A 113215-nucleotide genomic window follows, 5' to 3' on the forward strand; every position below is an offset into this window, starting at 1 on the left:
AGATGCGCGACGGGCTGGCCGCCGCCGGTCGCCCGATCGTGCTGAGCATCAACTCGAACAGCATCCACTCCAAGACCGGGCCGCAGCGCAACTGGGGCGACGTGTCCAACATGTGGCGCACCACCGAGGACATCACCAACACCTGGAACAGCGGCCAGACCAACGGCTACCCGATGGGCATCCAGAACATCGTCGACGTCACCGTCCCGCTCGCCGCGCGGGCCAAGCCCGGCGCGTTCAACGACATGGACATGATGGAGGTCGGCCGCGGCGGCATGACCGACACCGAGATGCGTAGCCACTTCGCGCTCTGGGCCATCCTGGCCTCGCCGCTGATCGCCGGCAACGACCTGCGCAACATGAACGCGGCGACCCAGACCATCCTCAAGAACGCCAACCTCGTCGGGATCAGCCAGGACCCGCTCGCTCTCCAGGCCAGCCAGGTCTCGTTCGACGGCACCCGCCGGGTGCTGGCCAAGCGGCTGGCCAACGGGGACGTCGCGGTCGCCCTGTTCAACCAGGGAACGGCCGCCACCACGATCAGCACCACCGCCGCCGCCATCGGGTTGTCGGGCGCGTCGTTCACCCTGCGCGACGCGTGGAGCAACACGACAAGCACCACCTCCGGCGCCATCTCGGCAAGCGTGCCGGGCCACGGCACGGTCGTCTACCGGGTCAGCGGCGCGACCAGCACCCCCACCCCGACCACCACCCCACCGACCCCCACCCCCACGCCGACCACTCCGGCCCCGACCACCCCGCCGCCGACCACCCCGCCGCCGACCGCCGGCCCCTGCCAGGTCACGTACGCGATCAGCAGCCAGTGGCCGGACGGGTTCCAGGCCGAGGTGACGGTCCGCAACACCGGTAGCACGGCGATCAACGGGTGGAACCTGCGGTGGTCGTTCGCCAACGGCCAGCAGGTCAACCAGGCATGGGGCGCCACCTACACGCAGAGCGGCGCGCAGGTCACCGTCACGAACGCCGGCTGGAACGGCACCATCGCTGCCGGGGCCAGCGCGAACTTCGGTTTCATCTCCAGCTGGTCCGGCGGCAACGCCAAGCCGACCGCGTTCACCCTCAACGGCCAGGAGTGCAGCGTGGCCTGACCGGGAACCGGCTCCGCCTGCGGAGGTACGGACCCCCTGTCATGACGTCGGCCCGATGCCGGGGCAGCTCATGACAGGGGGACCACCTTCCCCGCAGGACGATCGGTGGCACCGGCCCGGCCGGCGTACGGCCAGGTCAGTCGTGCGGTGCGGCCAGGTCAGGCGGTGCGCATGGCCGGTCAGTTGTTCAGCGTGGCGAGCAGGGCGGTGGCCATGCCCTGTTCGCCACGGGCGTTCGGGTGGAAGGGTGCCGCCGCGTTCTCCGGCACCAGACCCTCCACCCACCGGGTACCGCTGCTCTTGCAGGTGTCGCGCCCGATCGACGGGGTGTAGACGTCCGCGTAGCCGGCACCGTTCGCGGCGGCGGTGTTGGCCAGCATCGCGTTGAGCGACTTGGCGACGCTCCGCAGGTACGGCACGTCCTGGTAGGCGATCGGGACCACCGGCCAGCAGCCGTACCCGGAGTCCGGCACGATCGCCGGGTAACCGAGCACCACGATCCGCGCGCCGGGCGCGGCCTGGCGGACCGCCTGGAGCACGGCGGTCACCTTCGGCGCGGTGGCGGTGATCCTGGCCTGCAACTGGTCGGTGCCGCCGGCGGTGTACCGGTTCTTGCACGGCGATCCCAGCGGGCTGCTGAAGCTCGCCTGCGCGCAGTCGCTGATGATGCTGGAGAAGCCGATGTCGTTGCCGCCGATCTGCACCGTCACCAGCGCCGTGTTCGGGGTGACGGCGTTGAGCTGCGGCGGCAGCGCGCCGCCCAGGGAGCCGCTGCCACCGAACCGGATGTCGTCGGTGGTGGCCCCGGAGCAGCTCACGTCGGCGAACGACGCCGAACCGGCGGAGGCGGCGACCAGCGAGGGGTAGTTGCGGTTGGAGCGCAGGCAGTTCAGGTCGACCTGGGTGGGGATCAGCGGACCTGAGGTGTACGAGTCGCCGAGCGCGACGTAGCGTCCGGCGGGGACGGCGGCGTGGGCAGGTGCGGCGACGGCGAGCAGCACACCGGCGGTGGCCGCGACGAGCGCGACCGTCCGGGTGGCGGCTCGCAGCAGCGGCAGGCGGGGACGGGGCATGACGCCTCCCAGGGCGGATCACGGGGGTGGTGGTGCCGCGATCCTGCCGCTGCCGGTGCCCGACGTCAATATAGACAGGCCTCACTAACATGCCGTCCGGGGTGTGGGTCCGGACCGAGCCGGGCCGGCGACCCGGCCTGCGGATGACATCGATTGACGGATGTGGAAGCCAGGCGAGATAATCTCGGCGGAGCCGGGCTGGCTGCGGGCCGAGGGACACCGCACCACAAGACCGACGTGAGCTCGCCGACGGCGAATCAGGGCCGTCGGTCGCACCGTCACCACCCGGCGCATCCGATCACCACGTCTGCGGCCACTGCGCCCCCGAACGGGACCAACCGCTCCCGCCGGTAGAGCCGCCTCGTCGACGCGGCCGACAGCCGTCGCCGCCTCACTCCTGCGGGAGGATCACAGATGTCACCCACACGTTTCCGGTTCAGGTTGGCGGTGTCGCTGTTCGCCACCGCCACCGTCGCCACCGCCGCGCTCGCCGGCACCGTACCCGCGCAGGCCGCGGCCGGCTGTCGGGTCACCTACACGGTGTCGAGTCAGTGGCCGGGCGGCTTCGGCGCGAACATCGACCTGACCAACCTCGGCGATCCGCTCACCAGTTGGCGGTTGACCTGGTCGTTCACCGCAGGCCAGGTGATCGACCAGCTGTGGAACGGCGCGGTGACCCAGTCCGCCGGCCGGGTCACGGTCACCAATGCCAGCTGGAACGGCAACCTCGGCGCCGGGGCGAGCGCACAGCTCGGCTTCGGCGCCTCGTGGAACAATTCGGCGAACCCGGTGCCTGTCGACTTCGCCCTCAACGGGGTGCCGTGCACCGGCCGTACCACCAGCCCCACCGCACCACCGACCACCGCGCCGCCCACGACCACGCCGCCCACCACGCCACCGCCGACCACGCCGCCACCGACCACGCCGCCACCGACCACGCCACCGCCGACCACGCCACCGCCGACCACGCCACCGCCGACCACGCCGCCGCCGACCACGCCGCCACCGTCGTCGGGCGCGCTGGACCAGACGGCGACGGTGGGTCGGGTCAAGGCGGTGGGCACCAGCGCCCAGTTCACCTGGCCGGGCATCTACTTCGAGGGCCGGTTCCGCGGCACCGGGGTCGGGATCGTCCTCGACGACGCGCAGAACGACTACACCGTGCAGGTCGACGGGAAGGCAGTCGCCACCCTGGTCACGCCGGGCCGGACCACCTACTGGGTGCGCGACCTCGCCAGCGGCGAGCACACCGTACGACTGGTCAAGCGCACCGAGAGCCCGTGGGCCGCGGGCGAGTTCGGCGGCCTCGTCCCCGCCGCCGGCGGTGCGATCCTGGCCAAGCCCGCCGCCCGTAGCCGGCAGATCGAGTTCATCGGCGACTCCTGGACGGCCGGTTACGGCAACATGTCGACCACCCGCGACTGCTCCGCCAACGGCGGAGTCACCCGCAACTCCAACGCCGACGTCACCTTCGGCGCGCTCACCGCGCAGAGCCTGAACGCCGACTACCAGCTCACCGCCTGGTCCGGCCTCGGCATGGTGCGCAACTACAACGGTGGCGGCACGGACAACTTCCGTACCTACTACGAGACGGATCTCCAGGCCCTGTGGAACAGCACGGTGTGGCAGAAGCCGAGCACCTGGAAGCCGCAACTGGTCGTGGTCGGGCTGGGCATCAACGACTTCTCCACCGCCCTCAACCCCGGTGAGCGGTGGTCCACCATCGACCAGCTCGCCGCCGACTACCGGACCGCCTACCTGGCCTTCATCGACAAGCTGCGTAGCCGGTACGGGCCCGACACGTTCATCGTGCTCACCTACCCCGACCTGTCCCCCACCACCGCGCTCGCCAGCTCCGTCCAGCAGGTCGTCCAGACCCGCACCAGTCGGGGCGACACCCGGATCCGTTCGCTGTACTACGACGACAACGCGCTGGGGTTGGACAAGCTCGGCTGCGACTGGCACCCCTCCCGGCGCGACGACCAGCTCCTCGCCGGCGCGCTTACCCGGTTCGTGAACACCCTGCCGCTGAACTGGTGAACCGGGCTTCCGGCTGACGCCGGAGCGGACAGGCGTCCCGGCGTGACACCGGAGCGGACAGGCGTCCCGGCCGCCGAGGGCCGACGGTGGGTGCACCGTCGGCCCTCGGCGGTAGCCAAAGCGGCGTCCGTCGCGCAACAGGTCGCAAGATCGTGCTGCAACCATGTTGTCAACACCGTTGCGTTAACGCCGTTGCGTTAACGCCGTGGGCGGCTGGTCAACCCGGGACAGGAAGTGCCCGATCGTGGAGCGGGGTGGGCCCGCTTGGCGATCATGGAGTGGTGGTGCCGACTTTGGGGGTTTTACGGGCGTTCTGTTACCCACCACAACTCCATGATCGGCGAGGCAGCGGTGGTCGACGCAGCGGTGGTCGACGCAGCGGTGGTCGACGAACAGCCGTTCCACCTAACGCAACGGTGTTGACCATGTTGTAGTGGCCTCCCGAACGGCGGAGGCCACTACAACATGGTTGCAGCGTAATCATGGAAGTGCGGACGGCGATGGCGGTCGGGAACCCCGTTTCCGCTGCCCCGGACGGCACACCGCCCCCTGTTGACATCATACGTCATACGGATTACGTTCGTAATCATCGATGTATATGATCATCTACCGCCTCAGCAGGGGTGGTAACGCCACACCCATGGCCGTTGCCCCTACCCACGGGCGGTCGATCGCGCCCACCGCAGCATCCCGGTCCCGAAAGGAGTTCCTCCTGATGTCGAGACATCGCCTCGTAGCCGGCGCCGTCGCGGGGGTCGCGGCACTCGCCCTCACCATCGGCGGCGCCGCAGTCACCGCCGGAGCCAGCCCACCCGCCTCCGCAAAGGACGCCACCCCCCTCGCAGCAACCGCCGGCTGCGGCAAGACACCCACCCTCACCAACGGCAACCGCACCATCACCAGCAGCGGCCAGAACCGCTCATACATCCTGCGCATCCCCGACAACTACGACCGCAACCACCCCTACAAACTCATCTTCGCCTTCCACTGGAACGGCGGCACCGCCAACGACGTCGACTCCGGCGGCACCAGCGGATACCCCTGGTCCTACTACGGCATCCGCGCCCTCTCCAACAACACCGCGATCTTCGTCGCCCCCCAGGGCATCGGCAACGGCTGGGCCAACAGCGGAGACCGGGACCTCACCTTCGTCGACGACATGATGCGCCAGATCGAGTCAGACCTCTGCGTCGAGACCACGCAACGATTCGCCATGGGCTTCAGCTACGGCGGCGGCATGAGCTACGCCATCGCCTGCGCCCGCGCCACCACCTTCCGCGCCGTCGCCGTCTACTCCGGCGGCCAACTCAGCGGCTGCAACGGCGGCACCCAACCCATCGCCTACATCGGCATCCACGGCCTCCGCGACACCGTGCTCCCCATCGCCACCGGACGATCCCTCCGCGACCGATTCGTCCGCAACAACGGCTGCACCCCCCAAAACCCACCAGAACCCACACAGGGCAGCCTCACCCACACCATCACCTACTACTCAGGCTGCCGGACCGGATACCCCGTCGCCTGGGCACCCTTCGACGGCGGACACGCCCCCAACGCCGTAGACGGCACCGCCGACCCCTACGCCCCCGGCGAAAAATCCTGGACCCGACCCATCGTCTGGAACTTCTTCACCCAATTCGACAGCACCACCCCACCCACCACCCCACCGGCGACCCCGACCACCCCACCCGCGACCCCGACCACGCCCCCGGCGACCCCGACCACCCCGCCGGCCGGCGGTAGCGGCTGCTCCGCCAGCGTGACGGTGAACCAGTGGAACGGTGGCTTCACCGCCTCCGTACGGGTCACCGCCGGCTCCACCGGCACCACCGGCTGGACCGTCAGCACGACCCTGCCCGGTGGGGCCAGCGTCACCAACACCTGGAACGCCACCGCCAGTGGCAGCAGCGGCACGGTGCGCTTCACCAACGTCAGCTACAACGGCCAACTCGGTGCCGGCCAGGTGGCGGAGTTCGGTTTCCAGGGCAACGGCAGCGGGACCGGGATGACTCCCACCTGCACCGCGCGCTGACCGGGCGTACGACGCGAACCCCCGAAGCGGCGCTTCCGGGCCGGTGTGTCAGGAGTGGTCTCCTGGCGCACCGGCCCCGGACCGTCGTACCGTCCGCCGACGGCGGGTCGGCCGACCCGCCGTCACCCGATCCGCGAATTCGTGGTGGCCGATCGGCGATCCACCGCTCGGACATGCCTCTTGCTGCCATGATGGCGGACGTGGGAGCTGCGAAAACCAATACGCCTGTCATCTCGCCGCTGGCCGGCGAGCCGATCAAACGCGCCGATGCGGAACGGCTCGCGGGGGTGCTGAAGGCCTTCGCCGACCCGGCCCGGCTAAGACTGCTCAGCCTGATCCAGTCGGCCCCGGAGGGCGAGGCGTCCGTCACCGACCTCACCGCGCCGCTCGGCCTGTCCCAGCCGACGGTGAGCCATCACCTGAGGATCCTCACCGAGGCCGGTCTGATCGAACGCGAGAAGCGTGGGGTCTGGGCGTACTACCGCACGGTCCCCGCCGCAATCGCCGCGATCGCCGACCTGTTGACACCACCCCGCAAACGGGCGACGAAGAAGACCCGCTGAGCGGCGCACATCGGTCACAGTCAGCGTCAGGGCCAGTCCGCCAGGTACCCCCACGGCCTTTCACCACTCGGCCGCCGTTCGGGCGTACGGCGGAGCACCTCCGTGCCGATGGATCATGGAGTTGTACCGGGGGTCAGCCGGGGTGCGGGAAGGTCGGGTAGGTGAGGTAACCGGTGTCGCCGCCCGCGTACCAGGTCGCCTCGTCGTGCGCTGCCATCGGCAGCCCCTGCCGGAGCCGCTCGACGAGATCGGGGTTGGCGAGATAGGCGCGGCCGAAGCTGATCAGGTCGGCACCCCACCCCAGCCAGCGGTCGGCCGCCGTCCGGTCCGTCTGTCGCGGGCCCATCGGGAGGACCGGGTTCATGATGAGCGTGCCGGGCCACACCGCACGGAGCTCCCGCAGGACCTCCTCGTCGGTGGTGGCCTCGAGATGGATGTACGCCGGACCGAGGCCGGCGAGTTCGGTGAGGAGCGCGGCGTACAACTCGGGGACGTCTGCCTCGTCGGCGCCCCAGAAACCGGCGCCGGGCGAGAGGCGGATTCCGGTGCGGTGACCACCCACCGCGTCCACGGTGGCGGCCACGGCCTCGACGGCGAACCGGATGCGGTTGGTCACCGATCCGCCGTAGGCGTCGGTACGCAGGTTGGCGTTGCTCGACAGGAACTGGGAGATGAGATAACCGTTCGCGCCGTGCAGCTCGACCCCGTCGAAGCCGGCCTCCACGGCGCGGCGGGCCGCCAGCGCGTACGAGCGGGCCTGTTCCGGCACCTCGGCGGTGTCGAGCGCCCGGGGCACCGGGGCCGGTTGCGGGCCGGTGGGGGTGAACACCTCGCCGACGGCGGGTACGGCGGACGGGCCGACGGGCTGCATCCCGGTCGTCGCGGGGTGCGACACCCGACCGCCGTGCATGAGTTGGGCGAAGACGCGTCCACCGTTGGCGTGCACCGCGTCGGTCACCGGCCGCCAGGAGCGGACCTGCTCGTCGGTGTACAGACCGGGAGTTCCCGGGTTGGACTGCCCGACCCGGTTCGGCTGGACGCCTTCGGTCACGATCAGTCCGGCGGTGGCGCGTTGGGCGTAGTACGTCGCCATGGACGGGGTCGCCAGGCCGTCTCCGGTAGCGCGGACCCGGGTCATCGGGGCCATCACCACCCGGTTGGGCAGGATCAGCTCGCCGAGCGGGTGACTGTCGAAGAGGGTGGCCATGTCGCAGCGCCTTCCGTGGGTGGGGCGGAGGTCACGCCCGTGGGCCGGGCGTACCGCTACGCTAAAACCTGACACTGACGTCAGAGGCAAGTGTGGCGACGGGAGACCCGATGCGGATCGGCGAGGTTGCGGCGCAGGCCGGGGTGAGCGTCCGCTCCCTGCGCTACTACGAGGAGCAGGGGCTGCTGACCAGCACCCGCAGCGCCAGCGGCCAACGGCACTACGGCGCGGAGGTGGTGGACCGGGTGCGTTTCCTCCAGCGGCTGTACACCGCAGGGCTGTCCAGCCGTACCATCGCCGCGCTGCTGCCGTGCGTCGACTCCCCCAGCGAGCAGACCTCCGACGAGGCATGGGAGCGGATGACGCGGGAGCGGGAACAGATCACCGCCCACATCGAGGACCTCGCCCGGACCCGGGACTCCCTCGACGAACTGATCGCCGCCAACCGCCGACACCACCCGCAACGGCCGTCCACCGGGCCACCTCACGCGGACGGTAGCGCACCGCACGACCACCAGGCGTCCGGGCACCGCCCGGCGGCCACCCGATCGGCGGTCACCAGCCGCTGAAGGCGACCAGGAAGCCGAAGCCCAACCCGCCGATCACCAGCAGGTAGCCGACGCCGATGAACAGGGCACGCCGGTGGCGCAGCGGGAACGGCAGGAAGCCGGCCAGGGCGAGCAGCACGCCGAGCACGGCCCCGCCGGTGGGAGCGCCCAGCACCACCAGCTGCCCGAACGCACCGCAGATCAACAGCCCGTCGGTGCCCTCCGTACCGCAGGCGTCGGCCGCCATCGGCAGGAACATCCCGACCAACGCCACCGCCAGGGCGAGCACCACCAGGAGCAGCACGGCCACCACCGCACCGACGGTGCCCGCCACCCCGCCCCGGCGCGCACCGACCGGCACCGCGACACCACCCTGCGGACCACCCGCGACCACCATGCCCATCCCCCTGCCCGGCCGACGCCCACCCCTGCCACCACCGCGCAGGGCCGGCCCCGACCCTCGGGTCCGCTCCGGCGCGAGAGCGAGCGTAGGTGGCGCGACCGGCCCGGACGAGGGCCGACCAGCCGGATTCTGGCCACCGACCGGCACGCCGCGCGGTCATACTCCCGGCCGGACGGAAAGAGGCCGGACGGGAAGAGGCCGTGCGGAGGCCACGGCGCAATCCGGGGCCGGCGACCGGGCAGCTCCCGGCAGCGCCGTGCCGGTGTGGGCGTTCAGCCGGCGTGGCGCTGCGGTACGCCGAGCACGGCGCACGCCTGCTCGTACATCCGGACCACCTCCCGGCGGATCTCGACCCGCTCGGTGAGCCGGTGGGCGAACGGAAGCCGCACCGGCACCTCGATGTCGTCGAGGGTGACGGCGAAGTCCATCCCGTCGGCGTCCAACCCGGTCACCCGCGCCCGGGTGGCGTCCGGGCAGCCGCCGAGGGTACGGCAGATCAGCAGCGAGTCGTCGGCGTGGTCGTCGTTCATGTGCCGGCTGACCGCGCGGACCACGTCGGCGTCGAACTGCTGCCCGGTCACGCCACCGCCTCCGTGATCCCCGGGGCGTCCGGCACGTGCCGGGCCAGGGCCGAGAAGACCGCCATGTTGTGCCCGTACGCCACCAGCACCTCGTCCAGCAGCGCCGCCTCGTCGGCCGGGCTCAGCGGCAGGGCGTCCAACCGGGCCCGGTACGCCTCCTTGTACGCCTTCGGCCGGGGGATCCGGTCGAAGGCGTAGAAGGCGGCCCCCGACTGCCCGGTCAACCCGTAGCGTCGGGCCACCGCCCGTCCGATGTGCAACCCGCCGGAGAGGTCACCGAGGTAGCGGGTGTAGTGGTGGGCGACGAACCGCACCGGGGAGCTGCCGCCCACGGCCCGGATCCGGCCTGCATAGGCCACCGTGGCCGGATGCGGCGCGGTGCGCAGCGCCCAGTCGGGTCCGGCCAGGTGGGTCAGGTCCGCCTCCAGCGCGGGCAGCCGGGTCAGCGCGTCGTCGACGAACCCACCGACGAACGGGTCGTCGCGCATCGCCTCCGCGACCGACTCCAACGCCTGGTACAGCGCATGGTGCTGCACCACCAGGTCGAGGTAGCCGGCGATGTCCAGCTCGCCGGCGACCAGCGCGGAGACGTAAAGCTGGCTCTCGGCGGCGGCGTGGACCCCCTGGCTGGCGGCCCGTAGCCGGGCCGAGAACGGCATGGGTGGTGTGTCCATCTATTCCTCCGTGACGGGGGTGTTCCGGGCCGGGCCCCGACGGCGGGGCACGACGAGCGGCAGGCGGGTGTCCGGGTGCGGCACGACCTCGATGTCGTGCCGGTAGACCTCGCTGAGCAGAGGTGCGGTCAGCACCGTGTCGGGGGGGCCGGCGGCCCGTACCCGCCCGTCGGCGAGCAGGGTGATCCGGTCCGCGTACGCCCCGGCCAGGGCGAGGTCGTGCAGTACGACCACGACGGTGTCCCCGGCGTCGGCCCGCTCCCGGGCGATGCGCATGACCAGCTCCTGGTGGTGCAGGTCGAGGGCGGCGGTCGGCTCGTCGAGCAGCAGCACACCGGTCCGCTGGGCCAGCACCCGGGCCAGCGCGGCGCGGGCCTGCTCGCCGCCGGAGAGCGACGGGAACGGCCGGTCGGCGAACCTGACGACGTCACAGCGTCGCATGGTCTCGGCGACCACCGCGTCGTCGTCGGCCTCCTCGGGTCGACCGGCCCAGGGGGCACGTCCCATCCGGACCACCTCGACCACCGAGAACGGAAAGCTCAGGGCGGTGCGCTGGGTCAGCACCGCCCGACGCATCGCCAACTCCACGGCCGACCACTCGGCCAGCGGTCGGCCGTCGACCTCGACGGCCCCGGCGGCGAGCGGCAGGTCACCGCTGACGGCAGAGAGCAGAGTGGACTTGCCGGCACCGTTCGGGCCGACCAGGACATGCAGCTCACCGGCCCGGATAGCGAGGTCGACCCGGTCGAGCACCGGTCGGCCGGCACGCTCGACCCGGATCCCTGTGACGCGGACCCGGGTGCCGCCCGACGTGGTGGCGGTCGGCACCCGGGGTGCCGCCCGGCGGCCGAGCAGCCGCAGCGGACCTCGCCGTCGGCGTTCCCGTACGCTCACCACAGCCTCCCCGGTGCAGGTGTTCACGCCCAACCTCCGGCCCGGTCCCGGGTGCGGCGCAGCAGCCAGAAGAAGGCGGGGCCGCCGACGATCGCGGAGAGCACCCCCAGCGGCAGCTCCTGGTAGTCCACGAGGGTCCGGGCGGCGAGGTCGGCGGCGATGACGACGATCGCGCCACCGAGGGCGCTGGCCGGCAGCAGCAGTCGGTGCCCCGGGCCGGCGACCATCCGGACCAGATGGGGCACGACCAGACCGACGAAGCTGATGATGCCGGTGAAGGCGACCGCCGCCGCGCCGAGCAGCGCGGTGGCCACGATCATCCGGACCCGCAACCGTTCCACGTCGACCCCGAGGTGGCGGGCGGACCGCTCACCCAGGGCGAGCAGGTCGAGCCGGCGGGCGTCGACGAGGGTGGCGAGCAGCCCGACCGCGAGGCAGGGCGCGGCCAGCGAGACCGCCGCCCAGTTCGCCTGGGCCAGGCTGCCCAGGTTCCAGAACGCGATGGCCTGCACACCCGACTCGTCGGCGACGAACATCAGCAGCCCGATGGCGGCACCGGCGACGGCGTTGACAGCGACGCCGGTGAGCACCAGGGTGACCACCTCGGTCCGGCCACCGGAACGGGCCAGCAGGTAGACCAGCCAGGTGGTGGCGAGGCCACCGGCGAACGCGGCGGCGGGCACCGTCCAGCCACCGACGACGGTGACGCCGGTGACGATGGCCAGCGCCGCGCCGACCGCCGCGCCCGCGGAGACGCCGATGACGCCCGGCTCGGCCAACGGATTGCCGAACACCCCCTGCATCACCGCACCGGCGCAGCCGAGCGCGGCGCCGACCACGGCGGCGAGCGCGACCCGGGGAAACCTGACCAGCCACAGCGCGCTCTCGCCGTGCGGGGCGGCGGGCCGGGGACCGAGGTCCAGGCCGAGGCGGTGCAGCACCGAGCCGAGCACCTCGGCCGGAGCGACGGCCACCTGGCCCCGGCCCGCGGCGAGCAGGGCGACCAGCAGCAGCACGACGGTGAGCCCGGCGAGCAGTACCGGTCCGCGCCGGACCCGACGGCGGTGGTCGCGGCCGGCTCCGGTGGCCCCGGTGTCCCCGGTGGCCGGTCGGGTGGGGGTGGCGGTCATCGCGGGCCCCGGCAGTGCAGCGCGTCGGCCAGGACCCGCACCACCCGCCCGGAGCGGGTGCCGAAGGTGAGCAGGACGCCGTCGTCCATGTCGACGACGCGACGGGCCGCCCCGGCCGGGGTCTGCCCCACCCCGGGGAGCTTGAGCAGGCCGTCGACGCCGCCGACGGACTTCAGCCCACCGCTCATCACCAGCAGCACGTCCGGGGCCGCGTTGATCAGGCCCTCGCTGGTCAGGGGGCGGAACTTCGCCAGACCGATCGCGGTGCCGGCGTCCACTCCCCCGGCCGCCTCGATCATCGCGTCGGAGCCGGCGCCCCGCCCGCCGATCAGGTAGACCCCGGCGGTGCCGCGCAGGTAGAGGAAGGCGACGCGGGGGGCCGGGCCGTCGGGCACCCCGGTGCGGGCGGCGGCGATCTCCCCCTCGATCCGGGCGACGAGCCGGTCGCCGGCCGCGCCGACGCCGAGCGCCGCGGCGATGGCCCGGACGTGCCCGGGGACGGCGTCGAGGCGCTGCTCGGCGGCGACCAGGACCACCGGGATGCCAGCCGTGCGCAGTTGGCGCAGCGTCTCGGGTGGACCGATGCTGTCGTCGGCGAGGATCACCGTGGGGGCGAGGGCGAGCACCGCCTCGGCGGACAGGTCGTGCCCTGCCGGTGTGACCACCGGCAGGTGCGCGGCGGCCGGGAAGGTGGTGGAGGTGTCCCGGCCGACGACGTTGCCGCCGAGCCCGAGGCTGAACACGATCTCGGCGATCGAGCCGTAGAGGTTGACCGGCAGGATGCGCGCGGCGTCGGTGACCGTGCTGACGACTCCGTCGGTGGAGGTGACGGTGACCGGCAGGGCCGGGGTCGGCGTCGGGTCCAACGGGTCGACGTCGGTGTCGGGCAGGGTGGCGGTGACCGGGCCGCAGGACGTCGGTGTGGTCGACCGCGCCTCGGCCACCGGGTCGGTGCAGCCGACCAGGGCACCGGCGAGCAGCACCAGGACGAGCGGCAGCGCGCGCCGGGTCACGACGTGGCCCGGTGACGACGGCGACGGCGCAGGCCGGCGAGCAGCGCCACCCCGAGCACGGGTACGACCAGCACGGCGAGCCACCAGCGGCCGGTGTCGGAGGCGGCGCTGACCCGGGTCACCTGCGCCTGGTCCACCTGGCCCGTCTGGCCCGTCTGGTCGGTCCGGCCGTCGGCCCCGGCGGGGACGCTCCCGGTGGGGCCGACGACGGCCGACGCCGGACCCGCGCCGGTGGGCACGGCACCCCCGCCGGTCGGTGCGGCCGCCGGTGGGGTGGTCCGACCGGTGCTGCCGCTGCCACCGGTGGTCGCCGGGGCGGCAGCGGCGGTACGCGCCGGAGTGGCTGCGGCGGCGAAGGTGATCGGCACCCGGACGTCCTGGGAGCGGTCGGCGGTGCGGGTGTGGTCGGTCCGGGAGGCGACCACGCACCGGCGGACGGTGCAGTCCACCTCACCGATGCGGGTGCCGACGGTGAGGCTGACCCGGAACGCACCGCCGTCGCCGTACGGCACGGCCAGGCCCTCCCCATAGGAGGGTGGGTCGGAGGAGATCCAGTGCGAGGCGCCGGTGCTGCCTGTGGTGTCGGCTCCGCCGCCGCACGGGCTGGGGGCTACGCCGGCCCCGTTGTCCACGCAGAAGGCGACGTAGATGCCCTTGGTGACGTCGTACCCGCTGCCGACGACGGTCACCTTCGTACCGCTGCGGCCCACTCCGGCGCTGGGGGTGACGGTGAGGGTCTGCCCGGCGGCGCCCCGACCGGTGCCGGCCTGGGCCGGCGTCGGCAGCACACCGATACCGACAGTAATCAGGGTGACGGTCAGGATGGCGCGACGCAGTGCTCGCATCAGGCTCCCCACATGACTGATCGGGCCGGCTGACACACCGACCGTAGCTAAGGTTTGCCTAACCTAAGCCAGAGATTCGCAGTTCACAAGGGGTTCTTTGGGTCAAGATCTTCAACCCGTCGCCCACTGTACTTCGATAGTTAGGTTTGCCTAACCTTAACCACTGTCCGTATTGGGCACGAGAGAGGGAGCAGCATGGTCAGATCCAGAACCGGTAGCGGTCGGTGGCGGTCGGCGCGGTGGGCGGCGGTCGCCCTGCTCGGCGCGTCGGCCGCACTCATCGGGGTCAGCCCCGCCCAGGCCGCCGGGACGGAAATCCGCTCCGGCAGCCTGACCTGGGGTTTCAAGGCGTCGTTCCGCGCCTACCTGAACACCGGCAACGGCAACCCGCCGATCGCGGCCAGCGAGGGCGCCAGCATCAACAGCGACGGCACCTTCACCTTCCCCGCGAAGGGCGGCACGCACGACGCCGACACCGGCACCTTCGACGCCGCGTACGGCGGGAAGATCGTCTTCTCGTACCCGGCGCACTTCTTCACCATCTCGTTGGCCAACCCGACGATCGTCGTCACCGGTGGCACCGCCGCCGTCACGGCGGACGTCGACCTGCTCACCACGGCCGCCGAGCCGGTCTCGGTCCGCCAGGCCACCATCGCCACCATCGCCGTCACCGACGGCAACCCCGGTGGCAGCGGCGGCACGGTGACCGCGACCGACCTGGCGGCGACCCTGACCGCCGAGGGCGCCTCGGCGTTCAACGGCTTCTACTCCGCCGGCTCCGCGCTCGACCCGCTGTCCTTCACCTTCTCCACAGGTGGCGGCAGCGGGCCGGCCGGCCCGGCGGTCGGCGTCACCCCGGCCACCGGGCTGGACCCGGCCGGGGCGACGATCACGGTCACCGGCAGCGGCTTCGACCCGGAGGCCAACGGGGCGGCGGGGATCTACGTCTCCTTCGGCCCCAAGGTCGACGAGCACTGGACGAACGCCGGTGTCCTCCAGGTCACCAAGTGGGTCAACAAGACGAACGAGCCGACCGAGGCCCGCGACCGGCTCGACGCCGACGGCACGTTCCGCACCACCCTGCCGGTCAGCGCGGTCTACACCGACCGCACCGGTGCGAAGGTCGACTGCACGGCGGTGCAGTGCTACGTGATCACCTTCGCCGCCCGTGGCGCGGCCGACCGGAGCCAGGACACCTTCACCCCGGTGACGTTCAGCCGTACGCCGACCGGTGGCGGGGACGCCGACCAGCAGATCACCACCACCGTCACCGGTGGGGCGCTGACCCTCGGCGTGGCCGGCTCCACGGTCGCCCTGCCGGCGGTCAGCAACGGGCAGGTCACCAGCGGGGCACTCAACGCCGCCACGGTGGCCGACCTGCGCGGCACCAACGCCGGCTGGAGTCTGGTCGGGCAGGTCTCCGACTTCGCCTCGGCCACCGGCGGCACCATCGCCGGGGACAACCTGGGTTGGGTGCCGAGCGCCACCGTCGGCACCGACGGTCTCGCCGGCACCCCCGGCGTGGTCACCCCGGGCGCGACCGCCGCGCCCGGTGCCGGCCTGGGTACGGCGCGTGCGCTGTGCACGTCGGCCACCGGCGCGAGCAACGGCACCTTCACCTGCGGCGCCCAGCTCCGCCTCGGGGTCCCGGCGTCCGCCCCGGCGGGCGACTACAGCGCGGTGCTGACCCTCACCCTCTCCTGATTCGGCACCACACCGGTGGGACGGGTTCGCCACCCGTCCCACCGGCCGACCACTCCCCGGAGCCCGGAATGTCCCTGCGTACCGCCCTGTCCCGGACGAGCGCCGCCCTCGCCGCCGCACTGCTCGTGGCGACAGCCCTGCCCGCGCCGGCCCCCGCCGCGCCCACCCCGTCCCCCGGCCCGGCAGCCGGCGTCGGGGAGACCGGCGCGGCCCGCTGGGCCGTCCAGCCGTCCAGTGCCAAGGGCCCGACCGGGCGCAACTACTTCATCTACGACGTGGCTCCGGGCAGCACCCTGACCGACCACGTCGGCATCACCAACCTCGGCGACCGCCCGCTCACCTTCGACGTGTACGGCACCGACGCGTACAGCTCCACCGACGGCGCGTTCGCCCTGCTGCCGGCCGACCGGCGGGCCACCGACGTGGGCTCCTGGATCCGCGTCGACCGGCGCGAGTGGACGATCCCGGCGGGCAAGCGGGTCGACATCCCGTTCCGGCTCACCGTGCCGGCCGACGCCACCCCGGGTGACCACACCGGCGGGGTGATCGGCGCGGTGGCCCGGGTCCGGACCACCGCCGACGGCCAGCGGGTCCTGGTCGACCAGCGGCTCGCCGCCCGGGTCTACCTACGGGTCACCGGCCCGGTCCGGCCCGCCGTCACCGTCGAGGCGGTCGACGTCTCGTACGACAACCCGGTCAACCCGTTCGCCGGTGGCGACGTGGTGGTCCGCTACCGGCTGCGCAACGACGGCAACGTCCGGCTCGGCGGCAGCGGCACGGTGACCGTCGACGCGCCCTTCGGGTGGGAACAGGCCCGCACCTTCCCCACCGACCTGCCGGAACTGCTCCCCGGGGCCACCTTCACCGTCACCGAGCGGATCACCGGCGTGCCCCCGCTGCTGCGCCTGACCGCCGAGGTCGACATCGCGGCCACCAGCACGGACACCGCGCTACCGCCTGTGGTCCGCACCGCCGGGATCTGGGCCCCGCCCTGGCTGCTACTGGCCCTGCTCGCCGTCGCGGCCGGTGGGGGCGGGCTGCGGTGGTGGCGACGGCGGGACGCGCCGGCCGCCGGCCGGGTGGCCACCCCGGGCCCCGCCGAGTCCACCACCGCCGGGCAACCGCCCGCCCCCGGCCCTGCCGACGCCCCGGCCGCACCGCAACCGGCCGCCGCCGCCGCGTCGGGCGGTGCGGCCACCGGACCGGTTCCGGGTGTCACCCCGCGCCCCGACGCCCGACGCCCCGACGCCTCATGACCCGACCGGTCCGCGCCGTCGTCCTGCTGGCCGTGGCCGCCGTCCTGACGCCGGCCCCCGGGGCAGTCGCCCCCGACAGCGCCGCGGAGGGCGGCAGCGGTCGGGCGGCAGCCGCCGGTCCCGGCGTCACCCTGCCCGCCGGAGCGCTGCGGGTCGGGCAACGGGTGCTCGTCGGCCTCGACGGCTGGCCCGCCGGCACCGTGCAGGCCGAGGTGTGCGGCAACGCCGCCCGACGCGGAGCGCTCGACTGCGCGACCGGGGACGCCACCCACGGTCAGGTGCCGCCGTCCGGCCGGGCCACCCTGCCGGTGCTGTTGGCCGCCCCGCCGGTGGCCTGCCCGTGCGTGCTGCGGGTCCGGACGCCGACCGGCACGGCCACCGCCGTCGCCGACCTGACGCTGGCCGGGGTGACCGCCCCGGCCGCCACGCCGACCGTCCCGCCCGAGTTGGCCCTGGTGGCGTTGCGTGCCGTCGACCGGTCCGGACCGCGCGGGTGGTTCGGCCTGCCGGGCGAACTCGCGGTACGGATCACCGTGCACAACCCCGGCCCGCAGGAGATCACCGACCCCGCGTTCCAGCTGACCGTCGGGCCACCCGGCCGGGCGCGGACCATCGTGGCCGCCCCGGCGGTGGGCACCATCGCCGCGGGGCAGACCCGGGAGTACCACGTCCCGGTGCCCACCGGCGCGGCCCCGTTCGGCCGGTACGAGGTGGACGGTCGGATCGCGGTGCCCGGTCGGCCGCTCGCGTTCACCGTGTCGGCGGCCCGGCGACCCTGGGGACTGCCGGTCGCCGCCGCCGTCCTCACGGTCGCGCTGCTGCTCGCCAGGCCGGCACGACGCCCGCACCCCGGCACTGCTCCGGTGCGACACATTGACAAGTAGTTGCTTGCGGCCAGGTGGACGGCTACGTCGTCCCGCTGCCCTGAGGCGACGGGACGCCACCCCACGACAGCAGGACCACCGGGTCGAAGCCGGTGCCGTGCGGGTTCTCCAGCACGTGGTTGGCCATCAGGACGTAATCCAGGCCGATCCGCTCGGCGTCCCGCGCCGCCCGGAGCATGGCGTCACCCGGGGCACCTGGGGAGGGTGCTCACCGGCTGGTCGAGGAAGCCCTTGTCGATCGAGAGCCGGATGTCCTCGATGGTCAGGCCGGATTCCAGCAGTTCGTGGATGTTCCGCACCCTGACCGCCGCCAACTCGTCGTACTCCCGGTAGCCGTTGGCGGCACGACGGGCGGTGATCAGGCGCTGTTGCTCGTAGTACCGCACGGAACGGGGGCTGACGCCGCACCGGCGCGCGAGTTCTCCGATCCGCATGTCACGTGGTCCTTCCGCACCTGGCGATGCTAGGACCCTGACACTGATGTCAACGTCAAGTCATCGCCCGCGCGCCGGCTCGGGACGCTGCGGGCACGAAGGCGGGGTGGCCCCCTGACTGGGCCACCCCGCTCCCATACGCCCTACCGGCCCGGCGGGTACGACAGCCCCGCCGACCGGCCCCGATCGGGCGCGGGTCAGAAACGCGCCCAGTCGTCGGCGGCCGGACGCCACACGTCGATGTTGCGCGGGTCCACCGCCATCCGGCGGGCCCGGTGGGTCTCGTGCTCCTCGGGGGTGAACACCCGGTGCCTGTCGCACAGCTCGTAGCGCGGCCCGTGCCGGGTGTCGTGCATGTAGAAGGCGATCGACGTCGAGGCCGAGTGGTTGACCAGGTCGGAGGCGATCGGGATCTGCTTGTACTGGGCCCGCGCCCGGCCGCGCATCACATGGTCGAAGCTCTTCATCATGAAGCACAGGTGCGCGACGTAGAACTCGTTGTTGCGCTGGATCGCCAGGCTGTGGTGGTAGCGGTCCTCGCTGCGCAGGAAGACCGTGACGTCGCCGACGTGGTCGGACTCCTGGAAGCCGAGCACCTTGGTGTAGAAGGCCAGCGTCTCGTCGTACTTGTCGGTGGCCAGGAAGGGGTGCACCAGGTCCAGCGGGCGCAGCTCGATCAGCGGCGGCTCGGCGTACTCCTGGAACTCGGTGAACAGCTCGACGATCAGCCCGTTGGGGTCGCGGACGGCGAAGCCCCGCTGGACCAGGCCCTTGACCCGGTCGGCCAGCTCGAACACCTCGTGCCCGGCCGCGGTCACCCGCTCGCGCAGGTCGTCGAGGACGGCGTCGTTCTCGACGCTGAAGCCGACCGCGGTGGTCCACGACTCGGTGCGCTGCGGCGCGGCGACCAGCTCGATGCTGTGGTGTTCCAGGTCGGCGCGGAGGAACGCGTACTCGTCGTCGTGCTGCTCCAGTTGCAGCCCCACGTGGTACTGAAGGAACTCGATGGAGGCGGCCAGGTCGGGCACCTCGATCCGGGCGTACTCCATGCCGTACGGCCCACGGCGGCGGGCGGTGGCCTCGGTGGTCATCTGTGACCCCTCTCGATGGGCTGGGCGTCCCCGGCGGTGGGGAGACTGACGATGGCCTGACGCTCGATGACCGGCCGCCAGCGTTCCCGGACGAACAGCTCGTGCGAGTCGCTGTGCAGGTAGTCGAGCAGGTCCTGCTCGGTGGGGAACTCCACGACGAAGCCGTGGGTCATGCTGGTGTCCCGGGTGCTGACGTTGACCCCGCTGCGCCAGTTGCGCATCGCGGGATAGCGGCTCGGAAAGGTCTCCAGCTCGGCCAGGACGGACTCGGCCGCGCCGGGCGGCAGGTCGTCGCGGAACCGGAAGACCAGGATGTGAGTGATCATGGCGGGCCGGCTCAGAGGATGAAGCTGAGTCGGGCGCCGGGGTCCATCGACTCCATCACCGGGACGGCCCGGCGCAGCCGGAACCGCAGCCCGTCCGGGTCGACCTTGAGCACGTGCTCGTAGCGGCCGACGTAGGTGTAGGCGCCGCCGTCACGGTAGCGGTGGATGAGGAAGTTGGCGCTGATCCAGACGGTCTCCGCGCCGGCCTCCAGCAGCAGCACGTTGGAGATCATCCGGTGGGTACGCGAGTGCGGGTTCTCGGCGTGCGCCTTGCGGCTCTTGAGCCGCTTGACCCGGGCCTGGATCAGCTCGTAGTCGTCGGCGACGAAGTATCCGGCGGTGGTGGCGTCCCAGCCGGCCCAGTCGGTGGTCGGCACCTCCAGCCGGCCGCCCGGCTCGATCAGGGTGAGCCACTCGTCGAGCCGCCACTCGTCGAGCAGTTGGGCCTCCCGGTAGAGGAAGTCCTCCACCTCGGCCCGGGTCACCTCACGCGACTCCACCTTGACCACTCCCCTGGGGCTACCGACAGTCGTTGACATCGCGCTCACCTGCCCGCTCCACCCGAGGTGGGTCCGGCGGCGGGCGTACCGGCCGGTGGGTCGCCGGCCACGCTGGTGCCCGCCCCGACCACCTCGGCCCAGCGCCGCCAGAAGCTGCGCATCGCGCCCTCGTCGATCGAGCGCCCCTGGTTGCCCTGCTTCTCGTTGGCCATGCCCCGCGACATGTCGCTCCAGTCGTGCGCGGGGTCGACCGCGTCGGCGGTCGCCGTGATGCCGCGCTGCACCGCCTCGTACGCCTCGATGTCGTCGGGGGTGGCCAGGCCGCCCGGCCCGACGAAGCTGACCATCGTCTTGATCCGCAGCGCGCGGACCGACTCCGGCTCGCCGACCTCGACGAACTGCCAGGCCCGCACGTCGGTGCGGTCGGCGGCGACGGGTTCGAGCTGCCGGATGGTCAGCGCCTCCAGGTCGAACAGCAGCAGGTTGGGGAAGACGAACAGGATCCGGCTGGCGTCGGCCACCTCGGCGGCGAGTTCGGGGCCGAGGCGGGCCTCCAGCTCGCGGCGCTTGGTGACGGTGCGGGCCTTCTCCTCGTCGCCGAAGCGGGGTTCCCAGACCATCCCGATCCGGCCGTTGTGCCCGGTGAGCACCAGCAGCCCGTGGCCACCGCCGAGGTCGTAGGCGTACTGGTCGTCGTCGGTGACGGCGAAGCCGGTCTCGCGCAGGTAGCCGACGAAGGTGTTGTGGGTGGGGGCGAAGTGGTAGCCGTCCATCGCGTTCTCGACGGCCAGCTTCCAGTTGCCCTTCACGCTGTAGAGCTGCACGCCCGGCAGGGTGGTCATGCCGTGCTCGCCGATCTTGGCGGTCAGCGACATGTAGTGCGCGGCCGGGCCGAGGTGGGTCAGCAGGTCCGGCACGTCCGGGTCGAAGGCGACGAAGACGAAACCCTCGTGGATCTGGAGCCGAGGCACCTGCCGCAGCGCCATCGAGGCCCGGAAGGCCGGGTCGTCGGGGTACGCGTCGTCGCCGGGCAGCGCGGCCAGCTCACCCGAGTTGCTGAATGCCCAGGCGTGGTAGAAGCACTGGAAGAACTTGGTGTTGCCCTCGCTGTGCCGGCACAGCACGGTGCCCCGGTGGGTGCAGGCGTTGAAGAAGGCCCGCACCTGGCCGTCGGCGTCCCGGCAGAAGATCAGCGGTCGACCGCCGAGGGTACGGGTCTTGAAGTCCCCCGCCTTCGGAATCTCGGTCTCGTGGCCGAGATAGAGCCAGGTGTGATTCCAGATCCGGTCGACCTCGGTCCGGAAGACCTCCGGATCGCGGTACGCCGAGCGGTGCACCCGGAACCGCAGCGCCTCCCAGTCCTCGTCGATCATCGCGCCGGCTGCACCGAGCGGACGTACCGGCGTCTGCTGCGCCATCACCTCACCGCCTTCTACGTCATGCGAGACAGCATCTCGCCACACGATGCTGCTACTCAGCCATGGCAACTGTCAAGAGCAGGGCAGACTCCGGCACCGGGTTACTCGCTGTTAATACGAATGCAACACGTACCGGCGGGTTCGCGGACCACGATGCCCAGCATCCGACCCGCTCGGCTGATCCGCCCCACCGCGATCACCGGCCCTCGGACGCGGCCCGCGCACCCCGTCGCCGGCCGCCGGCCACCCCGCACCGGGCAGCGCCGTCCCGTCGCACCGCCAGCCGGTGTCACCCCTTCCGGAGGATGTCATGCTCCAGCCGCACGATGGCCCGATCGGTGGAACCCACTACCTGCCCAGCACCCCGGAGACCTGCCTGTGGGGCCGGCTGCCGAACCGGCGGCACGAGCCCGTGCTGCGGGTCCGCTCCGGCGAGACCGTGACCATCGACACGCTCAGCCACGAGGGAATCCTGGAGGACCAGGGCCGCGACCCCGTCGGTTACCTCAAGCAGTTCGACGTCGCCAGCGACCAGGTGCTCACCGACGCCCGCGACCTGGCCGCCTCGGACGTCGCCCACGACTACGACGCCGACGGCCCGCACGTGGTCACCGGCCCGATCGCGGTGGCCGGGGCCGAGCCCGGCGACCTGCTCCGGGTCGAGGTCGTCGACCTGCTCGTCCGCGCCCCGTACGGCTTCATCAGCAGCCGGCACGGCTACGGCGCGCTGCCCGGCGAGTACCCGCTCACCCCGCCCGACTCCGGCCCGGACGGCGACGGCCCCCGGGAGTACGGCACGGTCAGCCACTTCACCGAGGTGGTCCAGCACGGCGGCCGGCTGTGCGGCACCCTGCCGTACGGCGACGGTCGGGCCGCCCGCTTCCCGCTGGCCCCCTTCCTCGGCCTGATGGGCGTCGCCGTGGACACCGACGACCCGGTCCACTCGGTGCCGCCCGGTGCGTTCGGCGGCAACCTCGACATCAACGAACTCCAGGTCGGCTCGACCCTCTACCTGCCGGTGCAACTGCCCGGGGCGGGCTTCTACGCCGGTGACCCGCACTACGCCCAGGGCGACGGCGAGGTGGCGCTGACCGCCCTGGAGGCACCGCTGCGGGCCACCCTGCGGCTGTCGGTCGTCCCCCGGGCGCAGGCGGGCCGGCTGCTCGGCGACGTCGACGGTCCCTTCGGCGAGACCGACACCCACTGGCTCCCGGTCGGCCTGCACGGCGACCTCGACGAGGCGATGCGCCGGGCCGTCCGGGCCGCCGTGGGCTTCCTCGTCAGCACCCAGGGGATGCCCCCGCAGACCGCCCTGGCCTATCTCAGCGCCGCCGCCGACTTCGAGGTCAGCCAGGTCGTCGACGGGGTGAAGGGCATCCACTGCCTGATCCGCAAGGCCGACTTCCCGGCCCACTTCTGACTGTGCTTCCCGGCCCGTGGCACTGCACTGCGGTGCGCGGGCCGGGACCGGGAAGGTCGGCCGACGGCGCGCCTCCACTGCGGTGCGCGGGGCGGCACCCGAGCCGTCACCCCACCCACGGCCACGCCGCCCGCCCCCGGCCGGGACAGACCGAGGGCGGCGGACGCAGCCGGCCGGAGCCGGGCCGCTCCGTCGCCGCGAGTAGCACGACAGGCGGCAGGACCGGACGCAGCGGACGCGAACGTCGGACTGCGACGGGAAACGCCCGGACGACCGGCCCGGCCCAGGGGCCGAGCCCGGCGACGGACAGCTCAGGCAGTGGTGGAGACCTCGGCGCGGCGGGGTGCGGCGGCCATCGCCCCCGGTCGGGTGACGGTGACCGCCGCCGCCCGGCTCGCCCAGCGGGCCGCCTCGTCGATCGCCGCGCCGTCGAGCAGCGCGTCGGCCAGGGCGGCGCAGAAGGTGTCCCCGGCACCTGTGGCGTCCACCGCGTCGACCTGCTCGGCCGGCACCAGCCACTGCCGGTCGGTGGTCACCACCAGCGCGCCGTCGCCGCCGAGGGTCACCACCACCGGCCCCCGGGTGCCCAGCGAACGGGCCAGCGCGGCCAACCCGTCGGTCCCGACTGGGACCGGGACGCCGGCCAGGGCGGCCAGCTCACCCCGGTTGGGCACCAGCACGTCGACCCGGGCCAGGGTCGCCGGGTCGACCGGGCGGGCCGGGGCGGGATTGAGCACCACCAGGCCCTCCGCCAGCCGTACCGCCTCGGCCACCACCGTGGCGTCGACCTCCTGCTGCAGCAGGACCGCCCGCGCCGACCCGAGCAGGTCACGCAGGGGGGCGAGATGCTCGGGCGCGAGCCACATGTTGGCCCCCGAGCTCACCGCGATGGTGCTGTCGCCGTCGGCGGTGACCAGCACGATCGCCTGCCCGGTCGGCCGGGGGGCGCGCAGCACCGCGTCGGTGACCACCCCCTCGGCGGCGATCAGCCCGAGCAGCCAGTCCCCGTCGGCGTCGATGCCGACCGCGCCCACCATCGCCACCCGGCGACCCAGCCGGGCGGCGGCGACCGCCTGGTTGGCGCCCTTGCCGCCGCCGGCCCGCCGGTGGTCGGCCGCGCCGAGCACGGTCTGGCCGGGGGCGGGCAGCTCGTGCAGCGGCACCACCACGTCCACGTTGAGGCTGCCCACCACCACGATGTCGGTCATCCCGGTCAGCCCTGCCCGGGACGCCAGGCGTGCGGCAGGAAGTCCGCCCGGGGCGGGGCGAAGACGTCCACGTTGATGCACGGGCCCTCGGTCGGTTCGATGTAGTGCTCCGCGCCGCGCGGCACCAGCAGCAGCGAACCCGGCCCCATCGGGTGCGGTACGCCGTCGACGTAGTAGTTGCACCGGCCGCCGAGGATCAGCACCAGCTGGTCGAAGTCGTCGTGGTGGTGCGGGTTGAGGTCCATCCCGACGGCGAGTTCGTGCCAGGCGAAGAGGACCTCGTCGGTGGCGTACACCTTGCGGCGCACCCCGGGACGGACCTCGGTGGCCGGGATGTCGTCCCAGTTGACCGAGATGCCGTACAGCTGCGGATTGAGCATGTGAACGCGTCCCTTCTCAGGCGGGTCGGGCAGGTGTGGCGAGCCGACGCAGGCCGGTGCCGAGCAGGTGCAGGTCCGAGCCGACGACGAGGTACCGCGCGTCGGTCAGGCCGCACCGGTCCAGCGCCGCGGCGGAGCGGTCGGCGACCCAGCCGCCGAGGGCGGTCCCGGTGACACGCGCCGCGTCGGCGACGTCACAGGTGCGCCGCAGCAGTGGCCCCTGGTCGTCGGTGGTCGACAGGCCCAGGCTCACCGCCAGGTCGGTGGTGCCGACGAAGCCGACGTCCACCCCGGTCAGCAGGGCGGGCAGCGGGTCGTCGGTGGTCGCCGTCTCGATCTGGGCCACCAGTACGGGCGGGTGTTCGGCCTCCGCCGCCAGGTACCTGTCGAGGCCGTCGACGCCGTACCCTGCCGACGGGTGCGCCAGGCTGATGCTGCGCCGCCCGTGTGGGGCGTACCGGCTGGCCGCGCGCAGCGCCTCGACGTCGGCGCGGCGGCGGACGGTGGAGAGCTGGACCCCGGCGGCCCCGGCCTCCAGCAGCCGGTTGACCTGGCCGGGGTCGACGGCCGGCACCCGGACCAGCGCCGGCAGGCCGGCCAGTGCGGCGAGCCGGAGCTGGTCGGTGGCGGTCCGCTCGTCCAGGCCGGAGTGCTCCAGGTCGATCACGACGAAGTCGAGGCCGGAGCGGGCGGCCAGGGCGATCACGTCGGCCCCGGGCAGCTTGACGAAGGTGCCGACGAGCTGCCCGCCGCCGCGCAACGCCGCCCGCAGCCGGGCGCGGGCGGCGTGCACGCCGGTGGGCGGCGGCGACTCGACGGACGTCGGCGCTGCACGCCCCGGCTGCGACTCGGCGGACATCAGCGGGTCACGCGCCGGTGGCGGGCAGGCCGCGCCACGGCACGGTCGGCACCTGCTCGCCGGCGAGCAGCACCAGGCTCGGCTCCAGCCGGGGCGCGGTGATCTTGTTGCCGGCGGCGTCGGGCAGCACCGCCTCCTCGGCCTCGGCCAGCACTGTGACGTGCGCCGGGCCGCCCTCGACCAGGGTGCCGTAGCCCTCGGCGTCCAGGCCGGTCAGCCGGGCCGACGCGGACGTCACCCGGGGCACCAACTGCTCCAGGGTCATCCCCATCGCCCGCAGCTTGGCCATGCTGGTGACCAGGTCGAAGACCGGGCCGCGCCAGTTGCGGGCGCTGGTGTCGGAGGTGACCACGTCGGGCAGGAAGCCCTGGGCGATCGCCGGCCGGGCGACGTCGAAGCTGAGGTTGCTCTTGCCGTGGGCGGACTCGAACAGCACCCCGCGCTCGCGGGCGGCGTAGACCTCGGGCAGCACGGCGCCGTCGTTGAGGATGCCGTACGGCTTGCCGGTGTAGCAGTGCGCCACCACGTCGCCGGGGCGCAGCAGCGGCAGGATCACCGGCAGCGGCTCCGGCGTCTCACCGATGTGGATCATGAGCGGCAGGCCCGCCTCGGCGGCGAGCGCCAGCGACCGCTTGAGCAGCGGACGCCAGTCCAGCCCGACGACGTCCTCGGAGAGCCGGATCTTGAAACCACGGACCCGGTGCGGGTTCGCCTCGGCCACCGCCAGGGCGTCCTCGGGGACCAGCGTGTCCGGGTTGATCAGCTCACCGAACCGGAAGTCGATCAGGCCGAGGACCGAGACGTTGAGGAAGTTCACCAGCCGCATCCGGGCCGGCTCGGCGACGTACCGCTCGAACGCGGCGAAGGTGGACGCGCCGACCGTGCCGGCGTCGCAGGCGGCGACGACGCCCCGGTGCAGGTGCGCCTCGTCCGGCGGGGCACCCACCTTGGAGACCTCGGCGAAGATGTGGGTGTGCGCCTCCACCAGGCCGGGCAGCACGTACTGGCCGGTGCAGTCGACCACCTGGGCGGCGTCGGCGGCGAGGCCGGGCGCGATCCGGGCCACCCGGTCGCCGGTCACCGCGACGTCGGCGACCCGGCTGGCCCCGGTCTCGCCGTCGAACACCTGGCCACCGGCGAGCACCAGGTCGTACCGGTCGGAATTCTCACTCATGACATCGGGCTCTCTGTGCGAAGCGAGTGGGTCGACGCGCTGACGGCGGCCGGCGCGGGGTGGTCCGGACTCTCGGCGGAGAACCGGGTACGCAGGGGCAGCACCCCGGCGACGGTGACCTCCACCAGGTCACCGGGGCGCAGGAAGCAGCCCCGGTCCTGGCCGGTGCCGGTCGGGGTGCCGGTGAGCACCACGTCACCGGGTTCCAGCACGACGTACCGGGAGATCCAGGCGAGCAGGTCGGGCACCGGGAAGATCAGGTCGGCGGTGCTGGCCTGCTGGCGCAGCTCGCCGTTGACCGTGGTGCGCACGCCGATGGCGTCGCGGTCGGCGACCGCGCCCAGGCCGAGCACGGACGCGCCCAGGGCACCGAAGCCGGGGAAGCTCTTGGCCAGGGTGGGGCTGCCCGTGGCGACCATCACGTCCCGGGCGGTCAGGTCGTTGGCCGCGGTGACGGCGGCGAGGTGGTCCCAGACCCGCGCGACCGGCGTGTGGTGCATCCGCGCGCCGACGACCAGGGCGACCTCCCCCTCGTAGTCGGGCTGGTTGCTGACCGATTCGGGCAGCGGCACGGTGTCCCCCGGGCCGGAGCCGGCGCCTGGCGACTTCAGATAGAGCACCGGTTGGGTGGGCAGGGCGCGGCCGGTGGTCCGGGCCTTGCAGTGGTAGTTCAGCCCGACCCCCCACACCGCCCGGGTGCCGGCCAGGGGCGCACGCAGGTCACCGACCAGGGTCTCCAGCGGCAGCCGGCGACGGACCCGGGCCTCGGCGGCCGGGGTGAGCCCGAGGCCGGCGCGCAGCAGGGCGGCCACGTCCGGGTACGGCAGGTCGAGCAGTTCGACATCGTCGCCGGTGATCCGGCCCAGCCCGTACGGGGTGGCGACCAGGTGCGGGCCAGTGGGCGTCGGGGCGGTCATGCCGCGTCCGAGGAGTGCCCGGGAACGGTGCCGAGCGCCGGGTTGACCAGCGGGGCCAGGTTGTTGACGGCGGCGGCGGCCTCGCCGAAGCCGACCGAGATCAGGCGTACCTTGCCGTCGTAGTCGGTGATGTCGCCGGCGGCGAAGACCCGGGGCAGGTTGGTCCGCATCGACCGGTCCACCGCGACGTAGCGGCGACGCATCTCCAGGCCCCAGCGTTCCATCGCGCTGAGGTCGGCGATGAAGCCGAGCGCGGCCACCACCGCCTGGGCGGGCAGCGTCTCCCGGCCCTCGCCACGCACCTCGGCGAGGTGCACCGCGTCGACGGTGTGCTCCCCGTCGATCCCGCAGACCTCGTACGGGGTGAGCACCCGCACTGTCGAGTCGTGCAGCTGGGTGACGCTGCGTTCGTGGGCGCGGAACTGCGGCCGGCGGTGCACCAGGGTGACGCTGCGGGCGTACGGCTCCAGGGCCAGCGCCCAGTCGACTGCGGAGTCACCGCCGCCGACCACCACGACCTCCTGCCCGGCGAGTTCCTCCAGCCGGGGGACGAAGTAGCGCAGGCCCCGGCCGAGGTAGTCGCTGCCGACCGGCAGCTCCCGGGGGGTGAAGGTGCCGATGCCGGCGGTGAGCAGCACCGCCGCCGCCCGGACCTGGGTGCCGGTGTCGGTGCCGATCAGCACGTGGTCCTCGGCGCAGGTCAGCTCGACGGCGCTCTCCCCGAGCAGGAACGTCGGCTTGGCGGTGGCGGCCTGGGTGAGCAGGGCGTCGACGAGTTCCTGGCCCCGGACGGCGGGCAGCCCGGCGATGTCGTAGATCGCCTTCTCGGGGTAGAGGGCGGCGATCTGCCCGCCGGCCTCGGGCAGCGAGTCGATCACCGCCACGCTCATCCCGCGGAAACCGGCGTAGTAGGTGGCGTAGAGGCCGGCCGGGCCGGCGCCGATGATCGCGAGGTCGACCTCGTGCCGCTCGGCCATCAGCCGGCGCTTTCCGCGACGGCCGGGTGGTCGTGGCCGACCCGGCCGATCTTGCGGGCGCCGCCCGGGGTGCCGATCTCGGTGAAGAACTCCGCGTTGATCGGGCCGAAGCGGGCCCGGTCGGCGGGCAGGTCGTCGAAGTGGAAGATCGAGGTGACCGGGCAGACCGGCTCGCAGCGCCCGCAGTCGACGCACTCGTCGGGGTTGATGTACATCATCCGGTCGCCCTCGTAGATGCAGTCCACCGGGCATTCCTCGACGCAGGACCGATCCTGTACGTCCACACATTCGTCGGTGACCACGTAGGTCATCGGTCCTCCTGCGGTTCGGTCGGCCGGCCGCATCCGCGCCGACGTGGCAGGTCGGGCACGCGCAGCCGATCCGGCGCGCCGGGCCCGTTGCGCGACGTCGCCGGATGCGGGGCGATGTCGTTGGTGTCAGGTCACGCTAGAGACTTGTCGCAGAGTATGTCAACATACGAGACGTCATCTTGAATGAAGTCACGCGGACCGAGGAGCGCGGATGGCCGACGAGGCATTGGCGGCGCTGCGCCACGCCGCCGACCAGGCGATCGACGCGGCGACCCTGGGCGACGCGCTGGCGGCGCTCGCCGCGCAGCCGAGCCCGTACGGTCGGGAGCGGGCCACCGCGCAGCGGGTCGCCGACTGGGCCGCCACCCGCTGGCCGGAGCTGACCTGGCGGGTCGACCCGCTCGCGCACACCGCGACCACGCCGGACAGCGCCAACCTGGTCGGCGGCTCCGACCCGGGCGACGGCCCCGAACTGCTGATCTACTCACACCTGGACACCTCGCTGACCGGCGGCGTGGACTTCGACGCCCCGATCACCGGCCGGCACACCCCCGCCCCGGCGCTGGACCTCCCCGGCCCGGACGGCGACATCGTCAGCGGCTTCGGCCTCGGGGTGGCCCGGGCGGCAGCCGCCGCCGCCCTGGTCGGCTACGCCGCCGCGGCCGAGGCCTGCCGGGCGGCCGGCCGTCCGCACCGGCTGACCCTGCTGCTCGCCGCCACCGGCACCCACCGCCACGACCCCGACGCCGGGCCGGACGACGGCGTCGCGCCGGCCCCCACCACCGGCGGCGTGCTCCACCACCTGCGCGACCGACCGCTGCCGGCCGCCGCGATCGTGGCCAAGACCAGCCCGCCGGGTATCCTCACCGCCGAGCCCGGGGCGATGTTCCTGCGGGTACGGCTGTCCAGCGGGTTCCATCCGGCACTGTTCCGGGACACCGCCACCCCGCCCGGCGGCCTGCTCACCCACCTCGGCGTGATCATCGAGGCACTGGAGGAGTTCCGCCGCGTCCACCTGGCCCGCCGGGCAGATCCGGACGCCCAGGTCGGCGCGGAGCTGGGCATCGGGGCGGTCCGGGCCGGCCAACCGGGCAAACCCGACCTGCTGCCCGGGGCGGTGGACCTCCACCTCTACCTGACCACGGTGCCCGGCGACGATCCGGCGCAGATCACCGACGCGCTGCGCGCGACCCTGGTCCGGCGGCTGCGGGACACCCCGCTGGCCGGCTGCGGGCTGGCCGTGGCCGCTCACCCGGTCCACCCGTCCGCCGCCACCGCGCCGGACGCCCCGATCTGCCGGCACGCCCAGGACGCCTGGCTCGCCGCCCACGGGCGACCGGCGGCAGCGCTGCGCGGCTGGACCGGGTCGACCGACGGGGTGGTGCTGCGCGGCCGGGGGGTACCCACCGTCCGGCTCGGCCCCCCGGCGCTACCCCCCGACCCGGCCGACCCCCGACGGGAGCGGTACGCCCTGCCGGAGCTGGTGCGTTTCGCCCGGTTGTACGCGGAAATCGCGCTGCGACACCAGCAGGCATCGACAGGCTGACGTGTCATATGCCATGATACTGTCTCACTCTGCGCACAAAGGAATCCAGATGGCGGACGATGCCCCTTCGCCGGTCAAGAGCGCTGATCCCAGCTCACCGGCGATCCAGACCGTGCAGCGCGCGGCGGTCATCCTCAACGCGTTCACCGCGGCCCGCCCGCGCCTGAGCCTCAACGAACTCACCGCCAGCCTCGGCACCAGCAAGGCCACCGCGCACCGCTACACCAAGGCGCTGCGGGAGAGCAACCTGCTGCGCTACGACGAGCGCGAGGGACTCTACTCGCTCGGCCCGCAGATCCTGACCCTCTCCGCCGCCGCCCGCGCGGCGATGCCGGTGATCAGCATCGCCGGGCCACGCATGCAGCAGCTGGTCCGCGAGATCGACGAGACGGTCGTGCTGAGCGTCTGGGACGGCGACACCGCAGTGGTGGTCCGCGCCGACGACAACACCGACCGGGTCATCCGGGTCAGCGTGCGCACCGGCTCGCGGCTGTCCCGCACCGAGTCCGCCCAGGGCCGGGTGTTCTGCGCGTTCCTCCCCGAGGCCGACGTCCCCGGGCTGGCCGACGAGATCGCCGCCTCCGGCGAACTGCGCCGCGAGATCGACAAGATCCGGCGTACCGGCATCTCGGCCAACACGCCCTCGGCCAACGGGGTCCGCAGCATCGCCGCGCCGATCTTCCGGGGCAGCACCCTCATCGCCGCCATGGCCATCGTCGGCACCACCACCTCGGTCCCCGAGGGCACCGACAGCCCGCTCGCCATCGCCCTGCAACGCGCCGCCGCCGTGGTCACCGCCGAGCTGGGCAGCGGCGGCAACGGCCACCACCCGCACGCCGCCGGCAACGGTCACCCCCCGGCCAGCGGCAACGGTCGCCGCTGACGGGCCGTCGTCAGTAGGCGGCGAGCGCCTCGGACAACTCCCGGGCCACCAGCCGCAGGCTGTCCGCCGCGGCGACCTCCACCGCGCCGGACAGGGCCGTGCTGGTGCCCAGCACCGCCAGCGCGGCCACCACCTGGGTACGCTCGAACACCGGCGCGGCAAGCACCCGTACCCCGAAATCCTCCGGGGAGTTGGCGGCGAAACCGTCCCGGCGGACCTGCTCGACCACCGCCCGCAGCCCCGCCGACAGCCGCAGCTGGCGGGCCACCGCGGGCGCCTCGGCGGCCGACAGGTAGGCGCAGAACACCCGCCCCTGCGCCGAGCGGAGCAGATCCAACGGCGAGCCGGTACGCACGCTCAACCGCACGTCACCGCTGGTGTTGTCCATGCAGCGGACCACCGTCGGCGCCTCGCCGTTCCACACGCTGAGCACCGAGGTCTGGTTGGTCAGCCGGGTGAGCCGGTCCAGGTGCGGCTCGGCGGCGGTGACGATCGGCAGCGCCGCACGGGCGGCGGCCTCCATCGCCAGGACCTGCGGACCCAGCGTGTAGGTGGCGGTGGCCACGTCGAAGCGCAGCAGGTTGGCCGCCCGCAGCGCACGGGCGTACCGGTGCGCGGTGGCCCGGCTGATGGCCAGGTCGGCGGTCAGCTCGGCCAGGGTGAGCCGGGGCCGCTCGACGGAGAACGCCTGGAGGATGGTGGCGGCCCGCTGCACGGTCTGGATCGCCGGCGCGTCACCGGCCGGCTCGTCGACTCCGCCCGTCACCGCGTCACCTCGCACTCGCCGTCCACCGAAAGGCGAACTCTACCGAGCACGGACCGCATCCGGCGACACGGACACCACCACACGCCGGGTTCGGGGTCGGGCTACGCCGGGCCGCCCGCCCCCGAACCGGGGGCGGGCGGCGGTCCGGTGGCGTCGGCGAGTTGACGGTGGACCTCGCCGCTGTCCCAGTAGTCGACCCGGTGGGCGATCAGGCCGTCGGCGTCGACCCGGAACCGGAACACGCCGCGGATCCGGACCGGCGCGCGACCGGCCGAGGCCAGCCGGAACGACATCCGGTACGCCACCGCCGCCCGGTCACCGTCGGCGAGCAGCTCCTCCACCTCGTAGCGCAGGTCGACGAACTCGGCCAGGAAGCCGTCGAGCCGGGCCCGGTAACGGGCCCGGCCGACCACCGTCCGCCCGAGGGCGGCGGTGTGCTCGTTGACGAAGTCGGCGCTGACGCAGCCGGCGACGGCATCGGCGTCGTGGGCGTTCAACGCCGCCAGGTACCGCAGTACGGCGGCGCGGGTGGACGCAGCGGTCAGCTCCCCCACCGACGCCGCACGGTGTCGAAGACCTGCTGGTCGTGGGAGATCTCGATGACGTTGCCGTCGGGGTCCTTCAGCGCGCAGATGTAGCCGACCGGCGGCGGCATCTGGCGCGGCTCCCAGTGCAGGCAACCCAGCTCGCGGGCCCGCCCGGCGATCTCGTCGACGTCCGAGCGCTGCGGCACCTCGATGCCGATGTGCGCGAACGGGTGCAGCAGACCGAGCTGGCCGCCCTTGTCCTTGTTGAAGGAGACGAGCACCAGCACGAACGGGGTGTCGGCCTGCTTGTCGTTGGAGAGCCAGACACTCTCCCCGTCGGCGTCGGCGAACCGCTCCACGACCACCAGCGGGGTGAGCGTCGTGTAGAAGGAGATCGCCTTGTCGAGGTCGCCGGTGGGCAACGCCACGTGCGTCCACCGGGCTTGGGTCAGGCCGCTCGCCACTGTTACCTCCACCATACCGAAATGTCCATCACTATCGCGTCTACCAGCCTATTCACTGTTCGGCGGCAGGGTCGATGTGCCGGGGACACAAAGCCGGCGTGCCGGGTTCGACGCGCCGGGACGGTGCCGCCGGCAGGCCGGCATGCCAGCGTGGGGGCTACACCGCGTACGGGAGGACGATCGGATCATGCAGTACCGCAGACTGGGTGGGACCGGGGTCGAGGTGAGCACCCTCTGCCTGGGCACCATGATGTTCGGCGCCTGGGGCAACACCGACGAGCAGGAGTGCCACCGGATCGTCGCCGAGGCGCTCGACGCCGGGATCAACCTGGTCGACACCGCCGACGTCTACGCCCACGGCGAGTCCGAGGAGATCCTCGGCCGGGCGCTGCGTGGCCGGCGCGACGACGTGGTGCTGGCCACCAAGTTCCACGAGCCGATGGGGGACGACCGCAACCGGCGCGGCAACTCCCGCCGCTGGATCCGGCAGGCGGTGGAAGGCAGCCTGCGCCGGCTCGGCACCGACTGGATCGACCTCTACCAGGTGCACCGGCCCGACCCGCTCACCGACGTCGACGAGACCCTCGGCGCGCTGTCCGACCTGGTCCGGGAGGGCAAGGTCCGGATGATCGGCACCTCGGCGTTCCCGGCCGAGCAGATCGTCGAGGCGCAGTGGGTGGCCGAGCGCCGGCAGCGGGAACGCTTCACCACCGAACAGCTCGGTTACTCGATCCTGACCCGGGGCGTCGAGGCCGCCGCCCTGCCCACCAGCGCCCGGTACCGGCTCGGTGTGCTGGTGTTCAGCCCGCTCAACGGCGGCTGGCTGACCGGCAAGTACCGGTCGACGGCCGTGCCGGCGGACTCCCGCGCCGGGCGCAACGGCGACCACTTCGACTTCCGCGACGCCGCCGCCCGGGACCGCAAGCTCGCCCTGGTCGACGAGCTGGCCACGCTCGCCGACGAGAGCGGCCTGACGTTGATCGAGCTGGCGCTCGGCTTCGTGCTGAGCCACCCGGCGGTCACCAGCGCCATCATCGGCCCGCGCACCCTGGCCCAGCTGCGCAGCCAACTGCCCGCCGGGGAGCCGGCCGGGCTGCCGGCCGACGTGCTGGACCGGATCGACGCACTGGTCCGGCCAGGCCACGACGTCAACCCGGCCGACGCCGGCTACCGGGTGCCGGCGCTGACCGACCCGACCCTGCGCCGTCGCCCCTGACGTCGTCAGCCGCGGTCACCCCGACGCAGGCGGCGGTCACCCCGACGCACGCCGGGACCACCCCGACGCAGGCGGGGGACCGTGCCACAAGGTCACGCTCGAACATGGTTGTAGTGGCCTCGCTACGCCCGGAGGCCACTACAACCAGGACAACACCGTTGCGTTAACGCCGTGGGTGGCTGGTCAACCCGGGACAGGAAGTGCCCGATCGGGGAGCGGGGTGGGCCCGCTCGCCGATCATGGAGTGGTGGTGCCGACTTTGGGGGTTTTACGGGCGTTCTGTTACCCAGCACAACTCCATGATCGGCGAGGCAGCGCTGGGTGACGAACAGCCGTTCCACCTAACGCAACGGTGTTGACATGGTTGTAGTGGCTTCGCTACGCCCGGAGGCCACTACAACCAGGAAATAGCACGATCTTGCTTGGCCGGCGACGGCGCCGCAGAGCGGGCAGCGGTCGTCGGAGGCCGGGCGTGGGTCTTCGCGGGGAGCGGAGGCCGGGGATGGGTCGCGGGGAGCGGGGGCGGGGTGTGGGTTGCGGAGGGCGTGGCGGGCCTGGAGGGTCAGGCGGTTGCGGATCTGGGCCAGGGACAGGAACGGTGCGGTCATGCTCAGGCCACCTTGAGGGCGGTGGCGAGTTGGATGATCGTGGCGGGGGCGTGCGGATCGTGGACGAGTCGCGCGAGCACCGCGCGGGCAGCCGGTCGATGGCGCACCTCGTAGGGTGCGGTGCGCTCGGCAGCGAGCAGAGCGCAGACGGCGTTGCCAGGGTCGCCGGCGTGCAGGTAGGCGCGGGCGGTGTCGAGCAGGTGCGCGGCGCGGTGTTCGGCGGGTAGCCACCGCCAGGCGTCACGGGTGACGGTCTTCTCGTGCCACGCCACCGCATCATCCGCGTGGCCCAGGTCGAGAGCGGCGGCGGCCCGCGCCAGGTCCACCGCGACCGGCCCGAACCCGGTCCGATAATGGTCGTGCCCGTCGCCGACCCGGGCCGCCATCGCGGCGGCCTCGTCGAGCAGGTGGGCCGTCGCCTGGTCGTCGCCGCCCCGGGCGGCGGCCAACGCCGCCTGCACGACCAGCGTCCCGCACAGCGACAGCTCCGCAGCGGGCGCGTCGTCGGGGTCGGGCGGGGCGATCCGGTACGCGGCAGCCAACGCCGTCGACCTGGCCGCCCGCACCCGCCCCGAGGCACGCAGCACCTGGCCGAGTTGCACGGTAACGGTGGCCACCAGCACCGCGTCACCGGCCGCGATGGTCATCGCCCGGTCGGCGGCCAACCACGCCAGATCCACCTCACCAAGCTTGACCAGCAGCGACGCGGTGAGCCGGTAGGCCTGCACCAACACCGACCGTCCCGCCGCCGGATCATCCGCGTGGGCACGCTGCGCGGCGACCAACAGGCCCGGGAGCATCCCGGTCACCTGCGGATAGCGGGCATGCTGGAACGTCACCCAGGCGTGGGTGACGTCCCGTGCCAGTCGGTCCGCCGACAATGCCTGACCCGGCGCTGCCGGCCGACCCACCACGACGTCGTACGTCGACAACGCCTCCCGGACCCGCTCGACCCCCTCGACCTGACCGGACACCTCGGCCGGCTGGGTGTCCCGGCCCAGGAGAACGCTCGCGTCAATCCGCAGCACGGCGGCGATGTCCTCAAGAATGGACACCTTGTCCAGCGTCCGGACACCCCGCTCGACCTTGTCCACCCAACTCTTCGACTTCCCCAGCCGATCGGCGAACACCTGCTGCGACAGCTTGCGCCGCCCCCGCCAGTACGCCACCCGCCGACCCACCGGCAACAACTCGCTACCGTCCACGACGCCACCGCCGATCCGGCACCGCCCGGGTCGTCTCCTCCACCGGTATCCGCTCCGCCTCGGCCTGCGCGAGAAGCCGCTGCCGCGCCGCCTCCCGCTCCGCCGCCTGGATCTGCTCACCCCGGCTTACGCCCCGATCACTGTCCACGCCACCCATCTGCATCGTCCCCTTCGGAAGGGGCGCGGCGATGTGCTCGGGAGAACGTCACCACCGCGCCGGATCAGCGGCATGGCGACAGCAGCGCCGGAGGATCGACGACGTACCACCACACCGTGACCAGGACGCTACGGAGAGCACGTGAAGGGCTGGAACGCTTACGCACCACTCGTGGTCAGACTCATGCGTTCACAGAGCCCTCGCAGCTCGGGTGAGGTCGCCCCCTTGCGCAGCAGCGACCGTGCCGTCTCCCGGGCGGCGACCGACGAGCGGGCATGTTGCGGCCCGACCCGCTCCGCAGCGAGCAGCATCCGCACGGCGTCCCGGTCCCGACCGACCCCCTCTGCGGCCCGGCTCATGTCGAGCCAGAAGTACACCTGCCGCACCGCCGGCAGACCCGCCAACTCCACACCCGCCGCCGTCCGCATCGCCAACTCCGGGCGGCCCGTGTCGAGCTGGAAAGCCATCGTCCACAGGAGCACGTTCCGTGGCCCCCAGGCGAGATCCCAGTTCTCGGTCTCCCCGGTGTGCGCGGCGATCCGCGCGGCCTCGGCGAGATGTTCCTCGGCACCGGTCTGGTCCCGTAGGCCGGCGAGGTGATGCGCCCGCGCCAGGTGCAGGAACCCCAACACGTCCAACGCCCCGTCGGCGGCGCTACCGGCAAGATCGGCAGCCGCCGCATCGCACCACGCACGGGCCGGCCCGTAGGCCCCGGAGTAGGCCGACACCCGCGCCCGGTTGGCCGCCGCCACCCCGACCGCCACCTGATCATCGAGCAGTTCGGCAGCCTCGACGCAACGTTCTGCGGCCAGCCAGGCGTGGGCGGGATAGCTGACGTTCAGCAGCGAACCCATGGCCACGCCGTACACCGGCACCATCTCCGACAACGCGGCCCGCCGGTCGGTCAGGGCGTGCATCGCCGGGACGAGATCCACCAGCCGGCGCAGCGCGCCCGCGTAGTCACACCGCCCGTACAGACCACGCACCAGCGACGCCTCGCGGCTCACCTGTTCGACAGTCGCCGTCGCGCCGGAGCGCTTGGTCAGCGGCGTGTCCATCATGATCCGCCAGACCCGCTCGGCGTCGATCCGGGCGGCGTCGAGCTGCCGGTCAGCCGGCGTGTACGCCTGACCCGTCAGGTCGACCACCGAGCACTCCAGGGCCGCCGCCAGATCCACCACCATGTACCGGTCGGTGCGCTGCTGCCCCCGTTCGATGCGCGACCACGACGTGTGGGAGATGCCGGCACGACTGGCCGCGTACCGCACACTCCAGCCACGCAACTCCCGACGGGCGCGAATACGATCACCGATCGACGGATCAGCAGGAATTGGGCGACGAGGCATCAGCGTGCTCCCCGGTGACACGAGATCCCTGCCGGCCGGAACCAGCAGACTTGCCACCACGGACGGTACACGGCAGCACCGAATGCGTGACGCCCGCTCCTCTGGCTCCCTACGGCGAGAAGGCGACGATCGTCGGACGCGATCGCATGATCGACTCAGTGTCGCCGATCTTGCGGTATCGACGTCGCTTCGATACCGCAACATCGGCGACATTGCGAAAAGCGACGACGGCGCAGCTCCCGACAGGTTGCCACGCTCAGATCCAGCCGTGTTCCCAGGCGATCGTGGCGGCGGCGCTGCGCGACTCGACGTTCAACTTCGCCATCGCGGACGAGAGGTGGTTGCGGACGGTGCCGTGGGCGAGGCCGAGCTGCCGCGCGATGTTCTTGGTGGGCAGGCCGTCCCGGGTCAGCCTCAGCACGTCGATCTCCCGGGGCGTGAGCGGGCTCTCCTGCTCGGTGAGTGCCGACGCGGCGAGGCGCGCATCGATGTAGCGTTCGCCTGCGGCGACCGACCGGATGATCCTGGCCAGCTCCGACGCCGGGGTGGACTTCGGCACGAAGCCGTGCACCCGGGCACTCAGCGCACGCTTCAACGTGCCCGGTCGGGCGTGGCGGGTGACGATGACGACCTGCGTCGCGACGAGACGCAGCAGTCGTCGGGCGGCGTCGACCCCGTCGAGTCCGGGCATTTCGAGATCGAGCAGGGTCAGGTCGGGGCGGTGGGCGACGGCAGCCGCCACTGCGGCCTCGCCATCGGCGACATCCGCGACGACCTCGATGTCGGGTTCGAGGGAGAGCAACGCCACGAGCGCGCCCCGGATGAGTTCCTCGTCGTCGGCGATCACGATCCGGATCACCGGCGGAGCCCCCTTCGTCTCCCCGGCGGCGTCGGCGCTTCCGGAACAGCGTCCGGCACGTCGGCGTCCGGCACGGGGGCCCGGACGATCAGCATGAAGGTGTCGTCCTCGCGGGTGGTCTCGACCGTTCCGCGCTGGGCCGCGACGCGTTCGGCGAGACCGGCCAGGCCCGTTCCGTCGCGACGCGGCACGCCTGCGGCGTTGTTGGTGACGGTCAGTCGGTACTCCGCCGCGACGCGGACGAGTTCGAGGGTGGCCTCGGTCGCCCTGCTGTGTCGGAGCACGTTCGTCACCGCCTCCCTGATCGCGACGGCGAACACCGCGCCGAGAGCCACCGGCAGGTCCGGTGTCTCGATGCGGGCCGTGCAGCGGATGCCGGCGGAACGCAGCACCGCCGCCGCGTTGCGCGCCTCCGCCGCCACGGTGACGGTGCGGTAGTCGTTCACCACGGCGCGGGTGTCGTCGAGGGCCACCTGCGCGATCCGGCGGATCTCGGCGATCTCCCGGCCGGCGCGCTCGGGTCGGTCGGGCAGCAGGCGCTCTGCCAGTTCACTCTTCAACGCGATCACCTGGAGGTTGTGGCCCTGGATGTCGTGCAGGTCGGTGGCGAACCGGAGCCGCTCCTTCGCCACCGCCAAGTCGGACGCGAGCCGGCGGGCGTGTTCGAGTCGCAGTACCACCTGGAGCACCCAGACCGCGCTCAGGGGCAGCAGCGTGACCAGCGCGAGGGTGCTGATCACGACGGCCTCGGCACCCGCTTCGGCACGCCACGCCACGGCGGCACGCGGCGTGGCCAGCACCCCGATGAGGCCGCCGAGACCGATCGCGGCCCAGCAACCGAGGATCACCGTCGCCCGCCACCAGCCACGCACGAGGCAACTGAGCACCCCGCCCGCCATCGCGAGCGTGAACGCCCACCCCCAGCCCGCGAACGGTGGCACGACTGCCAGCACCCACACCGCGCCGGACAGCGCCAGCAGCACGAGGACGAGTGGGTGGCGGGGCGTCGCCTCGTCGGGGGCCCGGAGCAGCAGGGGGATCGCGGCCAGTGCGACCAGGACGGCGGCGATCGTGGCGACCATCAGGGTGACCGCCCGCACGCCGGTGGCCGTGCCCACGCCGAGCACCACCTGCACGAAGCCGCCGACGAGCATCCCCAGCCCCAGGGAGAACACCGTGAACAGCCGCATCGCCCTGAGGTCGGCGGTCACCCGCGGTGCACCCGGCCAGGTGTCCGTCACCGGCTCAGCGTAGCGACCGCGCCGCCAGGAAAGCCCTGGTCTGCTGCGCGATCTCCGGCGACAGGGTGTGGTGCAGGTAGTGGTCGCCCGCCAGGAGGACGACCCGACCGGTGTCGACGCTCGCCGCCTGCCGCTCGTGGAGCGCGACCCAGTCCGCCACGTCGGGGTCGTCCGACCGTACGAACAACAGGACGGGCAGCCCCTTCGGGAAGGTCTTCCCGCTGACCGCGGCGAAGTTCGCCGAGACGTGCGCCATCTCGTTCACCATGGTCGGGGCCGCCGTGTTCTTCGCGCTGAGCAACCGCAGCTGCTTCCTGGTCCGCTCGTCGTAGGGCAGGCCCGCGTAGGGGTCGTCGGCGATCGCCGCCAGCGCACGGGTGATGCCGAGCTTGCTCAGGCCGACGATCACCCCGGTCGGGATCGGCTCGTCCCAGCCGGGTTGGTCGGGGACGCTGCTGTCGATGCCGACGAAGGCGACGAGTTCGTCGGCGTAGCTGGCGCTGTAGGTCAGGGCGTAGATCCCGGCGATCGAGTGGCCCATCAGCACGTATCGGTCGATGCCGAGGTGCTGGAGCGCCTCGTGCACCTCCCGGGTGATGTTCGCGGCGGTACGGTCGGTGTCGGCGGGGTCGCTCAGGCCGGTGCCGAACGGTTCGACCGCGACGACCCGATAGGTGCTCCGGAGTTCCGTGATCAGCGGCTGGAAGTCGAGCGCGGGGGCGGCGGTGCCGAGGCCGGGCAGGAGCACGATCGTCTCGGCACCGCTGCCCGCGACCACCACGTTCATCTGCTTGCCGTCCACCGGCACGAGTTGCCCGTAACTGGTGATCGAGGAGGCTTCGGACTTCGTCGCCACGACGTTCACCACGGTGGTGGTCGCGAGCAGGAGCACCGGAACAGCGACCAGGACACCGAGGGTGGTGAGCACGATTCGCACGGGCTTTCGCATGGGTTCTCGTTTCGGATCGGCGGCGCGTCCGGATCACTCCGGCGTTGTGTGACCAGCCAATCAACCGCGCGAGCCGCTCGGTAAGTGTCCCGCTGTCACGACCGATCGTGACAAAAAGTCATGGTATGCCCCCGGGTCATGTGATCGACGAGATACGACCACCACGGCGGGCGGGTGCCGACCCAGGACCCACACGGCGCAGCGACCGCCACCGGAGGAGGGTGGCCGCTGCCCCGTGTGGGCGGACCGGAGTCGAGGGGAGCCCCCGTCAGGTGGTGCCGCGTTGGAACGGTTGGGCAAGGGCCCGGGGTTCGCGGTGCGAGGTGGCGAAGACCAGCATCGCCAGCAGGGCCAGCAGGTAGGGCGCGGCGATCAGCAGCTGCGAGTTCATGGTGACCCCGAGCGCCGGCAGCGCCAGCCGCATCGCGTCGGCCAGGCCGAAGACGACGCAGCCGATCAGGGTACGGCCGAGCCGCCAGGCCCCGAAGATGACCGCCGCGATGACCAGGTAGCCCCGGCCGGCGGTCATGTTCTGGTTGAACGACCCGACCTCGCCGACCGCCAGGTAGGCCCCGCCGAGCCCGGCGAGCAGCCCGCACCAGAGCAGCGCCTGCCGCCGTCGCCGGTTGACCTCGATCCCGCTGACGTCGGCGGCCTGCGGGTTCTCCCCCACCGCCCGCAGCTCCAGCCCCCACCGGCTGCGCTCCACCAGCCACCAGGTCAGCGGGACCACCGCCAGCAGCAGGTAGACCGGCCAGCGTTGGACGAACAACATCGGGCCGACGATCGGGATGTCCCGCAGCACGGGGATGTTCACCTGCCAGACCTGGTGGCCGGTGAAGGTGCTGACCGTGATCAGGTAGCTGGTCAGGCCGAGCACCAACGCGTTGAGCACCAGGCCGACGACGAAGGTGTTGATCTGCACCCGGTGCGACAGGATGCCGTGCACGAAGGCCACCGCCACCCCGACCAACGCCCCAGCCACCAGGCCGATGGTGGCGCTGCCGGTGGCGCTGGCGACCGCGATCGAGCCGAACGCCGCGCCGAGCATCATCGCCTCGACGGAGATGTTCAGGGTGCCGGCGCGCTGTGCGACGTACTCACCGCAGGCGGCGAAGGCCAGGGGCACGGTGAGCCGAGCCCCGCTGGAGAGGATGGTGGCGATGTTGTCGGCGGCACTCATGCCAACCTGCCTTCCATGGCGTCCTTGTCGCCGGCGGTCCCGGCGTCACCGGGGTCCGCCGGTTGCGGCGCGGCGGCCCGGGGTCCGGGCACCGACGCCGCCGGTCCGGCCGCTTCCAGGTCCGACCCGGTGACCGGGGCCGACGTGTCGGCCGGGCGGGTCGACGTGGCAGCGGCCACCGGTGCGGTCGAGGTCGAGGTGGGGGTGGCCGGCTGGTCGGCCAGGCGACGGCGGCGCAGCATGCCGATCACCACCGGGGGTGCGACGAAGGCCAGCACCAGCAGCGCCTTGACCACGTCGACCAGGAACGACGGCACGCCGGTGGCGGCCAGGAAGCTGCCGCCGGCCCGCAGCACGCCGAACAGCACCGCCACCGGGATGGCAAGCAGCGGATTGTTCCGGGCGACCAGGGCGACCAGCAGACCGTCCCAGCCGATGTTGAGCGACATCCCGGGCTGCAACCGGTTGGTGCCGACCGGGCTGGTCAGCAGCAGCGCCCCGGCCAGGCCGGCAAGCGCCCCGGAGATCGCCAGGGCGATGCCGCCGAGCGCGCCGACCCGCACGCCCGCGTGCCGGGCCGCCGCCGGGTTGAGGCCGACCATCTTCAACCGGAAACCCCAGCGGGTACGCGCCATCACCAGCGCCAGCACGACCGCCACCACCACGGCCAGGACCAGACCGCCGTTGAGCTGGAGGTTCGGGTAGTCACCGAGGGAGGTGAGCCGGGCGTTCTCCGGCACCGGGTTGGACTGCGGGGACAGGGTGCCCCGGCCGAGCCGGGACTCCTGGAGCAGCCACGGGGTGTTCACCGCGAACGAGATGAGCTGCTGGGCGAGGAAGGTCATCAGCATCGTGCTCACCACGATGTTGACGCCCCGGAAGCGGTACATCAGGGCGCTGAGCCCGGCCCAGATCCCGGCACCGACCACCGAGGCGAGCAGCACCAGGACCAGCAGCAGCGGCCCGGGTACGGCGAGCCGCAGGCCGACCCACGCGCCGGCGAGCGCGCCGATCAGCACCTGCCCCTCCTGGCCGATGTTGAAGAAGCCGGAGCGGGCGCTGACGCACGCCCCGACCGCGACCAGCAGCAGCGGCGCGACGTACAGCAGGGAGGTGGACCAGGCCGCCGGGGAGGCCATGCTGCCCTGGTAGAGCGCCTTGGTCGAGGCGGTGGGCGAGCCGCCGGTGACCGCGATCAGCAGGGCGGACAGGCCGAGCGCGAGCCCCACCGTGGCGACCGTGGCGAGACCTACCTGCCAACCGCCGGGGCCGGGGTTGAGCCGGCGCAGCAGCCGCTGGCCGGTGCCGCCGATGCCGAGGGTGGCCATCAGTGACTCACCCCGCCGACCAGCATGCCGAGCCGCTCGGCGGTGGCCTCGGCGGTGGGGAGTACCCCGACGATCCGGCCGGAGGAGATCACCGCGATCCGGTTGGCCAGGGCCATCACCTCCTCCAACTCCGTGGAGATCAGCAACACCGCCACCCCTTCCGCGGCGGCCTGCCGCAGCCGCACGTACATGTCTTCGATCGCGCCGACGTCCAGCCCGTGGGTGGGCTGGGCGGCGACAAGCGCCTTCGGGCCGGCGGACAACTCCCGGGCCAGCACCACCCGCTGCTGGTTGCCGCCGGAGAGGCTGCGCAGCGGGGTGTCCGGCGAGGGGGCCACGATGTTGAACTCGGTCATCTGCCGTTGGGCGATCCGGTGCATCCGCCGCCGGCTGAGCACCCCCCGGGTGGTGACCCCGGCGAGGGACTTCATCACCAGGTTCTCCGCGACGCTCATGTCGAGCACCACCCCGGAGTGGTGCCGGTCCTCGGGCACGATGCCGAGACCGGCATGGTGCAACGCGCCGGGCCGGACGAGGTCGACCGGGCGGCCGTCGAGTTCGACGGTGCCGGAGTCGGGGACGAGCAGCCCGGACAACAGCTCACCGACGGTGGCCTGGCCGTTGCCCTCGACCCCGTACAGTCCGACGATCTCGCCGGGGGCGACGTCGAGGCTGAGCCGGTCCAGCACCGGCAGACCGCCGACGAGCAGGGTCACCTCGCGCAGCCGCAACGCCGCCGGCTGCTCCTGCGCCGTGGGGCTCCCGGCCGTCACGGGGACGCCGGACTCGTCGACGCCCGCGACCGGTTCGGGACGCTCGACCGGCAGCAGGCCCAGCGCCGCGCTCTCGGTCTGCAACGAGACCTCCCGGCCGACCATCTGCCGGGCGAGTTGCTGGGCGGTGGTGTCCTTCGTCGCGCCGTGGAACGCCACCGCGCCGCGCCGCAGCACTGTCACCCGGTCGGTGGCCGCCATGATCTCGGCGAGTTTGTGGCTGATCAGGATGACCGCCCGCCGCTCCGCCTGCACCACCCGGCGCAGCACGGTGAACAGTTCCGCCGACTCGGCCTGGGTGAGCACCGAGGTCGGCTCGTCCAGGATCAGCACCGACGGGTCCCGGCGCAGGCACTTGATCAGCTCGACGCGTTGCCGCTCCCCGGCGGAGAGCCGGTCGATGCGGGCGTGCGGGTCGATGGGCAGCCCGTAGCGTCGGGCCACCTCCTCGACCTGGGCGCAGGCCGCCGCCCGGTCGATCCGCCCGGTGTCGCCGAGGATGACGTTCTCCCAGACGGTGAGCGGTTCGATCAGGCTGAAGTGCTGGTGCACCATGCCCAGGCCGAGGTCGGCCGCGACCTGCGGACTGTCGATCTCGACCGGTTCGGTGCCGCGCGTGATGGTGCCGGCGTCGCGGTGCACCAACCCGAGCAGGATCTTCATCAGGGTCGACTTGCCGGCCCCGTTCTCGCCGAGCAGGCCGTGGATCTCGCCGGGTCGTACGGCGAGATCCACGGCGTCGCAGGCGACGACCGGACCGTAACGCTTGCTGACTCCGCGCAGGGTGAGAGCCGGCGTCAGCTTGTCGTCAACGTCCACAGTCCGTTTCACCTCGTTGGTCGTCGGGCAGCGGGATTCAGGAGCCGAGCTTGGCGACCGTCGCGGCGGTGTCGGTCTTGCCGCTGGCCACGTCGGCGACGAAGGCGTCCATCTTCTGGGTCTGCTCCGGGGTCGCCTTGCAGATCTTGACGGCCGGGTACGGGTCCTTGCCGAGCTCCCACTTCTTGGTGGTGCCGAGGGTCATCTCACCCTTGGCGAACAGCTCCAGCGCGGCGGCGAAGTACGCGCCCGGGTCGAAGATGACCGAGATGTCGAACTTCGGGTCGGTCGAGTCGCACCTGTCGGTGCCCGGGGTCAGGGTGAGCGCGCCGCCGGTGTTGGCCAGCTTGGCGGCGGCGTCGGTGGCCCCGCCCAGGTACGGGTAGACCACCTTCACGCCCTGGCTGATCTGCGCCTGGACGGCCTCGCGGGCCTTCGCCGAGTCGTTGAAGTCACCGGTGTAGGTGGTCACCAGGGTCGCGTTCGGCACCACCATCCGGATGCCCGCCTTGTACGCCTTGGCGGCGTTGACCGAGAAGTCGGCCTCCATGCCGGTGACGAAACCGGCCTTGGTGGCGTTGTTCTGCTGCATGACCAGGCCGGTGGCGTACCCGGCGGCGAGCATGCTCTGGTTGGGGTCGTCGCTGGACAGCGTCACCCGGGGGCTCTGCGGGATGTTCTCCGACGACGGCACGTACCAGGAGGTCTTGGCGCAGACGGGCTCCTCGGAGGCCGGGATGGCGTCCTTGAGTTCGGAGGCGCCGAGCGCCACCATGTCCACACCCTGCTGACACAGCGCCCGGGCGGCGCTGAGCGCCTCGGTCGGCGGCACGTTGCCGCGCTTGATGACCTGCCAGCCCTTCTCGGTGGCGAACTTCTCGGCACCGATGACGAAGCTCTCGTAGTAGCCGTTGTCGTTGATGTCACCGGGGCTGAGCACGCCGATGACCACCTTGCCGTCGCCGTTGGCGTCCGGCTGCCCGGCGGGGGCCGCGCTGCTGCTGGCCGAACCGGCCGCCGACGGCGCGGTCGCGTCGTTGCTGGCGCAACCGAACAGGGTGAATCCCAGCGCGCCGGCGAGCAACGCCGCCGGACCCCGACCAATCCTCATTGTCATGGTGCTTTCCCTTCAAGTGGAGGCAGCGCGCCGCCCGGCACGGTCCGGCGCGCGGAGTACTCGGTCGCCGGCACGGTGGGCCAGCGAGGGGGGATGTCGATACCGACCCGGCGCAGCAGGGCGGCCCGACGCTGGGCGGCCTCCTCGCGCAGGGCGTCGACGTCGACGGTGGTGACCCGCCGGTCGCGGACCACCACCCGGCCGTCGACCAGGACGTCCCGGACGGTGTGCCCGGCCGCACCCCAGACGAGCTGGGTGGGCAGGTCACCGCGCGGGATCCAGGGGATGGTCCGGGTGTCCAGCAGCACCAGGTCGGCGGCCTTGCCGACCTCGATCGAGCCGGTCCGCGTCCCCAGCCCGACGGCGGCGGCGCCGTCGACGGTGGCCAGGGCGAAGACCTCGTCGGCGCGCAGCGGGTCGGGGACGCCCCGGTCCCGCTCCAGGCCGGCGAAGAGTCGGGCGGCCCGCCACAGGTCGGGGGTGTCCCCGGCGTTGTGCGAGTCGCAGCCCAGCGCGAGCCGGCCGCCGGCCCGGTGCAGCGCGGTGTGCCGGCCGGCCCGGCTGAAGCCCTGACCGAGCCGCAGGTAGGCACCCGGGCAGGAGGCGACCGCGGTGCCGGTCTCGACGAGCGCGTCGACCTCGGCGTCGTCGAGCCACACCGCGTGGCCGAGCAGCAGCCGGGGGCCGAGCACGCCGAGGTCACGCAGGTGCCGCACCGGCCGGGCCCGGCCTGCGGCGGCGAAGGCGGCGGCGTCCTCGGGGCCGGGCGACAGGTGCCAGGTCATGCCCACGTCGAGCCGGTCGGCCAACTCCGCCGCGCCGGTGAACAGCTCGTCGCTGACCAGGTCGTGCCCGACCAGGGTGATCCAGCCGGTGACCAGCGGGTCACCGGCCAGGGCGGCGACCGTCTCGGCCTGCACGGCGAGGGTGTCGGCGGCCGGCCGGGCGTACGGCGCGTCGGGGGTGTCCCAGCCCCAGCCGCCGACCCGGGCCCGGATGCCGGCGGTGCGCAGCCCGGCGGCGACCCGCAGCGGGTGGGCCACCGTGCCGGGTTCCAGCAGGGTGGTGACCCCGTAGCTGAGCGACTCGACGGCGGTGAGGGTGGCCGACAGTTCGTCGTCGTCGCCGGTGACGGCGGCGTGCAGCGGCACGATCCAGTCGAAGATCGCCTGCTGGGCCGGCACGTCGTCGGGGATGCTGCTGCGCACCAGCGGGTCGGCGGTGGTGTGCTGGTGGGCGTTGACCAGGCCGGGGACGACGACGCAGCCGGCGGCGTCGAGTTCGGGACTGCCCGGGTACGCCGCGCGCAGCGTCGCCGCCGGGCCGATCGCGGCGATCCGGCCGTCGACCACGGCGATCGTGCCGCCGGGGACCACCGCACGGTCGGCCGCCATGGTGACGATCTCGGCGTCGACGACCAGCAGGTCGGCCGGGCGGGGGTCGGCGGTGCCCGCCGTCGGGGTGGTGGTCATGGCCGTACGAGGATCTTGCCGACGAGGTCGCCGGACTCCTGCCGGGCGTACGCCCCGGCCAGGTCGGCCAGCGGGTATTCCGCCCCCCGGACGACCCGCAGGCCCCCTGTGAAGTAGGCGTCGAGCATGTCGGCGAAGTCGGCCGGGGTGTACGCCCCCGCCCCGAGCAGCCGCAGCCCGCGCCGGTAGACGTCGGAGAGGGAGAAGCTGACCTGGTCGCCTGTGGTGTTGCCGAGCAGCACGATCCGGCCGCCGGTGCGCAGGCTGGCCAGCGAGGTGGCCCAGGTGGCGGTGCCGACGTGGTCGACGACCAGGTCGACGCCGTGGCCGTCGGTGTGCTCGCGCACCTGCTCGACGGTCCGGTCGTTCAGGTCGAGCACGTCCGCGCCGAGGTCCGCGGCGACGGCCCGCTTGGCCTCGGTACGCGCCACAGCGAGCACCCGGGCACCGGCCCGGCGGGCGAGTTGGATGGCGGCGATGCTGACCGCGCTCGTGGCGGCCTGTACCAGCACCCACTCGCCGGCCCGGACCGCGCCGACGCGGTGCACGGCGTGCCAGCCGAGGCTCCAGGCGGTGGGCAGCGCGGCGGCGTCGGCGAGGTCGACGTGGCCGGGCACCCGGTGCACGACGGTGGCCGGGACGGTGACGTACTCGGCGAACCCGCCGGGACGGTTGCCGCCGACCACGGCCAGTGTCGGGCAGTAGCCCGGTTGACCGTTCTTGCAGGTGGCGCAGGTGCCGCAGCCGATCGTCGGGTCGATCAGCACCCGGTCGCCGGGGCGTACCGTGGTGACCTGCGGCCCGACGGCGGCGACCTGGCCGGCGACGTCCATCCCGCCGACGTGCGGCAGTTGGAAGCCGGGAAGCAGGGCGGTGTGTCGCTGGAGCAGGTCGAGGCGGTTGAGCGCGGCGGTGTGCACCCGGACGACCACGTCGGCCGCGCCCGGCTCGGGGTCGGGCAGGTGCCGCAGGCGCAGCACCTCGGGGCCCCCGAAATCGGTCTGGACCATCGCGCGCATCGCAACCTCCCCCACGCTCTACCAGTCAATATGGCGTCTTGCATTGTGATTCTCGCTGCTTAGCGACGTACTCTGCCTGCGGGGCGGCGGCGTGTCAACGGCTTGCCGCAAAAGAGGCGGAACGGTTAACGAAGCTGGTCGTCCAGGCCGTTCACAGGCCACCCACCAGGGCATCAACCGGCCTCGGACGCGGCCAGCAACTCCCGCGCGGCAAGCGCCGTACGCAACACCGCGACCGTCTGCGGGTCGAGCGGGTCGACCCCCAGCAGCCGCTTGATCAGGCCGACCCGGTAGCCCACCGAGTTGCGGTGCAGATGCAGTCGTTCGCTGACCGCCTGCCGGCTGCCCCCGGTCGCCAACCAGCAGTCCAGGGTGCGCAGCAGGTCGTCGCGGTGGGCGATCGGCCCCAGGTGCCGGTGCACGTACCAGCGCAGCCGCTCGTCCGGCACGGCCAGCAGCACCTGCGCCAACCCGGCCTGGCCGAACGGCAGCTCGGGCCGCTCGTCCGACGAGCGCAGCAGCAGGCGCAGCAACCGGTCCGCGTCACGGAACGAGACCGCCGTCCGGGCCGGCCCGGTCACCAGCGACCCGGCGACCACCCGCACCTGACCGGCCCCCACGATCTGGTCCAACCGGACCCGCAACCGGGTCACCTCGCGCTCCACGTCACCGTGCAGCAGCGTCCAGGCCCGTCGCCCCTCGGCCAGCACCGGCCGGTCCAGCCAGCTCAGCGCGGACGCCCAGCGGCGCTGCTGCGCCCCCGTGTAGGCGATCCCGGCGACGGCGTGCGGCTGGTCCAACCGCCAGCCGTGCGCCGCGCCCGCCCGCAGCAGTTCGGCCTCGCCCCCGGTGGGTCCGGGTGACGACCCGGTGGGGTCGCCCAGGCCGTCGCGCAGGGCCCGCAGCACCGTCGCGGCGTCCCGGACGGCAGGCGGTGGCGACTCGTGCCGGACCGCCTCGATCAACAGTGCGGTGGTCGCGGCCCCCGCGAACGCCAACTGCCCCGCCGTGACCGGCTCGGCCAGCAGCAGCGCGCCGAGCCGGCGGGACCCCGTGCCCACCGCCACCGCCCGACCGGTCCACCCGTCGGCACAACGCACCGGGGTCGGCACGCCGCCCGGCACCCCCGCGCCGCCGGCCCGACCGCCCGGCACGGGTCGGCGGGCATCCTGGGCGACCAGGGCGCGGCGCACGTCGTCCGGGGCGGCGGCGCAACGAGGGCCGTCCGCGCCGTCGCTGGCGGCGAGCAGCTCCCCCGTCTCGGCCACCAGCCGGCAGGCCGCCCCGGTCCGCTCGGCCAGCGCGGCCAGCAGCTCCGGCCAGCCGGTGCCGGCGAAGGCGAGTTCGGTGAGCCACTGGGCGAACGCGGCCGGCGGCGGCCCGGCGGCGACGGCCAGCCGTGGTCGCGCCGCCGCCAGCTCACCCGGTCGGCTCACGCCGACGGTCGGTCGAGCAGCCGGACCGCGACGGCCTTCTCCTGGGTGTACTCGCGCAGCGCCGCGTAGCCGCCGCCCCGGCTGAAGCCGCTCTCCTTCTGCATGTTGAACGGAAAGCCGATCACTCCGGCGTCGTGGAACTGGTTGACCGCCACCTGCCCGGAGCGGGCGAGCCCGGCCACCCGCAGCGCCCGGGACACGTCGCTGGTCCAGATGCAGGCCAGCAACCCGAAGTCGGTGCCGTTCATCAGGGCCACCGCCTCGTCGACCCCCCGGAAGCCCTGCACCGCCAGCACCGGGCCGAAGACCTCCTCCCGGGCCAGCCGCATGTCCGAGGAGACCCCGTCGAAGACGGTCGGGGCGACGTACCAGCCGTCGTCGAACGCGGCGGTGGCCGGCTCGCCGCCGGTCACCAGCCGGGCCCCGGCGGACGGAGCCTCCGCCAGGAAGCCCCGGACCCGCTCGTACTGGGCCTGGTTGACAAGTGGCCCCATGTCCAGGTCCTGGTCCCAGGGGCCGGTCCGGATCGCCGCCATGCCGGCGGCGACCCGCTCCACGACCTGCGCCCGGATCGACTCCTCGACCAGCAGCCGGGAGCCGGCGTAGCAGTTCTGCCCGGCGTTCTCGGTGATCGAGGCGATGATCGCCGGGACCGCCACGTCCAGGTCGGCGTCGGCGAAGACCACGTTCGGGGACTTGCCACCCAACTCCAGCTTGACCGGCACCAGGTGCTGCGCGGCGGCCCGCATCACGGCCCGGCCGGTCACCGTCGAGCCGACGAAGCTGATGTGGTCGATGTCGGGGTGCCCGGTGAGCGCCACCCCCACCTCGGGGCCGAGCCCGGTGACCACGTTGAGCACGCCCGCCGGCAGGCCGGCCCGACGGGCCAGTTCGGCCAGCGCGAACGGCGACAGGGGCGCTACCTCGGACGGCTTCAGCACCACCGTGTTGCCGGCTGCCAGCGCCGGGGCGACGTTCGCGGCGGTGAGCACGGCCGGCACGTTCCACGGGATGATCACCGCACAGACCCCGTACGGCTCGGGCCGGGTGTAGCCGAAGTAGTCAGGCGTACGGGTGGGCAGGGTGACGCCGGTGAGCTTGTCCGCGGCCCCGGCGAAGTAGTCGACGATGCCCTGGGCGATGTACATGTTGAGCCGCGCGCCGGAACGGGGTTTGCCCACGTCACGGGCCTCGTGCTCAGCGAGCTGTTCGACGTGCGCGCCGATCAGGTCGGCCCAGCGGCGCAGGATCGCGCCGCGCTCGCTGGGCGAGGTGGCCGCCCAGCCGGGGGCGGCCCGCCGGGCGGCGGCGACGGCGTGGTCGACGTCGACCGCGCCGGCACGGGCCACCGACTGGATGGTCTCCCGGGTGGCGGGATCGAGCACCGGTAGCTCACCGCTGTCGGCGGCGGCGGTCCAGTCGCCGTCGATCAGCTGGCGGGCGGTGGGAATGTCCAGGTCAGCCATGTGCGAATCCTTGACCCTTCACGTTTCGCATGTCAAGATGCAATCTCGCTTTATGAGTCACTAGGAGGGCGCGTGCGGATCACAGCGGCGGTGCTGGAGAGCGCGGGAGGGCCGTTCACCCTCCAGCAGATCGACCTCGCCGACCCCGGGCCGGACGAGGTGCTGGTGCGGGTGCACAGCGTCGGGATCTGCGCCACCGACCTGGAGTTCGCCAACTTCTTCCCCACCCCGGCGGTCCTCGGCCACGAGGGCAGCGGGGTGGTCGAGCAGGTCGGCGCGCGGGTCACCGGCATTTCCCCGGGCGACCACGTCGCGATGAGCTTCACCTCCTGCGGCGACTGCCCGCTCTGCCGGGGCGGAAACCCCGCCTACTGCCGCCGGTTCGACGCGGTCAACTTCACCGGCCGGCGACCGGACGGCAGCTCGGCGCTGTCCCGCGACGGGGAGCAGGTGAACGGCCACTTCCTGGGCCAGTCGTCGTTCGCCAGTCACGTGGTAGCCCCGGCCCGCGCCGTGGTGCCGATCAGCAAGGAGATCGACCTGGGCGTGGTCGGCCCGTTCGGGTGCGGCTTCGGCACCGGCGCCGGCGCGGTGCTCAACGTGCTGCGCCCGGAGGTCGGTTCCTCGCTCGTCGTCTTCGGTGCCGGCGCGGTGGGCGTGGCGGCGATCCTGGCCGCGCGGGTGGCCGGTTGCGCAGTCGTCGCGGCGGTCGACGTCAACGCCGGCAAGCTCGACACTGCCCGACTGCTCGGCGCGACCCACGGGGTGCACTCCACCGACGGCGACCCGCGCGAACTGCTGACCGCGATCGCCCCGCACGGCTTCGACGTCGCTATCGACACCACCGGCCGGGAGGACGTGCTGCGGCTGGCCGTCGAGTCGCTCGGCCCGCTCGGCCGCTGCGGCGTGGTCGGGATCGGCCCGAGCGAGCAGATGAGCTTCGAGTGGCGCAGCGTGCTCAACGGCCGCAGCATCACCGGCATCATCGGCGGCAGCAGCCTGCCGCAGGTCTTCCTGCCCAAGCTGCTGGACCTGCACGCCGCCGGCAACTTCCCGGTGGACCGCCTGATCACCCGGTTCCCCTTCGCGCAGATCAACGAGGCGGTGGCGGCGATCCGGTCCGGCGAGGTCGGCAAGGCCGTACTGACCCTCTGACCGGGCTCCCCTCCTCCGGGCCGGCGGTCGCCTCCCGACGCCGATCCGGCCCGCCGATCCGGCCCGGCCGACCAACATCGACAGACCTGCATCTCATCGTGAAACATTGTCTCGCAATGTGAGCGACATTACCCTTGGTGGCAGACCCACACCCAGTGGCGCGGCTGGGCAACACCGCGCAGCGTCCCGCACCTGTGGAGCACGTCCCGATGACCGAACAGCAGCGCACCGCCCCGGCCACAGCGCAGACCGCGACCGAGGACCGGCCCGTCGCGCCCTTCGACCACCACTCGGCCGAGTGCAACACCGACCCGGTGGGCTACTACCGGGAGTTCCGGCAGACCTGCCCGGTGGGTCGTACCGACGCGCACGGCGGCTTCGTCTACACCACCCGGTACGCCGACGTGGTCCGGATCGCCCGCGACGACGACACGTTCTCCTCCGCGCGGACCACGGCCGGCGGCGACGGCACCGCCATCGTCATCCCCCGGGGACCCGGCCTGGAGCAGTACCCGATCGAGCTGGACCCGCCCGCCGCGACCGGCTACCGCGACCTGATCAACCCGCTGCTCACCCAGGACGCGGTGGCCGAGTTGGCTCCGATGGTCGCCCGGCACACCACCCGGGTGGTGGACGCCTTCATCGCCGAGGGGTCGGTGGACTTCGTCCGCGACCTGACCAACCCGCTGCCGGCCGCCGTCACCCTCGACTGGCTGGGCTTCCCCGAATCCGACTGGGCCAAGCTGGCCGGCCCGATCCACGACATCTTCGCCGCGCTGCCCGGCAGCGAGCGGGCCGTCCGGGGGGCCGCCGGCCTGGCCTACCTGGACCAGCGGATCCGGGAGCTGATCGTCGAGCGGCGGGCCGCGCCGACCGGCGACGCGGTGAGCTACCTGGCCGCCCAGCGCCGCGGAGACGGGGAACTGTTCGCCGCCGACGAGCTGGTCTCGGTCATCGGGCTGCTGATCGCCGGCGGGGTGGACACCACCACCTCGCTGACCGGTTCCACCCTGGTGCACCTGAGCCGCCACCCGGAGGACCGGCAGCGCCTGATCGACTCCCCCGACCTGCTGCTCACCGCCACCGACGAGTTCCTGCGGGTGTTCGCCCCGTCGCAGTCGATGGCGCGTACCGTCCGCACCGACACCGAGGTCGGCGGCTGCCCGGTCGCCGCCGGCGAGCGGGTGCTGATCCCCTGGGTCGCGGCGAACCACGACCCGGTGGTCTTCCCCGAACCCGAGCAGCTCCGGTTGGACCGCGACGCCGCCCGGCACCTGAGCTTCGGCATCGGCACCCACCGCTGCGCGGGCGCCCACCTGGCCCGGCTGATGTTCCGCGAGATGATCACGCAGGTGCTCACCCGGCTGCCCGACTTCCGGGTCGTGGAGGAGGGCCTCGTCGCCTACCCCACCCGGGGCAACCAGAGCGGCTGGGACGCCATCCCGGCCGTCTTCACTCCGGGTCCCCGTCGCGACGCCGACGCGGCGGGGACCCGGCCCGCCGCCAGCCTGACCGGCGACCGGGACCTGGTCATGGCAGCCACCACGACCGCCACCGACGAGGTGCTGGAGGTACGCCTGGCCGACCCGACCGGCGCGGAGCTGCCGCCCTGGGCACCCGGTGCGCACCTGGAGGTGCGGCTGCCGTCCGGGCGGGTCCGGCAGTACTCGCTCTGCGGCGACCCGGCCGACACCCGGCACTACCGGATCGCGGCCCTGCGCGAGCCGGCCGGCCGGGGTGGTTCGGTGGAGCTGCACGCGCTGGCCCGCGCGGGCGTCACCCTCTCGGTGCGCGGCCCACGCAACCACTTCCCACTCGTCGACGCCCCCGGCTACCTCTTCCTCGCTGGCGGCATCGGGATCACCCCGATCCTGGCGATGGCCCGCGAGGCCGACCGCCGGGGCGTGCCGTTCCGGCTGGTGTACGGCGGGCGTACCCGCGCCTCGATGGCCTTCGTCGACGAGGTGCTGGCGCTGGCCGGGGACCGGGCCACCCTGCTGCCGCAGGACGAGGCCGGCCTGCCCGACCTGCGGGCGCTGCTCGACGCCACCGGGCCGGACACCGCCGTCTACTGCTGCGGGCCGAGCGGCATGATCGACGCGCTGGAGCGGGTCTGCGCCGCGACGGACCGGTCGGGGCAGCTGCACGTCGAGCGGTTCACCGCCGGTGACGACCTGGAGGTCGCCTTCGACCCGGCGACGAACACCGAGTTCGAGGTCCACCTGGCGCGCACCGGGGCGACCCTGCGGGTGCCACGGGACCGCCGCATGATCGACGTGCTGCGCGAGGTGGTGCCGGGCCTGACGTACGACTGCGAGAAGGGCTACTGCGGCGCGTGCGAGACCCGGGTGCTGGCCGGCACGCCGGAACACCGCGACTCGCTGCTCACCGACGAGGAGCGCGCCGCCGGCCGCAGCATGATGATCTGTGTCGGCAGGTGCCGCTCGGAGCGGCTGGTGCTCGACCTTTGACATCCTCCTCGCCCTCAAGGACGAGGATTCCCTCCACGCTGCGTGTGGAACACGTGGCGTCCGGGTGGGTTACCGCTTCACTGCGCGGTGCCGGAACGAATCCCGGTCTTACCTGCGCTCCACGGTCGTTGAAGTCCGCCTGTCCGGCGGCCTTGACATTCTTCGCGGCGTTGACGTCCCGGTCGTGGTGACTGCCGCACGGGCAGTCCCACTCCCGGTCGTTCAGCGCCATCTTGTCGTTGATCCGTCCGCAGCCGGAGCACATCCGGGTGGACGGGAAGAACCGGTCCACCCGGCCAAAGGTACGCCCATACCGCTGCGCCTTGTACTCCAGCATGCCGGTGAAACCGGCCCAGCCCGCGTCGTGCACGGACTTGGCGAGCCGGGTCCGGCCGAGACCGACGACGCACAGGTCTTCGACGTACACCGCTTGGCTGTCGCGAATGATCGCCGTGGAGAGCTTGTGCTGCCAGTCCCGCCGGGTATCGGCCACCCGCGCGTGAGCGCGAGCGACCTGCACGACGGCTTTCTTGCGGCGGTTGCTGCCCTTGGTCTTGCGGGACAGGGCCTGCCGCAACCGCTTGAGCTTGCGCGCCGCGCGGCGCAGGAACTTCGGGGCGGTCACCTTCGTGCCGTCGGACATGACCGCGAAATGGGTCAAGCCCAGGTCGATACCGATCTCGGAGTCGACCGGCGGCAGGGTTTCGTCGTCGGTGGTGACGACGAACGAGGCGAAGTACCGCCCGGCTGCATCCTTGATCACGGTGACCGAGGTCGGTTCGGACGACAGGTTGCGTGACCAGCGGACCGTGAGGTCGCCGATCTTCGGCAACCGCAGGCGGCCGTTGTCGAGGACCTTGAACCGGGCGTTGCGGGTGAACCGGATCGCCTGCCGGTTGTCCTTACGGGACCGGAACCGAGGCGGGGCGACCTTGCGGCCCTGGCGTTTGCCGGACAGCGAGTTGAAGAAGTTGCGGTACGCGGTGTTCAGGTCCGCGAGGGCCTGCTGTAACACCACCGCCGACACTTCGCCCAGCCAGGCCCGTTCCTCGGTGGCCTTGGCCTGGGTGATAACCCGCTTCGACAGGTCGCCGTCGGAGATGCACTTCTCGCCTGCCTCCCGCGCCATCTGGCGCAGCCTGAGCCCGTCGTTGAAAACCACCCGCGCGCACCCGAACGCCCTGGCCAGCTCGATCTGCTGGCCGGGCGTCGGGTAGACGCGGAACTGGTAACGGAGCTGCACGATCATCACGGCCCGGCCCTCCCCTTGGGGCCGGCCCGTGCGGCTGTCCACCGACGAGCTATCCGGCCCTGGCCTCCCCAGGGCCGGGCTGCCCTCATGGCCGGGCTGCCCTCATGGCCGGGCCGGGCGTCGCGTGGCACGGCCGGCCGCAGCCGGACGGCCCGCCCCAGGCGGTGGACAGACACGGACGGCCCGCCGCGCCACGACACTGGGGCGCTGCGGGCCGTCCTGACGAGGGGCCGGTGGGTCAGTTGCCCCACTCGAAGTTGGGCTCGACCGCCTCGGCGATGCGGAACCGGCCACCCGGCGCGAGGACGGCGGCCTCCCGGTCGGTCACCACGTGCTTGCCGAAGCTGTCGACGAGCGGCCGGCCGACGTCGCGCTTGAGCCACAGGCGCAGCAGGTGCCGACGACGCTCCGGCTCCGGGAAGTCGACGTAACCGGTACGCGAGTGCAGGGCGGCGTAGTTCAGCAGCCACTGCACGTCGCCGGGCTGGAAGTCCATGTCCAGCGCCAGGCCGGCGGACTGGGACACCTCGTCGTAGAGGTGCAGCAACTCGATCTGCGCCTCGGTGAGCCGGGGCACCTCCGGGTAGTCCTGCGCCGAGAAGATCATCGAGCTACCGGCGTAGGTGCTGAACACCCCGTCGACGTAGCTGCAGATCGGCGAGGTGTAGGTCTTCGCCGGGGCCTCGTGGTCCTGCTTGTACCAGTCCCAGTGCCACGGCTCGAACAGCAGCGGCGCGAGGTCCGGCCGGCGGCGCAGGATCTCGTTGTAGATGGTGGTGCCGCTGACCAGGCTGCTCGCCCCGCCGGCCTTGGCCGCCCGCAGGCACATCAGCGCCACCACGTCGGAGCTGTCGGAGTGGAACGGCAGCCGGTCGCGGACCCGCGACGGCAGGGCCGACGGGTCGTCGAGGGTCTTGTTGGAGGTGGCGATGACGTGGTCGAGCACGTCGCCCATCTGGTTCTGCCCCATCGGCACGCCGAGGTGCAGCCCCATCAGGAAGAAGATGGCCCCGGCGAGGGTGTCGCCGTACTCCTCCGTGCGCAGACCCCGGACCAGGATGAACCCGCGTCCGGAGTCGAGCTGGCGGGCGCACTCCTCGTTGAGCACGGCGCAGGCCGGCAGCGGGTAGTCGGCGGCGGTCACCGTACGCAGGTCGGGGTCGTCGGCGACGAACCGGCGGCCGACGGTCTCCAGCTCGGCGCGCTCGGCGTCGCTGAGCTGGTAGACCCATTCGGTCGAGGTACGCAGCTCGTCGCCGCGCCAGGCGGACGGGCCGGAGATGGGGGCGAGATCGATTGCGGTGGTCATGATGGTGCGCTCCGAGGTTCGGTTCTGCGGATAAGGGTCGGTGTCCCGGCGGGGGCGAGGCCACTCACCGGGTGGAACAACGACGTGGGCGACCGCCGGGTCCCGATCGGGGGACGGCGGGCCGATCCATCAGAACGGGGTCTGCGGGTCCCCGGCGGCGGTCCCGGGGCGCATGCCCTCCCGCGGCGGGTGCACCCGCAGCGGCTCCTCGTAACCGCGCACCAGCAATCCAGGACCTTGCGGTACTCGGATCATGGCGTCTCCTGCGGCTGGCGATTGTCGTTCCAGGCTAACCAACCCCTGTCACGCCGTCAACAGAGACGGCATCTCGCAATCCGCATCGCCTCAGGCTCGGCGGGTGTTGAGGCGGCCGGCCTGGCGGAGCAGATGATCGCGTTCGGCGAGGTGGGCGGCCCGCCGGGCCGCCTCGGCGTACAGCCGGGCCGCCGTCGCCAGGTCACCGGCGCGCTCGTGCAGGTACGCCGCCACGGCGGTGTGGCGGGGCACCGCCGGGTCCACCGCCGCGAGGGCCGCCAGACCGGCACGCGCCCCGTCGGCCTCGCCGACCGCCACCGCGCGGTTGAGCCGGACCACCGGACTGTCGGTCAGCCGCAGCAGTTCGTCGTACCACTCGACGATCTGCACCCAGTCGGTCTCCTCGGCGGTGGGCGCGTCGGCGTGCAGCGCCGCGATCGCGGCCTGGGCCTGGAACTCGCCCAACCGGTCCCGGGCCAGGGCCGCCTGGAGAATCCGCACCCCCTCGGCGATCAGTGCGGTGTCCCACCGGGTGCGGTCCTGCGCCGCGAGCGGCACCAGGGCGCCGTCGGGCGCGGTCCGGGCGGCGCGTCGGGCGTGGTGCAACAGCATCAGGGCGAGCAGCCCGGCCACCTCGGGGTGGTCGATCGCCGCCGCGAGCTGCCGGGTGAGCCGGACCGCCTCGGCGGCGAGGTCGACGGCACCGGAGTAGCCCTCGTTGAAGACCAGGTACAGCACCCGCAGCACGGTGGCGACGTCCCCCGGCTGGTCGAACCGTACGCCGGACACGGTGCGCTTGGCCCGGCTGATCCGCTGCGCCATGGTCGCCTCCGGCACCAGGTACGCCTGGGCGATCTGGCGGGTGGTCAGCCCGCCCACGGCGCGCAGGGTCAACGCGACCGCCGACGACGGGGTCAACGCCGGGTGGGCGCACAGGAAGTAGAGCTGGAGCGTGTCGTCCAGCCCGGACGCGGGCCCGGGGACCGGTTCCTCGACGACGACGTCCTCCCGCCGACGGCGGGCGGCGTCCGCCCGGGTGGCGTCGAGGAACCGGTGCCAGGCGACCGTGACCAGCCAACCCTTCGGATCCCGGGGCGGATCGGCAGGCCAGACCCCGACCGCCTGCACCAGCGCGTCCTGCACGGCGTCCTCGGCCGCCGCGAAGTCGGCTCCCCGGCGGACCAGCACCCCGAGCACCTCCGGGGTGAGGCGGCGCAGCAGGTCGGCGTCCATCAGGTCACTCGGTGATGGTCGGCGGCTCGGTCAGGAACGGGCGCAGCTCCAGCCACTCGTGGATCGGCTTCCCGCCCGCCCCAGGGGCGGCCGACAGCTCCCCGGCCAGCTCGACGGCGCGCTGGTAGCTGTCGACGTCGATCACCATCCAGCCGGCGATGAGGTCCTTGGTCTCGGCGAAGGGGCCGTCGGTGACAGGTGGACGGCCCTCGCCGTCGTAGCGGACGAACGTCCCCTCGGGGGCGAGCGCCTGACCGTCGACGAACTCCCCGGTGCCCTCCAGCCGGGCCGCGAAGTCGTTCATGTACTGGATGTGCGCCGAGATCTCCTCGGGCGTCCACTGGTCCATCGGTACGTCGTTGACCGCGGCCGGAGCGCCCCGGTAGTGCTTGAGCAGCAGGTACTTCGCCATCGGTGTTCTCCTCGGTGCCGGTACGACAGCCATTCTGGCCGCGTTTCACCCCGGGGACGACGCCGGCTCCCCGTTCTCGACATCACGGGTGGGTTCTTTTTTCCGCCGGAGGTGCCGGCTGTGGTGACCGCCGGCTCACCGTTCGACCAGTTGCCGTACCCGCAGCCGTCGGATCGCCGAGACCCGCTCCGTGGCACGAGGTGGTCGGGTCGCGGGCAGCCGCACCGTGAACACCGCTCCCTGGTGCGGACGGCCCTCGGCCTCGATGGTGCCCCGGTGGCTCGTGACGACCTCCTGGAGCAGGGCCAGCCCCAGCCCGAAGCGGTGCTCCCCGGAGCCTCCGCCCCGGTGGAACCGGTCGAAGATGCGCCGGGCGTCCGCCTGGTCGAACCCGTCCCCGGTGTCCGCGACCACGAACTCGGCGTAGTCGCCGCCGGCCCGTAGCGACACGTCGATACGCCCCCCGGGGGGCGTATGGGCGAGCGCGTTGGCGAGCAGCTCACCGGCGACCCGACGTAACGCCGACTCGACCCCCGACACCGGCAGCGGGTCACCGGGCAGGTCCACGGTCAGGGTGATCTGGCGTTCGGCGGCCCGGTCCGCCTCGGCGGCGACCGCCGCCCCGACGAGCCCGGTGAGGTCGACCGGCGGGTACGTCCGGCGGTCGGCGGGGGCGGCGGCGAGCTGGGCGGAGAGCAGCAGGTCGTCCACGATCTCACCGAGTCGGCGGGTGCCGCCGATCAGTCGGTCCAGGTCCTCCAGGTGCACGGCGTTGCCACCGCTACGCGCCCGCCGGGCCATCAGCTGGGCGCGGATGTGCACCTGGGCGATCGGCGTACGCAGCTCGTGGCTGGCGTCGGCGATGAACCGGCGCTGCCGGGTCAGCGCCTCGGCGAGCGGCGCGACGGCCCGACGACCGACGAGCGCGCCGGTGAGCACGGCGACGAGCAGTCCGACCGCCGCGGCGAGGCTGAACGCCAGCAGCAGGTGCCGGCGGTCGGACAACTGGAAGCGCGCGTCGAACACGGCCTGGACGACCATCCCGTCGTCCCGGGACTCGGTGCGCACGTGGTAGGTCGTGCCGTTGCGGGTGACGGCGTCGATCTCGGTCCTCCCGGTGGCCGCCACCGCTGACAGCGCACCGGCCAGCGGGAAGCCGGGCGGGGGCGGGTTGACGCCGGTGTCCACCGTCTTTCCGTCGTACTGGAAGATCCAGCTGCATGCGGGCGGGCCGGCGATGACCGCGTGGCTGGTGCCCCAGGCCAGCTCGCGCTGGATCTGGGCCTCCTGGCTGCGGACCAGGACGGCGTAGGAGATGCCGCCGGCCGACAACAGCAGGCCCCCGATGGCCAACCCGACCAGCAGGCCGATCCGCAGCCGGGCCCGGCGGACCATCGCCTGCTCCACCAGCTCCATCAGAGCGCTCCGATCCGGTAGCCCAGCCCGTGCACGGTACGGATCACCGCCCGGCCGAGTTTGCGGCGGAGGTAGTAGACGTAGGTGTCCACCATCGATGCCGCCGCGGCCTCGTCGAAGACCCGACGGCGAAGCTCCGCCCGGGAGTGCACGAGGTTCGGTTGGGCCGCCAGCACCCGCAGCAGCTCGAACTCGCGGGCGGACAGCGCCACCCGGGTGCCGTCGGCCAGCACCGCGTCGCGGGGCGTCAGGTCGAGCAGTCCGGCGCCGATGCGCAGGACGTTGGCCGACTCGGCGGTGCGCCGGCACAACGCCCGGATCCGGGCCGTCAGTTCGTCCAGGTCGAAGGGTTTCATCAGATAGTCGTCGGCGCCCGCGTCCAGGCCGGCGATCCGGTCGCCCACCGTGCCGAGCGCGGTGAGCATCAGCGCGCGGGCCGGGATCTTCCGCGAGCGTAACCGGGTGACCAGGTCGAGCCCGTCGAGCGCCGGCAACATCCGGTCGATCACCATCACGTCGTAGGTGCGGGTCAGTCCGAGATGGAGACCACGTTGGCCGTCCGAGGCGTGGTCGACGACGAACCCGTCACCGACCAGTGTCTCGGTGAGCAGACCGGCCAGTTCCTCGTCGTCCTCGACCAACAGCAACCGGTTCGGTCCTCCCCCGCGCATGCGTCCACAATCGCACAGAGTGCGGCTAAATAGTGATAGCTATCTTTTTATCATTTCGCTACCGCGAGCACCGGGGGCCGGACGCCGGTGCCCCTGCGGGCCTCCCGTCGTTCGATCCAGCTCAGCAACGGCGTCGTCATCATCGTGGTGACCAGCGCCACCACCACCAGCACCGTGAACAACGACGAGTTCACGATGCCCGCCTCCAACCCGACGTTGAGCGCGATGAGCTGCATCAGACCCCGGGCGTTCATCAGCGCGCCCACCCGCAACGCGACGCCCTGCGACTCACCCCGGAACCGGGCCGCCGACCAGCAGGCCCCGAACTTGCCGACGATCGCCACGGTCACACAGGCCACCGCGAAGAGCAGCACCGGCGCGCTGCCCAGCAGCCCGAACTCCGTACGCAGCCCCGAATAGGTGAAGAACAACGGCAGGAAGACCGTCGCGGCGACCGGGGTGAGGGTGTCCACCACCCGGTCGGTGTTGTCGGTGCGCGGCATCACCACCCCGACCGCGAACGCGCCGAAGACCGCGTACAGGCCGATCTCGTCGGTGTACCAGGCGACCAGGAAGAGCAGGGCCACCGTGCCGAGCACCCGGGCGCCGTCGTTGAGGCGGGGACTGGTCATCAGCGCCGAGGTCACCCGCCGCCCGCAGAGCCAGAGCAGCAGCGCGAACAGGACCGCGCCACCGGCGGTGACGATCGCCGGCCCGGCCCGGCCGGAGGCGAAGGCCAGCACCACGGCCAGCATGATCCAGGCGACCATGTCGTCGAGCGCGCCGCTGGCCAGGGACAGGGTGCCGTGCCTGGTCCCGGCGTGCCCGCGTTCGGTGATGATCCGGGCCAGCATCGGAAAGGCGGTGATGGCCAGCGCCACCCCGACGAACGCGGCCGACACGCCGATCGACGTCCCGTCGGCCCGCATCGGCACCGCGTCCGCGGTCACCAGGACCAGCCCCACCCCCAGCACGAGCGGCGCGGTCACCCCGGCCAACGACACCAGCCCGGCGGTGCCGACGAGGCCGGTGACCCGGTGGGAGGTGAACGCGTACCCGGCCTGGAACATGAACAGCACCAGGCCGACCTGACCCACCACGTAGAGGACCGGGAGCAGGGCGGTCGGGAACAGGGCGTCCTTCACCTCCGGCAGGACGAGCCCGAGCAGCGACGGGCCGAGCAGCACGCCGGCGAGCATCTCGCTGACCACGGCGGGCTGACCCACCCGGCCGAGCAGCCAGGCCACCGCCTTGCAGAAGATCAGGATCACCGCGACCGCGATGAAGAACCGTGGTGCCAACTGTGTCGGGGTCACCGGACCGCCTCCTCGAAGTAGGTGGTGCACAACCGTTGCCGTCGGGCGTCGACGACCATCCAGGCGCCGAACACGAGTTGCCGGACACTGCGCCCCACGTCGGCCCAGCGGTCCCGCCACCGCATCGCGGCCAGCCGGAACCGTCCCGGGCCGGTCACCCCGGCCGGGGTCAGGTAGGCCGGGCCCCGGCTGGGCAGCGACCGGCTGTGCGCGACCGAGGACGCCAGGGCGTACCGGCGCAGCACCTCGCGGGTCGCGGCGCGCATCATCACCGGCGCGACCCCGCGCGCCGGGCAGGCCCGGTTCGCGGTGACGCCGTACGGGATGAAACGGGCGTCCCGGCGGCTGAGCGTGCGCCACCGGTCCGGGTCGAACCGTTCGTCGGCGGCCGACCCGCTGCGCTGGAACGCCAGGTAGTTGAAGAGCAGCACCGAGCCGGCAGGCAGGGTGACCCCGGTGGGCAGCACGATCGGCGCGGACGTGATCCGGTGGGCCACGCCGAAGAGCGGGTGCACCCGCAGCGTCTCGTCGATCACCCGGTCCAGCGCGTCGTCGTCGTCGAGGCCACGCTGGAGGTCCGGGCGGGTGGCCAGGGCCAGCAGCACGTGGGCCATCGCCTCGGACATCTGCACCACGGCGGTGGTGCCGAACGCCCCGTGCAGGTACCAGGCCGTCTCCTCGGTGGTGAACGGCGCCGGCAGCGTCACCGGGCAGGTGCCCGCCTCGACCCGCCCGCGCAGATACCTGGTCAGCGGGTCACGCCGGTCCAGGTGCCGCAGCCCGGTGCACTTCAGGGCGGCGGCCACGTCGGCGGCGTTGGCGACGATCAGCGCCCGGACCGACGGCGGGCAGACCTCGCCGAAGATCAGCTCGTGGAAGACCTCCGCCCACACCGGCATCATCAGGTCCCGCAGCCGGACGTGGTGGATCCGCCCGGCCGGCAGCTCGTCGAGCACCCGCCGGGTGGCCGCGGTGGCGAGCGCGTCGGCCCGCTGCGGGCGCAGGGCGAGCACCCGCCGGGTCACCCCGGCCACCGTCCGGTAGCGCTCCCCCGGCTCCAGGTGCTCCTGGTGCATGTGCGGCCCGGGTGAGAGCCAGTACCAGAACAGGTCGGAGAGGCCGGCACCCCGACTACGCCCGTCCGCCGCCGGGTCCGCGTAGACCCGTTCGAAGTGTTCGACGTCGACGAGCGGGCCCGGCACCGGGATGCCCTCCCCGCCGTTGACCTTGGCGAACACCCACTGGCGCAGCCGCACCACAGTCGCCGGCAGCCAGCGCGGCAGGGTCCAGCCCACCCCGAGCGCGACCAGCACGACCAGCCCGACCGGCCCGCTCATCCCGGGGCCCCGGTGCTGACCAGGTCGACGCCGAGGTCGCCCGGTCGGGCGGCACCGACAAGCGCCAACGCCCGGTCGAGGTCGGCACGCAGAAGTTCCAGCACGTGCCGCACCCCGACCGCGCCGCCCACCGCCAACCCCCAGAGCACCGGGCGGCCGACCAGCACGGCCGTCGCGCCGAGCGCCAGCGCGACCACCACGTCGACGCCCCGCCGCAGGCCACCGTCGACAAGCACCGGCACCCGTCCGCCGACGGCCGCCACGACGGCCGGCAACGCGTCCAGGGTGGCCAGCGCCCCGTCGAGCTGCCGGCCGCCGTGGTTGGAGACCAGCACCCCGTCCACCCCGTGGTCGACGGCCAGTCGGGCGTCGTCCGGGTGCAGCACCCCCTTGAGCAGGATGGGCAGCGAGGTGAGCCCGCGCAGCACGGAGATCAGCTCCCAGCCCGTCCCGTCGTTCATCTCGACGTCCCGGACCCGGCCGTTCGCGTCGCGCATGTTCTCGCAGACCAGGCCGGGCGGCAGGTCGACGAAGCCGTGCCGCAGGTCGCGCTCGCGCCGACCGAACACGGGCGAGTCGACAGTGACGACCAGGGCCCGGCAGCCGGCGGCCACCGCCCGCCGGACCACGGTGCTGGTGAACGCCAGGTCCGCGTGCGGATAGAGCTGGAACCACAGCGGCCCGCCGGCCGCCGCGATCTCCTCGACCGGCCGGGTGGCCGCCATGCTCACCACCATGACCGTGCCGGCGTCGGCGGCGGCCCGCGCGGTGGCCACCTCGCCGTCCGGGTGGGCCAGCCGGTGGAACGCGGTCGGCGCGACCAGCACCGGCATCGAGACCGCATCACCGAACAGCGAGATCCGCAGGTCGCGTGCGCCGGTGCCGCGCAGCACCCGGGGCCGCAGCCAGCGCCGGGCGAAGGCCGCCTCGTTGGCCCGCAGGGTACGTTCGTCGCCCGCCCCGCCCGCGAAGAAGTCCCAGTGCACCGGGTCGAGGCGACGCCGGGCGGCGGCGGCCACGTCGGCCAGGTTGAGCCCCACCTCGTCGGCGGCCGGCACGTCAGTCCCCGACACTGCTCAGGCAGCGGTCGACGAAGGCGGCCAACGGCGTCACGTGCACCTCCGGCCGGTCCCACCGGTTCTCCAGGTTCTCGGCAAGGTGGTGGGTGGCGACCACCTGCCCCGCCCGGTGGTGGCGCACCACCGGATGCAGGTACGCGGCGTCGTGCGCCTGACCGACGACGTCCTGCGCCACCCGGCGGACGGTGACGTCGAACGGGTCCACCTGGTCGTGCTCCGGGCCGTACTCCAGGGTGACCACGAAGGCGTCGGAATGGTCGTGGTCGGCCGTCCGCAGGCCGGTCTGGGCGAAGTACTCCACCGGCACCTCCTCGTGGTAGCGGGCGTCGGAACCGGCCACGGTGACCACGTCGGCGAGGACACCGAACTGCTGCCACAGGGCGGAGGTGCGGTTGACCCGGGCGATGACGGCGTCGGCGATCGACGCGCCGCTGGCGTCCAGCTTCTCCGCCGGCCACGGCGTGTCCCCGTACCGGCGTTCGAGGATCCGGTGCAGGGCCCGTACGCCGTAGCGGAAGCCGTGGATGAACCCGTTGGTCGAGCGCTTGAAGTCCCGCTCCTGGGTGATGGTGCCGGCGAAGAACAGGTCGGGCACGTTGACCGACTCCCACTGCGCGGTCTGCGCCGGGAAACGGTCCCGGATCGCCAGCTCCGGCCGGCAGGAGTCGTCGAAGATCGACGCGTCGAAGGCGAAGCCGGTGCAGACGAGCACCCGGTCGTAGCGCAGTTCCTTGGTCACCTCGTCGGCGCGGGAGAACGCGAACGTCACCGTGTAGCCGTCGTCGTCGCGGGTGATCCGCCGGACGTGGCCGTCCAGGATCGCGTTCGCCGACTTCAACTGGTAGGTGTCAAGGAAGTTGTTGTTCACCGCGCGCAGGTGCCCGACGTAGTGGGTGCGCCAGGCCATCCGCACCGAACTCGGCCCGGCGAGGTGGATCAGGGTGGTGGTCTCCATCAGGCTGTCCGCGGTCTCGAAGGCGGAGTTGCCCTTGCCGATGATCAGCACCTTCTGGTCGAGGTAGTCGCGCGGGTCGACGGGCATGTCCGCGTACCGCTCGGCCAGTTCCAGGCCCGGGATGTCCGGCAGGTAGGGCCGGGACACGCCGGTGGCGACGACCACCCGCCGGGCCCGGAAGGTCTCCCCCGCCCGCACCTCGAAGACCCCGTCCACCTTGGACACCGAGGTCACCCGGGTGCCGTAGCGCACCTTCACCCCGGTCTTCGCGGCGAAGTCGGCCAGGTAGCGGACCATCTGGTCGGCATCCGGGAAGTACCGCTCGGTGTACGTGGTGAACCGCAGCGCCGGGTCGTCGGTGAGCAGCGAGTTCCAGTCCAGCCGCAGGTTCTCCTCCGGGTCGTCGGAGCCGGTGTGCGGCTTGTTGATGGAGATGAGCTGCCGGTGCCGGGGATAGGTGGCGAAGAACGCGCCGGGGATGTCAGCGCCCTCCAGCACCAGATAGTCGCGCCGGCCGTCGGCCTCCAGCAGCGCGGCCAGTTGCAGGCCGGCGGGTCCGGCTCCGATGATCAGGTAGTCAAGCGTCACGACGGCCATCCAGGGTGAGAGAGGTCAGCGAGAGTCCGAGTTCGTCCACGACGTCGGCGGCCCGCCGCACGTCGCCGTCCAACGGCCGGTCCGGGTCGACCGGGGGGATCGCCGCGACCAGCGCCGCCAGCGCCTCGCCGCAGCCCGGCGCGGTCGGCGTCCGCGCCCCCACGTACGCGGCCTGCCGCAGCCCCAGCGCCAGCGACCCGACGATCAGCCGGAGCAGCCCGGCCTGGTCCCATACCCGCAGGGCGGCCTGGGTGCCGAGCGGGATGACGTCCTGGTTGTGCAGGTTGGTCGGCAGGCTCTGCATGCTCGCCGGCACGGCGTCCCGGCGGATCTCGGCGATCAGCGCGGTCGAGGCCAACTGCACCCCCTGGAGCCCGTGCTGCTGCCCCGGGCCGGCGGCCAGCATCGGCGGCAGGCCACCGTTGCGGTGCGGGTCGACGAGCAGGTCGAGTTGCCGTTCGGCGAGGTTTCCCACCTGCGCCACCACCATCGACAGCAGGTCGGCGGCGAACGCGGCCGGCTGCCCGAAGAAGTTGCCGCCGTGCACCACCAGATCGTCGTCGGGGAAGAACAGCGGGTTGTCACTGACGCTGCCCAGGTCGGCGGTGACCACGGAATCGACGTGCCGCAACGCGTCCTCGGCCGCACCGAGCAGTTGCGGCGCGCACCGGATGCTGTACGGCTCCTGCAACGGGCGCTCGCCGGACGGGACCAGCCCGGCACCGACCCGCCGCATGGACGCGCCCACGTCGATCGCGCCCGGATGGCCGTACGCCCGCAGCAGCCGGGCGTCGAGGAACTGCGGATCAGCCCCGAGCAGGTCGGCCAGCAGGCAGGTGAGCACCTGCACCGCCCGGTGCGCGGCGCGGACGGCGGACAACGCCAGCGCGGTCGCCGCAGTGGTCAGCGAGGTGCCGTTGACCAGGGCCAGGGCGTCCCGACCGTCCAACGGCAGCGGTTGCAGGCCCGCCTTCTCCAACGCCTCGGCCGCCGGTAGGCGTACCCCGTCGAGGTAGGCGTGGCCGCGACCGCGCAGCGCCTGGGCCGCCGCGCCCAGCGGGATCAGGTCACCGCTGGCGCCCACCGAACCCAGCCTCGGCACCGCGGGCACGAAGGTGGTGCCGAGCATCGCCGCCAACGCGTCGACCACGTGCGGCGACACCCCCGACGCGCCCCGGGCCAGCGACCACGCCCGCACCAGCACCGTCGCCCGGACGATCTCGGGGGCGAGGTCCGGACCCTGGCCGGCACCGAGGTGGGCGAGGGTGTTGTCGGCCTGGTCGCGCAGGTCGGCCCGGCCCGCGTACCCGACCAGGGCACCGAAACCGGTGGTGCTGCCGTACACCGCGCGGTCCTCGCCGAGCACCTCGGACAGGAACCGGCGGGTGGTGGTGACCCGGTCGCGGACCGCCGACCCGACCACCACCCGGACCGGATCGCGGGCGGCGCTCAGGTCGGCGATCCGCAGCGGGGCTGCGAGATCGATCTCTGTCGTCATGCGACCGGACCCTAGAGACGAAATCTCAGAACGCTCTGAAATCAGGCCGATACGGTGCGCCGCATGACGCTCGACTACCTGATCATCGGAGCCGGGCCGGCGGGGCTCCAGCTCGCCGCCCTGTTGGAGCGCGACGGACGCGACCACCTGGTGCTGGAGGCCGGACCGACGCCGGGGACGTTCTTCGCCACCTATCCGCGGCACCGGAAACTGATCTCCATCAACAAGGTCTGGACCGGTTCCGACGATCCGGAGTTCAACCTGCGCTCCGACTGGAACTCGCTGCTCACCGACGACCCCGCGCTGCGGTTCGGCAACTTCAGCCGGCGCTACTTCCCGGACGCGGCCGACCTGGTGCGCTACCTCGCCGCCTTCGCCGAGGGCCTGCGGATCCGCTACGACACCCGGGTCACCCGGATCGCCCGCGACGGCGGACTGTTCACAGTCGAGACCGACACCGACACCCTGACCGCCCGCCGGGTCGTCGTCGCCACCGGCGTCTCCCAGCTGTACGTCCCGCCGATCGACGGCGTCGACCTCGCCGAGCGGTACGACACCGTCAGCGTGGACCCGGACGACTTCACCAACCAGCGGGTCCTCGTCATCGGCAAGGGCAACTCGGCCTTCGAGACCGCCGACGCCCTGGTCGAGACCGCCGCGGTGATCCACGTCGCCGGCCCGCACTCGATCCGGCTGGCCTGGCAGACCCACTACGTCGGGCACCTGCGTGCGGTGAACAACAACTTCCTCGACACCTACCAGCTCAAGTCGCAGAACGCGGTGCTCGACGGCACCGTCGAGCGGATCGCCCGACGTGACGACGGCGGCTACCGGGTCGACTTCCGGTACGCCCGGACCCGCGAGTCGATCCGGCAGCTCGACTACGACCGGGTCATCCTCTGCACCGGCTTCCGGTTCGACGCGAGCATCTTCGACCCGTCGGCCCGGCCCCGGCTGGTCATCGACGACCGCTTCCCCGAGCAGACCTCCGGCTTCGAGTCGGTGAACGTGCCCGGCCTGTACTTCGCCGGCACCCTCACCCAGCAACGCGACTTCAAGCGCTCGACGAACGGCTTCATCCACGGCTTCCGGTACGGCGTACGCGCCCTGCACCGGATGCTCGCCGCCCGGCACCACGGCACCCCGTGGCCGTCCACCACGCTGGACGGCACCCCGGAGGCGATCACCGACGCGATCATCTCCCGGATCAACCGGACCTCGGCGCTGTGGCAGCAGTTCGGCGTCCTCGGCGACGTCGTGGTCATCTCCGACGGCACCGCGCGCTACCACGAGGAGGTGCCGGTCGCCCACCTGCGCGACGGTGGCCTCGGCCCCGAACCGTTCGCCCTGGTGACCACCCTGGAGTACGGCCCGGACCACGACCAGGTCGACCCGTTCGACGTCACGATCCCCCGGATCGCCGAGAACGACGCCGAACGCGCCCACGACGCCAGCTACCTGCACCCCGTCGTCCGGGTGCACCGGGGCGGCCGGGTCGTCGCCACGCACCACCTGGCGGAGAACCTGGAGAACAACTGGGACATCCCCGGCGTACACCAGCAACCCCTCGCGCAGTTCCTCAAGGGTGTGCTGACCGATGCCGGGGACGTGCCGTCCGATGCCGGCTGAGCCCGACCCGGCCGGGCTGCTCTCGGCGGAGCACGACCCGGCCGGGCTGCTGCCGGCTGAGTCCGGCCCGGTCGTCCCGAAGTCGGCGGGGGACGGCCGGGCCGGTCGCCGCGCGGCGACCGGCGAGCCGGCCGGCGGGACCGCCACCGGTGGTGAGGTCTGGCCGCAGCCCGTGCTGCGGCTGCTCGCCACCGGTGGCGACCGGCCGGTGTTCGAGGACGGCGACCGGATCGTCGACGCGACCGAGATGTCGGGGCTGGTGCGGCGCGTCGCCGCCGGGCTGCGCGCCGCCGGCATCGGGCCGGGTACCGGGGTGGCGCTGCGGCTCGGGGTCACCTCGGAGGCCTTCGCCGCCGTCGTCGCGGCGTTCGCCGTGGGCGCCCGGGTGTCCGGGCTCCGGCCCGAGCTGACCCCGACGCACCACGACCGGATGCCCGGCGGCGGCGACGCGTTGCTCGTCGACGACGCCCGGCTCGCCACGCTGGCGCGGACCCCCGACGACGGCACCCCGCTTGTCGCCGCCGGCCGGCCCGCCGACATCGCGAGGATCACCTGGACCAGCGGCAGCACCGGCAGTCCCAAGGGCTGCGCCCAGACGTACGCGGCGATGAGCGCGGCCTGGGCGCCGTACCCGGACCGGTGGCCGCCGGCGATCGCCGAACTCGCCCCCCGGCTGGGGCGCTACCTCGTCTTCGGCTCGCTGAGCAGCCAGGTGATGCTGGAGTACGGCATCCTCACCCTCGCCGCGGGCGGCACCCTGGTCGCCGCCCGCCCGCCGGGCTTCCCCGGCATGGTCACCCGGCACCGGGCCACGGCGAGTGTGATCACCGTCGGCAAGCTGCACCAACTCGTCCGCGACCAGCGCACCGACCCGGTCGACCTGGGCAGCCTGCGCGCCCTCGTCGTCTCCGGCTCCCCGCTCACCGCGTCCCGGCTCGCCGAGGCGCTCGACGTGCTCGGCCCGGTGGTCTTCCACGGCTACGGCCAGACCGAGACCGGCATGATCGCGATGGTGACCCCGGGCGAGCTGCTGGCCGACCCGGGCAGGCTCGCCTCGGTCGGCCGGGCACCCGCCGTGGTCGACCTGTCGATCCGGGACGCGGACGGCCGCCCCGCCACCGAGGGTGAACTCTTCGTCCGGACCCCGGCGCAGGCCACCGCCTACTGGGCGGACCCGGTCGAGACCGCCGACGTGTTCACCGACGGCTGGGTGCGCACCCGCGACCTGGCCCGGCTGGACGCCGACGGCTACCTGCACCTGGCCGGTCGGGTCCGGGACGTCGTCATCGTCAACGCCAACCTGGTGTACGCCGGCCCGATCGAACGGGTCCTCGCCGCCGACCCCTCGGTCGCCGAGGCGTACGTGGTCGGCCGCCCCGACGACGTCACCGGCGAGGCGGTGCACGCGTACGTGGTGCCGGCCGCCGGCCACTCGCCGGATGCCGGACGGTTACGCGCCCGGGTCGTGGCGGCCCTGGGGGAGGCCGCGGCCCCGAGGACCGTCGAAGAGATCACGGGGGTCCCCGTCGGGCCGAGCGGCAAACCCGACAAACATGCCCTGGGCGCGGTGGGCCGCTCCTGAGTCGTCGGACAGCACACGCGGACGTCGCGATGGTGTGCTGGCGCTGGTGGGTGCCGTGCCGGCCGGCTTCGCCGTGCGGTCCGAGATCGACCGGGACGCCTTGGCGGTCGCCACCGGGCGGCGGTACAGCCCCGTCCACGCGTCGGGTCCGGTAACGCCCTGACGGAGTGCGGAGGACAGCCCGGTGGCCGGTACGATCAGCCGGTGGACCTGGACGACATCGCCGCCCGACTCGGGTTGCCCGTCGAGGAGGTCGAGCGGGTGCACCGGCTCGCCGGTGACCGACCGTCGACCCCGCTGCCCGCCAGGGCCGACGCGTCGGAGATCCTCGACCGGCTCGCGGTACGACCGGACGACGCCGCCGAGATCATGGCCGGCTGGCCCGACCCCGACTCTCCCCTGTGGACCCCGGAGCTGCGCTGGCTGCTCGACCGCTCGACGGCCCTGGTCCGCGCCGACCTCGGCGGTTACGAGTGGCTGTCGCCCGGCCCGGAGCTTCCCCGCGACCGGGGCCCCGCCTGGCGACACCTCTACGTGTACGGCTACCTCGCCCTGGTCGACGTGGTCACCGGGTTCCACCGCGAGCACGGCATCGCCGGGTCCGTCTCCTGGACGACCCTCGCCGACCTGGGCCGCAACCTGGCGATCGACAGGCGGATGCACGGCGAGGGCTGGCCGGTCATGCAGAGCTGGTTGACCCTGCACGTCCGTGGCGGCCTCTACGAGCTGGGCCGGCTCCAGCACCAGCGTGGTGGCAGCGCCATCGACCTGCACATCCCGGACGCGGGGCCGCTGACGCCGGAGGCGGTCGACGCGTCGCTCGACGCGGCCCGGGAGTTCTTCCCCCGGCACTTCCCCGACGAGCACCACACCGCCTTCTCCTGCGGCTCCTGGCTGCTCGATCCGCAACTGCGGGACTACCTCCCCGAGGACTCCAACATCATCCGGTTCCAGCGCCGGTTAGAGTTGCAGCCCTACGTGCCGCAGGACGGGCCGGACGCCGACGTCGAGGTACTACGGTTCGCCTTCCGTACGCTCAGCACGCCGCTCGACCAGCTACCCCGGCGTACCGTGCTGCAACGCGCGATCGTCGACCACCTGACGGCCGGCGGTCACTGGCACTGGCGGCACGGCCGCTTCCCGATCTAGAGCCGGGGCGTCCGGGGCCCGCCGGTCGGATGCGGTGCCGGACCGCCCGCCCGGGTCGACGGTGGACAGTCCCGCGGAGGACGATCACGCCGGGGACTGCCCTGACCCGTCGGGATCGTCGTCGGCGCGGGGCCGCTCCAGCCGTCCGGCGATCTGTTCGAGGGCGGCGAGGTCCCGAGGGGCTAGCCGGTCGATGAGGTGCCGCCGTACCGACTCGACGTGGACCGGTGCGGCGTCCCGGAGGGCGGCCCGGCCCGGTGCGGTCAGCACGAGCAGGCAGCCCCTGCCGTCGGCCGGATCCGGTGCGCGGCGCAACAGCCCGCGCGCTTCCATCCGGCTCGCGTGCCGGGACAGCCGGCTGCGTGACCAGCCCATCTTGTCGGCCTGTTCGCCAAGCGTGCTGGTCTGTGCGTGTTGTTCCGACAGGGTGCTCAGCACCTCGTAGTCGGCTTCGGAGAGGCCGATCACCGCCAGGTCACGCGCGGTGCCGGTCTGGACGGCGACCATCACCCGCCGCCAGGCCCGCCAGGCCCGTTCCTCGGCCGGCTCCAGCCAACGGGCCGACCCCGACTTAGTTGACATGTAATCAATCTAGCATCTAGCCTTCGTTTCTATGTCAACGAGACCGCTTCGCATTCTTGCGCTGACCTGCAGCACCCGCCCCGGCGCGCTCGGCCCCGAGGTGGGGCGGTGGTTGCTCGAAGCGGTCTCCCCCCGGGCCGCCGAGCTCGACGTCGAGGTGGTGCCGGTGGCGCTCGGCGACCTGGAGCTGCCGTTCCTCGACGAGGAGGAATCCCCGTCGTCGGGTGTCTACCGGCACGAGCACACCCGCCGGTGGAGCGCGACCGTCGACGCGGCGGACGGCTTCATCGCGGTCACCCCGGAGTACAACCACGCGATGCCGGCGACCCTGAAGAACGCGTTGGACTACCTCGGCAGCGAGTGGGCGTGGAAGCCGATCGGCTTCGTCAGCTACGGCTACACCGCGGCCGGCACCCGGGCGGTGGCGCACGCCAAGCAGGTGGTCACCCCGCTGCGCCTGGTGCCGACGGGCGCCACGGTCGCCATCGGCATCGGCGACGCCGTGGTGGACGGCCGGCTGCGGCCGGACGCCGGCCGGGACGCCACGGGTGTCGCGCTGCTGGACGAGGTGGTCCGGCTGGCCCACGCCCTGCGGCCGATGCGCGAGCGCGGGCGGGCCGACAGTGTGCCCGGCCCGCTGCCGGGCTCCTACGCGAGGCGGCTGACCCCGCACGACGCCCCGGAGGTCACCGTGCTGCAACGGTGCTGCTGGACCGAGGAGGCGGTGGCCAACGACACGCTTGCCATCCCACCGCTGCACGAGTCGCCGGAGGAGGTACGGGAGTGGCTGGAGAGCTGGCACACCACCGGCGTCTGGCGTGACGGCCGGCTGCTGGGCATGGTGCGGATCCGCACCGACGGCACCGACTGCCACCTGGGCCGGCTCGCCGTCGTGCCCGACCTGCGCGGCCGGGGGCTGGGCCGGTGGCTGTTGCGGGCCGTCGAGGCCGCCGCCGGGCCGCAGTGCCACCGCATCCTGCTGTTCACCGGCACCCGGAGCCTGCGCAACATCGACCTCTACCGGAGCGTGGGCTACCAGCCGGTGCCACTGACCAGCCCGGACGGCACGGTCTGCCTGGCCAAGGAGCTGTCCGCGCCGGTCAGCGCCCCTGCCACTCCCCGGTGGGGGTGAGCGGGACGGGGCTGGGTCGCCGCACCGTCGTGGTCAGCGCGATCCGCCGACCCTCGGCCGCCGCCCGCAGCAGGCCCGTCATCGTGTCGAGCACGTGCAACGCCAGGTCACCGCCCGCCCGGGGCGCCCGCGTGGCATCGGCCCGGACCGCGTCGATCAACCCGAGGCCCCGGGCGCCCTCCCGGTAACCCGCCGACGGCGGGAGCACCCGCCATCCGTCACCGCCGAGCGGGCAGAGCCGGACCTCGCCGTCGAAGTAGTTCGGATCGGGCACCGCCAGGGTGCCGGTCTCCCCGTGCACCTCGATCGGCGCGGCCGTCGTGGTGACCCCGTCGAAACTCGTGGTGATGGTGGACAGCACACCGCTGGCGTGTTCGAGCACGCCGCTCACATGGGTGTCCACCTGCACCGGGATGCGCTGGCCCAGGCGTGGGCCGGAGCCGACGACCCGCTCGGGGCGCAGCCGGCTGGCCGCCGCCGTCACCGCGCGTACCGGCCCGAGCAGGTGGATCAACGCCGAGAGGTAGTACGGGCCCATGTCCAGCAACGGGCCACCCCCCGGGGCGTAGTAGAAGTCGGGGTGCGGATGCCAGCGCTCGTGCCCGGGGGTGACCATGACGGCCGAGGCGGCCAGCGGACGCCCGATCAGCCCGCCGTCGATCGCCGCACGGGCCGTCTGCGTCCCGGTGCCCAGGACGGTGTCCGGCGCGCAGCCTACCCGGACGCCGGCCGCTGCGGCCCGGTCGACGACCGCCCGACCGTCCGGGAACGTCACGGCGAGCGGCTTCTCGACGTACACGTGCTTGCCCGCGTCGATCGCGGCGAGCGAGAGCTCGGCGTGCGCCGCGGGGATGGTCAGGTTGAGCACCGTCTGCACGTCCGGGCGGGCGAGCAGGTCCGCGACGCCCACCGCCGCGGCACCGGGGATGGTGGCGGCGGCCTCGGCCGACCGGGTGGCGTCCAGGTCGGCCACCGCGACGATGCTGATCTCGGGGTGGTGCGCCAGGGTGTCCAGATAGGCGCGGGAGATGACCCCGAGTCCTACGATGCCGACACGGTGCGGGTCGCCCACAGCATCCCCCTCTCGATGACGGTCCGCACGGACGGGTGTTCCAGCACGTCGAGGCTGTGACCCGGGGTCGTCACGACGACCCGGCCGGCGCCCCAACGTCGGGTCCAGATCGCCGGCGAGGTGACCGGCCGGTGCCAGGGGTGCCAGTCCCGGGTGGGGTGGACGGTGGTGGCCAGCACGTCGATCAGGTCGTCGTGCAGCACCCAGTACTGCTCGGTGACCAGCTCGATGTCGGCGATCCCGGCGGTGACCGGATGCTCCCGGCCGAGGTCGGTGACCGTCACCGTGTGCGGCAGGAAGTTGTCCTCCTCGCCCCCGCTGCGCTCGCAGGGCTGCCGACCCGGATGGGTGGCGAACTGGCCGCCCACCAGGTGCAGGTAGTCCGACGAGGCCCGGAAGGCGTCCACGATGCCGCCGTGCCAGCCGGTCAGGCCCGTCCCGGCGACCACCGCCGCACTCAGGCCCGCCACCTGCTCGGCGGTGATCTCCGCCATCGTCATGCACTGTACGACGAGGTCGGTGTCGGCCATCGCGGCGGCGTCGGCGTAGACCTCTGTGGACTCCTCGATCCGCACGGTGTAGCCGTTGCCTTCGAGGAAGGGGAGGAACAGCTCGGTCGCCCGGACCGGCTGGTGCCCCTCCCATCCACCGCGTACCACAAGTGCTCTGCGCTGCGTCACCCTCGCTCCCCTCCACGGTCAGTCGCCCACCGGGCCGGCCGCTCCCGCCCCGGCGAAGTGCGCCGACGACCCTGCCGGCCGGGCACCGAAACCGTACTCGTATCCACCGACACGATTGGTCCCGGACGACCTCTGCCTCGACGCGGTCACCCGGGAGGCGTCGTCGTCCCGGCGGTGCGGCGGGCCGGTGTTCGTCCGCCGCGGTAAACAGCTTCCTGACAGTCGACGGTGATGCTCGGTTTCGGCGAGATCGCCGTAGAGCCGACCGGAAGGCGTCACGATGAGGAAGCAACTGATGGCCGCGCTGTTCACCGCCGTGCTGATCGGCGGCACAGGGTGCTCGGCCGCCGGCGACGACCGGCCCGAGGCCGGTGCCACCACGCAGCAGGCGGAGGTGGCCACCCTCCATACCGGCCCGCCCACTCCCACCGCGTCGGCGACGCCGCAGGCCGAGCGGCCACGGGAGCGCCTGGACGACACCGAGGAGGACACCAAGGCGCGCTACAAACCGTACGAGAAGTGCATGCTGGAGCACGGTGTCGACGTCCACAGGGAACGTGCCGGCACCACCAAGTCGGGCAAGGTCGGCGAGGCGAGCAGGGCGTGCGACGCCCTGATGCCGCTGCCGCCGTGGGAGCTGGACCCGGCCAACCCGGAGGCGAAGGACTTCGCGCGGGACGTGGTGAAGTGCCTGAAGGAGAAGGGCGTCCGGTACGTCGAGGTCGGCTCGGACGGCACGGGCTGGGCCTTCGGCGGCAAGGACAACGACTCGGACTCGATCTCCAAGGGGTTGAAGTACTCCCCGGCGTGTGAGCGTGAGGTCGCCGCGAAGCGGAAGTAGCCGCGAGCGCGGGAGGTCCACGACCGCCCTGCCACGGTGGCGTCGTCCCGACCGGGGCGACGCCACCGGCCGCGACGTCCCGGGACACGAACCATGACGGCCCGGATGCGGACCGCGACGGTTCCGAGTGCCGACGGCAGCCCTGCGGGCCGATCGTGACACCGGTTTGTCAGGAACCGGTCAGGGGCCGGGATGACCTTCTTCTCACGGTCGCCGGGTCCCCACCCCACCCGTCCACCGAACTGCGGAAGGACCGGAGGACACCCGGTGTCACCACCTTTCGCAGGATTCGCACCCCGGTGACCTGCTCTATATTCCCCACCATGTGCGCACACGTGATGCTCGCGGAGGACGACGAGCGGCAGGCCGAGGCGCTGCGCCGGTACCTCGTCGCGGCGGGTCACCGGGCGACGATCGTGGCCGACGGTGAGACGGCCCTGCGCCAGGCCCGGGAACAGCCGTTCGACCTCCTCCTGCTCGACGTGATGCTGCCGAAACTGGACGGCATGCAGGTCTGCCGGATGATCCGCCAGGAGTCGGACGTGCCGGTGCTGATGCTGACCGCGCGGTCGGCCGAGGACGACCTGCTGCGCGGGCTGGATCTGGGCGCCGACGACTACATGACCAAGCCGTACAGCCCGCGCGAGTTGGTCGCCCGGATCCGGACGCTGCTGCGTCGGGTCCGGACCGCACCCCAGCAGTCGCCGGTGCACCGGCTCGGGCGGCTCACCGTCGACGAGGCCCGCCGCCTGGTCACCGCGGGGGATGCCCCGGTCGACTGCACGGCCGGCGAGTTCGCCATCCTCGCCGCGATGATCCGTCAGCCCGGTCGGGTGTTCAGCCGTGGTCAACTGCTGGAACACACCCGGGGCGTCGACCGGGAGTCGACCGGGCGCACCATCGACGTCCACGTGATGAACCTGCGCCGCAAGATCGAGGCCAACCCCCGCCGGCCGCAGCAGCTGCTGACCGTCTACGGCGTCGGTTACAAGCTGGGTGCCGGCACGTCGTGAAGCGGCAACGGGTCCCCCTGCACCGCAGCCTGGTGGTGCGGCTGCTGGCCACCTCGCTGCTGGTGGCGGTCTGCGCGATCCTGGCCACGACCTGGCTGGCCGTGCAGTCGACCACCCGGGCGATCCGACAGGAACAGGGTCGCTCGCTCGCCGACGACAAGAGCATCTACGACACGCTGTTGACCCACGCCGCCACCCACCGGGACTGGACTGGCGTGGAGGCGGTGCTCGCCGGGCGGGCCGACCGGCTCGAACGCCGGATCACCCTGATGACCCCGGACCGGCAGGTGATCGCCGACTCCGCGCCGGACGGCCCGTCGTTGCAGACGGCCCGACCGTCGGCGACCGTCGACCCGTTGCAGGTGGACCTGGGCCTGACCGGCGGGACCGAGCGCACCGATCCACGCGCGGTCGGGCCGTACCGGCTGACCAAGCGGGAGAGCACCACCACCCGGGACCTGGCCACCCGGCAGCTCGGCTGCGTCCAGGCCGAATCCACGGCGGACGCGAGGGTGGTGGTCGGTCCGACCGGACGGGCCTCGGTGCAGGTGACCGACGCGAGAGACCGCGGCATCGTCGAGTTCTGCCTGCCTGCGGAGCTGACGGAGCCGTTGCCGAGCGAGGCCGACGGGATCACCCAACTGGAGACCCTGACCAAGAGCTGCCTCCGCGAGCTCGGAGCACCGACCCGGGTCGAGATCAGGGCGGACCGTACCGCGGTACGCAGCCGTGACTCCGGCTTCGACAAGCAGGTCGACGGCTGCCTGCAGAAGGCGCGCACGGCCCAACTGCGCGCGTACGTGGCGCCACCGGCGTTGCTGTTCGTGACCGACGAGGCCCAGGGTGGCGCCGAGCCGGTGTTCAACCTGTCCCGGGCGAACGTGGTGCGCATCGCCCAGGTGACCGGAACGGTGCTGGTGGCCACCGTGCTGATCACCGTGCTGGTCGGGCGGCGGCTGGTCCGACCGCTGCGGGCGCTCACCGACGCCACCCGGCAGCCGATGGCCGAACCGGCCCGGGTGCCGGTGACCACCCGCGACGAGATCGGCCTGCTGGCCACCGCGCTGAACGACCTCGCCGCCCGGCGCGAACAGACCGAGGCGCTGCGCCGGAACATGGTCAGCGACGTGGCGCACGAGTTGCGCACCCCGCTGACCAACATGCGCAGTTGGCTGGAGGCCGCCCAGGACGGTCTGGCGCAGCTCGACACCCAACTGCTCACCCTGCTGCTCGACGAGGCGCTGCTGCTGCAGCACATCATCGACGACCTGCGGGACCTGGCCGCCGCCGACGCCGGCGACCTACGCATCCACCGCGAGCCGTACTTCGTGGCCGACCTGCTGGAGCAGGTCGTCGAGGCGCACCGGGGCGCCGCCGAGGCCGCCGGGGTACGGCTGCGCACCTCGGTGGGCACCGACCTGGAGATGGCGGTCGACGGCGCCCGACTGCGCCAGATCGTCGGCAACATCGTCGCCAACGCGGTCCGGCACACCACCCCGGGCGGCTCGGTCGTCGTGCACTGCGCCGTGCGCGACGACCAGTTGGCCATCGCGGTGTCCGACACCGGAACCGGCATCGACCCCGCCGACCAGGCCAGGATCTTCGACAGGTTCTGGCGGGCCGACGACTCCCGGGCCCGCAGCACCGGCGGCAGCGGGCTCGGCCTGTCCATCGCGCGCAAGCTCGCCGAGGCGCACGACGGCACCATCGACGTCGAGAGCGTCCTGGGTCAGGGCAGCACCTTCACCGTCCGACTACCGATCGTCGTCCCGGCCCGCTCCTGACCCGTGGTCCGGGGATGGCGGCGTCAGGTCAGCAGCGCCGGTCGCAGCTCCGCGCCCACGTTGATCGTGCCGACCACCCGGTCACCGGTGAGGTCGAAGACGTTGACGGTCCGGTTGCTGCGCATGAGTTCCCGGGTCGACGGCGGCAGCGACGGTGGCTCCTTCATCGCCGCCCGGACGTCCCGGGCGGTCGAGATCAGTCGACCGACCAGCGACGCGCCGTCGTGGTCGACCCGTACCCGGCCGTACTCCCAGCCGCAGGTGGTGAGGTCGAGCACCTCGAACAGGCAGGCGAGCAGCGGGTGGGGGTCGGTCGCCCGGACGAACTGCGGGGCCCGACCACCGATGACCGTGGCGGCGGCGGTGACGTGCACGTACGGGTGGAGGCCGCCCGGCAGCGCGAACAGCGGCCAGTGCAGTTGGGCACCGGCCGCCCGCCACAGTGGTCGGTAGTTGCGGCGGTCGACCGGGAACCGGTGACCGCCACGCCGGTACAGCTCCGCCGTCTGGGCCAGCAGGTCCGCATGGGCCGCGTCGGCGAACTCACCGACGATCGCGGCCGCCACCGCCGCTCCGTCGCCGTCGTCGAGCCGGCGGACGATCTCCGCCACCTGTTCGGCCGACCGGACCGCCAGGTGAGCGCCGTACCGCTGCCGCACCTCGGTCAACAGCGCCGCCTGCCGGACCGGATCGTCCTGGACCTGCCGGCCCCCGCCGCCCAGTACCCGCCCGAGCCATCCCATGTCGCCTCGTCTCCACCGCCGTCACCGACCGCAGCCATGCTAGTGCGCCCCGACGTCAGAGACAGCTGACGCCTGTCAGTTCCTCGGCCGCCGTCCAGAGCCGACGGCCGACGGCGGGATCGGCGGCCTCCCGGCTGAGCCGGGCCTCGGCGACCGGTCCCCATGTCTCCCCGAGCCGGGACGGACCGAAGAACTGGCCGCCCCGTACCCCGGGGTCGGTGGCGGCACGCAACTGCGGCAGCGCGCCCCGCTCCACCGGCTGGGTGGCCAGCAGGCCGAGCCACGCGATCACCCGGCCCCGCCGGCCCCGGTGTTCCCACGCCCGGGGAGTCAGGTTGGTGCGGGTGACGCCGGGGTGGGCCAGCGTGCTGAGGACAGGTGATCCGGTGGCGCGCAGTCGGCGGTCCAGCTCGACACCGAAGACGGTGGTGGCGAGCTTGGACCGGCCGTAGGCGGCGGCGGCCCGGTAGCCACGTTCGAACATCAGGTCGGCGAAGTCCAGGTGTGCGCTCCGGTGGGTGATCGAGCTGAGACTCACCACCCGGGCCGCCCGCGCCGCCGCCAGGTTGCCGAGCAGCAGGCCGGTCAGCGCGAAGTGGCCCAGCAGGTTGGTGCCGAGGTGCGCCTCGAAGCCGTCGGGCGTGGTGCGGCGCGGGCCGAGCAGCACCGCACCGGCGTTGTTGACCAGCAGGTCGAGCACCGGATGATCGACTGTCAGCTTCGCCGCGAACGCCCGTACCGAGGCGAGGGAGGCCAGGTCCAGCTCGCGTACCTCGACGTCGCCGTCCATCCGGCGGGCGGCCTGCTCCCCGGCGGCGGTGTTGCGGACGGCGAGCACGACGTGCGCGCCGTGGCGGGCCAGTGCGGTGGCGGTGACCAGGCCGAGGCCCGAGTTCGCGCCGGTCACGACGGCGGTACGGCCGTGCTGGTCGGGGATGTGGGCGGCGGTCCATCCGGTCATCTGCTGCTCCTGGGAGATCGGGGTGGAGCGACGACGTTAGGAGCAATCCGGGCCGGATCGGTCGTTCCCGGTTGCCCAGGTCTGCCGGACCTACCTTCACCCGTCCGGGCCGCGACACACTTGCGGCATGACCCATCCGTACGCCCGCGAACTCGGCGATTTCCTGCGCGCCCGGCGCGGCCGGCTGCACCCCCGCGACGTCGGCCTGGAGCCGGGCGGCCGACGTAAGGTCACCGGGTTGCGGCGTGAGGAACTGGCCCTGCTGTCCGGGTTGAGCACCGACTACTACCAGCGGATGGAGCAGGGCCGCGAGGTCCGCCCGTCCGACGACGTGTTGGACGCGCTCGCCGGCGCGCTCGGCCTCGACGACGAGGAACGCCGGCACCTGTTCACCCTGGCCCGCGCCGCCCGCCGGCCGGTGCCCGTCCGGGTGGACCCCGGCCCGGAGCGGGTGCCGGAGAGCACCCGACGGCTGCTGCTGGTGCTGGACACCCCGGCGGTCGTGCTCGGCCGACACCTCGACCTGCTCGCCTGGAACCCGTGGGCGACGGCGCTGCTCGGCGACCCGGAGGGCTACCCGCCCGACCGGCTCAACATGCTCCTGCTGATGTTCGACGACCCGACGACCGCGTCGCGGCGCTGCGCGGCGTGGGAACAGCAGGCCATGGACTACATCGGCATGATGCGTGCCGCCGTCGCCACGGACCCCACCCACCCCCGGGCCACCGCGATCGTCGGCGAGCTGAGCATCCGCAGCGCCGAGTTCCGACGGCTGTGGGCCCGGCACGACGTGCGCGCTTCGGTCAGCGGCACCAAGACCTTCGAGGTCCCCGAGGTCGGTGACATCGTCCTGGACTGGGACACCTACCCGCTGCCCGGCAACCCCGGCCCGGTCATGCTGGTCTTCACCGCCGCGCCGGGCAGCCCCGACGCCGACCGGCTACGGCTGCTGGCGTCACTGCGCGCGACCGGCCGGGCGGGTGAGAGTGATCCGACACGCCGACGCGACATCTAGTGTTGCTTCTCCCCAGGGGACGCCATATATGGTGTCCCACGCAGCTGGTTCGACCGGGCCTGAACGGCCCGGTCGAGGCAACAGGGAACCCGGTGTAAATCCGGGACTGCCCCGCAGCGGTGAGTGGGAACGACCGCCGTCATCGAGCACTGGGCCGCGAGGTCTGGGAAGCGACGGCCAGTAGGCGACCGGTGGAACCCGGTCAGGCCCGCGAGTCCGAAGACCTGCCAGTGCGCCGTGCGCTGCTGCGTGCGGCGGTCGGAGGTCGCGCGGGACGACCGACGCCAGCAACCGGGCCGGCCGCCGCGCCGCGCCCGTTGGCGTTCTCCCGCGTCCGAGGGCCATCGGTGACAGCGAGGAGAGGTCATGACGAACGTAGCGGAGAGCCCCCCGTCCGAGGCCGACGGCGCGGAGCCACGCCGGCCGGCGATGCGGGTACGCAAGCGCAACGGCGACACCGAGCCGGTGGACGTCAACAAGATCGTCAAGGCGGTCGAGCGGTGGGCCGCCGACCTGGACGAGGTGGACCCGCTGCGGGTGGCGACCAAGACGATAAGCGGCCTCTACGACGGGGCGACCACTGCCGAGCTGGACAAGCTGTCGATCCAGACGGCGGCGGAGCTGATCGGCACCGAACCGCAGTACTCCCGGCTGGCGGCCCGGCTGCTGGCCGGCTACGTGGAGCAGGAGGTCCGCGGGCAGGCGGTGGCGAGCTTCAGCCAGTCCATCCGGTACGCCCACGGCCTCGGCCTGATCTCCGACGACACCGCCGCGTTCGTGGCCCGCAACGCCCGCACCCTCGACGACGCGGTCGACCCGGCGGGTGACCTGCGGTTCGAGTACTTCGGACTGCGCACGGTCGCCGACCGGTACCTGCTGCGGCACCCCGAGTCGCGGCTGGTGGTGGAGACCCCGCAGTACTGGCTGCTGCGGGTGGCCTGCGGGCTGTCCACCACGCCCGACGAGGCGGTCGGGTTCTACCGGTTGATGTCGTCGCTTGCCTACCTGCCGAGTTCCCCCACGTTGTTCAACTCCGGCACCCGGCACACGCAGATGTCGTCGTGTTTCCTGGTCGACTCGCCCCGCGACGAGCTCGACTCGATCTACGAGCGCTACCACCAGGTGGCGAAGCTGTCCAAGTTCTCCGGCGGCATCGGCATCTCCTGGTCGCGGGTACGTGGCCGGGGCGCGTTGATCCGGGGCACCAACGGCCGGTCGAACGGGATCGTGCCGTTCCTCAAGACCCTCGACGCCGGGGTGGCGGCGGTCAACCAGGGCGGCCGGCGCAAGGGGGCCGCCTGCGTCTATCTGGAGCCGTGGCATCCGGACGTCGAGGAGTTCCTGGAGCTGCGGGACAACACCGGCGAAGAGGCCCGGCGTACCCACAATCTCAACCTGGCCAACTGGATTCCGGACGAGTTCATGCGCCGGGTCGAAGCCGACGCCGACTGGTCGTTGATCGACCCGTCGGACGCCCCGGAGCTGCCCGACCTGTACGGCGAGGAGTTCGACGCCGCGTACCGGGTCGCGGAGAAGAAGGCCATCCGGACGGTCAGGGCCCGGGACCTGTACGGGCGGATGATGCGCACCCTGGCGCAGACCGGCAACGGGTGGATGACGTTCAAGGACGCGGCCAACCGGCTGTCCAACCAGACCGGCGCCCCGGGCAACACGATCCACCTGTCCAACCTGTGCACCGAGATCCTCGAGGTGAACAGCGACACCGAGACGGCGGTCTGCAATCTCGGGTCGGTCAACCTCGGCGCGCACCTGGCCGGGGACGGCGTCGACTGGGAGAAGCTGCGCGCCACGGTGCGTACGGCTGTGGTGTTCCTGGACCGGGTGATCGACATCAACTACTACCCGGCCGCGCAGGCGGCGGCGTCGAACCCGCGCTGGCGACCGGTCGGGCTGGGGCTGATGGGCCTGCAGGACGCGTTCTTCGCGCTGCGCCTGCCGTTCGACTCGGTCGAGGCCAGGGAGCTGTCCACCCGGGTGCAGGAGGAGATCTTCCTGACCGCGTTGGAGACGTCGACCGGCCTCGCCGAACGGTTCGGCACGCACCCGGCATACCACGAGACCCGGGCGGCCCGGGGTGACCTGCACCCGGACCTGTGGGGGGTCGAACCCACCCAGGTCGCGCGGTGGGCCGCGCTGCGTGCCCGGATCGCGGCGCACGGGCTGCGCAACTCGCTGCTCGTCGCGATCGCCCCGACCGCCACCATCGCGTCGATCGCCGGCTGCTACGAGTGCATCGAACCGCAGGTGTCCAACCTGTTCAAGCGCGAGACCATGTCCGGCGAGTTCCTCCAGATCAACACCTACCTGGTGCGGGAGCTGAAGGCGCGCGGGCTGTGGACGCCGGAGATCCGCGACCAGATCAAGCGGGCCGAGGGGTCGGTGCAGGGGATCGTCGACCTGCCCGCCGAGGTGCGGGAGCTGTTCCGCACCGCGTGGGAGCTGCCGCAGCGGGCGCTTGTCGACCTGGCCGCCGCGCGGGCACCCTACATCGACCAGTCGCAGTCGCTGAACCTGTTCCTGAGCGCGCCGACCATCGGCAAGCTGTCCTCGATGTACCTGTACGCCTGGAAGTCCGGCCTGAAGACCACCTACTACCTGCGGTCGCGTCCGGCGACCCGGATCCAGCAGGCCACCGTCACCGTCGCCCCGGTCGTCGCGGCCGGCGACGCCGAGGCGCTGGCCTGTTCCCTGGAGAACCCCGAGAGCTGCGAGGCGTGCCAGTGACCATCGTCGACGAACCCCGCACCGACGGGCGGCACCTGCTGCTCGACCCCGGCATGGACCTCACCCTGCGGCCGATGCGTTACCCGCACTTCTTCGACAGGTTCAAGGACGCCATCAAGAACACCTGGACGGTGGAGGAGGTCGACCTGCACTCCGACCTGGCCGACCTGGAACGGCTCTCGCCGGCCGAGCGGCACCTGGTGTCCCGGCTGGTGGCGTTCTTCGCCACCGGCGACACCATCGTCGCCAACAACCTGGTGCTCAACCTCTACCAGCACGTCAACTCCCCGGAGGGCCGGCTCTACCTGTCCCGGCAGCTGTTCGAGGAAGCCGTGCACGTGCAGTTCTACCTGAACCTGCTCGACACGTACGTCCCCGACGAGCAGGAACGCTTCGCCGCGTTCGCCGCCATCGAGAACATCCCCTCGATCCGGCGCAAGGCCGAGTTCTGTTTCCGCTGGATCGACTCGGTCTTCGGCCTGCGCGAGCTGAACAGCCGCGCCGACCGGCGGGCGTTCCTGCTCAACCTGATCTGCTTCGCCGCCTGCATCGAGGGGCTGTTCTTCTACGGCGCCTTCGCCTACGTCTACTTCCTTCGGTCCCGGGGCCTGCTCAACGGGTTGGCCTCCGGCACCAACTGGGTGTTCCGCGACGAGTCGATGCACATGGCGTTCGCCTTCGACGTGGTGGAGACCGTCCGGCGGGAGGAGCCGGAGCTGTTCGACGCCGAACTGGAGCAGCAGGTCACCGAGATGCTCGCCGAGGCGGTCGAGTGCGAGGTGCAGTTCGCCGAGGACCTGCTCGAACAGGGCGTCTCCGGGTTGTCGCTGACGGACATGCGGGCGTACCTGGAGCACGTGGCCGACCGGCGGCTCGCCCAGCTCGGCATCGCGCCGCGCTACGGCGCACAGAACCCGTTCGCGTTCATGGACCTGCAGGACGTGCAGGAGCTGTCGAACTTCTTCGAGCGGCGGGTGTCGGCATACCAGGTGGGGGTCAGCGGCAGCGTCACCTTCGACGACGACTTCTGACCCGGTCGGGCCGCAGCCCGGCCGACCGTGCCCGGGTGCACCGTTCACCGGCCGGGCCGGTTCCTGAGCGGCAGCCCGGTCCCGGTGGCGGGTACGCCACCGGACCGGGCTGCGGCTCGCTTCGGTCTCAGGGGCCGGTGTTGTTGAACACCTCGATCTCGGCGAGGCCGATGTTGACGGTGGAGCTGATGACCCCGGTGACGGTGAGCTTGACGCTGGTCACCGTCTTCGCCGCCGGGAGAATGATCTCGGTCGGGCCGCCGCCGTTGTCGAGGGCGCCGACCGCCGTGGAGGTGCCGTCGCTGAACAGCAGGGTGCCGCTGGTGATCTGGTCGTAGGGGTTGGGCCGGTCGTAGAGGACGATCCGGCGGATGGTGCGCGGGCTCGACCAGCTCAGGGTGAGCTGGCTGTTGACGCCGCCGGAGACGGTCGCCCACTCCCGGGTCGGGTCGTCGGGCCAGCCGGCGACCACCCCGTCGACCGCCTTGGCCGCCGTCTGCCCGCTGCCGGTGTCCTGGCTGGTCGCGGTGACGGTCGCCGTCCGGGCCAGGTTGGGGCCGAGCACCTTGTACTGCCGCTGGAGGAAAGCCGGGTAGTCGTAGCCGCCGCAGGTGGGCAGGCTGGTGCAGGCCCCGTCGTCGTACTGGCCGTAGGCGAAGAAGGCCGCGGACTTGCCGGCGACGTCGGTCGACCCCAGGTTCGCCGGATAGTTCTTGATCTTGTAATCGTGGTAGCCGGTGAAGGTGGGCGAGCCGACGTACGCCTGCTCGGCGGCCTGGGCGAAGTAGGCCGCGGCGTGGTGGTCGCTGTGGTCGCCGTCGCCGAAACTCCCCACGTGGTCCTGGGTGTTGACGGCGTCCGGCTGGTAGGCCGCCATCAGCCCGGCGAGGGTGTTGATCAGACTGGTCCGGCTGTAACTGGACGAGCCGGTGCCCAGCGACGTGATCGTGGAGATGTCGTTGAGCCAGAGCTTCTGCAGGCTCTGCGAGCCGGTGTTCGGGTGGCCCGTGCCACCGGGATAGCCGTCGGGAAGCCGGAGGAAGGCCAGCGAGACGGTGGGCTTGCCGGTGAGGGTGAAGACCGGGATCGGATGCCCGGTGATGCCGGCGTCCGCCTGGGTCCAGGTGTTGGCGACCCCGGCCATCTGGGCGTAGGCCACCTTGGCCCCGGTCTCCCGACCGCCCCAGTAGGTGCTGTCCCGGCCGGCGTCGCCCGCCGTGACGAAGACCGTGCGGACACAGCGGTTGGCCTGCACGTCGTGCAGCAGGTCCGGGCTGAGGAAGAGCAGGTCGTCGTCCTGGTGGGCGACCACGTTCATGATCGCGCCCTGCGGACAGCTCGGGCTGGCCTGGGCGGCGGGCGGTCCACCCAGGGCCGCTGCCGCGCAGCTGGCAGCCAGTGCGACGGCCAGGGCCCGGCGGAGCGGGCGGCCTGAAGAGCGATGTGGACGCAGGTCGGATCGACGCACAGTTACCTCCCCGTAGCAGTAGCGTGCGAACTCTTTCTATCATGGACAGCCGCCTATCTCTGCCCGCCCTGAGCGACCACCGCAGGAAAGCCGGGACGACTCGACGCACGCCGCTCCGACAGACGTTCGTCCGTTGGTGTCCGCGCCCGCTCACGCCGTTCGGGGCGGCAGCAGACCCGCGCGAAGGACCGACATGCGGTACGACCCACCGCTGCCTATGGTGGAGCGATGGCTTCGCGATCCACCTCGGCGGGGTCGAACGGCGGTGGCTGCGGTGGGGTTTCGCGGCCGAGGACGTGTCACCGTTTCCGGCCGACGGCGAGGAGTGGGTCGTCACGCCCGACGACTCCCTGAACATCGTCACCCGGTGGTACCAGGAGGAGATCCGGGCGGTCGACGCCGTCGTCGAAGGGGTGCCGCTGGACCGACGGTCCCGGGTCGGCGGCCGGTTCCACACCTCGGCCGAGGCCCCCACGCTACAGCGGATCCTCTTCCATCTCGTGCAGGAGTACGCGCGGCACGTGGGGCAACTCGACGTGGCCCGGCAGTTGATCGACGGCACGACCGGCGAGTAGCCGGCCGGCCTCGCCCGGATCACTCGTCATGGCCCTCCTCCACGCCGTCCGGGGTGATCGCACCGTCGTCGTGCTCCCCTTCCAGATAGACGTGCTGATGGCCCTGACCGGCATCGACGTTGACCTGATCGAGCTGGGTGGCGGCGACCGACCAGGCGGTGGCCGCCTGGACCGCCTGCCGTTTCGCCAGAGCCGTCAGCGCGGCGCGTTGGCTGGCCGGGCCGGTGACCGCGAGGAGGTACGACTCCACCGCCAGGGACGCCTGCTCCACGGCGCCGCGCAGCCCGCCGCGCGCCACGTTGGTGGCGGTGGTGCCCGACGGCGGGTTGGCGAACGGCTCCGCCGCCCGCGTCAGGACCTGCTGCCACTGGCGGGCCTGCTCGGGGCCCGGCTGCCGATCGACGGGCACGTCCGCCCGGAGGGCGACGAGAATGGGTGAGATCTCCTCCCGCAGGCGGCGGGCCGTCGCCGTCAGCTCGGCGATCTGCTTGCTGTCCCGCTGCGTCTCGGCCCGACGGATGTCGGCGATGGACGACTCCACCTCGTCCGGTCGACCGACCGTGTAGCCCACGACGCCGCCCAGGAGAGCGACGACGAGCCCGACCGCCACGACCACGCCGAGCCGGGTCAGCCGACGGGAGCGCGGGGCAGGCGCGGACAGTTGGTAAGAGGGCCTACCGGTGCGGCGTGACACGATGTCTCCCTGCGTCGACGGAGCCTGGTCGCAGCCTAGCCGTCCCGTCCGAGGCCGGTCGATACCCGACGAGAGTCCCCGCAGGGCGTCAGGTCAGTCGCCGTCACCCGGACGGGCCACCGGCTCGCCGCCGATGCAGCCGACCTTCACCTCGAACTCCCCCGCCGGGCCGGCGAAGGTCACCTCGGCGTCGTCGTCCGGCCCACGGTCGACGTCCTTCACCCGGTAGTCCTGCGCCGGTGCCCAGGTGACCAGCCGGACGTCGGCCCCCACGCACTCGGCGACCGCCGTACCGCCCGCGGTGGAGAAGCTACGGCGCAGGCCGGGTGCCGTGGACGGGGACGACGGCGTGGCGGAGACAGCCGACGGGGACGACGGCGTGGCGGGCACCGCGCTCGGCGGCACCGCCGTCACCGGGGTCGGTTCCGGAGCCGCCAGGGCCCGCTCGACCTCGGCCTGGCTTCGCACCCCGCCGGGCGTGCCGGTGATGCTCTCCCCGACCAGCCGGATCGCGGCCACCCCGATCAGGGTGGCGAGCACGGCGGCGGCCAGCCAGCCGGCGGTGGCGAGGAGCGTACGGCGACCCATGCCCCGACTATGCCCGACCGCCCGCTAAGCCGAGCACGGCAGCAGGATAAGTGGAGGTTAAGACCCGGCCCGGACGCCGGTCGGACCGGTTAACCTGCCTAGCTGTGGCAACCCTGCCCGTGATCGGGGACGACGGATGAGACGGCGGCTGGCGCTGCTGGTGATGGCGACCACCTGCCTGACCCTGGTCGCCTTCCTGGTGCCGCTGGCCCTGCTGGTGCGCACCGTCGCCGAGGACCGGGCCACCGTCCGGGCCACCGCCGATGTGCAGGGGCTGGTGCCGGTGGTCGGCACGGCCGACACCGCGACGATCCGGTTGACCGTGGAGCAGCTCACCGCCGAGTCGGGGCGGCCGGTCAGCGTATTCCTGCCCGACGGCACGGTGCTCGGCGCGCCGGAGCCGCGTACCGCCGCGGTGGCCCTCGCCGCGCGGGGCCAGAGCCTCACCGCGGAGCTCGACGGCGGTCGGGAGATCGTGATCGCCGTGCAGGGCCGGGCCGACGGCACCGGTGTGATCCGGACGGTGGTCCCCCGGTCCGACATCACCGCCGGGGTGGCCCGTGCCTGGCTGGTACTGGCCGCGCTCGGCATCGTGCTCGTGCTGCTCAGCCTCGCCGTCGCCGACCGGCTGGCCCGCACCCTGGTCCGGCCGATCACCGAACTCTCCTCGGTCTCGCACCGGCTGGCCAACGCCGAGCTCACCGCCCGCGCCCAGCCCGCCGGCCCACCGGAGCTGCGCGAGGTCGCCGGTGCGCTCAACCACCTGGCCGCCCGGATCCAGGTGCTGCTGCGCGAGGAACGGGAGCAGGTGGCGGACCTGTCACATCGACTGCGTACGCCGCTGACCGCGTTGCGGCTGGAGGCGGAGTCGCTGCGCGACCCGGACGACGCGGCCCGGGTGTCGTCGGCCGTGGACGCGCTGGAACGGGCGGTCACCGGCCTGATCCGGCAGGCACGCTGGCGCAGCGACCCGACCGACACCGGTCCCGGCGCGGTCGCCGCCGACGCCGCCACGATCGTGGGCGAACGGGTCGCCTTCTGGTCGGTGCTCGCCGAGGACACCGGCCGCACGGTCACCCTCGACCTCGCCACCGGGCCGCTGCCGGTCGGAGTGCCCGCCGACGAGCTTGCCGCCGCAGTGGACGCCCTGCTGGGCAACGTCTTCGCGCACACCCCGGACGGCACCGGGTTCACCGTCCGGCTGACCCGGGAGGCGACCGGCGCCACCCTGGTCGTCCGCGACGCCGGGCCGGGGATACCGGCCGGCCTGATCGAACGGGGTGCCAGCCGGGCCGGCTCGACCGGGCTCGGTCTGGACATCGCCCGTCGTGCCGCGCAGGCGAGCGGCGGCCGGCTCGACCTGGGTGCCGGTGCGGAGGGCGGCGCGGTGGTGACCCTGCGGCTCGGCCCGGCCTTAACCGGGGCTTAGCGTCGGCACAGCGCGCCGCTATCCACCGCCGGAGCAAGCTCACTGCAACAACCGAGACCTCCGGAGGTACGCATCATGAAGCGCACATCCCTGCTCCTGGCGGCCGTCGGCGGCGCCGCCGTCCTCGCCGTCACCGGCACGGCGCTCGGCGTGTCCGCCGCGGAACGGGCCCCTGCCCCCGCCCCCGTCGCCGAGACGACCGATCCCGCCCCGGTGGACCCGAGCGCTACCACCTCGACGCCCGGCACGCCGAGCGCCACCACCTCAACGCCCGGCACGCCGAGCGCCACCACCTCAACGCCCGGCACGCCGAGCGCCACCACCTCAACGCCCGGCACGCCGAGCGCCACCACCTCGACGCCCGGCACGCCCGCCTCGACGGGCAGCACCGCACCGGCCACCGACGACCCGGTCAGCCAGCAGCGGGCCGGTGAGATCGCCCTGGCCAAGGCCGGCGGGGGCCAGATCACCGAGATCGAGCGGGAGCAGGAGGAGGGCCGCCCGGTCTGGAGCGTGGAGATCATCAACGGCGACACCGAACACGAGGTCGAGGTCGACCGGGAAAGCGGCGCGATCGTCAAGTCCGAGCAGGAGAAGGCGGACCACGACGACAGGTCCGGCAGGGACGACGACGATGACGACTCGGACGACGGGGACGACGACTGACCCGGACCGTCGAGCCGGCCGCAGCGCGGCAGTGCGGTGAGTGCCCCGGCGGATTCCGCCGGGGCACGTCGCGGTCCGGTGGCCGGCACCGGCGGCCGGTCAGAAGGTGTGCAGCTCCACCGCGAGGCCGCCGGCACCGGAGTGGCTGACCGCGACCCAGTCCTTCCCGGCCCCGGCGAGCCAGCCCGGATAACGGCCGAGCTGACGACCCGTGCCCACCTCGTACACGACCACCTGCGGCCGGTCGTCCTCGGCCGCGCTGACCGCCACCAGCCCCGCGGTCACCGCCGACCGCCAGCTCGCCGACGTACCGGCCAGCGCCGGATCCGGCGCGGTCCACCGGGGTACGCCGGTGGCGAGATCGAGCAACGCCAGCGCACCCGTGTCGGCGGTGCCACGCACCAGCACCGACCGGTCGTCACCGTCGATCGGCACGCCGGCGGCGTCACCCTTCCACACCGTCCCGCCGGTGCGCAGGTCGACGAGTTGCGGTCGTTCGTCGGCGGTGACCGCGACGAGCCGGGTGCCGGTCCCGATCAGGGTCGGCCCGCTTCGGTGGTGGGCCAGCCGCTTGGCGCACTCGCCGTCCTCCCGGCGGCCGCTGTAGACCGCACCGGACCAGCCCCTGACACCGGTCGTCGCGTTGACGCTGGTGACGCTGACCGTGCAGCGCCGGTCACCCTTCGGAGGGTCGTTGTCGGTGCTCACCAGCAGGTCACCGGCGACGAAGCCGTACCAGGCCCGGTTCGGCAACCGCCCGGCCCCGGCCCGCCCGGTGGTCGGGGCGACGGGCGTGTAGGTGGCCGGTCGGGTCGGCGTGCTCAGCCGCACCACCACGTACCGGCCGGTGGCCGGCGCGTACGGCGTGCGCGCACCGAGGGTCACGTCGCTCACCCTGGCGAACCGGTCGGCGGGCAGCTTCCAGAGTTCGCGACCGTTCTGCACCTCCCGACCGGTGATCACGCAGGTCGCCGAGCTGCCGGTGCCGGCGCATTCCCTGGCGTAGACGACCTCTTCGTGGACGACGACGTCCTGGCTCCCGTCCGCCCGCCACCGGGTGGCTCCGGTGGCCGCGTCGAGCACCTCCATGCCGCCGTCGTCGTTGTCACTGGCCACGATCGACCCACCGGCGATCACGTACTGGTAGCCCGTGGTGAACGGATGACGCCACCGCTCCTGCCCGGTGGCCCGGTCCACCGCCCGTAGTTCGCGCTCGTCGGGGACGATGACGAGCTGACCGCTCTCGCCGAGCTCTTGGTCGAGCCGGCGGACCGACACCGACCAGGCCGGCCGAGGTCCGTCCGGGGTGGCCGACGCGACGCCGTCGCGCAGGCTCTCCTGAGTCTGCTCGACCCGCGCGGACGGTCGTTCCGCCCGCTCCGCCCGGGGCGCGGTGCAGCCGGGGAGCCCGATGACCAGGCTCAGGGCGACAGCGACGGTGCGCCAACGGGCTGGTCGGTGCGACGGCGACAACGGGCTCTCCCTCGATCGACGGTCAGAGCCGCCACCATAGGACCCGCGCGCACTCTCGGCTGCGGCCGTCGAACAGTGGTGGCCGTTAGGGTTCGGCACATGCCGCAGCTCAGCAGTCGTGACACCGCCCTCGTCGCCGGAGCCCACGGGTGAGGGACTTCGCCGCCCTCCACCGCACCGGCGACCCGCTCGTCCTGCCGAACGTCTGGGATGTCGCCTCGGCCCGCCTCCTGGTCGACGCCGGTTTCCCGGCACTCGGCACGACCAGCCTCGGCGTCGCGGCCGCCAACGGCCTTCCCGACGGTGTCCACGCCGCCGACGCCCACACCCTGCGTCTCACCCAGAGCCTGGCGACACTTCCGGTCCACGTCACCGTCGACATCGAGACCGGCTCGGTCGACGCCGCGGTCGCGGTGGCCGCCGCCGGTGCCGTCGGCGTCAACATGGAGGACGCCATGGGCCCGGTCACCACACACGCGGCGTTGATCCGCTCGGTGAAGCGGGAGGTGCCGCACCTGTTCGTCAACGCCCGGACCGACACCCACTGGCAGCGCCCCGGCGACCTGGCCGAGACCCTGCACCGGATCCGGCGTTACACGGACGCCGGCGCCGACGCCGTGTTCGTCCCCGGCCTGGCCGGACCCGCCGACATCGCCGCCGTCGTGGCGGCGGTGGACGTACCGGTCAACGTCCTGTTCCTGCCCGGACGGCACACCGTCGCCGCCCTCACCGACCTGGGCGTACGACGGATCAGCACCGGTTCCCTGCTCTTCCGCGCCGCCCTCGCCGCGACGGTGGAGGCGGCCCTGGCCGTCCGCGACGGCCGCCCGGTGCGCGCGGACCTGCCCTCCTACGCACAGGTAAACACCGGACCGCACCCGCGGTGACGCCAGCGCGGTGCCGGGGCCACCCGCATCCAGCGGCAACTGCGCGACGACTTCGGCATGGACCCGAGCCCCGAACTGCACACCGCGTACCTGGAACTCCTGACCGACGAGTCCTCCGCCGGTTCGGACGTGCCCCGTCGCCGGCCCCCGGCCGCCGCTCTCTGCAGGAATGACGTGTCAGAGGGAACGGAGCAGGGCGAGGGTCTGCTTGAGTTCGTCCCGCAGCGCCTGCCCGGCCGCCTCGGCGTCTCTCTCCGCGATGGCGCCCACCAGCGCGGCGTGCCCCTCGTCGCCGTGGTTCGGGTCGTCGGCACGCAGGTCGAGCAGTTCCACCAGGTCGAGCAGCCGTTGTTGCAGCACCGGTACGAACTCGGTGAACAGGCCGGTGAGCACCGGGTTGTGCGCTGCGGCGACCACCTTCTCGTGCAGGGCGATGTCGGCTGCGACGAACTCGGCGTCGTCAGCGTTCGCGGCATCACGACGCCGGGTCAGGGCCTCGTGGAGGGCGACGACGTCGTCGTCGGTCCGGCGCAGCGCGGCCAACTGCGCGGCCTCCACCTCGACGAGCATCCGGACCTCGTAGACATCGGTGATGGCCGCCCGTCGGAGTTGGGTGGACCAGCTCTGGTGGGGCCTGGTCGCGATGACGAAGACACCGGATCCCTGACGCGCCTGCACCAGCCCTGCGCCGGCGAGGGCTCGCAGGGCCTCCCGGACGGTCGATCGCCCCACGCCGAGCGCCTTGGCCAGGGCGGTCTCGCCGGGGAGCTTCGTCCCCACCGCCCACTCACCGCCGGTGATCTGCTCGCGCAGGTGGTCGGTGGCCTGCTCGACAAGAGGGGACGGCCGCAAAGCACCTAGCGACATGTGTGGTCCACCCTTCTAAACCTATCAGGTTGTCTGAGGAGCTGAGTTGTTGCTATCTTACTCCTCATGCTGCTGTATGAGCTTCTTCTCCTCGGCTGCCGCTGCGGGGTCTGACACGACCGGCACCCCGCAGCGGGGCACCGCGTTGTGCCGGTCACCGGACAGCCGACCGAAAGAAGTTCCGCACGATGATCTCCCACTCTCAGGGCACGGTGTTCCCCACCCTGCGCACGCCCGCCGGCGACGTCCCCGAGGATGCGCCGCACTGGAATCCGCAGCGCCCGAGCGCGATGCCGCACCACCGTTACCAGCCCGCGCACGAACGGGTCGCCCTGCCCCTCACTGACCGGACCTGGCCCTCGCGGCGGATCGAGCGGGCCCCGCTGTGGGTGCCCGTCGACCTGCGCGACGGCAACCAGGCGCTGGCCGAGCCGATGGACACCGGACGCAAGCGCCGGATGTTCGATCTCCTGGTCGCCATGGGCTTCAAGGAGATCGAGGTAGGTTACCCCTCGGCCAGCCAGACCGACTTCGACTTCGTACGCCACCTGGCCGAGAGTGGCGTCGTCCCCGAGGACGTCACCGTCTCCGTGTTCACCGCGGCGCGCAGGGACCTGATCGACCGGACCGTCGCCTCCGTCGAAGGACTGCCCCGCACTCTCGTGCACCTCTACACCGCGACCGCGCCCACCTGGCGAGACGTGGTTCTCGGTCGCTCCCGGGCCGAAGTCCACGAGCTGATCCGGGACGCCGCCACCTACCTGATGCGTCGTGCCGAGGAGCGTCCGGGTGCCGACATCAGGTTCGAGTTCTCCCCGGAGGTCTTCAACCTCACGGAACCGGACTTCATCCTGGAGGTCTGCGACAGTCTGACCGAGCTCTGGGAGGCGAGCCCGGACCGGCCGGTGGTCCACAACCTGCCGGCGACGGTGGAGATCGCCACCCCCAACGTGTACGCGGACCAGATCGAGTACATGAACCGTCAGTTGGCACGCCGCGAGTCCGTGATCCTGTCGGTCCACCCGCACAACGACCGCGGCACCGGCGTCGCCTGCGCCGAACTCGCCGTCCTGGCCGGGGCGCAGCGGGTGGAAGGCTGCCTGTTCGGCAACGGCGAGCGCACCGGAAACGTCGACCTCGTCACCCTGGCCCTGAACCTGTACGCGCAGGGCGTGAACCCGATGGTCGACTTCTCCGACATCGACGCGGTGCGCGAGGTGGTGGAGTACTGCAACCGGCTGCCGGTCCACCCCCGTCACCCCTACGGAGGCGACCTCGTCCACACGGCCTTCTCCGGCACCCACCAGGACGCCATCGCCAAGGGCATGACCCACCACGCCAAGCAGGCCGCCCAGCTGGGCGTACCCGCCGGGGAGGCCCCGTGGGCGGTGCCGTACCTGCCCGTCGACCCGGGCGACATCGGCCGCACGTACGAGGAGGTCATCCGCATCAACTCCCAGTCCGGCAAGGGAGGCATCGCGCACCTTCTGCGCACTCACCACGGCCTGGACCTGCCCGAGGGCATGCGCCCGGACTTCTCCCGCACGGTGCAGCAGGTCACCGATGCCACCGGTCAGGAGCTCACCCACAAGGAACTGTTCGCGCTCTTCCGCACCACCTACCTCACCCCGGCCCTGGACGGCCCGCTCACCCTGGTCTCCTGGCACACCGCGGAGACCGCGCCCGGCGAGCACCAGTTCGTCTGCACGCTGCAGGTCGACGGGGAGGAGCGCTCCTGCCGGGGTACCGGCAACGGGCCGCTGTCCGCCCTCGCCGACGCGCTCGGTACCGTCGGCATCACCATCGACATCCTCGGCTACGCCGAGCACTCCACCACCACCGGACCGGGCAGCCCGGCCGTCGCCTACGCCCAGTGCCGGGTGGACGACGCCACCTGCTGGGGCGCCGGCTGGGACACGTCCGTCCTGAGCGCCTCGGTGCACGCGGTGATGGCCGCCGTCAACCGCTCCGGGCGGGCTTCCTCGTGAACGCTCCCCCGGTACTGCGCGTGACCGACGCGACTGTCGTCCGTGACGGCAATCCGATCCTGTACGGGGTGTCGCTGACGGTACGAGCCGGCGAGCACTGGGCGCTACTCGGCCCCAACGGGGCGGGCAAGAGCACGCTGCTCAGTCTCCTCGGAGCGCTCGCGCACCCCACCCGTGGCACCGTCGAGGTGCTTGGCCACCGGTTGGGGCGGGTCGACATGCGCGAGTTGCGGTGCTACGTCGGCCACGTCAATCCGCGACACGAGCTTCGTTCGCCCCTCACGGTGCAGGACGTCGTGCTGACCGGGCTGACCAACACCATCGAACGCATTCCCCGCTGGCAGCCGACACCCGAGCAGATCGCGACGGCCGACCGTCTGATCGGCCTGCTCGGCCTCAGCGGGCGTCACGGGGCACGATGGCCGACCCTGTCGCAGGGGGAACGGGGCCGCGCGCTCATCGCCCGTGCGCTGATGCCCAGTCCACGGCTCCTGCTGCTCGACGAACCCGCGACCGGTCTGGACGTCGCCGGCCGGGAGCAGCTCATCGAACGGCTCGACACCCTGCAACACACCTACCCGGAGCTCGCGTCCGTCCTGGTCACCCACCACCTGGAGGAGCTTCCTCCCGGGACGACCCATGTGCTGCTGCTGCGGGACGGGTGCCGCCTGGCATCGGGGCCCGCCGACGAGGTCCTCACCAGCGACCAGGTCAGCACGTGCTTCGACCATCCCATCCGGCTCACTCGCGCGGAAGGACGGTGGAGCGTGAGAGCGCAGAACCCGGCCCGGCCACGCGTCGGATGAGGTGGTGCGCGCTCACCGGCGTGCGCCACCGCATGGTCCGGTGCCCACCGGACCCTCGACTTCGCACGCCCGGTCGCGGACGCCGTCCGCGCCCACGGAACACTGAGCAGCTTCGGGCCGCCGCTCAGCCCCGCCGGCCCGCCGACCGGCGCACGGCCCGCTCGTGCCGGTCGACCGCGCGGGCGTACGCGGTCGCGAGTAGCCGGTCGATCTCGGGCAGCAGCTGAGGGCCGGGCATGACGATGCTGCCGAAGCCGTACCGTGCGTAGCCGGGGTGGGGCACGAGGGTGTCCAGCCGGGCGAAGTCGAAGGCGTGCCGGTGTTCCTCGAAGGCCTTCGGGGGAAAGCCGAAGACCCTCTCGAACTCGGCGCGGCCCAGGTCGAGGTTGAGCCGGAAGACACCGGGCCGGTCGAGCTGGGAGGCCTCGTCGAAGCCGGGCACGTCGTGCGCGACGATGCTGGCGAACGGCTGTCGACGGTCCGGACCGACATAGAAGAACCGGTCGCCCCAGGACCCCTCGGGCGACCCGTTCTCCTCGCTCGCCACCAGCTGCTCGACGCCGGGCAGCGCGAGGATGCGATCGACGAGCACCGCCGCGTCGACACCGGTCGGGACGTGCAGCACCGCGTCGGCGTGGTCGATCGCGGCCCGGTCCAGCGGGTAGTAGCGGTGGTCGTGCGTCCTGCGCTCGGCCGCCGCTATCTCGGATGCGCGCACGTACCGGGGAAGGACGCTCTCCTGCTGGAGCCGGCCCTCGTAGGTCGACGCGGTGGGCGCCTCGATGCCGAGCGCGGGGCTCGCACCCAGGCTGCCGACGACCACCGCGTACCGGTCGTGGCGCAGCGCGGAGACGATCGCCCCGGCGCTCGCCCACGACACGTCCGTTCCGGCCACCGTCATCGTGATCGGATGACGTTGCAGGTGGGCGTTGTGCGCGAAGACCAGGGTGGGTCCTCGCTGCGCCTCGGCCGACCGGATCGCCAGCAGGTTCTCGGCCATCAGCCCGTCCCGGACCCCGGCCAGGCGGGCGAAGCGTTCCTCCCGCTCCGACGGTGCGGCGGCCGCGGCGTGGTAGCGCAGCACCGCGACGGCGGACGTGGCGTGCACGAACGCCGCCTGCCAGCCGACAGGTCGGCGGGGTGCCCGCAGGTACAACTCGGTCAGCAGGTCGTCGGCGAGCACCCGCAGACACCTGGCGTCGGTCGAGCGCCCGATCGACCTGCCGGGCTCCCAGACCGCGGCCGGGTCGCTCCACCGCGCCTCGTCGCCGACCAGGTCGTCGATCTCCGCTACCCGGTCGAGGCCGAGGAACTCACAGACCCGGGTGAGGTGGCGCCGTGGGCTCGGGGCGCCCTCGATCTCCAGCGGAGCGTCGAAGCCGTGGAACGTCAGCCGCTCGGCAGCCGGTCGTCCGGCGTTCCACTCGCGCATCCGGAGCAGCAGGTCGCGATTGGCCGGGGCGGACCCGAACCCGTGGCTGAACCCTTCGGCGAGCGCCCGGTCGAGCGTGACGGCGGCGCAACCCTGGACGAACCCGTCGGCGATCAGCCCGGCAGCCCGGTCGCTCTCCACCGCGATCGAGCGGTAGCCGTGCCCGGCCAGCGACAGGAACGCCTCGTTGCGGATCTGGAGGAAGGCTGACTCGCCATGCGTCGGCTCGCCGAGCGCGAGCAGGGTCGGCGGTACGGCGAACAGGTCGAGAAGGAAACTCATTGCCTCAACCGTATCGTTGAATCTCCGATGGAGACCTGCGAGCGACGGAGCACGGTGAGCGCCTCGAAACCCTCAAACCCAGGGGTACGCCGACCGGCCGACCTCGCGCGCCGTCACGGCCTCTCCGCGCAGTCCGTGCGCAACTACGAGCGGGACGGCGTCCTGCCCACGGCCCCCCGCGACCCGAACGGCTACCGGCGCTTCACCGAGGTGCACGCCAGGGCGCTGAGCGCCTATCTCGCACTGATCGCGGGCCACGGCCATGCTGCCGGCGGCGAGATCATGCGTGCGGTCAACCGGGGTGAGTTCGAGGCAGCCTGGCGCGCCATCGACCACAGCCACATCTTGCTGCAACGCGACCGGGAAACGCTGGACGCGGTCGAGGCGGCGGTCGCCGTCCTCACCGTTTCGCCACGGCAACCGCAGGGTCGCCGGGCCGTGCCGATCGGCGTGCTGGCGCACCGGCTCGGCGTACGACCCGCGACGTTGCGCAAGTGGGAGCGGGCCGGGATCCTGCAGCCGGCGCGCGATCCGACGACCCGTTACCGGGTCTACTCGCCGGACGACGTCCGCGACGCCGAACTCGCTCACCTGCTCCGCCGGGGCGGGTACCGGCTCGACCACATCGCCGGCGTGCTGCGTCGGGTACGCGAAGCCGGCGGCGCCGAACCGCTCGCCGCGTCACTGCGTCAGTGGCGGGAACGGCTCACCGAGCGTGGCCGGGCCATGCTCACCGGGGCCGCCCGGCTCGCCGACCACCTCGACGCCGACATCGGGTCCACCGCACGACCACAGTGAAATCTCGGACGACGGCCGCCGTCAGTAGACGAACGGCCAGCCGGCGTTGTCGTAGCCGAGCAGGTTGATGCCCAGCAACGACGCGCCGTTGTCGGCGTAGTAGTGGTAGACGAGCACCTCGGCGTCGGTGTCGGTGAACACCGCCTGATGCCCCGGTCCGTGGATGTTGCCGTGCCCGGCGAGCACCTGGGTGCCACCGCCGGCGGTCATCGCCACACCGTTGCGGTCGAGGTACGGCCCGGTGACCGAGGTGGACCGGCCCACCATGACCCGGTAGGTGCTCGCCGCGCCCTGGCAGCACCTGTCGAACGACACCCACAGGTAGTAGTAGCTGCCGTGCCGCACGATCACCGGGGCTTCGATCGCGCCTCCGTTGCGGCCCGCGATGCTGCGCACCGTCGTGTCGGAGCGCTTCCCGGTGGCCGGATTCAGCGCCACCATCTTGATGCCGGACCAGAACGACCCGAAGCTGAGCCACCACCTGCCGGAGGCGTCGACCACCAGGTTCGGATCGATCGCGTTGAAGTTGTCCGACGTCCGGGACTCGATCACCAGACCCTGGTTGGTCCAACTGCCGGAGGCACCGGTGGTGCTCGTGGCCAGGAAGATCGCCGACCGGTTCGACCCGAACGTCGAGGCCGAGTAGTACAGCCAGTACCGACCATCACGGTAGGACAGGTCCGGCGCCCACAGGTTGCTGCTGCCACCGGTGTACGTGGTGGTCCACGGCGCACCGTTGGGGAACACCGCACCTGCGTTACGGAACGCGGTCCGGTCACTGGAGGTCTTGAGGGCGATGTTGGCACCGGTGTGCGCCAACAGGTAACCACCACCCGGACGGACCACGATCGTCGGATCGTGCACCCCGACGTCCCCGGTGACCCGGCCCGGCCCCGGGTACGACCCAGGCGGTGTCGTGGGGGTCGCCGCCGCCCGGGGCGCGACGGTCGGCGCGGCGGCGGACGAGGACTGCGTTGCCGCGGCCGTGCCGGCGGCCGTCAGCACGACGGCCAGGGACAGCAGAGCCAGCCGGCGGAGGGTGGGCGATGCCGGTACGGCGGACGGTGAGGTGGTCACGACAGGTCCTCGGGTCGGGCGCCGGGCGCCCGGTTGCGGGCCGTGGCGGCGCGACGTGGCACACGTTGCTCTGGTGCGTGGTGGAGCCGGCAGAGGGGTCCAGCGCCAATAGATTGACTAGCTTGGATGCTTTCGCTCGCCACGCTACCGAGCTCCCGTCGATGATCGCAAGCAGCGACACCGACGCTCGTCAATGTTGCAGAGCGGCACCAGACGTGTTGGAATGGCTCATATCGCCGCAGCACGGGGGCAACCGTGCTGAGAACGGCCAGTGCGGGAGCATCGCAGTGCCGGCAACGCGTCGCCTTCCGGCGGACGCCCGCCTGTCACATCGCCGGGCCATCCCCCGACGAGGGGCATCATGCCGGCGGGCGCCCCTCGCCCGCCACACGTATCCCCCCCGGCCCGCGCGCCCGACGGCCCACGCGCCCGACACGCGGGGGCATCCGATCCCGCCCGCCAGCACACCGGAGCCGGCGACGAGGTGAGAGGCGACCATGGTTTCCCGAGAGAGATTCGCGCGGTGGTACCGCCACCGCCTGGTATGGGCGGCGGTGACCCTGTTGGCAGTGTCGGCCGGCACTGTCGTACTGGCCAACCGGGCCAGCACCGAGACGGAGCCGGCGGATCTGCAGGCGCAGATCGTGGCCCGGATGCGCACCACGCTCGAACAGGCGGACCCGGGGCAGCACCAGCACGCCGGACACAGCACCCAGCAGGGCGGCACCGAGGAGAAGCCGCCGGTGATCTGCGGGGTCCGCGTCTACGGCTACGAGCCGGCCGAGGCCACCACGCTCGCCGACGTGCAGAAGGTCTACGGCTTCCACCTCTGCGGAATCGCCGAACAGAAGCGCCCCTGGGACGTGGCGGTCAAGCTGGCCGGCCCCTTGATCATGGACATGTCCACCGACCCCCCGGGCATCCAGGTCGTCGAGGCTACGGCCGACGTCAGGTTCGTCGACCGGCTGCGGGAGATGTTCCCCGCCAGGTATGCAACGTTGGCGCAAGAGGAGGCGCTTGCCCCTTCGGAGCTGGCCGACCAGCGCCGCCGGTACGACGCCGCAGCCGGGCTGTGACCACGCCGGACGACCCGGCAGGCGTCACGACCCGCATTCGCCCGGCCGCCGGATCCCACCCGTGACGATGCCGCGGCTGCGCCCGGCCACGCACAGGCGTGTCGTGGATCCGGGCGATCCCGGACAGCTCGCTCCACATCCAACTAAATATTGATCATCGTTGATATTTCTAGCCATCGGTGCGACAGTGGATTCGGGAGCATTCGCCTCCCGATGTCCCGTACCGACGAATGGAGGATGAACAGTGCGTTCACACCAGTCCGACCAATCCGGCGGACGCCCCCGGTCAACCGCCCGCCGGTCCCTCCAGGCGCTCGTCCTGATATTCGCCATGGTGGTCGGTACGCTGCCCGTGACCAGCCCAGCCCAGGCACATGGGACGATCATCAACCCGGCGACCCGGGCGTACCAGTGCTGGAAGACGTGGGGCAGCCAGCACACAAACCCGGCCATGCAGCAGCAGGACCCGATGTGTTGGCAGGCGTTCCAGGCCAACCCGGACACCATGTGGAACTGGATGAGCGCGCTGCGCGACGGCCTCGCCGGTCAGTACCAGTCCAGCACCCCGGACGGGCAGCTGTGCAGCAACGCGCTCTCCCGGAACGACTCACTGAACCAGCCCGGGGCGTGGAAGGCGACCACCGTCAACCGCAACCTCACGGTCCAGATGTACGACCAGGCCAGCCACGGCGCCGACTTCTTCCGGGTCTACGTCACCAAGCAGGGGTTCAACCCCGCCACGCAGAAGGTCGGGTGGGGCAACCTCGACCTGATCACCACGACCGGGCGTTACGCGCCGGCACAGAACATCTCGTTCAACGTCTCGATTCCCTCCTCGCGTACCGGAAACCACGTCATGTTCGTGATCTGGAAGGCGTCGCACGCGGACCAGACCTACATGTGGTGCAGTGACATCAAGATCGCCTGAACGGCGACCTGGCACCAGTCCGGCCCAGGGCGTCGACGTCCTGGGCCGGACGCTGAGTTCCCCCCGCTTTGACGGGCGCTCGAACGGGTGACCGGGCTCTGCGGCAGTTGCCAGGTGCCGCCGCGGTCCTCCTTGGCGAAGCGTGCCACAAGGTCGGGGATGCGCGACGCGGTGGCCAGCCCGGCCCTCCAACCGCCCGCGTGTGGGACAGTGGTTCATGCCGTTGAGCGCCCATCACCTCAGAACGTCGATCGCCGTGTCCGACATACAGCGGGCGGTCGCGTTCTACGAAGGCAGACTGGGCCTGCCGGCGCTGCACTCCGGCCCCAGCGCCGACATCGCCGACGGCAGCCGCGTCTATGGTTCGGGTGGCGCGCCGGCACTGAATGTGTACCAGGCGGTCACGGCCGGAAAGACCCCGGCGACACTGGCGACATGGTATGTCGACGACATCGACCGGATCGTTGACGAACTCGTCTCCTCCGGCGTCGAGTTCATCCGCTACGACCAGTTGGAACACGACGCCAAGGGCATCACCGCTCGGGCAGGCGGTGGACGTATCGCCTGGTTCCAGGACCCGGACGGCAACACCTTCGCCCTCGAAACCGACGACTGACAGATCCGATCACGCCCGGGTCGCGACGCCATTGGCGTTAGACTCCCCGGCCATGGGACTCCTCACCTTCAGCCTCAACCTCACCCTGGACGGCTGCGTCGACCACCAGGAGGGGATCGCCGACGACGAGACGCACGCCTTCTTCACCCGTCTCATGGACGAGGGCGGGGCGATGCTGTGGGGTCGCGTCACCTACGAGATGATGGAGAGTTCCTGGCCGGCCGTCGCCCGCGGCGACCAGGAGGCGCCGCCGGCCATACGCGAGTGGGCGGCCAAGCTGGAGGCCAAACCCAAGTACGTCGTGTCGTCGACGCGCACGGACTTCCCGTGGACCAACAGCCACCACATCGCCGGCGATCTGCGCGAGGGCGTGCAGAAGCTCAAGGACGCGACCCCGGCCGGGGTCCTCCTCGGAAGCGGCAAGCTCGCGACCGAGCTCGACCGGCTGGACCTGATCGACGAGTACCGGATGCTCGTCCAGCCCAGGATCGCCGGCCACGGCCCGACCCTGTACCAGGGCGGGCTGCCCGGCACGCGCCGGCTCGAGCTGCTCTCGGCGGAGCCGTTCCGCAACGGCGTGGTGGCCGTACACTACCGCCGCGCGCGCTGAATCACGGGAGTCGACGCGTCGTCTCCGCGCCGGCCTGGTCGCGATGGTCTGATCCATCCCACGGTTGTGGATGGTGACCATCGCGACCCGGCCGTCGAGGTGAACAGTGCCCGGGACCGTCCCTACAGGCCCAGGCTGCGCAGGGTTGGCACGGTCCGCCCCACCCAGGCGAGACCGGCGTCTTCGCGGGCACCCTGGGTGCGTTGCGTGCCGGCCAGGAACCACAGGAAGTAGGTCGTGTAGCCGGGTGCGCTGACCACGGTGTGGTAGCCCTCGGGCATCATCTGCATCACGTGCTCGCGGATGGTGACGTTCTCCTCGTACCCGTCGTCGGTGTAGACCCGGCTGATACCGAACCCGTCCGCCGGGTTGACGCGGTAGTAGTACATCTCCTCGTGTGCGGCCTCGGCGGGCAGGTCGTCGACCCGGTGCCGGTGTGGCGGGTAGGTGCTCCAGTTGCCCGAGGGCGTGTAGGTCTCGCCGACGATGAGCCGGCGGGCGGGCAGCTCCGGTTGGGCGATCTCGGTGAGGATCTGGTGGTAGTTGCGGCCGAAGTTGGCTGCTCCCCACCGCCCGGTGGCGACCTGCTCCGGCGCGATGACGTAGGGGTCGGTGGCCAGTTCGCTGGGGGCGCTGGGGAGGGCGACCTCCACGTCGGTGACGGCCTCGACGGTGATCGAGGAGCCGGCCGGGAGGTAGACCGAGTGCGGTTTGCCGGAGAACACGTCCGGACGTTGGCCGACCTGCGGGAAGTGGTGGCCGGCGACGGTGAAGCTGGCGGTGCCACCGAGGATGACGGCCAGGATCTCCCGGTCACCGGACTCGCCGGTCCAGATCTCGCCGGCCGACAGCCGCAGCAGGGTGAAGTCCAACAGCCGACAGGGATTGAAGGGCAGCGTGTTCCGGCCGGCGGCGGCGGGGATCGAGCAGTGGTAGCGGTAGTCCATGGTCACCTTTCGGGATGCGGGGCGGTGCGGGTCGGTCTCGGTGGTCACCAGGGGCTGGTCCAGCCGGGGATGGTGGCGCGGGTGAGGGCTTCCAGGTAGAAGTAGTCGCCCCACAGGGTTCCCTCGTCGACGCCGACAGCCTTGGGTTTGTCGTAGACGCCGTGCAGGATCAGCGCGTTCGAGACCGGCTGGCCGCCGGTGGAGTAGTGGTCGATGAGCGACCGCAGGATCTCGGCGGCGGCCGTCCGGTACCGGCCGGCGCTGGCCGTGTCGGTGAGGTTGTCCGCGAGTTCGCGCAGGCCGCAGACGGCGATGGCCGCGGCGGAACTGTCCCGTTCCTGGCCGCTGCCGTCGCCGAACTCCAGGTCCCAGTACGCGACGCGGTCGGTGGGCAGGTGGGCGAGGAAACGGTCGGCGCAGGCGCTCGCGGCGGCGAGCAGCGCGGGATCGCCGATGTGCCGGTGGTTGAGGCTGAACCCGTAGATGCCCCAGGCCTGCCCGCGGGCCCAGCAGGAGTTGTCGGCGTGGCCCTGTTCGGTTTCGCCCCGCAGCGGCACCCCGCTGTCCGGATCCCAGTAGAAGGTGTGGAAGGTGGTGCCGTCCGGGCGCAGGATGTGCTGGCGCAGTTGAGCGGTGTGCCGGCGGGCCGCGACGGCGTAGCGGTCGTCGCCCGTGGTGTGGCTGGCCCAGAAGAGCAGCGGCGTGTTCATGAGGCTGTCGATGATGGTGCGGCCGCGTTGGCGCGGATCGTCGAGGTCGCCCCAGGCCTGGATGATCCCGGCGGGTTCGAGCACGCGCGTCATCAGGTGGTCGGCGGCGGCGAGAGCCGTGTCCCGGGCCTGCGGGTCACCGGTACGACGGGCCGGGTTGACGCAGGCGAGGGTGTAGAGGAACCCGAGGTCGTGGGTGTCCAGGTCGATGCCGTGGGTCATCCGGGACGCGAAGCTGTCCACGTGGGACAGGGCGGCCCGCAGGTGCCTGTCGTCACCGGTCAGGTCGTGCGCCAGCCAGAGCATGCCGGGCCAGAAGCTGGTGGTCCAACCGACGTTGGCGCCCTCGGGCTGGCCGCCGCTCGGCGGTCGGAGCGGGTAGCGGTCGGCGTCGGTGGTGTCCGCGGGGTACCGGTCGCCGAAGGTGGCGATGTTCGCGTCGACGGTGCGTATCGCGGCGGCCACCGCAGCCGCCACGGCCTCTGCGTCGGAGTGGGGACGGACATTGGTTGCCGTCATGGATGCTGTTCTCCCTCGTGGGTCCGGTCCGGTGCCGGGCAGGTGTGTCGTCGACGTCCCCGCTCGGTGGCCGGAACGTGGTGGTCAGGTGCGCTGGGCCGCGGCCGTCGGTGGGTCGAGGACGGCCCGCAGGGTGAAGCGGCTGTTGGCCCAGACGACGTAGAGCAGCGGCGCGGCGGCGAGGCCGAGGGCGAGCGCGGGACGGGCCGCCAGGATCTGGACGAGCAACGCGAGCACGAGCAGCGACGCGACGGTGAGGTACCACCGGCGCACCGCCAGATATCCGCAGACACGGGCCACCTCGCGCAGCGGCGCGGTGGGCCGCTCGGCGACGGTCACCAACCCGAGCAACGTGGTCGCGACGGTGAGGACGATCAGGGTCGCCAGCACCGGCAGGGCGAGGGCCCCGACCCGGTGGCCCCACGCGGCGCGGGCGTCGACGGTGAGCACGACCAGGGCCGCCATGGCTGCCGCCGTCCAGAGCATCGCCGGCCGGGCGGTGGTTCGCCAGGCGCGTCCGTAGGTGCGCAGGACGCCGCCGGAGTCGCCCGTGGAGTAGGCGGACATGACCGCGAAGACCGCACAGAGCCCGGGTGCGCAGAGCGGGGCGGTCAACGCGTAGAGCGGCCAGGAGCGCGCCGCGTCGGTGGTGAACGCGAGGGCCACCAGGGGCAGGCAGCCGAGCACCAGCAGCAGGTTGGTGACGAGCGCGACGTGGATCCCGTCGAAGACGGCGGCGATGGTGTGGTGGCGTGAGCGCATGGGCCTCACCCCTTCAGTCCGGTCGTGGCGATGCCCTCGATGAAGTGGCGTTGGCCGAGCAGGAAGATGACCGCGACGGGCAGCACGGACAGCACGGAGCCCGTCATGATCAGCGCGTACTCGGCGTTGTACTGGGAGATGAAGGTGTTCAACCCCAACTGGACGGTGCGCAGTTCCGGACTGCGCAGGTAGATCAGCGGGCCGAGGTAGTCGTTCCAGGTGGTCACGAACGTCAGCAGGGCCAGGCTGGCGAGCGCCGGCCGGGACAACGGCAGCATGATCCGTCGGTAGATGCCGTACTCGCTGAGCCCGTCGACCCGCGCCGACTCGCTGAGTTCCTCCGGGATCGTCTCGTAGAACTGCTTCATCAGGAACACGCCGAACGCGCCGAACGCCTGTAGCGCGACGATCGACCACAGGGTGTTCGACAGCTGCAACTTCGACATGAGGATGAACTGCGGGATCATGTACGACTGCCAGGGCACCGCGATCGTCCCGACGTACGCCAGGAAGAGCAGGTTGCGGCCGGGGAAGCGGACCCGGGCGAAGCCGTAGGCGGCGAAGCTGCCGGTGAGGACCTGGAGGAAGGTGACGACCACCGACAGCAGCAGGGTGTTCCGCAGCCACGTCGTCAGGTCCGAGCGCTGCCAGATGTCGAGGTAGTTCCGCCACACCACGGGATCGGGCAGCCAGGTGATCGGGATGGTGAAGACGTCGTTGTTGGTCTTCAACGACGCCAGCACCATCCAGTAGAACGGCAGCAGCAGCCCGACCGCCGCGAGCACGAGGGCGGCGTACCCGAGGAGCCGCCAGCCCCGGAGCCTGACCCGTCGGGTGGGTTTCCCGGGATCGCCGGGCGGGGCGACGGCCGGTGGGGGCACGGATAGGTCGGTCGCGGTCATCAGCTGTTCCCCCGCTTGTTGACCATGAACTGGATGACCGTGATGCCGAAGCAGATGGCGAACAGGACGATGGAGACCGCCGAGGCGTAGCCGAACTGGTTCTCCTCGAAGCCCTTCTGGTAGATGTACTGCGAGAGCACCAGTGTGGACTGGCCCGGCCCGCCGCCGGTCATCAGGAGGATGAGGTCGAAGACCTTGAAACTCTCGATGGTGAGCAGCACGGTGACGAAGAAGGTGGTGTGCCGCAGGCCGGGGATGGTCACGTGCACGAACCGCTGCCACGCCGAGGCGCCGTCGGTCTGGGCGGCCTCGTAGAGCTGGGCCGGGATGGTCTGCAGGCCGGCCAGGAACAGCAGCATGTAGTAGCCCATGTAGCGCCAGGTGCCGACGATGATGACCGCCGGCATCGACCAGGTGGACGACGTGGTCCAGCCCGGCGGGTCGTCCACCCCCACGGCGCGCAGGAGCGCGTTGACCGGCCCGTACTCCGGGCTGAACAGCTGGTTCCACACGATCGCGATCGCCACGATCGAGGTGACGTAGGGGAAGAAGGCGACGGTACGGAAGAACCGCACACCGCGCAGTTTGCGGTTGAGCAGCAGCGCAAGCCCGAGTGATGCCGCGAGGGTCAACGGAATGTGGAAGGCCGTGTAGTAGACGGTGTTGCGCAGTGCGGTCCAGAAGCTCGCGTCACCCCACATCCGCCGGAAGTTGGCGGTGCCGGTCCACTCGGCCACCCCGAAGACGTTCCAGCTGGTGAAGGCCACGTAGAACAGCACCGCGACGGGTAGCAGGGTGAGCACGGCGAAGCCGACGAAGTTGGGCAGGATGAACGACCAACCGGTGACCGTGTTGCGCCACACCAGACGCCGGTTCCTGGGTCGCGTGCGCGGCAGTGTTGCCATAGGGAGTCTCCGGGAGCGTTCGGCGTGGCGGCGGGTCCGGCATGCGGCAGAGACGCGCGCCGGGCCCGCCGTGAGCTCACTGGTTGAGGACCTCGTTCTTGGCGCGGGTCTGCGCCTCGCTCAGCGCCGCGTCGACGCCCTTGCTGTCGGACAGGATCGCCGAGTGCGTCTCGTTGAGGAGATTCTGCAGGCCGGCGGTGTGCTTCGAGACGGGGTTCTCCGGCTTGATCGTGTGCTTGGCGTAGGCGAACTTCGACAGTTCGTCCTGCGGCACGCCGTCCAGCCCGAACAGCGTCGCGGTGACCGCGTCGGTGACCTGGGCCGGGGTGATGCCGATCCCGGCCAGCGCCTTGCCGGCATCCGGGCCGGCCGCGTACTGGAGGAAGGCCTTGGCCGCGGCGACCTTCGACTTACTGATCTTCGGGTTGATCCCCAGGCCGGTCGGGTCGCCGAAGGTGACGGGGGTGGCGGAGGTGCCGGTGGTGGACTTGTCGAACTGCGGCGCCGGGGCGATCCCCCACTGGAACGTGTCGGCGTCACCGCTCTTGCGCTGGTTGAGCAGCGTGGCCACGTACCAGGTGCCCATCGGCAGCATCGCCGACTGCTGCTTGCCGAACTGCGCCTGGTAGGTGAGCTTGTTGGTCTTCGCGGTGCCGAAGGTCGGCTGCGCGCCGGCCGCCTGCAGGTCCAGCGACCGCTCGTAGTACGGCTTCAGGTAGCCGAAGTCCCCGGAGAGCAGATCCGCGCCGGGGGTCTGGGCGAGCGCGAAACCCTGCACCGTCGACTGGAAGGTGTGCTGGTACGCGCCTGTCGCGTTCGAGCCGGCCGCCTTCAGCCCGGTGTGCAGCCGCTTCGTCGCGTCGGTGTAGTCGTCCCAGGTCCAACTGCCGTCCGGCGGCGCCACCTTCGCCTTCGCGAACAGGTCCTTGTTGTAGAACAGCACCCACGAGTCCTGCCGGTACGGCACCGCGTACGCCTTGCCGTCCACCTGGAACGACGCGAGCGCCGGGCCCGAGCCGAGACCGGAGGTGGCGTCGGAGACGTCGAGCAGCTGACCGCCGCTCTGGTACGTGTAGAAGTTCCTGAGGTTCTTCATCACGTAGACGTCCGGAGCGGTGCCGGCGGCCAGGTCAGTGATCATCTGGGTGTCGTAGTCGTTGCCCGGGGCGTACTCCTTGAGCTCCACCGTCACGTTCGGGTGGGTCGCCTTGAAGCCGTCGGCGAGCGTCTTGAACTCGGGCGTGGACGCCAGGCTCCAGCCGGCCAGGGTGATCGTCACGGGGGCGTCGGGGTCGACTGGCTCGTCTCCGCCGCCACAACCGGCGAGAACAAGCGTCAGGGCCGCCGCGGCGCTGATGACGGCAGGTATCGCGCGCTTCATCCCTTTCTCCTTCAGGTCAGGGGCCCAGCGGGGCCCGTACTGCTACCAGGCCGGGTGGGCCCGGCATGCTCGGTGTCCAGCCGGGTCGACGTGCGGATCCCGTCGGGCCAGTCGACTGCCAGGTGGAGGCCGTCGACGTCCTCGTCGGCCACGACCCGGCATGCCTGCCCGGCCGTGGCTGCCGGCACCGTGGACAGCTCGATGAGGGCGACGACCCATGCGCCCGGCCGGACGGGGTGGTCCAGCCAGGGCACCACCGGGTCGCCGGCCAGCGGCCCGCCGTGCGCAACGGCGGTGGCACCGGCCGTTCCGCCGCCGTGAACGCTGTCGAGCGTGCTGGTCAGGCCGGCCCCGGTCACGGCCGCCACCCGGTCGCCCAGGGTCACCGTCGCGTCCCCGGCAACGGCCCAGCCGCCGATCCGTAGCCGCAGCGCAGCCGCCTCGACACCGTCGGCGAGGTCGTCGACGCGGGTCAGCCGGAGCTCCCAGGGGCCGCGGACCAGCGAGTACACAGTGAGGTGCCCGGCCGGGCGGGACCGGCCCAGGCGGCCGCCGCCGTGATCACGCTGACCGGGATCCGGGTCGACCCAGTGGACGAGGGCACGTGATCCGGCCACTCCCACGCCGTCGGTGTCGACGTGCACGGTCAACAGGCGCATGCCGGCGCGGTGGGTGACCCGACCCGCGTCGTCGACGAGGGTGACGGACTGGTCGAGCGGACTGACCCAGCCGCTGGCGTCGAGGACCGGGCTGGTGGCGGTGGAGTAGCCCAGCCGGGCGTAGAGCGGGGAGTCTGCGACGGTGGCACCCTCGACGGCGTGGTCGGTGCCGTGGTTGACGACGCGGACGACCCCGTCGGCGCGGGTGCCGGAGACCAGCCAGCCGGGCGCCCGTATCGCCCGCACCGTGTCCCGCTCCTCGACCGGCAGCGGCTCCTCGGGGGTCGTCCAGACCGGATGGTCGGCGGGGAGCGCGATGCCGAGCAGACCTTTGCTGGCCCAGTACGGTGAGCCCGGCCCGGAGTACGACTGCGCCAGTCGCGGCCACGGCCCGTGCCAGCCGAGGGTGAGTAGGCCGCGTTCGTCCACGGCGCCGTGGGTGACGAAGTGGCGCACGATGCGGGTGGCCGCGCGCCGCAACTGGCCGAGGCTGACCGAGGACACGCCGGCGATGGCCCCGACCCAGAACGGCGCCGCCGCGGCGAAGCGGTAGATCAGGCTTCGTCCCTGGATCAACGGTGATCCGTCGGCGCCCACGAGCGCGACCGCGTCACTCAGGAAACGGTCGAGGCCGGCCAGGTCACGTTCGCGGCGCTGCTCGGCCAGGTCCGCGGCGCCGGCCATGCGCGCCCAGAGCGTCGGGTACAGGTGCAGGGCCCAACCCACATAGTGGTCGTAGGCGCGGTCCGGACCGTCGGACATCCAGCCGTCCCCGCGGGCGAAACCGTCGTGCGTGCGCAGGTCCTCGGCCATCTCGTCGAGCGAGTGCGGCCCGCCGACCGAACGCAGGAACGTCTGTACGACCAGCCGGAACCAGACCCAGTTGATCCGTGGGTACGTGTCGTCGCCGACAGCCGGGCGCAGATAGTCCACCACCCGCTCCCGCACCGCGGACGGCAACCGGTCCCAGAGCCACGGCCGGGTCAGGTCCAGGACCAGGGCGATCGAGGCGGCCTCCACCTTCGCCTGGGGGTGCTCGTCCAAGCGCACCCAGCGGTCCGGAGAGCTCGGGTCGGTGCCGGCGGCGATGCCGGTCGCGTACCGGTCCACGAGCTCGTCCACGCCCACTCCCTGGGCGCCCGCGATGCGGAAGCCGGCCAGCAGGAAGGTGCGAGCGAACCCCTCCAGGCCGTCGACGGCCCGCCCGTAACCGCCCTCCGGCCCGGGAAGGGTGACGAGGGCGTGGCCGGGCGACGCGAACGGCCGGACGGCGGCGAGCATCCGGTCGGCGAGGGCCAGCCAGTCGTCCCGGTGCCAGGTCGCGGCGGTGGGGGCAGCGGGGTTCGTTCCCGGTGCCAGCCGGCCGGCCGGTCCGGACGTCATCCGAGGTCCTGTCGCATCAAGCCGTCTCCGTGGAAGGTGGCGAGCGGTGCGTTGCCCATGAATGTGACGTACGGACATCCGCCGGGTTTCCGAAGTAAAACGCTCACATCAGAGCAAGTCAATGCTCTTCTCAAACCCGTACGGACACAATCGATCGGGAGAGCACAGAACGCTACGCCGACCGACCAAGTGCTCTGATACGATCACAATCGCTCACAGTCGCTCTACCGTCCGAGGGGTCATGACCGCCGCAGACCGCTTCGCGGACCCGCTGGCTGCGGCGTGGCGCGATCACCGCACGGAACTACCGGCACGGGTGCTCGCACTACCGGCACGGGTGCTCGCGTCGCCGTACGACGACGGCGGGGACCTCGACCCGGACCAGGCGACCTCACCGCCCCACATCCACCCGCTCGTCGCCGGCCGGCCGGCGAACCCGTCCGCACCCGGCAAGAAACTCACGCCGCACCAAGCGTTCCCCGGAGGTCCCCCATGACCAAGGACAGTCCTGTCGTCGCCAC

106 protein-coding genes, 1 pseudogene and 1 riboswitch (2 of these 108 only partly in view) are annotated in these 113215 nt (G+C 72.3%); of the genes and pseudogenes, 37 read left to right on the forward strand and 70 right to left on the reverse strand.

The features are described from left to right. Positions 1-1109, forward strand: the 3' portion of a protein-coding gene (locus OHQ87_RS12485) for a cellulose binding domain-containing protein (protein ID WP_328348023.1). Its footprint begins 565 nt before the window's first position; the window shows 1109 of its 1674 coding nt (coding positions 566-1674); its start codon lies off the left edge, out of view; it ends in the stop codon at positions 1107-1109. 179 nt (positions 1110-1288) lie between these two features. On the opposite strand, the gene OHQ87_RS12490 is transcribed toward OHQ87_RS12485, so the two are convergent. Further along, positions 1289-2182, reverse strand: a complete 894-nt coding sequence (locus tag OHQ87_RS12490) for an SGNH/GDSL hydrolase family protein (protein WP_328348025.1) — start codon at positions 2180-2182, stop codon at positions 1289-1291. A gap of 414 nt (positions 2183-2596) precedes the next feature. Between OHQ87_RS12490 and OHQ87_RS12495 the strand changes: the two genes are divergently transcribed. From OHQ87_RS12495 to OHQ87_RS12505, 3 genes are all read left to right on the forward strand, one after another. Continuing rightward, a complete protein-coding gene (locus OHQ87_RS12495) occupies positions 2597-4222 on the forward strand; it encodes a cellulose binding domain-containing protein (protein ID WP_328348027.1) in 1626 nt (541 codons plus the stop codon). 715 nt (positions 4223-4937) lie between these two features. Further along, complete coding sequence (locus tag OHQ87_RS12500; protein ID WP_328348029.1) at positions 4938-6254, forward strand: cellulose binding domain-containing protein; 1317 nt, start codon at positions 4938-4940, stop codon at positions 6252-6254. 191 nt (positions 6255-6445) lie between these two features. Beyond that, positions 6446-6817: an ArsR/SmtB family transcription factor gene (locus tag OHQ87_RS12505; RefSeq protein ID WP_176738918.1), complete on the forward strand. Its 372-nt coding sequence runs from the start codon at positions 6446-6448 to the stop codon at positions 6815-6817. Positions 6818-6950: 133 nt separating this feature from the next. Here the strand turns inward: OHQ87_RS12505 and OHQ87_RS12510 are convergent, their stop codons facing one another. Then, positions 6951-8024: an alkene reductase gene (locus OHQ87_RS12510; protein WP_328348031.1), complete on the reverse strand. Its 1074-nt coding sequence runs from the start codon at positions 8022-8024 to the stop codon at positions 6951-6953. A gap of 110 nt (positions 8025-8134) precedes the next feature. On the opposite strand from OHQ87_RS12510, the pseudogene OHQ87_RS12515 reads away from it, so the two are divergent. Further along, positions 8135-8473: pseudogene (locus OHQ87_RS12515) on the forward strand (MerR family transcriptional regulator); the annotation flags it as partial. A 106-nt stretch (positions 8474-8579) separates the two neighbouring features. On the opposite strand, the gene OHQ87_RS12520 reads toward OHQ87_RS12515, so the two are convergent. The 7 genes from OHQ87_RS12520 to OHQ87_RS12550 form a co-directional block, all read right to left on the reverse strand. Next, positions 8580-8969, reverse strand: a complete 390-nt coding sequence (locus tag OHQ87_RS12520; protein WP_328348033.1) for a hypothetical protein — start codon at positions 8967-8969, stop codon at positions 8580-8582. A gap of 278 nt (positions 8970-9247) precedes the next feature. Further along, positions 9248-9556: a DUF2470 domain-containing protein gene (locus OHQ87_RS12525; protein ID WP_328348035.1), complete on the reverse strand. Its 309-nt coding sequence runs from the start codon at positions 9554-9556 to the stop codon at positions 9248-9250. After that, positions 9553-10230, reverse strand: a complete 678-nt coding sequence (locus OHQ87_RS12530) for a biliverdin-producing heme oxygenase (RefSeq protein WP_328348037.1) — start codon at positions 10228-10230, stop codon at positions 9553-9555. The genes OHQ87_RS12525 and OHQ87_RS12530 overlap by 4 nt, the downstream gene beginning before the upstream one ends. Next, complete coding sequence (locus OHQ87_RS12535; RefSeq protein WP_328348039.1) at positions 10231-11124, reverse strand: heme ABC transporter ATP-binding protein; 894 nt, start codon at positions 11122-11124, stop codon at positions 10231-10233. A 23-nt stretch (positions 11125-11147) separates the two neighbouring features. Next, complete coding sequence (locus tag OHQ87_RS12540; protein WP_328348041.1) at positions 11148-12254, reverse strand: FecCD family ABC transporter permease; 1107 nt, start codon at positions 12252-12254, stop codon at positions 11148-11150. Beyond that, the gene (locus OHQ87_RS12545; RefSeq protein WP_328348043.1) at positions 12251-13267 is read right to left on the reverse strand and encodes a heme/hemin ABC transporter substrate-binding protein; all 1017 of its coding nucleotides are present in this window, start codon (positions 13265-13267) and stop codon (positions 12251-12253) included. The genes OHQ87_RS12540 and OHQ87_RS12545 overlap by 4 nt, the downstream gene beginning before the upstream one ends. Further along, positions 13264-14112 carry a hypothetical protein gene (locus OHQ87_RS12550; protein ID WP_328348044.1) on the reverse strand — a complete coding sequence of 283 codons (849 nt, stop codon included), beginning with the start codon at positions 14110-14112 and terminating at the stop codon, positions 13264-13266. The genes OHQ87_RS12545 and OHQ87_RS12550 overlap by 4 nt, the downstream gene beginning before the upstream one ends. 195 nt (positions 14113-14307) lie before the next feature. Here OHQ87_RS12550 and OHQ87_RS12555 point away from each other — a divergent pair, with 195 nt between their 5' ends. The 3 genes from OHQ87_RS12555 to OHQ87_RS12565 all read left to right on the forward strand — a co-directional run bounded on the left by OHQ87_RS12555 (position 14308) and on the right by OHQ87_RS12565 (position 17956). Next, positions 14308-15816 (forward strand): HtaA domain-containing protein, encoded by a 1509-nt coding sequence (locus tag OHQ87_RS12555; protein WP_328348046.1) that lies wholly within the window; start codon positions 14308-14310, stop codon positions 15814-15816. Between the two features lie 68 nt (positions 15817-15884). Continuing rightward, positions 15885-17072 carry a WxL protein peptidoglycan domain-containing protein gene (locus tag OHQ87_RS12560; protein ID WP_328348048.1) on the forward strand — a complete coding sequence of 396 codons (1188 nt, stop codon included), beginning with the start codon at positions 15885-15887 and terminating at the stop codon, positions 17070-17072. Continuing rightward, positions 17069-17956, forward strand: coding sequence for a hypothetical protein (locus OHQ87_RS12565; protein ID WP_328348050.1), 888 nt, complete (start codon positions 17069-17071; stop codon positions 17954-17956). The genes OHQ87_RS12560 and OHQ87_RS12565 overlap by 4 nt, the downstream gene beginning before the upstream one ends. 22 nt (positions 17957-17978) lie before the next feature. On the opposite strand, the gene OHQ87_RS12570 is transcribed toward OHQ87_RS12565, so the two are convergent. From OHQ87_RS12570 to OHQ87_RS12595, 6 genes are all read right to left on the reverse strand, one after another. Next, complete coding sequence (locus OHQ87_RS12570) at positions 17979-18134, reverse strand: hypothetical protein (RefSeq protein WP_328348052.1); 156 nt, start codon at positions 18132-18134, stop codon at positions 17979-17981. Between the two features lie 4 nt (positions 18135-18138). After that, positions 18139-18390, reverse strand: a complete 252-nt coding sequence (locus tag OHQ87_RS12575) for a MerR family transcriptional regulator (RefSeq protein ID WP_328348054.1) — start codon at positions 18388-18390, stop codon at positions 18139-18141. A gap of 197 nt (positions 18391-18587) precedes the next feature. Beyond that, the gene (locus OHQ87_RS12580; protein ID WP_328348058.1) at positions 18588-19481 is read right to left on the reverse strand and encodes a VOC family protein; all 894 of its coding nucleotides are present in this window, start codon (positions 19479-19481) and stop codon (positions 18588-18590) included. Beyond that, the gene (locus tag OHQ87_RS12585) at positions 19478-19807 is read right to left on the reverse strand and encodes a Dabb family protein (RefSeq protein ID WP_328348060.1); all 330 of its coding nucleotides are present in this window, start codon (positions 19805-19807) and stop codon (positions 19478-19480) included. The genes OHQ87_RS12580 and OHQ87_RS12585 overlap by 4 nt, the downstream gene beginning before the upstream one ends. 11 nt (positions 19808-19818) lie before the next feature. Continuing rightward, positions 19819-20346, reverse strand: coding sequence for an aromatic-ring-hydroxylating dioxygenase subunit beta (locus OHQ87_RS12590; protein ID WP_091243992.1), 528 nt, complete (start codon positions 20344-20346; stop codon positions 19819-19821). 5 nt (positions 20347-20351) lie between these two features. After that, positions 20352-21725 carry an aromatic ring-hydroxylating oxygenase subunit alpha gene (locus tag OHQ87_RS12595; RefSeq protein WP_328348064.1) on the reverse strand — a complete coding sequence of 458 codons (1374 nt, stop codon included), beginning with the start codon at positions 21723-21725 and terminating at the stop codon, positions 20352-20354. Between the two features lie 310 nt (positions 21726-22035). Between OHQ87_RS12595 and OHQ87_RS12600 the strand changes: the two genes are divergently transcribed. Continuing rightward, positions 22036-23145: an acetamidase/formamidase family protein gene (locus tag OHQ87_RS12600; RefSeq protein ID WP_328348066.1), complete on the forward strand. Its 1110-nt coding sequence runs from the start codon at positions 22036-22038 to the stop codon at positions 23143-23145. Between the two features lie 311 nt (positions 23146-23456). Here OHQ87_RS12600 and OHQ87_RS12605 read toward each other — a convergent pair whose 3' ends face one another. The 7 genes from OHQ87_RS12605 to fdxA are packed head-to-tail and all read right to left on the reverse strand — an operon-like array spanning position 23457 to position 28971. Continuing rightward, positions 23457-24353, reverse strand: coding sequence for a ribokinase (locus OHQ87_RS12605; RefSeq protein ID WP_328348068.1), 897 nt, complete (start codon positions 24351-24353; stop codon positions 23457-23459). Positions 24354-24358: 5 nt separating this feature from the next. After that, complete coding sequence (locus tag OHQ87_RS12610) at positions 24359-24733, reverse strand: cupin domain-containing protein (protein WP_208570005.1); 375 nt, start codon at positions 24731-24733, stop codon at positions 24359-24361. A gap of 16 nt (positions 24734-24749) precedes the next feature. Continuing rightward, a complete protein-coding gene (locus tag OHQ87_RS12615; RefSeq protein ID WP_328348071.1) occupies positions 24750-25592 on the reverse strand; it encodes an aldolase/citrate lyase family protein in 843 nt (280 codons plus the stop codon). 7 nt (positions 25593-25599) lie between these two features. Next, positions 25600-26766, reverse strand: coding sequence for a hypothetical protein (locus OHQ87_RS12620; protein ID WP_328348073.1), 1167 nt, complete (start codon positions 26764-26766; stop codon positions 25600-25602). Continuing rightward, entirely contained in the window at positions 26763-27683 is a 921-nt protein-coding gene (locus OHQ87_RS12625; protein WP_328348075.1) for a fumarylacetoacetate hydrolase family protein, read from the reverse strand. The genes OHQ87_RS12620 and OHQ87_RS12625 overlap by 4 nt, the downstream gene beginning before the upstream one ends. Then, positions 27680-28660, reverse strand: a complete 981-nt coding sequence (locus tag OHQ87_RS12630) for an NAD(P)/FAD-dependent oxidoreductase (protein WP_328348077.1) — start codon at positions 28658-28660, stop codon at positions 27680-27682. The genes OHQ87_RS12625 and OHQ87_RS12630 overlap by 4 nt, the downstream gene beginning before the upstream one ends. Beyond that, entirely contained in the window at positions 28660-28971 is a 312-nt protein-coding gene (gene fdxA / locus OHQ87_RS12635) for a ferredoxin (protein ID WP_328348078.1), read from the reverse strand. The genes OHQ87_RS12630 and fdxA overlap by 1 nt, the downstream gene beginning before the upstream one ends. Positions 28972-29182: 211 nt before the next feature. On the opposite strand from fdxA, the gene OHQ87_RS12640 reads away from it, so the two are divergent. Next, positions 29183-30517: a hypothetical protein gene (locus OHQ87_RS12640; protein WP_328348079.1), complete on the forward strand. Its 1335-nt coding sequence runs from the start codon at positions 29183-29185 to the stop codon at positions 30515-30517. 49 nt (positions 30518-30566) lie between these two features. Beyond that, positions 30567-31400 carry an IclR family transcriptional regulator gene (locus OHQ87_RS12645; RefSeq protein WP_328348081.1) on the forward strand — a complete coding sequence of 278 codons (834 nt, stop codon included), beginning with the start codon at positions 30567-30569 and terminating at the stop codon, positions 31398-31400. Positions 31401-31410: 10 nt separating this feature from the next. On the opposite strand, the gene OHQ87_RS12650 is transcribed toward OHQ87_RS12645, so the two are convergent. The 3 genes from OHQ87_RS12650 to OHQ87_RS12660 all read right to left on the reverse strand — a co-directional run bounded on the left by OHQ87_RS12650 (position 31411) and on the right by OHQ87_RS12660 (position 33172). After that, on the reverse strand, positions 31411-32166 hold the full coding sequence (locus OHQ87_RS12650) for an IclR family transcriptional regulator (RefSeq protein ID WP_328348083.1): 756 nt from the start codon (positions 32164-32166) through the stop codon (positions 31411-31413). Positions 32167-32267: 101 nt separating this feature from the next. Beyond that, positions 32268-32720: a nuclear transport factor 2 family protein gene (locus OHQ87_RS12655; protein ID WP_328348085.1), complete on the reverse strand. Its 453-nt coding sequence runs from the start codon at positions 32718-32720 to the stop codon at positions 32268-32270. Next, positions 32708-33172 (reverse strand): VOC family protein, encoded by a 465-nt coding sequence (locus OHQ87_RS12660; protein ID WP_328348087.1) that lies wholly within the window; start codon positions 33170-33172, stop codon positions 32708-32710. The genes OHQ87_RS12655 and OHQ87_RS12660 overlap by 13 nt, the downstream gene beginning before the upstream one ends. Positions 33173-33344: 172 nt before the next feature. Here OHQ87_RS12660 and OHQ87_RS12665 point away from each other — a divergent pair, with 172 nt between their 5' ends. After that, the gene (locus tag OHQ87_RS12665; RefSeq protein ID WP_328348089.1) at positions 33345-34373 is read left to right on the forward strand and encodes an aldo/keto reductase; all 1029 of its coding nucleotides are present in this window, start codon (positions 33345-33347) and stop codon (positions 34371-34373) included. Positions 34374-34983: 610 nt separating this feature from the next. Here the strand turns inward: OHQ87_RS12665 and OHQ87_RS12670 are convergent. From OHQ87_RS12670 to OHQ87_RS12735, 14 genes are all read right to left on the reverse strand, one after another. Then, on the reverse strand, positions 34984-36186 hold the full coding sequence (locus OHQ87_RS12670; RefSeq protein WP_328348091.1) for a helix-turn-helix domain-containing protein: 1203 nt from the start codon (positions 36184-36186) through the stop codon (positions 34984-34986). Then, positions 36176-36334 carry a hypothetical protein gene (locus tag OHQ87_RS12675; RefSeq protein ID WP_328349131.1) on the reverse strand — a complete coding sequence of 53 codons (159 nt, stop codon included), beginning with the start codon at positions 36332-36334 and terminating at the stop codon, positions 36176-36178. The genes OHQ87_RS12670 and OHQ87_RS12675 overlap by 11 nt, the downstream gene beginning before the upstream one ends. A 167-nt stretch (positions 36335-36501) precedes the next feature. After that, entirely contained in the window at positions 36502-37656 is a 1155-nt protein-coding gene (locus tag OHQ87_RS12680; RefSeq protein ID WP_328348828.1) for a helix-turn-helix domain-containing protein, read from the reverse strand. Between the two features lie 289 nt (positions 37657-37945). Further along, positions 37946-38548 (reverse strand): response regulator transcription factor, encoded by a 603-nt coding sequence (locus OHQ87_RS12685; RefSeq protein ID WP_328348093.1) that lies wholly within the window; start codon positions 38546-38548, stop codon positions 37946-37948. Next, positions 38545-39789, reverse strand: coding sequence for a sensor histidine kinase (locus OHQ87_RS12690; protein ID WP_328348095.1), 1245 nt, complete (start codon positions 39787-39789; stop codon positions 38545-38547). The genes OHQ87_RS12685 and OHQ87_RS12690 overlap by 4 nt, the downstream gene beginning before the upstream one ends. Positions 39790-39793: 4 nt before the next feature. Next, positions 39794-40738, reverse strand: coding sequence for an alpha/beta fold hydrolase (locus OHQ87_RS12695; RefSeq protein WP_328348097.1), 945 nt, complete (start codon positions 40736-40738; stop codon positions 39794-39796). A gap of 268 nt (positions 40739-41006) precedes the next feature. Beyond that, positions 41007-41921: an ABC transporter permease gene (locus OHQ87_RS12700; RefSeq protein WP_328348099.1), complete on the reverse strand. Its 915-nt coding sequence runs from the start codon at positions 41919-41921 to the stop codon at positions 41007-41009. Next, positions 41918-43249 carry an ABC transporter permease gene (locus OHQ87_RS12705; protein WP_328348101.1) on the reverse strand — a complete coding sequence of 444 codons (1332 nt, stop codon included), beginning with the start codon at positions 43247-43249 and terminating at the stop codon, positions 41918-41920. Before OHQ87_RS12705 ends, OHQ87_RS12700 begins: the two co-directional genes overlap by 4 nt. Beyond that, positions 43249-44841, reverse strand: a complete 1593-nt coding sequence (locus tag OHQ87_RS12710) for an ABC transporter ATP-binding protein (RefSeq protein ID WP_328348102.1) — start codon at positions 44839-44841, stop codon at positions 43249-43251. The genes OHQ87_RS12705 and OHQ87_RS12710 overlap by 1 nt, the downstream gene beginning before the upstream one ends. 37 nt (positions 44842-44878) lie before the next feature. Further along, positions 44879-45958 carry a BMP family ABC transporter substrate-binding protein gene (locus OHQ87_RS12715; RefSeq protein WP_328348103.1) on the reverse strand — a complete coding sequence of 360 codons (1080 nt, stop codon included), beginning with the start codon at positions 45956-45958 and terminating at the stop codon, positions 44879-44881. Continuing rightward, positions 45955-47430 (reverse strand): amidohydrolase family protein, encoded by a 1476-nt coding sequence (locus OHQ87_RS12720; protein ID WP_328348105.1) that lies wholly within the window; start codon positions 47428-47430, stop codon positions 45955-45957. Before OHQ87_RS12720 ends, OHQ87_RS12715 begins: the two co-directional genes overlap by 4 nt. Then, positions 47427-48449: a zinc-binding dehydrogenase gene (locus tag OHQ87_RS12725; protein WP_328348107.1), complete on the reverse strand. Its 1023-nt coding sequence runs from the start codon at positions 48447-48449 to the stop codon at positions 47427-47429. Before OHQ87_RS12725 ends, OHQ87_RS12720 begins: the two co-directional genes overlap by 4 nt. 173 nt (positions 48450-48622) lie before the next feature. Further along, positions 48623-49885, reverse strand: coding sequence for a PucR family transcriptional regulator (locus OHQ87_RS12730; RefSeq protein ID WP_328348109.1), 1263 nt, complete (start codon positions 49883-49885; stop codon positions 48623-48625). Further along, positions 49882-51351 carry an aldehyde dehydrogenase family protein gene (locus OHQ87_RS12735; RefSeq protein WP_328348111.1) on the reverse strand — a complete coding sequence of 490 codons (1470 nt, stop codon included), beginning with the start codon at positions 51349-51351 and terminating at the stop codon, positions 49882-49884. The genes OHQ87_RS12730 and OHQ87_RS12735 overlap by 4 nt, the downstream gene beginning before the upstream one ends. 72 nt (positions 51352-51423) lie before the next feature. Here OHQ87_RS12735 and OHQ87_RS12740 point away from each other — a divergent pair, with 72 nt between their 5' ends. Together OHQ87_RS12740 and OHQ87_RS12745 are read left to right on the forward strand one after the other, a co-directional pair. Next, positions 51424-52506 (forward strand): NAD(P)-dependent alcohol dehydrogenase, encoded by a 1083-nt coding sequence (locus tag OHQ87_RS12740; protein ID WP_328348113.1) that lies wholly within the window; start codon positions 51424-51426, stop codon positions 52504-52506. Between the two features lie 137 nt (positions 52507-52643). Further along, a complete protein-coding gene (locus OHQ87_RS12745) occupies positions 52644-54977 on the forward strand; it encodes a cytochrome P450/oxidoreductase (protein WP_328348115.1) in 2334 nt (777 codons plus the stop codon). Here OHQ87_RS12745 and OHQ87_RS12750 read toward each other — a convergent pair. The 12 genes from OHQ87_RS12750 to OHQ87_RS12805 form a co-directional block, all read right to left on the reverse strand. Beyond that, positions 54892-56226: an RNA-guided endonuclease InsQ/TnpB family protein gene (locus OHQ87_RS12750; protein ID WP_328348829.1), complete on the reverse strand. Its 1335-nt coding sequence runs from the start codon at positions 56224-56226 to the stop codon at positions 54892-54894. The two genes, OHQ87_RS12745 and OHQ87_RS12750, sit on opposite strands and share 86 nt — an antisense overlap. Positions 56227-56467: 241 nt before the next feature. After that, entirely contained in the window at positions 56468-57538 is a 1071-nt protein-coding gene (locus tag OHQ87_RS12755; protein WP_328348117.1) for a TauD/TfdA family dioxygenase, read from the reverse strand. A 129-nt stretch (positions 57539-57667) separates the two neighbouring features. Next, the gene (locus OHQ87_RS12760; protein ID WP_269458973.1) at positions 57668-57793 is read right to left on the reverse strand and encodes a hypothetical protein; all 126 of its coding nucleotides are present in this window, start codon (positions 57791-57793) and stop codon (positions 57668-57670) included. Positions 57794-57883: 90 nt separating this feature from the next. Continuing rightward, entirely contained in the window at positions 57884-59026 is a 1143-nt protein-coding gene (locus OHQ87_RS12765) for an RNA polymerase sigma factor (protein WP_328348120.1), read from the reverse strand. A gap of 4 nt (positions 59027-59030) precedes the next feature. Continuing rightward, entirely contained in the window at positions 59031-59438 is a 408-nt protein-coding gene (locus OHQ87_RS12770) for a YciI family protein (RefSeq protein WP_328348121.1), read from the reverse strand. A gap of 135 nt (positions 59439-59573) precedes the next feature. Beyond that, on the reverse strand, positions 59574-60854 hold the full coding sequence (locus tag OHQ87_RS12775) for a sensor histidine kinase (protein ID WP_328348123.1): 1281 nt from the start codon (positions 60852-60854) through the stop codon (positions 59574-59576). Further along, positions 60854-61501, reverse strand: coding sequence for a response regulator transcription factor (locus tag OHQ87_RS12780; protein WP_328348125.1), 648 nt, complete (start codon positions 61499-61501; stop codon positions 60854-60856). Before OHQ87_RS12780 ends, OHQ87_RS12775 begins: the two co-directional genes overlap by 1 nt. Positions 61502-61575: 74 nt before the next feature. Then, positions 61576-62841, reverse strand: a complete 1266-nt coding sequence (locus tag OHQ87_RS12785; protein WP_328348127.1) for a cation:proton antiporter — start codon at positions 62839-62841, stop codon at positions 61576-61578. Further along, the gene (locus OHQ87_RS12790; RefSeq protein WP_328348129.1) at positions 62838-64178 is read right to left on the reverse strand and encodes a cytochrome P450; all 1341 of its coding nucleotides are present in this window, start codon (positions 64176-64178) and stop codon (positions 62838-62840) included. The genes OHQ87_RS12785 and OHQ87_RS12790 overlap by 4 nt, the downstream gene beginning before the upstream one ends. Beyond that, entirely contained in the window at positions 64175-65236 is a 1062-nt protein-coding gene (locus tag OHQ87_RS12795; RefSeq protein ID WP_328348131.1) for an alpha-hydroxy acid oxidase, read from the reverse strand. Before OHQ87_RS12795 ends, OHQ87_RS12790 begins: the two co-directional genes overlap by 4 nt. A gap of 1 nt (position 65237) precedes the next feature. Further along, positions 65238-66800 carry an FAD-dependent oxidoreductase gene (locus OHQ87_RS12800; protein ID WP_442930762.1) on the reverse strand — a complete coding sequence of 521 codons (1563 nt, stop codon included), beginning with the start codon at positions 66798-66800 and terminating at the stop codon, positions 65238-65240. Then, positions 66790-68307 (reverse strand): HAL/PAL/TAL family ammonia-lyase, encoded by a 1518-nt coding sequence (locus OHQ87_RS12805; RefSeq protein WP_328348134.1) that lies wholly within the window; start codon positions 68305-68307, stop codon positions 66790-66792. The genes OHQ87_RS12800 and OHQ87_RS12805 overlap by 11 nt, the downstream gene beginning before the upstream one ends. Before the next feature lie 63 nt (positions 68308-68370). Between OHQ87_RS12805 and OHQ87_RS12810 the strand changes: the two genes are divergently transcribed. From OHQ87_RS12810 to OHQ87_RS12820, 3 genes are all read left to right on the forward strand, one after another. Continuing rightward, positions 68371-69936 carry an NAD(P)-binding domain-containing protein gene (locus OHQ87_RS12810; RefSeq protein ID WP_328348136.1) on the forward strand — a complete coding sequence of 522 codons (1566 nt, stop codon included), beginning with the start codon at positions 68371-68373 and terminating at the stop codon, positions 69934-69936. Continuing rightward, a complete protein-coding gene (locus tag OHQ87_RS12815) occupies positions 69926-71518 on the forward strand; it encodes a class I adenylate-forming enzyme family protein (protein ID WP_328348137.1) in 1593 nt (530 codons plus the stop codon). Before OHQ87_RS12810 ends, OHQ87_RS12815 begins: the two co-directional genes overlap by 11 nt. 204 nt (positions 71519-71722) lie before the next feature. Further along, positions 71723-72667, forward strand: a complete 945-nt coding sequence (locus tag OHQ87_RS12820) for an acyltransferase domain-containing protein (protein ID WP_328348139.1) — start codon at positions 71723-71725, stop codon at positions 72665-72667. Positions 72668-72751: 84 nt separating this feature from the next. On the opposite strand, the gene OHQ87_RS12825 is transcribed toward OHQ87_RS12820, so the two are convergent. Further along, on the reverse strand, positions 72752-73249 hold the full coding sequence (locus OHQ87_RS12825) for a MarR family winged helix-turn-helix transcriptional regulator (RefSeq protein ID WP_328348141.1): 498 nt from the start codon (positions 73247-73249) through the stop codon (positions 72752-72754). A gap of 31 nt (positions 73250-73280) precedes the next feature. Between OHQ87_RS12825 and OHQ87_RS12830 the strand changes: the two genes are divergently transcribed. Beyond that, the gene (locus tag OHQ87_RS12830; RefSeq protein ID WP_328348142.1) at positions 73281-74381 is read left to right on the forward strand and encodes a bifunctional NAD(P)H-dependent oxidoreductase/GNAT family N-acetyltransferase; all 1101 of its coding nucleotides are present in this window, start codon (positions 73281-73283) and stop codon (positions 74379-74381) included. Here OHQ87_RS12830 and OHQ87_RS12835 read toward each other — a convergent pair. Next, on the reverse strand, positions 74350-75453 hold the full coding sequence (locus tag OHQ87_RS12835) for a Gfo/Idh/MocA family protein (RefSeq protein WP_328348144.1): 1104 nt from the start codon (positions 75451-75453) through the stop codon (positions 74350-74352). The two genes, OHQ87_RS12830 and OHQ87_RS12835, sit on opposite strands and share 32 nt — an antisense overlap. Then, positions 75423-76133, reverse strand: coding sequence for a ThuA domain-containing protein (locus OHQ87_RS12840; RefSeq protein WP_328348146.1), 711 nt, complete (start codon positions 76131-76133; stop codon positions 75423-75425). The genes OHQ87_RS12835 and OHQ87_RS12840 overlap by 31 nt, the downstream gene beginning before the upstream one ends. 280 nt (positions 76134-76413) lie before the next feature. On the opposite strand from OHQ87_RS12840, the gene OHQ87_RS12845 reads away from it, so the two are divergent. The 3 genes from OHQ87_RS12845 (at position 76414) to OHQ87_RS12855 (ending at position 79771) form a co-directional block, all read left to right on the forward strand. Then, positions 76414-76974: a hypothetical protein gene (locus OHQ87_RS12845; protein ID WP_328348148.1), complete on the forward strand. Its 561-nt coding sequence runs from the start codon at positions 76414-76416 to the stop codon at positions 76972-76974. 323 nt (positions 76975-77297) lie between these two features. Next, on the forward strand, positions 77298-77987 hold the full coding sequence (locus OHQ87_RS12850) for a response regulator transcription factor (RefSeq protein ID WP_328348150.1): 690 nt from the start codon (positions 77298-77300) through the stop codon (positions 77985-77987). Further along, entirely contained in the window at positions 77984-79771 is a 1788-nt protein-coding gene (locus OHQ87_RS12855; protein ID WP_328348152.1) for a sensor histidine kinase, read from the forward strand. Before OHQ87_RS12850 ends, OHQ87_RS12855 begins: the two co-directional genes overlap by 4 nt. A gap of 23 nt (positions 79772-79794) precedes the next feature. Here OHQ87_RS12855 and OHQ87_RS12860 read toward each other — a convergent pair whose 3' ends face one another. Both OHQ87_RS12860 and OHQ87_RS12865 read right to left on the reverse strand, forming a co-directional pair. Beyond that, a complete protein-coding gene (locus tag OHQ87_RS12860; protein WP_328348154.1) occupies positions 79795-80514 on the reverse strand; it encodes a hypothetical protein in 720 nt (239 codons plus the stop codon). A 55-nt stretch (positions 80515-80569) separates the two neighbouring features. After that, entirely contained in the window at positions 80570-81475 is a 906-nt protein-coding gene (locus OHQ87_RS12865) for an oxidoreductase (protein ID WP_328348156.1), read from the reverse strand. 127 nt (positions 81476-81602) lie between these two features. On the opposite strand from OHQ87_RS12865, the gene OHQ87_RS12870 reads away from it, so the two are divergent. The 3 genes from OHQ87_RS12870 to OHQ87_RS12880 all read left to right on the forward strand — a co-directional run bounded on the left by OHQ87_RS12870 (position 81603) and on the right by OHQ87_RS12880 (position 86266). After that, complete coding sequence (locus OHQ87_RS12870) at positions 81603-82490, forward strand: helix-turn-helix transcriptional regulator (protein WP_328348158.1); 888 nt, start codon at positions 81603-81605, stop codon at positions 82488-82490. A gap of 26 nt (positions 82491-82516) precedes the next feature. Beyond that, a riboswitch (cobalamin riboswitch) is annotated at positions 82517-82737 on the forward strand. Between the two features lie 119 nt (positions 82738-82856). Beyond that, a complete protein-coding gene (locus tag OHQ87_RS12875; RefSeq protein ID WP_328348160.1) occupies positions 82857-85235 on the forward strand; it encodes a ribonucleoside-diphosphate reductase subunit alpha in 2379 nt (792 codons plus the stop codon). Positions 85236-85288: 53 nt separating this feature from the next. After that, positions 85289-86266, forward strand: coding sequence for a ribonucleotide-diphosphate reductase subunit beta (locus OHQ87_RS12880; RefSeq protein WP_328348830.1), 978 nt, complete (start codon positions 85289-85291; stop codon positions 86264-86266). Between the two features lie 127 nt (positions 86267-86393). On the opposite strand, the gene OHQ87_RS12885 is transcribed toward OHQ87_RS12880, so the two are convergent. After that, positions 86394-87584 (reverse strand): PIG-L family deacetylase, encoded by a 1191-nt coding sequence (locus OHQ87_RS12885; protein ID WP_328348162.1) that lies wholly within the window; start codon positions 87582-87584, stop codon positions 86394-86396. A gap of 191 nt (positions 87585-87775) precedes the next feature. On the opposite strand from OHQ87_RS12885, the gene OHQ87_RS12890 reads away from it, so the two are divergent. Next, positions 87776-88309, forward strand: a complete 534-nt coding sequence (locus OHQ87_RS12890) for a mycothiol transferase (protein WP_328348164.1) — start codon at positions 87776-87778, stop codon at positions 88307-88309. 19 nt (positions 88310-88328) lie between these two features. On the opposite strand, the gene OHQ87_RS12895 is transcribed toward OHQ87_RS12890, so the two are convergent. Both OHQ87_RS12895 and OHQ87_RS12900 read right to left on the reverse strand, forming a co-directional pair. After that, positions 88329-89003: a hypothetical protein gene (locus OHQ87_RS12895; RefSeq protein ID WP_328348166.1), complete on the reverse strand. Its 675-nt coding sequence runs from the start codon at positions 89001-89003 to the stop codon at positions 88329-88331. A 93-nt stretch (positions 89004-89096) separates the two neighbouring features. After that, positions 89097-89591, reverse strand: coding sequence for a septum formation initiator (locus OHQ87_RS12900; RefSeq protein ID WP_328348168.1), 495 nt, complete (start codon positions 89589-89591; stop codon positions 89097-89099). A gap of 136 nt (positions 89592-89727) precedes the next feature. On the opposite strand from OHQ87_RS12900, the gene OHQ87_RS12905 reads away from it, so the two are divergent. Both OHQ87_RS12905 and OHQ87_RS12910 read left to right on the forward strand, forming a co-directional pair. Beyond that, positions 89728-91020, forward strand: a complete 1293-nt coding sequence (locus OHQ87_RS12905; protein ID WP_328348170.1) for a sensor histidine kinase — start codon at positions 89728-89730, stop codon at positions 91018-91020. Between the two features lie 75 nt (positions 91021-91095). After that, on the forward strand, positions 91096-91686 hold the full coding sequence (locus OHQ87_RS12910; RefSeq protein ID WP_328348172.1) for a PepSY domain-containing protein: 591 nt from the start codon (positions 91096-91098) through the stop codon (positions 91684-91686). A 99-nt stretch (positions 91687-91785) separates the two neighbouring features. Here the strand turns inward: OHQ87_RS12910 and OHQ87_RS12915 are convergent, their stop codons facing one another. Beyond that, positions 91786-93159 carry an outer membrane protein assembly factor BamB family protein gene (locus OHQ87_RS12915; protein ID WP_328348174.1) on the reverse strand — a complete coding sequence of 458 codons (1374 nt, stop codon included), beginning with the start codon at positions 93157-93159 and terminating at the stop codon, positions 91786-91788. Between the two features lie 149 nt (positions 93160-93308). Here OHQ87_RS12915 and OHQ87_RS12920 point away from each other — a divergent pair, with 149 nt between their 5' ends. Continuing rightward, entirely contained in the window at positions 93309-94046 is a 738-nt protein-coding gene (locus OHQ87_RS12920; RefSeq protein WP_328348176.1) for an isocitrate lyase/PEP mutase family protein, read from the forward strand. Between the two features lie 177 nt (positions 94047-94223). On the opposite strand, the gene OHQ87_RS12925 is transcribed toward OHQ87_RS12920, so the two are convergent. Next, the gene (locus tag OHQ87_RS12925; RefSeq protein WP_328348178.1) at positions 94224-94913 is read right to left on the reverse strand and encodes a FadR/GntR family transcriptional regulator; all 690 of its coding nucleotides are present in this window, start codon (positions 94911-94913) and stop codon (positions 94224-94226) included. A gap of 290 nt (positions 94914-95203) precedes the next feature. On the opposite strand from OHQ87_RS12925, the gene leuA reads away from it, so the two are divergent. Beyond that, positions 95204-96901 carry a 2-isopropylmalate synthase gene (gene leuA, locus OHQ87_RS12930; RefSeq protein ID WP_328348831.1) on the forward strand — a complete coding sequence of 566 codons (1698 nt, stop codon included), beginning with the start codon at positions 95204-95206 and terminating at the stop codon, positions 96899-96901. 20 nt (positions 96902-96921) lie between these two features. Next, the gene (locus OHQ87_RS12935; protein ID WP_328348180.1) at positions 96922-97707 is read left to right on the forward strand and encodes an ABC transporter ATP-binding protein; all 786 of its coding nucleotides are present in this window, start codon (positions 96922-96924) and stop codon (positions 97705-97707) included. 124 nt (positions 97708-97831) lie between these two features. Here OHQ87_RS12935 and OHQ87_RS12940 read toward each other — a convergent pair whose 3' ends face one another. Continuing rightward, complete coding sequence (locus OHQ87_RS12940; RefSeq protein WP_328348182.1) at positions 97832-99421, reverse strand: DUF6194 family protein; 1590 nt, start codon at positions 99419-99421, stop codon at positions 97832-97834. A gap of 27 nt (positions 99422-99448) precedes the next feature. On the opposite strand from OHQ87_RS12940, the gene OHQ87_RS12945 reads away from it, so the two are divergent. Further along, positions 99449-100219, forward strand: coding sequence for a TioE family transcriptional regulator (locus tag OHQ87_RS12945; protein WP_328348184.1), 771 nt, complete (start codon positions 99449-99451; stop codon positions 100217-100219). A gap of 21 nt (positions 100220-100240) precedes the next feature. Here OHQ87_RS12945 and OHQ87_RS12950 read toward each other — a convergent pair whose 3' ends face one another. Then, positions 100241-101296 carry an arabinan endo-1,5-alpha-L-arabinosidase gene (locus OHQ87_RS12950; protein WP_328348186.1) on the reverse strand — a complete coding sequence of 352 codons (1056 nt, stop codon included), beginning with the start codon at positions 101294-101296 and terminating at the stop codon, positions 100241-100243. Between the two features lie 497 nt (positions 101297-101793). Here OHQ87_RS12950 and OHQ87_RS12955 point away from each other — a divergent pair, with 497 nt between their 5' ends. From OHQ87_RS12955 to OHQ87_RS12970, 4 genes are all read left to right on the forward strand, one after another. Then, complete coding sequence (locus OHQ87_RS12955) at positions 101794-102372, forward strand: hypothetical protein (protein WP_328348188.1); 579 nt, start codon at positions 101794-101796, stop codon at positions 102370-102372. A gap of 352 nt (positions 102373-102724) precedes the next feature. After that, the gene (locus OHQ87_RS12960) at positions 102725-103300 is read left to right on the forward strand and encodes a lytic polysaccharide monooxygenase auxiliary activity family 9 protein (protein WP_328348190.1); all 576 of its coding nucleotides are present in this window, start codon (positions 102725-102727) and stop codon (positions 103298-103300) included. Positions 103301-103517: 217 nt separating this feature from the next. Then, entirely contained in the window at positions 103518-103916 is a 399-nt protein-coding gene (locus tag OHQ87_RS12965; RefSeq protein WP_328348191.1) for a VOC family protein, read from the forward strand. Positions 103917-103968: 52 nt separating this feature from the next. After that, a complete protein-coding gene (locus tag OHQ87_RS12970) occupies positions 103969-104526 on the forward strand; it encodes a dihydrofolate reductase family protein (RefSeq protein WP_328348193.1) in 558 nt (185 codons plus the stop codon). A gap of 122 nt (positions 104527-104648) precedes the next feature. Here the strand turns inward: OHQ87_RS12970 and iolB are convergent, their stop codons facing one another. The 7 genes from iolB to OHQ87_RS13005 form a co-directional block, all read right to left on the reverse strand. Beyond that, positions 104649-105521 carry a 5-deoxy-glucuronate isomerase gene (iolB, locus tag OHQ87_RS12975; protein WP_328348195.1) on the reverse strand — a complete coding sequence of 291 codons (873 nt, stop codon included), beginning with the start codon at positions 105519-105521 and terminating at the stop codon, positions 104649-104651. Continuing rightward, positions 105518-106702: a glycoside hydrolase family 88 protein gene (locus OHQ87_RS12980; RefSeq protein WP_328348197.1), complete on the reverse strand. Its 1185-nt coding sequence runs from the start codon at positions 106700-106702 to the stop codon at positions 105518-105520. Before OHQ87_RS12980 ends, iolB begins: the two co-directional genes overlap by 4 nt. Positions 106703-106786: 84 nt before the next feature. Next, a complete protein-coding gene (locus OHQ87_RS12985; RefSeq protein WP_328348199.1) occupies positions 106787-107464 on the reverse strand; it encodes a hypothetical protein in 678 nt (225 codons plus the stop codon). Positions 107465-107469: 5 nt separating this feature from the next. Further along, positions 107470-108366, reverse strand: a complete 897-nt coding sequence (locus tag OHQ87_RS12990) for a carbohydrate ABC transporter permease (protein WP_328348201.1) — start codon at positions 108364-108366, stop codon at positions 107470-107472. Further along, positions 108366-109229, reverse strand: a complete 864-nt coding sequence (locus OHQ87_RS12995) for a carbohydrate ABC transporter permease (protein ID WP_328348203.1) — start codon at positions 109227-109229, stop codon at positions 108366-108368. The genes OHQ87_RS12990 and OHQ87_RS12995 overlap by 1 nt, the downstream gene beginning before the upstream one ends. A gap of 118 nt (positions 109230-109347) precedes the next feature. Beyond that, positions 109348-110652: an ABC transporter substrate-binding protein gene (locus OHQ87_RS13000; protein WP_328348205.1), complete on the reverse strand. Its 1305-nt coding sequence runs from the start codon at positions 110650-110652 to the stop codon at positions 109348-109350. Positions 110653-110663: 11 nt separating this feature from the next. Then, complete coding sequence (locus OHQ87_RS13005; protein ID WP_328348207.1) at positions 110664-112694, reverse strand: DUF2264 domain-containing protein; 2031 nt, start codon at positions 112692-112694, stop codon at positions 110664-110666. Positions 112695-112935: 241 nt separating this feature from the next. Between OHQ87_RS13005 and OHQ87_RS13010 the strand changes: the two genes are divergently transcribed. Both OHQ87_RS13010 and OHQ87_RS13015 read left to right on the forward strand, forming a co-directional pair. Continuing rightward, the gene (locus OHQ87_RS13010) at positions 112936-113190 is read left to right on the forward strand and encodes a hypothetical protein (protein ID WP_328348209.1); all 255 of its coding nucleotides are present in this window, start codon (positions 112936-112938) and stop codon (positions 113188-113190) included. Further along, on the forward strand, positions 113187-113215 hold the beginning of the coding sequence (locus OHQ87_RS13015) for a substrate-binding domain-containing protein (RefSeq protein ID WP_328348211.1). 1111 nt of this gene lie beyond the right edge of the window; the window shows 29 of its 1140 coding nt (coding positions 1-29); it begins with the start codon at positions 113187-113189; the stop codon falls past the right edge of the window. The genes OHQ87_RS13010 and OHQ87_RS13015 overlap by 4 nt, the downstream gene beginning before the upstream one ends.

This window comes from Micromonospora sp. NBC_00421 (assembly GCF_036017915.1).
In the GTDB taxonomy this organism is placed as follows: Bacteria; Actinomycetota; Actinomycetes; order Mycobacteriales; family Micromonosporaceae; genus Micromonospora.

Coding starts and splice junctions, on each gene's coding strand:
- OHQ87_RS12510 (WP_328348031.1), bottom strand. CDS start 8,024: ATGGCCACCCTCTTCGACAGTCACCCGCTCGGCGAGCTGATCCTGCCC.
- OHQ87_RS12565 (WP_328348050.1), top strand. CDS start 17,069: ATGACCCGACCGGTCCGCGCCGTCGTCCTGCTGGCCGTGGCCGCCGTC.
- OHQ87_RS12715 (WP_328348103.1), bottom strand. CDS start 45,958: ATGACAATGAGGATTGGTCGGGGTCCGGCGGCGTTGCTCGCCGGCGCG.
- OHQ87_RS12505 (WP_176738918.1), top strand. CDS start 6,446: ATGGCGGACGTGGGAGCTGCGAAAACCAATACGCCTGTCATCTCGCCG.
- OHQ87_RS12845 (WP_328348148.1), top strand. CDS start 76,414: ATGAGGAAGCAACTGATGGCCGCGCTGTTCACCGCCGTGCTGATCGGC.
- OHQ87_RS12705 (WP_328348101.1), bottom strand. CDS start 43,249: ATGGCCACCCTCGGCATCGGCGGCACCGGCCAGCGGCTGCTGCGCCGG.
- OHQ87_RS12490 (WP_328348025.1), bottom strand. CDS start 2,182: ATGCCCCGTCCCCGCCTGCCGCTGCTGCGAGCCGCCACCCGGACGGTC.
- OHQ87_RS12985 (WP_328348199.1), bottom strand. CDS start 107,464: ATGCGCTCACGCCACCACACCATCGCCGCCGTCTTCGACGGGATCCAC.
- OHQ87_RS12615 (WP_328348071.1), bottom strand. CDS start 25,592: ATGTCCGCCGAGTCGCAGCCGGGGCGTGCAGCGCCGACGTCCGTCGAG.
- OHQ87_RS12980 (WP_328348197.1), bottom strand. CDS start 106,702: ATGACGGCAACCAATGTCCGTCCCCACTCCGACGCAGAGGCCGTGGCG.
- OHQ87_RS12625 (WP_328348075.1), bottom strand. CDS start 27,683: ATGACCGCCCCGACGCCCACTGGCCCGCACCTGGTCGCCACCCCGTAC.
- OHQ87_RS12660 (WP_328348087.1), bottom strand. CDS start 33,172: ATGGTGGAGGTAACAGTGGCGAGCGGCCTGACCCAAGCCCGGTGGACG.
- leuA (WP_328348831.1), top strand. CDS start 95,204: ATGCCGCACCACCGTTACCAGCCCGCGCACGAACGGGTCGCCCTGCCC.
- OHQ87_RS12495 (WP_328348027.1), top strand. CDS start 2,597: ATGTCACCCACACGTTTCCGGTTCAGGTTGGCGGTGTCGCTGTTCGCC.
- OHQ87_RS12955 (WP_328348188.1), top strand. CDS start 101,794: ATGGTTTCCCGAGAGAGATTCGCGCGGTGGTACCGCCACCGCCTGGTA.
- OHQ87_RS13005 (WP_328348207.1), bottom strand. CDS start 112,694: ATGACGTCCGGACCGGCCGGCCGGCTGGCACCGGGAACGAACCCCGCT.
- OHQ87_RS12575 (WP_328348054.1), bottom strand. CDS start 18,390: ATGCGGATCGGAGAACTCGCGCGCCGGTGCGGCGTCAGCCCCCGTTCC.
- OHQ87_RS12925 (WP_328348178.1), bottom strand. CDS start 94,913: ATGTCGCTAGGTGCTTTGCGGCCGTCCCCTCTTGTCGAGCAGGCCACC.
- OHQ87_RS12805 (WP_328348134.1), bottom strand. CDS start 68,307: ATGACGACAGAGATCGATCTCGCAGCCCCGCTGCGGATCGCCGACCTG.
- OHQ87_RS12605 (WP_328348068.1), bottom strand. CDS start 24,353: ATGACCGACATCGTGGTGGTGGGCAGCCTCAACGTGGACGTGGTGGTG.
- OHQ87_RS12765 (WP_328348120.1), bottom strand. CDS start 59,026: ATGGACGCCGACCTGCTGCGCCGCCTCACCCCGGAGGTGCTCGGGGTG.
- OHQ87_RS12725 (WP_328348107.1), bottom strand. CDS start 48,449: ATGCGCGCGATGGTCCAGACCGATTTCGGGGGCCCCGAGGTGCTGCGC.
- OHQ87_RS12540 (WP_328348041.1), bottom strand. CDS start 12,254: ATGACCGCCACCCCCACCCGACCGGCCACCGGGGACACCGGGGCCACC.
- OHQ87_RS12865 (WP_328348156.1), bottom strand. CDS start 81,475: ATGACCGGATGGACCGCCGCCCACATCCCCGACCAGCACGGCCGTACC.
- OHQ87_RS13010 (WP_328348209.1), top strand. CDS start 112,936: ATGACCGCCGCAGACCGCTTCGCGGACCCGCTGGCTGCGGCGTGGCGC.
- OHQ87_RS12755 (WP_328348117.1), bottom strand. CDS start 57,538: ATGACCACCGCAATCGATCTCGCCCCCATCTCCGGCCCGTCCGCCTGG.
- OHQ87_RS12610 (WP_208570005.1), bottom strand. CDS start 24,733: ATGCTCAATCCGCAGCTGTACGGCATCTCGGTCAACTGGGACGACATC.
- OHQ87_RS12555 (WP_328348046.1), top strand. CDS start 14,308: ATGGTCAGATCCAGAACCGGTAGCGGTCGGTGGCGGTCGGCGCGGTGG.
- OHQ87_RS12645 (WP_328348081.1), top strand. CDS start 30,567: ATGGCGGACGATGCCCCTTCGCCGGTCAAGAGCGCTGATCCCAGCTCA.
- OHQ87_RS12940 (WP_328348182.1), bottom strand. CDS start 99,421: ATGAGTTTCCTTCTCGACCTGTTCGCCGTACCGCCGACCCTGCTCGCG.
- OHQ87_RS12620 (WP_328348073.1), bottom strand. CDS start 26,766: ATGAGTGAGAATTCCGACCGGTACGACCTGGTGCTCGCCGGTGGCCAG.
- OHQ87_RS12640 (WP_328348079.1), top strand. CDS start 29,183: ATGGCCGACGAGGCATTGGCGGCGCTGCGCCACGCCGCCGACCAGGCG.
- OHQ87_RS12790 (WP_328348129.1), bottom strand. CDS start 64,178: ATGAGCGGGCCGGTCGGGCTGGTCGTGCTGGTCGCGCTCGGGGTGGGC.
- OHQ87_RS12825 (WP_328348141.1), bottom strand. CDS start 73,249: ATGTCAACTAAGTCGGGGTCGGCCCGTTGGCTGGAGCCGGCCGAGGAA.
- OHQ87_RS12630 (WP_328348077.1), bottom strand. CDS start 28,660: ATGGCCGAGCGGCACGAGGTCGACCTCGCGATCATCGGCGCCGGCCCG.
- OHQ87_RS12850 (WP_328348150.1), top strand. CDS start 77,298: ATGTGCGCACACGTGATGCTCGCGGAGGACGACGAGCGGCAGGCCGAG.
- OHQ87_RS12965 (WP_328348191.1), top strand. CDS start 103,518: ATGCCGTTGAGCGCCCATCACCTCAGAACGTCGATCGCCGTGTCCGAC.
- OHQ87_RS12970 (WP_328348193.1), top strand. CDS start 103,969: ATGGGACTCCTCACCTTCAGCCTCAACCTCACCCTGGACGGCTGCGTC.
- OHQ87_RS12530 (WP_328348037.1), bottom strand. CDS start 10,230: ATGGACACACCACCCATGCCGTTCTCGGCCCGGCTACGGGCCGCCAGC.
- OHQ87_RS12695 (WP_328348097.1), bottom strand. CDS start 40,738: ATGCGAAAGCCCGTGCGAATCGTGCTCACCACCCTCGGTGTCCTGGTC.
- OHQ87_RS12860 (WP_328348154.1), bottom strand. CDS start 80,514: ATGGGATGGCTCGGGCGGGTACTGGGCGGCGGGGGCCGGCAGGTCCAG.
- OHQ87_RS12810 (WP_328348136.1), top strand. CDS start 68,371: ATGACGCTCGACTACCTGATCATCGGAGCCGGGCCGGCGGGGCTCCAG.
- OHQ87_RS12720 (WP_328348105.1), bottom strand. CDS start 47,430: ATGACCACCACCCCGACGGCGGGCACCGCCGACCCCCGCCCGGCCGAC.
- OHQ87_RS12500 (WP_328348029.1), top strand. CDS start 4,938: ATGTCGAGACATCGCCTCGTAGCCGGCGCCGTCGCGGGGGTCGCGGCA.
- OHQ87_RS12590 (WP_091243992.1), bottom strand. CDS start 20,346: ATGTCAACGACTGTCGGTAGCCCCAGGGGAGTGGTCAAGGTGGAGTCG.
- OHQ87_RS12815 (WP_328348137.1), top strand. CDS start 69,926: ATGCCGGCTGAGCCCGACCCGGCCGGGCTGCTCTCGGCGGAGCACGAC.
- OHQ87_RS12775 (WP_328348123.1), bottom strand. CDS start 60,854: ATGGAGCTGGTGGAGCAGGCGATGGTCCGCCGGGCCCGGCTGCGGATC.
- OHQ87_RS12600 (WP_328348066.1), top strand. CDS start 22,036: ATGCTCCAGCCGCACGATGGCCCGATCGGTGGAACCCACTACCTGCCC.
- OHQ87_RS12945 (WP_328348184.1), top strand. CDS start 99,449: ATGGAGACCTGCGAGCGACGGAGCACGGTGAGCGCCTCGAAACCCTCA.
- OHQ87_RS12750 (WP_328348829.1), bottom strand. CDS start 56,226: ATGATCGTGCAGCTCCGTTACCAGTTCCGCGTCTACCCGACGCCCGGC.
- fdxA (WP_328348078.1), bottom strand. CDS start 28,971: ATGACCTACGTGGTCACCGACGAATGTGTGGACGTACAGGATCGGTCC.
- OHQ87_RS12885 (WP_328348162.1), bottom strand. CDS start 87,584: ATGAACGTGGTCGCCCACCAGGACGACGACCTGCTCTTCCTCAGCCCG.
- OHQ87_RS12700 (WP_328348099.1), bottom strand. CDS start 41,921: ATGAGTGCCGCCGACAACATCGCCACCATCCTCTCCAGCGGGGCTCGG.
- OHQ87_RS12520 (WP_328348033.1), bottom strand. CDS start 8,969: ATGGTGGTCGCGGGTGGTCCGCAGGGTGGTGTCGCGGTGCCGGTCGGT.
- OHQ87_RS12830 (WP_328348142.1), top strand. CDS start 73,281: ATGTCAACGAGACCGCTTCGCATTCTTGCGCTGACCTGCAGCACCCGC.
- OHQ87_RS12990 (WP_328348201.1), bottom strand. CDS start 108,366: ATGACCGCGACCGACCTATCCGTGCCCCCACCGGCCGTCGCCCCGCCC.
- OHQ87_RS12880 (WP_328348830.1), top strand. CDS start 85,289: ATGGACCTCACCCTGCGGCCGATGCGTTACCCGCACTTCTTCGACAGG.
- OHQ87_RS12905 (WP_328348170.1), top strand. CDS start 89,728: ATGAGACGGCGGCTGGCGCTGCTGGTGATGGCGACCACCTGCCTGACC.
- OHQ87_RS12560 (WP_328348048.1), top strand. CDS start 15,885: ATGTCCCTGCGTACCGCCCTGTCCCGGACGAGCGCCGCCCTCGCCGCC.
- OHQ87_RS12570 (WP_328348052.1), bottom strand. CDS start 18,134: ATGCTCCGGGCGGCGCGGGACGCCGAGCGGATCGGCCTGGATTACGTC.
- OHQ87_RS12665 (WP_328348089.1), top strand. CDS start 33,345: ATGCAGTACCGCAGACTGGGTGGGACCGGGGTCGAGGTGAGCACCCTC.
- OHQ87_RS13000 (WP_328348205.1), bottom strand. CDS start 110,652: ATGAAGCGCGCGATACCTGCCGTCATCAGCGCCGCGGCGGCCCTGACG.
- OHQ87_RS12735 (WP_328348111.1), bottom strand. CDS start 51,351: ATGGCTGACCTGGACATTCCCACCGCCCGCCAGCTGATCGACGGCGAC.
- OHQ87_RS12910 (WP_328348172.1), top strand. CDS start 91,096: ATGAAGCGCACATCCCTGCTCCTGGCGGCCGTCGGCGGCGCCGCCGTC.
- OHQ87_RS12585 (WP_328348060.1), bottom strand. CDS start 19,807: ATGATCACTCACATCCTGGTCTTCCGGTTCCGCGACGACCTGCCGCCC.
- OHQ87_RS12900 (WP_328348168.1), bottom strand. CDS start 89,591: ATGGGTCGCCGTACGCTCCTCGCCACCGCCGGCTGGCTGGCCGCCGCC.
- OHQ87_RS12580 (WP_328348058.1), bottom strand. CDS start 19,481: ATGACCACCGAGGCCACCGCCCGCCGCCGTGGGCCGTACGGCATGGAG.
- OHQ87_RS12870 (WP_328348158.1), top strand. CDS start 81,603: ATGACCCATCCGTACGCCCGCGAACTCGGCGATTTCCTGCGCGCCCGG.
- OHQ87_RS12595 (WP_328348064.1), bottom strand. CDS start 21,725: ATGGCGCAGCAGACGCCGGTACGTCCGCTCGGTGCAGCCGGCGCGATG.
- OHQ87_RS12770 (WP_328348121.1), bottom strand. CDS start 59,438: ATGGCGAAGTACCTGCTGCTCAAGCACTACCGGGGCGCTCCGGCCGCG.
- OHQ87_RS12890 (WP_328348164.1), top strand. CDS start 87,776: ATGGACAGCCGCCTATCTCTGCCCGCCCTGAGCGACCACCGCAGGAAA.
- OHQ87_RS12875 (WP_328348160.1), top strand. CDS start 82,857: ATGACGAACGTAGCGGAGAGCCCCCCGTCCGAGGCCGACGGCGCGGAG.
- OHQ87_RS12760 (WP_269458973.1), bottom strand. CDS start 57,793: ATGATCCGAGTACCGCAAGGTCCTGGATTGCTGGTGCGCGGTTACGAG.
- OHQ87_RS12550 (WP_328348044.1), bottom strand. CDS start 14,112: ATGCGAGCACTGCGTCGCGCCATCCTGACCGTCACCCTGATTACTGTC.